This is a genomic window from Paraburkholderia phenazinium (assembly GCF_900141745.1).
Lineage (GTDB): Bacteria > Pseudomonadota > Gammaproteobacteria > Burkholderiales > Burkholderiaceae > Paraburkholderia > Paraburkholderia phenazinium_B.
Window position 1 is genome coordinate 3959771 of record NZ_FSRM01000001.1, and the last position, 115343, is coordinate 4075113.

Annotated in this window: 105 protein-coding genes, 1 other RNA gene and 1 pseudogene (2 of these 107 running past the window's edge); 57 read left to right on the forward strand and 50 right to left on the reverse strand. The window is 62.4% G+C overall.

What is annotated here, in order from left to right:
• Window positions 1–232, reverse strand: partial view of a hypothetical protein gene (locus tag BUS06_RS17725; RefSeq protein WP_367946955.1) — the 5' end (the start) only. The gene continues 245 nt to the left of window position 1, outside the view; the window shows 232 of its 477 coding nt (coding positions 1–232); its start codon is at window positions 230–232; the stop codon falls past the left edge of the window.
• A 2-nt stretch (window positions 233–234) separates the two neighbouring features.
• On the opposite strand from BUS06_RS17725, the gene BUS06_RS17730 reads away from it, so the two are divergent.
• Window positions 235–1968, forward strand: coding sequence for a tetratricopeptide repeat protein (locus BUS06_RS17730; protein ID WP_074265441.1), 1734 nt, complete (start codon window positions 235–237; stop codon window positions 1966–1968).
• 7 nt (window positions 1969–1975) lie between these two features.
• Here the strand turns inward: BUS06_RS17730 and BUS06_RS17735 are convergent, their stop codons facing one another.
• The gene (locus BUS06_RS17735) at window positions 1976–2680 is read right to left on the reverse strand and encodes a glutathione binding-like protein (protein ID WP_074265442.1); all 705 of its coding nucleotides are present in this window, start codon (window positions 2678–2680) and stop codon (window positions 1976–1978) included.
• 332 nt (window positions 2681–3012) lie between these two features.
• Window positions 3013–3204, reverse strand: a complete 192-nt coding sequence (locus BUS06_RS17740; RefSeq protein ID WP_074265443.1) for a CsbD family protein — start codon at window positions 3202–3204, stop codon at window positions 3013–3015.
• Between the two features lie 155 nt (window positions 3205–3359).
• Between BUS06_RS17740 and BUS06_RS37125 the strand changes: the two genes are divergently transcribed.
• From BUS06_RS37125 to BUS06_RS17765, 5 genes are all read left to right on the forward strand, one after another.
• On the forward strand, window positions 3360–3677 hold the full coding sequence (locus BUS06_RS37125) for a hypothetical protein (protein ID WP_074265444.1): 318 nt from the start codon (window positions 3360–3362) through the stop codon (window positions 3675–3677).
• A gap of 434 nt (window positions 3678–4111) precedes the next feature.
• Window positions 4112–5350, forward strand: coding sequence for a DNA (cytosine-5-)-methyltransferase (dcm, locus tag BUS06_RS17750; protein WP_074265445.1), 1239 nt, complete (start codon window positions 4112–4114; stop codon window positions 5348–5350).
• Window positions 5350–5796 carry a very short patch repair endonuclease gene (locus tag BUS06_RS17755; protein ID WP_074265446.1) on the forward strand — a complete coding sequence of 149 codons (447 nt, stop codon included), beginning with the start codon at window positions 5350–5352 and terminating at the stop codon, window positions 5794–5796. Before dcm ends, BUS06_RS17755 begins: the two co-directional genes overlap by 1 nt.
• A gap of 261 nt (window positions 5797–6057) precedes the next feature.
• Window positions 6058–6561 carry a YbhB/YbcL family Raf kinase inhibitor-like protein gene (locus BUS06_RS17760; RefSeq protein ID WP_074265447.1) on the forward strand — a complete coding sequence of 168 codons (504 nt, stop codon included), beginning with the start codon at window positions 6058–6060 and terminating at the stop codon, window positions 6559–6561.
• Between the two features lie 160 nt (window positions 6562–6721).
• Entirely contained in the window at window positions 6722–8161 is a 1440-nt protein-coding gene (locus tag BUS06_RS17765; protein ID WP_074265448.1) for an MFS transporter, read from the forward strand.
• 330 nt (window positions 8162–8491) lie between these two features.
• Here the strand turns inward: BUS06_RS17765 and otsA are convergent, their stop codons facing one another.
• The 6 genes from otsA to BUS06_RS17795 form a co-directional block, all read right to left on the reverse strand.
• Complete coding sequence (gene otsA, locus BUS06_RS17770; protein WP_074265449.1) at window positions 8492–9916, reverse strand: alpha,alpha-trehalose-phosphate synthase (UDP-forming); 1425 nt, start codon at window positions 9914–9916, stop codon at window positions 8492–8494.
• Window positions 9917–10105: 189 nt separating this feature from the next.
• The gene (locus BUS06_RS17775) at window positions 10106–10348 is read right to left on the reverse strand and encodes a hypothetical protein (RefSeq protein ID WP_074265450.1); all 243 of its coding nucleotides are present in this window, start codon (window positions 10346–10348) and stop codon (window positions 10106–10108) included.
• A gap of 196 nt (window positions 10349–10544) precedes the next feature.
• Entirely contained in the window at window positions 10545–10736 is a 192-nt protein-coding gene (locus BUS06_RS17780; RefSeq protein ID WP_074265451.1) for a hypothetical protein, read from the reverse strand.
• Window positions 10737–10811: 75 nt separating this feature from the next.
• Window positions 10812–12215, reverse strand: a complete 1404-nt coding sequence (locus tag BUS06_RS17785) for a sigma-54-dependent transcriptional regulator (protein ID WP_074265452.1) — start codon at window positions 12213–12215, stop codon at window positions 10812–10814.
• Between the two features lie 324 nt (window positions 12216–12539).
• On the reverse strand, window positions 12540–12806 hold the full coding sequence (locus BUS06_RS17790; protein ID WP_074265453.1) for a hypothetical protein: 267 nt from the start codon (window positions 12804–12806) through the stop codon (window positions 12540–12542).
• A 122-nt stretch (window positions 12807–12928) separates the two neighbouring features.
• The gene (locus BUS06_RS17795; protein WP_074265454.1) at window positions 12929–13246 is read right to left on the reverse strand and encodes an ElaB/YgaM/YqjD family protein; all 318 of its coding nucleotides are present in this window, start codon (window positions 13244–13246) and stop codon (window positions 12929–12931) included.
• Window positions 13247–13743: 497 nt separating this feature from the next.
• On the opposite strand from BUS06_RS17795, the gene BUS06_RS17800 reads away from it, so the two are divergent.
• The 3 genes from BUS06_RS17800 (at window position 13744) to BUS06_RS17810 (ending at window position 16112) form a co-directional block, all read left to right on the forward strand.
• Window positions 13744–14808, forward strand: a complete 1065-nt coding sequence (locus BUS06_RS17800) for a sigma-54 interaction domain-containing protein (protein ID WP_074265455.1) — start codon at window positions 13744–13746, stop codon at window positions 14806–14808.
• Window positions 14809–15012: 204 nt separating this feature from the next.
• Window positions 15013–15588, forward strand: a complete 576-nt coding sequence (locus BUS06_RS17805; protein WP_074265456.1) for a hypothetical protein — start codon at window positions 15013–15015, stop codon at window positions 15586–15588.
• Window positions 15585–16112: a hypothetical protein gene (locus BUS06_RS17810; protein ID WP_074265457.1), complete on the forward strand. Its 528-nt coding sequence runs from the start codon at window positions 15585–15587 to the stop codon at window positions 16110–16112. The genes BUS06_RS17805 and BUS06_RS17810 overlap by 4 nt, the downstream gene beginning before the upstream one ends.
• Window positions 16113–16174: 62 nt before the next feature.
• Here BUS06_RS17810 and BUS06_RS17815 read toward each other — a convergent pair whose 3' ends face one another.
• Window positions 16175–17521, reverse strand: a complete 1347-nt coding sequence (locus BUS06_RS17815) for an ABC transporter ATP-binding protein (protein ID WP_074265458.1) — start codon at window positions 17519–17521, stop codon at window positions 16175–16177.
• A gap of 23 nt (window positions 17522–17544) precedes the next feature.
• A complete protein-coding gene (locus BUS06_RS17820) occupies window positions 17545–19296 on the reverse strand; it encodes an ABC transporter permease (RefSeq protein WP_074265459.1) in 1752 nt (583 codons plus the stop codon).
• 710 nt (window positions 19297–20006) lie between these two features.
• Between BUS06_RS17820 and BUS06_RS17825 the strand changes: the two genes are divergently transcribed.
• Window positions 20007–21683: a sensor domain-containing diguanylate cyclase gene (locus BUS06_RS17825; protein WP_074265460.1), complete on the forward strand. Its 1677-nt coding sequence runs from the start codon at window positions 20007–20009 to the stop codon at window positions 21681–21683.
• A 102-nt stretch (window positions 21684–21785) separates the two neighbouring features.
• Window positions 21786–22052: a double-stranded DNA-specific endonuclease gene (locus BUS06_RS17830; RefSeq protein ID WP_074265461.1), complete on the forward strand. Its 267-nt coding sequence runs from the start codon at window positions 21786–21788 to the stop codon at window positions 22050–22052.
• A gap of 98 nt (window positions 22053–22150) precedes the next feature.
• On the opposite strand, the gene BUS06_RS17835 is transcribed toward BUS06_RS17830, so the two are convergent.
• Both BUS06_RS17835 and BUS06_RS17840 read right to left on the reverse strand, forming a co-directional pair.
• Window positions 22151–23467 carry an ATP-binding protein gene (locus BUS06_RS17835; protein WP_074265462.1) on the reverse strand — a complete coding sequence of 439 codons (1317 nt, stop codon included), beginning with the start codon at window positions 23465–23467 and terminating at the stop codon, window positions 22151–22153.
• Window positions 23451–24176 (reverse strand): response regulator, encoded by a 726-nt coding sequence (locus BUS06_RS17840; protein WP_074265463.1) that lies wholly within the window; start codon window positions 24174–24176, stop codon window positions 23451–23453. The genes BUS06_RS17835 and BUS06_RS17840 overlap by 17 nt, the downstream gene beginning before the upstream one ends.
• 222 nt (window positions 24177–24398) lie before the next feature.
• Here BUS06_RS17840 and BUS06_RS17845 point away from each other — a divergent pair, with 222 nt between their 5' ends.
• Window positions 24399–24953, forward strand: coding sequence for a Spy/CpxP family protein refolding chaperone (locus tag BUS06_RS17845; protein ID WP_074265464.1), 555 nt, complete (start codon window positions 24399–24401; stop codon window positions 24951–24953).
• A 192-nt stretch (window positions 24954–25145) separates the two neighbouring features.
• On the opposite strand, the gene BUS06_RS17850 is transcribed toward BUS06_RS17845, so the two are convergent.
• The gene (locus BUS06_RS17850) at window positions 25146–25856 is read right to left on the reverse strand and encodes a pirin family protein (RefSeq protein WP_074265465.1); all 711 of its coding nucleotides are present in this window, start codon (window positions 25854–25856) and stop codon (window positions 25146–25148) included.
• A gap of 429 nt (window positions 25857–26285) precedes the next feature.
• Here BUS06_RS17850 and BUS06_RS17855 point away from each other — a divergent pair, with 429 nt between their 5' ends.
• From BUS06_RS17855 to BUS06_RS17870, 4 genes are all read left to right on the forward strand, one after another.
• Complete coding sequence (locus BUS06_RS17855) at window positions 26286–26975, forward strand: ABC transporter permease (protein WP_074265466.1); 690 nt, start codon at window positions 26286–26288, stop codon at window positions 26973–26975.
• Window positions 26972–27685 (forward strand): ABC transporter permease, encoded by a 714-nt coding sequence (locus tag BUS06_RS17860; RefSeq protein ID WP_074265467.1) that lies wholly within the window; start codon window positions 26972–26974, stop codon window positions 27683–27685. Before BUS06_RS17855 ends, BUS06_RS17860 begins: the two co-directional genes overlap by 4 nt.
• A gap of 16 nt (window positions 27686–27701) precedes the next feature.
• The gene (locus tag BUS06_RS17865; RefSeq protein WP_074265468.1) at window positions 27702–28481 is read left to right on the forward strand and encodes an ABC transporter ATP-binding protein; all 780 of its coding nucleotides are present in this window, start codon (window positions 27702–27704) and stop codon (window positions 28479–28481) included.
• Between the two features lie 568 nt (window positions 28482–29049).
• Complete coding sequence (locus tag BUS06_RS17870; protein ID WP_074265469.1) at window positions 29050–30195, forward strand: porin; 1146 nt, start codon at window positions 29050–29052, stop codon at window positions 30193–30195.
• Between the two features lie 184 nt (window positions 30196–30379).
• On the opposite strand, the gene glnK is transcribed toward BUS06_RS17870, so the two are convergent.
• The gene (glnK, locus tag BUS06_RS17875) at window positions 30380–30718 is read right to left on the reverse strand and encodes a P-II family nitrogen regulator (protein ID WP_074265470.1); all 339 of its coding nucleotides are present in this window, start codon (window positions 30716–30718) and stop codon (window positions 30380–30382) included.
• Window positions 30719–30862: 144 nt separating this feature from the next.
• Window positions 30863–32551, reverse strand: a complete 1689-nt coding sequence (locus tag BUS06_RS17880; protein ID WP_074265471.1) for an NAD+ synthase — start codon at window positions 32549–32551, stop codon at window positions 30863–30865.
• Window positions 32552–32704: 153 nt separating this feature from the next.
• Between BUS06_RS17880 and BUS06_RS17885 the strand changes: the two genes are divergently transcribed.
• Together BUS06_RS17885 and BUS06_RS17890 are read left to right on the forward strand one after the other, a co-directional pair.
• Entirely contained in the window at window positions 32705–33874 is a 1170-nt protein-coding gene (locus BUS06_RS17885; protein ID WP_074265472.1) for a GNAT family N-acetyltransferase, read from the forward strand.
• Window positions 33875–33883: 9 nt separating this feature from the next.
• Window positions 33884–34195 (forward strand): annotated as a pseudogene (locus BUS06_RS17890) (GIY-YIG nuclease family protein); the annotation flags it as partial.
• A 335-nt stretch (window positions 34196–34530) separates the two neighbouring features.
• On the opposite strand, the gene BUS06_RS38185 reads toward BUS06_RS17890, so the two are convergent.
• Both BUS06_RS38185 and ppa read right to left on the reverse strand, forming a co-directional pair.
• Window positions 34531–35031: a phosphoribosyltransferase family protein gene (locus BUS06_RS38185; protein ID WP_254368868.1), complete on the reverse strand. Its 501-nt coding sequence runs from the start codon at window positions 35029–35031 to the stop codon at window positions 34531–34533.
• 264 nt (window positions 35032–35295) lie between these two features.
• Entirely contained in the window at window positions 35296–35823 is a 528-nt protein-coding gene (gene ppa, locus BUS06_RS17900) for an inorganic diphosphatase (protein WP_074266168.1), read from the reverse strand.
• Window positions 35824–36095: 272 nt separating this feature from the next.
• Between ppa and BUS06_RS17905 the strand changes: the two genes are divergently transcribed.
• Both BUS06_RS17905 and BUS06_RS17910 read left to right on the forward strand, forming a co-directional pair.
• Window positions 36096–37535: an aldehyde dehydrogenase family protein gene (locus tag BUS06_RS17905; protein WP_074265474.1), complete on the forward strand. Its 1440-nt coding sequence runs from the start codon at window positions 36096–36098 to the stop codon at window positions 37533–37535.
• 106 nt (window positions 37536–37641) lie between these two features.
• Window positions 37642–38400 (forward strand): SDR family oxidoreductase, encoded by a 759-nt coding sequence (locus BUS06_RS17910; RefSeq protein WP_074266169.1) that lies wholly within the window; start codon window positions 37642–37644, stop codon window positions 38398–38400.
• 45 nt (window positions 38401–38445) lie between these two features.
• Here the strand turns inward: BUS06_RS17910 and BUS06_RS17915 are convergent, their stop codons facing one another.
• Genes BUS06_RS17915 through hemC form a run of 3 tightly spaced genes read right to left on the reverse strand, consistent with a single transcriptional unit; the run spans window position 38446 to window position 42634 of the window.
• Window positions 38446–39636 (reverse strand): heme biosynthesis protein HemY, encoded by a 1191-nt coding sequence (locus tag BUS06_RS17915; protein WP_074265475.1) that lies wholly within the window; start codon window positions 39634–39636, stop codon window positions 38446–38448.
• 2 nt (window positions 39637–39638) lie between these two features.
• Entirely contained in the window at window positions 39639–41651 is a 2013-nt protein-coding gene (gene hemDX / locus BUS06_RS17920; protein WP_074265476.1) for a fused uroporphyrinogen-III synthase HemD/membrane protein HemX, read from the reverse strand.
• A complete protein-coding gene (hemC, locus tag BUS06_RS17925; protein ID WP_074265477.1) occupies window positions 41651–42634 on the reverse strand; it encodes a hydroxymethylbilane synthase in 984 nt (327 codons plus the stop codon). Before hemC ends, hemDX begins: the two co-directional genes overlap by 1 nt.
• Window positions 42635–43015: 381 nt before the next feature.
• On the opposite strand from hemC, the gene ppc reads away from it, so the two are divergent.
• From ppc to BUS06_RS17945, 4 genes are all read left to right on the forward strand, one after another.
• Window positions 43016–46147 (forward strand): phosphoenolpyruvate carboxylase, encoded by a 3132-nt coding sequence (gene ppc, locus BUS06_RS17930; protein ID WP_074265478.1) that lies wholly within the window; start codon window positions 43016–43018, stop codon window positions 46145–46147.
• A 304-nt stretch (window positions 46148–46451) separates the two neighbouring features.
• Window positions 46452–47267 (forward strand): helix-turn-helix transcriptional regulator, encoded by an 816-nt coding sequence (locus BUS06_RS17935; protein WP_074265479.1) that lies wholly within the window; start codon window positions 46452–46454, stop codon window positions 47265–47267.
• Window positions 47268–47364: 97 nt separating this feature from the next.
• Window positions 47365–48771 (forward strand): argininosuccinate lyase, encoded by a 1407-nt coding sequence (argH, locus tag BUS06_RS17940; protein ID WP_074265480.1) that lies wholly within the window; start codon window positions 47365–47367, stop codon window positions 48769–48771.
• An 814-nt stretch (window positions 48772–49585) separates the two neighbouring features.
• Window positions 49586–50509, forward strand: a complete 924-nt coding sequence (locus BUS06_RS17945; protein WP_074265481.1) for a bestrophin family protein — start codon at window positions 49586–49588, stop codon at window positions 50507–50509.
• A gap of 33 nt (window positions 50510–50542) precedes the next feature.
• Here BUS06_RS17945 and BUS06_RS17950 read toward each other — a convergent pair whose 3' ends face one another.
• The 5 genes from BUS06_RS17950 to apbC form a co-directional block, all read right to left on the reverse strand.
• Window positions 50543–51262 (reverse strand): lysozyme inhibitor LprI family protein, encoded by a 720-nt coding sequence (locus tag BUS06_RS17950; protein WP_074265482.1) that lies wholly within the window; start codon window positions 51260–51262, stop codon window positions 50543–50545.
• Between the two features lie 2 nt (window positions 51263–51264).
• Window positions 51265–53550, reverse strand: a complete 2286-nt coding sequence (locus BUS06_RS17955; RefSeq protein ID WP_074265483.1) for an arginine/lysine/ornithine decarboxylase — start codon at window positions 53548–53550, stop codon at window positions 51265–51267.
• Between the two features lie 90 nt (window positions 53551–53640).
• On the reverse strand, window positions 53641–54210 hold the full coding sequence (gene dcd, locus BUS06_RS17960; RefSeq protein WP_012432068.1) for a dCTP deaminase: 570 nt from the start codon (window positions 54208–54210) through the stop codon (window positions 53641–53643).
• Between the two features lie 252 nt (window positions 54211–54462).
• Window positions 54463–54996 carry a superoxide dismutase family protein gene (locus BUS06_RS17965; RefSeq protein ID WP_074265484.1) on the reverse strand — a complete coding sequence of 178 codons (534 nt, stop codon included), beginning with the start codon at window positions 54994–54996 and terminating at the stop codon, window positions 54463–54465.
• 119 nt (window positions 54997–55115) lie between these two features.
• Complete coding sequence (apbC, locus tag BUS06_RS17970; RefSeq protein WP_074265485.1) at window positions 55116–56204, reverse strand: iron-sulfur cluster carrier protein ApbC; 1089 nt, start codon at window positions 56202–56204, stop codon at window positions 55116–55118.
• 279 nt (window positions 56205–56483) lie between these two features.
• Between apbC and BUS06_RS17975 the strand changes: the two genes are divergently transcribed.
• Both BUS06_RS17975 and metG read left to right on the forward strand, forming a co-directional pair.
• A complete protein-coding gene (locus BUS06_RS17975; RefSeq protein ID WP_074265486.1) occupies window positions 56484–57134 on the forward strand; it encodes a YiaD family glycine zipper/OmpA-like lipoprotein in 651 nt (216 codons plus the stop codon).
• A 355-nt stretch (window positions 57135–57489) separates the two neighbouring features.
• Entirely contained in the window at window positions 57490–59643 is a 2154-nt protein-coding gene (metG, locus tag BUS06_RS17980; RefSeq protein WP_074265487.1) for a methionine--tRNA ligase, read from the forward strand.
• Window positions 59644–59751: 108 nt separating this feature from the next.
• On the opposite strand, the gene BUS06_RS17985 is transcribed toward metG, so the two are convergent.
• Together BUS06_RS17985 and BUS06_RS17990 are read right to left on the reverse strand one after the other, a co-directional pair.
• Window positions 59752–64017 carry a translocation/assembly module TamB domain-containing protein gene (locus BUS06_RS17985; protein WP_074265488.1) on the reverse strand — a complete coding sequence of 1422 codons (4266 nt, stop codon included), beginning with the start codon at window positions 64015–64017 and terminating at the stop codon, window positions 59752–59754.
• A 60-nt stretch (window positions 64018–64077) separates the two neighbouring features.
• Window positions 64078–65910, reverse strand: a complete 1833-nt coding sequence (locus BUS06_RS17990) for an autotransporter assembly complex protein TamA (RefSeq protein WP_074265489.1) — start codon at window positions 65908–65910, stop codon at window positions 64078–64080.
• Window positions 65911–66217: 307 nt separating this feature from the next.
• Here BUS06_RS17990 and BUS06_RS18000 point away from each other — a divergent pair, with 307 nt between their 5' ends.
• The 4 genes from BUS06_RS18000 (at window position 66218) to panD (ending at window position 68732) form a co-directional block, all read left to right on the forward strand.
• Entirely contained in the window at window positions 66218–66403 is a 186-nt protein-coding gene (locus BUS06_RS18000) for a DUF3460 family protein (protein WP_074265491.1), read from the forward strand.
• Window positions 66404–66405: 2 nt separating this feature from the next.
• A complete protein-coding gene (locus BUS06_RS18005) occupies window positions 66406–67281 on the forward strand; it encodes a segregation and condensation protein A (RefSeq protein ID WP_074265492.1) in 876 nt (291 codons plus the stop codon).
• A 192-nt stretch (window positions 67282–67473) separates the two neighbouring features.
• Window positions 67474–68307, forward strand: coding sequence for a pantoate--beta-alanine ligase (gene panC / locus BUS06_RS18010; protein ID WP_074266170.1), 834 nt, complete (start codon window positions 67474–67476; stop codon window positions 68305–68307).
• A 38-nt stretch (window positions 68308–68345) separates the two neighbouring features.
• Complete coding sequence (gene panD, locus BUS06_RS18015) at window positions 68346–68732, forward strand: aspartate 1-decarboxylase (RefSeq protein WP_074265493.1); 387 nt, start codon at window positions 68346–68348, stop codon at window positions 68730–68732.
• A gap of 16 nt (window positions 68733–68748) precedes the next feature.
• On the opposite strand, the gene BUS06_RS18020 is transcribed toward panD, so the two are convergent.
• Window positions 68749–69387, reverse strand: coding sequence for a ParA family protein (locus BUS06_RS18020; RefSeq protein ID WP_074265494.1), 639 nt, complete (start codon window positions 69385–69387; stop codon window positions 68749–68751).
• A 167-nt stretch (window positions 69388–69554) separates the two neighbouring features.
• Here BUS06_RS18020 and BUS06_RS18025 point away from each other — a divergent pair, with 167 nt between their 5' ends.
• From BUS06_RS18025 to BUS06_RS18035, 3 genes are all read left to right on the forward strand, one after another.
• Window positions 69555–69974 (forward strand): PaaI family thioesterase, encoded by a 420-nt coding sequence (locus BUS06_RS18025; RefSeq protein ID WP_074265495.1) that lies wholly within the window; start codon window positions 69555–69557, stop codon window positions 69972–69974.
• Window positions 69975–70118: 144 nt separating this feature from the next.
• Window positions 70119–70364 carry an AbrB/MazE/SpoVT family DNA-binding domain-containing protein gene (locus BUS06_RS18030; RefSeq protein WP_074265496.1) on the forward strand — a complete coding sequence of 82 codons (246 nt, stop codon included), beginning with the start codon at window positions 70119–70121 and terminating at the stop codon, window positions 70362–70364.
• Complete coding sequence (locus tag BUS06_RS18035) at window positions 70364–70786, forward strand: type II toxin-antitoxin system VapC family toxin (RefSeq protein ID WP_074265497.1); 423 nt, start codon at window positions 70364–70366, stop codon at window positions 70784–70786. The genes BUS06_RS18030 and BUS06_RS18035 overlap by 1 nt, the downstream gene beginning before the upstream one ends.
• Window positions 70787–70968: 182 nt before the next feature.
• Here BUS06_RS18035 and BUS06_RS18040 read toward each other — a convergent pair whose 3' ends face one another.
• From BUS06_RS18040 to BUS06_RS18050, 3 genes are all read right to left on the reverse strand, one after another.
• Window positions 70969–71385, reverse strand: coding sequence for a DoxX family protein (locus BUS06_RS18040; RefSeq protein ID WP_074265498.1), 417 nt, complete (start codon window positions 71383–71385; stop codon window positions 70969–70971).
• A gap of 281 nt (window positions 71386–71666) precedes the next feature.
• Window positions 71667–72515, reverse strand: coding sequence for an ABC transporter ATP-binding protein (locus BUS06_RS18045; protein WP_074265499.1), 849 nt, complete (start codon window positions 72513–72515; stop codon window positions 71667–71669).
• On the reverse strand, window positions 72512–73555 hold the full coding sequence (locus BUS06_RS18050; RefSeq protein WP_074265500.1) for a FecCD family ABC transporter permease: 1044 nt from the start codon (window positions 73553–73555) through the stop codon (window positions 72512–72514). Before BUS06_RS18050 ends, BUS06_RS18045 begins: the two co-directional genes overlap by 4 nt.
• 410 nt (window positions 73556–73965) lie before the next feature.
• Between BUS06_RS18050 and BUS06_RS18055 the strand changes: the two genes are divergently transcribed.
• From BUS06_RS18055 to BUS06_RS18075, 5 genes are all read left to right on the forward strand, one after another.
• Window positions 73966–74337, forward strand: coding sequence for an ATPase (locus BUS06_RS18055; RefSeq protein ID WP_074265501.1), 372 nt, complete (start codon window positions 73966–73968; stop codon window positions 74335–74337).
• Window positions 74334–74648 carry a cell division protein ZapA gene (locus BUS06_RS18060; protein WP_074265502.1) on the forward strand — a complete coding sequence of 105 codons (315 nt, stop codon included), beginning with the start codon at window positions 74334–74336 and terminating at the stop codon, window positions 74646–74648. Before BUS06_RS18055 ends, BUS06_RS18060 begins: the two co-directional genes overlap by 4 nt.
• 89 nt (window positions 74649–74737) lie before the next feature.
• Window positions 74738–74919: non-coding RNA, 6S RNA (gene ssrS / locus BUS06_RS18065), on the forward strand.
• 84 nt (window positions 74920–75003) lie between these two features.
• Window positions 75004–75462 (forward strand): EVE domain-containing protein, encoded by a 459-nt coding sequence (locus BUS06_RS18070; RefSeq protein WP_074265503.1) that lies wholly within the window; start codon window positions 75004–75006, stop codon window positions 75460–75462.
• 307 nt (window positions 75463–75769) lie between these two features.
• Window positions 75770–76495 carry an SIMPL domain-containing protein gene (locus BUS06_RS18075; protein WP_074265504.1) on the forward strand — a complete coding sequence of 242 codons (726 nt, stop codon included), beginning with the start codon at window positions 75770–75772 and terminating at the stop codon, window positions 76493–76495.
• 99 nt (window positions 76496–76594) lie between these two features.
• Here BUS06_RS18075 and lgt read toward each other — a convergent pair whose 3' ends face one another.
• Together lgt and BUS06_RS18085 are read right to left on the reverse strand one after the other, a co-directional pair.
• Window positions 76595–77500: a prolipoprotein diacylglyceryl transferase gene (gene lgt, locus BUS06_RS18080; protein WP_074265505.1), complete on the reverse strand. Its 906-nt coding sequence runs from the start codon at window positions 77498–77500 to the stop codon at window positions 76595–76597.
• Window positions 77501–77546: 46 nt separating this feature from the next.
• On the reverse strand, window positions 77547–78503 hold the full coding sequence (locus tag BUS06_RS18085; protein WP_074265506.1) for a LysR family transcriptional regulator: 957 nt from the start codon (window positions 78501–78503) through the stop codon (window positions 77547–77549).
• Between the two features lie 122 nt (window positions 78504–78625).
• Here BUS06_RS18085 and ilvD point away from each other — a divergent pair, with 122 nt between their 5' ends.
• Window positions 78626–80299, forward strand: coding sequence for a dihydroxy-acid dehydratase (ilvD, locus tag BUS06_RS18090; protein WP_074265507.1), 1674 nt, complete (start codon window positions 78626–78628; stop codon window positions 80297–80299).
• A gap of 111 nt (window positions 80300–80410) precedes the next feature.
• Entirely contained in the window at window positions 80411–80737 is a 327-nt protein-coding gene (locus BUS06_RS18095) for a c-type cytochrome (protein ID WP_074265508.1), read from the forward strand.
• Window positions 80738–80806: 69 nt separating this feature from the next.
• Here the strand turns inward: BUS06_RS18095 and BUS06_RS18100 are convergent, their stop codons facing one another.
• From BUS06_RS18100 to BUS06_RS18110, 3 genes are all read right to left on the reverse strand, one after another.
• Entirely contained in the window at window positions 80807–81409 is a 603-nt protein-coding gene (locus tag BUS06_RS18100; protein WP_074265509.1) for a DUF2486 family protein, read from the reverse strand.
• A 105-nt stretch (window positions 81410–81514) separates the two neighbouring features.
• Window positions 81515–81931: a DNA polymerase III subunit chi gene (locus tag BUS06_RS18105; RefSeq protein ID WP_074265510.1), complete on the reverse strand. Its 417-nt coding sequence runs from the start codon at window positions 81929–81931 to the stop codon at window positions 81515–81517.
• A gap of 49 nt (window positions 81932–81980) precedes the next feature.
• Window positions 81981–83507: a leucyl aminopeptidase gene (locus BUS06_RS18110; RefSeq protein ID WP_074265511.1), complete on the reverse strand. Its 1527-nt coding sequence runs from the start codon at window positions 83505–83507 to the stop codon at window positions 81981–81983.
• A 133-nt stretch (window positions 83508–83640) separates the two neighbouring features.
• Between BUS06_RS18110 and lptF the strand changes: the two genes are divergently transcribed.
• From lptF to BUS06_RS18125, 3 genes are read left to right on the forward strand one after another with little or no spacing between them, the layout of a single operon-like run.
• Complete coding sequence (gene lptF, locus BUS06_RS18115; protein WP_074265512.1) at window positions 83641–84741, forward strand: LPS export ABC transporter permease LptF; 1101 nt, start codon at window positions 83641–83643, stop codon at window positions 84739–84741.
• A gap of 3 nt (window positions 84742–84744) precedes the next feature.
• Complete coding sequence (gene lptG / locus BUS06_RS18120) at window positions 84745–85893, forward strand: LPS export ABC transporter permease LptG (RefSeq protein ID WP_074265513.1); 1149 nt, start codon at window positions 84745–84747, stop codon at window positions 85891–85893.
• Between the two features lie 10 nt (window positions 85894–85903).
• Window positions 85904–86281 (forward strand): sirohydrochlorin chelatase, encoded by a 378-nt coding sequence (locus BUS06_RS18125; protein ID WP_074265514.1) that lies wholly within the window; start codon window positions 85904–85906, stop codon window positions 86279–86281.
• A gap of 803 nt (window positions 86282–87084) precedes the next feature.
• On the opposite strand, the gene cobA is transcribed toward BUS06_RS18125, so the two are convergent.
• From cobA to BUS06_RS18155, 6 genes are all read right to left on the reverse strand, one after another.
• Window positions 87085–87837 carry a uroporphyrinogen-III C-methyltransferase gene (gene cobA / locus BUS06_RS18130; RefSeq protein ID WP_074266171.1) on the reverse strand — a complete coding sequence of 251 codons (753 nt, stop codon included), beginning with the start codon at window positions 87835–87837 and terminating at the stop codon, window positions 87085–87087.
• A gap of 85 nt (window positions 87838–87922) precedes the next feature.
• Window positions 87923–89236 carry a sulfate adenylyltransferase subunit 1 gene (locus BUS06_RS18135; protein ID WP_074265515.1) on the reverse strand — a complete coding sequence of 438 codons (1314 nt, stop codon included), beginning with the start codon at window positions 89234–89236 and terminating at the stop codon, window positions 87923–87925.
• A 58-nt stretch (window positions 89237–89294) separates the two neighbouring features.
• Window positions 89295–90257 carry a sulfate adenylyltransferase subunit CysD gene (gene cysD, locus BUS06_RS18140; RefSeq protein WP_074265516.1) on the reverse strand — a complete coding sequence of 321 codons (963 nt, stop codon included), beginning with the start codon at window positions 90255–90257 and terminating at the stop codon, window positions 89295–89297.
• Between the two features lie 89 nt (window positions 90258–90346).
• A complete protein-coding gene (locus tag BUS06_RS18145; protein WP_074265517.1) occupies window positions 90347–91099 on the reverse strand; it encodes a phosphoadenylyl-sulfate reductase in 753 nt (250 codons plus the stop codon).
• Window positions 91096–91638, reverse strand: a complete 543-nt coding sequence (locus BUS06_RS18150) for a DUF934 domain-containing protein (protein ID WP_074265518.1) — start codon at window positions 91636–91638, stop codon at window positions 91096–91098. The genes BUS06_RS18145 and BUS06_RS18150 overlap by 4 nt, the downstream gene beginning before the upstream one ends.
• Before the next feature lie 23 nt (window positions 91639–91661).
• On the reverse strand, window positions 91662–93341 hold the full coding sequence (locus tag BUS06_RS18155; protein WP_074265519.1) for a nitrite/sulfite reductase: 1680 nt from the start codon (window positions 93339–93341) through the stop codon (window positions 91662–91664).
• A gap of 215 nt (window positions 93342–93556) precedes the next feature.
• Here BUS06_RS18155 and BUS06_RS18160 point away from each other — a divergent pair, with 215 nt between their 5' ends.
• The 8 genes from BUS06_RS18160 to BUS06_RS18195 all read left to right on the forward strand — a co-directional run bounded on the left by BUS06_RS18160 (window position 93557) and on the right by BUS06_RS18195 (window position 101884).
• Entirely contained in the window at window positions 93557–94498 is a 942-nt protein-coding gene (locus tag BUS06_RS18160) for a CysB family HTH-type transcriptional regulator (RefSeq protein ID WP_074265520.1), read from the forward strand.
• Window positions 94499–94565: 67 nt separating this feature from the next.
• A complete protein-coding gene (locus tag BUS06_RS18165) occupies window positions 94566–95726 on the forward strand; it encodes an ABC transporter substrate-binding protein (RefSeq protein WP_074265521.1) in 1161 nt (386 codons plus the stop codon).
• 317 nt (window positions 95727–96043) lie between these two features.
• A complete protein-coding gene (locus BUS06_RS18170) occupies window positions 96044–96859 on the forward strand; it encodes a DeoR/GlpR family DNA-binding transcription regulator (protein ID WP_074265522.1) in 816 nt (271 codons plus the stop codon).
• A gap of 65 nt (window positions 96860–96924) precedes the next feature.
• Window positions 96925–97908 carry a tagatose kinase gene (locus tag BUS06_RS18175; protein WP_074265523.1) on the forward strand — a complete coding sequence of 328 codons (984 nt, stop codon included), beginning with the start codon at window positions 96925–96927 and terminating at the stop codon, window positions 97906–97908.
• Window positions 97901–99184 (forward strand): D-tagatose-bisphosphate aldolase, class II, non-catalytic subunit, encoded by a 1284-nt coding sequence (locus tag BUS06_RS18180; RefSeq protein ID WP_074265524.1) that lies wholly within the window; start codon window positions 97901–97903, stop codon window positions 99182–99184. The genes BUS06_RS18175 and BUS06_RS18180 overlap by 8 nt, the downstream gene beginning before the upstream one ends.
• Window positions 99185–99246: 62 nt before the next feature.
• On the forward strand, window positions 99247–100005 hold the full coding sequence (locus BUS06_RS18185) for a GolD/DthD family dehydrogenase (RefSeq protein ID WP_074265525.1): 759 nt from the start codon (window positions 99247–99249) through the stop codon (window positions 100003–100005).
• An 83-nt stretch (window positions 100006–100088) separates the two neighbouring features.
• Window positions 100089–101450, forward strand: coding sequence for an ABC transporter substrate-binding protein (locus BUS06_RS18190; protein WP_254368869.1), 1362 nt, complete (start codon window positions 100089–100091; stop codon window positions 101448–101450).
• 176 nt (window positions 101451–101626) lie between these two features.
• A complete protein-coding gene (locus tag BUS06_RS18195) occupies window positions 101627–101884 on the forward strand; it encodes a hypothetical protein (protein ID WP_074265526.1) in 258 nt (85 codons plus the stop codon).
• Between the two features lie 31 nt (window positions 101885–101915).
• Here the strand turns inward: BUS06_RS18195 and BUS06_RS18200 are convergent, their stop codons facing one another.
• From BUS06_RS18200 to BUS06_RS18230, 7 genes are all read right to left on the reverse strand, one after another.
• On the reverse strand, window positions 101916–102623 hold the full coding sequence (locus BUS06_RS18200; protein ID WP_074265527.1) for an NAD(P)H-binding protein: 708 nt from the start codon (window positions 102621–102623) through the stop codon (window positions 101916–101918).
• A 61-nt stretch (window positions 102624–102684) separates the two neighbouring features.
• On the reverse strand, window positions 102685–103836 hold the full coding sequence (locus BUS06_RS18205; RefSeq protein WP_074265528.1) for a Gfo/Idh/MocA family protein: 1152 nt from the start codon (window positions 103834–103836) through the stop codon (window positions 102685–102687).
• Between the two features lie 26 nt (window positions 103837–103862).
• Complete coding sequence (locus tag BUS06_RS18210) at window positions 103863–104921, reverse strand: sugar phosphate isomerase/epimerase family protein (RefSeq protein ID WP_074265529.1); 1059 nt, start codon at window positions 104919–104921, stop codon at window positions 103863–103865.
• A 58-nt stretch (window positions 104922–104979) separates the two neighbouring features.
• Entirely contained in the window at window positions 104980–105942 is a 963-nt protein-coding gene (locus BUS06_RS18215) for an ABC transporter substrate-binding protein (protein WP_074265530.1), read from the reverse strand.
• 190 nt (window positions 105943–106132) lie between these two features.
• Complete coding sequence (locus BUS06_RS18220; RefSeq protein ID WP_074265531.1) at window positions 106133–107146, reverse strand: ABC transporter permease; 1014 nt, start codon at window positions 107144–107146, stop codon at window positions 106133–106135.
• Window positions 107127–108614, reverse strand: a complete 1488-nt coding sequence (locus tag BUS06_RS18225) for a sugar ABC transporter ATP-binding protein (RefSeq protein WP_074265532.1) — start codon at window positions 108612–108614, stop codon at window positions 107127–107129. The genes BUS06_RS18220 and BUS06_RS18225 overlap by 20 nt, the downstream gene beginning before the upstream one ends.
• 3 nt (window positions 108615–108617) lie before the next feature.
• Window positions 108618–109658, reverse strand: coding sequence for a LacI family DNA-binding transcriptional regulator (locus BUS06_RS18230; protein ID WP_143787617.1), 1041 nt, complete (start codon window positions 109656–109658; stop codon window positions 108618–108620).
• Between the two features lie 235 nt (window positions 109659–109893).
• Here BUS06_RS18230 and BUS06_RS18235 point away from each other — a divergent pair, with 235 nt between their 5' ends.
• The 6 genes from BUS06_RS18235 to urtB all read left to right on the forward strand — a co-directional run.
• On the forward strand, window positions 109894–110547 hold the full coding sequence (locus tag BUS06_RS18235; protein ID WP_074265534.1) for a protein-L-isoaspartate O-methyltransferase family protein: 654 nt from the start codon (window positions 109894–109896) through the stop codon (window positions 110545–110547).
• A gap of 13 nt (window positions 110548–110560) precedes the next feature.
• On the forward strand, window positions 110561–110884 hold the full coding sequence (locus BUS06_RS18240) for a rhodanese-like domain-containing protein (protein WP_074265535.1): 324 nt from the start codon (window positions 110561–110563) through the stop codon (window positions 110882–110884).
• A 176-nt stretch (window positions 110885–111060) separates the two neighbouring features.
• Window positions 111061–111561 carry a DUF2844 domain-containing protein gene (locus BUS06_RS18245; protein WP_074265536.1) on the forward strand — a complete coding sequence of 167 codons (501 nt, stop codon included), beginning with the start codon at window positions 111061–111063 and terminating at the stop codon, window positions 111559–111561.
• Window positions 111562–111592: 31 nt separating this feature from the next.
• The gene (locus BUS06_RS18250) at window positions 111593–112921 is read left to right on the forward strand and encodes a DUF3443 family protein (RefSeq protein WP_074265537.1); all 1329 of its coding nucleotides are present in this window, start codon (window positions 111593–111595) and stop codon (window positions 112919–112921) included.
• 404 nt (window positions 112922–113325) lie between these two features.
• On the forward strand, window positions 113326–114624 hold the full coding sequence (gene urtA / locus BUS06_RS18260; RefSeq protein WP_074265539.1) for an urea ABC transporter substrate-binding protein: 1299 nt from the start codon (window positions 113326–113328) through the stop codon (window positions 114622–114624).
• Between the two features lie 61 nt (window positions 114625–114685).
• Window positions 114686–115343 carry the beginning of an urea ABC transporter permease subunit UrtB gene (gene urtB, locus BUS06_RS18265; protein ID WP_074265540.1) on the forward strand. 968 nt of this gene lie beyond the right edge of the window, so only the first 658 of its 1626 coding nucleotides appear in the window; the start codon lies at window positions 114686–114688; its stop codon lies off the right edge, out of view.

Below are 115343 nucleotides of genomic sequence, written 5' to 3' on the forward strand. Positions count from 1 at the left end.
AAAACTCAACCGGACCGCTTTGGGCGCATCCCACCAGCGACAACGCCGCCGCCAACGCGCTAACCAACAGAAGTGAGCTGCATGCTTTCATCGTCCCCTCTCCGATTGAATCAACCGCGCTCATGATACGCCGGGCATTGAGGCGGCCCCAGAGAACCTGGCCGACCTCCCGCGCCACATACCGGCCTGCTTTTTTTCGGCGATAATCGCGGCCATCCCCGCCCGTCAGCACCTATGAGCAAGCCAGCGAACCCGCAACGCCAGATCGATGCACTGCTCCAGCAGGCCGTGGCCCTGCAGCAAAACGCGGCCTACGCCGAGGCGGAAGAGCTCTACCGCGAAATTCTCGCGCTGAGGCCCAAACACTTCGATGCCATCCAGTTGCTCGGCGCATTGACACTCCAGTCAGGCCGCATCGAAGAAGGGATCGAGCTGCTCAAGAAAGCGGTTGCGATCAACGGCATGCAGGCGCCAATCCACTCCAATCTCGCCTTTGCTTATAACGCGCTGCGCCGATTCAAGGAAGGTCTTGCTAGTGCAAATCGGGCACTTGCACTGCAAGGCAATTTCGTCGATGCGCTGAACAATCGCGGCAACGCGTTGGCGGGGCTCGATGCGCCCGTCGAAGCGTTGACGAGCTTCGAGCGTGCGCTGAAATTGCGACCGGAATTCGCGCAGGCATGGAGCAACCGGGCCTGCGTTCTGCGCGATCTCGGCCGTCCGGCGGACGCGTTGGCGAGTTGCGATCAGGCCATCGCACTGCAGCCCGATTACGCCGACGCGTGGAGCAACCGCGCGAATGCATTGAGCGATCTGAATCGCCCGCAGGATGCGCAACTGAGTTACCAGCGGGCGCTCGAATTCACGCCCGCGTTTGCCGACGCCTGGAACAATCTTGGCCTCACGCTCGTCGACCTGAATCAGCATGAGCAGGCGCTGCAGAGTTACGAGCGCGCGCTGAGCCTGAACCCCGAGTTTGCCGAAGCGCACTGGAACAAAGCGCTGTGCCTGTTGCAAATGGGACGGTTCGAAGAAGGTTGGCAACAGTACGAATGGCGCTGGAAGCGCAACCGGATCAAGGCAAGCCAACGCGCCTTCGAGCGACCGCTCTGGCTGGGCGATTTCCCGATCGATGGCAAAACCATCCTCCTGCATGCGGAACAGGGGCTAGGCGATACGCTGCAATTCTGTCGCTATGCGGCGCTGGTATCCGCGTTGGGCGCCAAGGTCGTGCTCGAAGTGCCCACTGAACTGATCCGCCTGCTCGCGAATCTGGATGGCGTGACGCAGTTGATCGAGCAGGGCCAACCGCTGCCGCCTTTCGATTGTCACTGTCCGTTGCTCAGTCTGCCGCTCGCGTTCAGGACGGACCTGTCGAATATGCCGCGGCAGGTGCCCTATCTGTTCGCCGAGGCGCAGGCATCGCAACGTTGGGCCGAACGACTCGGGCACGATGCGCACGCCAATCGCGAGCTAAAAGTGGGCCTCGTCTGGGCAGGCGGGCACCGTCCCCACGTAGCGGAACTCAGAAAGAACGACGCACGGCGCTCGATCACGCTCGAAGCGCTGCGGCCGATCCTCGATGTCCCGCATGTGCGCTTCTACAGCTTGCAAAAAGGCCCTGCCGCGCAGCAGCTCGCGCAACTGCCGGAACTCGGTGAACGGATCACCGATTACACGGACGAACTCACGGACTTCGCCGACACCGCCGCCCTCGTTGCCAACCTGGACCTGGTCATCTCGGTCGATACGGCAGTGGCCCACCTTGCCGGCGCACTCGGCAAAGCCGTCTGGATCCTGAATCGCTTCGACACCTGCTGGCGCTGGATGCTCGAGCGCCGGGACAGTCCGTGGTATCCGAGCGCCCAGCTATTTCGCCAGCCGGCGCTGGGCGATTGGGAAAGCGCGATCCAGTCGGCGCGCGCGGCTCTTGCGACACGCGCCGAGACCGGCGCGCCGTCGCACTAGTCGCACCTCAATTCCGCTTCGGAATCTCCAGCCCACGCGCCACTGCCGGTCGAGCGACAAACGCGTCGAGCACCCGCTTGACGCTGGGAAAATCCTCAATCCCCACCAGCTCCGCGGCCTCGTAGAAGCCGATCAGGTTACGCACCCACGGGAAAGTCGCGATATCGGCGATCGTGTACGCGTCGCCCATCAGCCACGCACGGCCGCTTAGCCGCTTCTCCAGCACGGCGAGCAGGCGCTTCGCTTCCGCCACATAGCGGTCGCGCGGCCGCTTGTCCTCGTACTCCTTGCCGGCGAATTTATGGAAGAAACCCAGTTGACCGAACATCGGACCGATGCCGCCCATCTGGAACATCACCCATTGAATCGTCTCGTAACGGCCAGCGGCATCCTGCGGCATGAACTGGCCGGTCTTTTCGGCCAGGTAAATCAGGATCGCGCCGGACTCGAACAACGGCAGCGGCTTGCCGTCTGGACCGTTCGGATCGATGATGGCCGGAATCTTGTTGTTCGGATTGAGCGAGAGGAATTCCGGCGACATCTGATCGTTCGTGTCGAAGCGCACCAGATGCGGTTCATAGGCGAGGCCGGTCTCCTCGAGCGTGATCGACACCTTGACGCCATTGGGCGTGGGCAGCGAATAGAGCTGCAAGCGCTCGGGATGCTGGGCCGGCCACTTGGCGGTGATGGGAAAAGCGGAAAGATCGGTCATAGAAACCTTGTCGGTCTGGATGGACTGGAGCGGTGACGATGTTCTCTGTGCGGGACAAACCCGCCCAGAGAACGAGGCGTCCAATATAAACGCTCCGGCAAAACTTTTCCGGGTTCGCGCAACGCGGGGTTGTCCAACGCCCATGGCAGCGCACGGACCCGCGAAGACGAGGGAGTCCAGCCAATCGCCTATCGGCTGCAAGAGGGCCGTCCAGCGCAACTTAAGAAGTTATGCTAATTAACCAGCTCAGCACGTGCACGAAGACCGTTGCAGCGCGTCAGGGAAAAGAAAAGGCGCCGAAGCGCCTTTCCCGTCAAACCGGATCACCTGACTTACGGCGCATTCCGCTTGGCGTTGTCCTTGGCTTGTTCCTTGCCGTCGCCGTAGGCCTTGCGGATTTCGCCCGCGCCTTGCTGGAGATCGCCCTTCAGTTCCTGGGTCTTGTTGCCCGTGGCCTTGCCGACGGCTTCGTTGACCTTGCCCTTGACTTGCTCGCCCACACCCTTCACTTGGTCTTTGTTCATGTTCGACTCCATGCGATTGCAGTGCCGACGCGACATTGCGCCAGTACTTTCATCCCCGCAACGGCCGTGCCCGACTCTCATCCCCCTGCCATGCCAACCGAAAAAATTTTTACGCGCAGCCCTAAAGTCGCCATTTACCCTGCCGATAACGAGGCATGGACCCTATTCCGACCGCGCCGAACAACGCCTTGCTGGCGACGTTTATCGATCAGGACATTGCGCACATCCGTCGCGTGATGGAGCCCTCACTACTCGGCGATCTGGCCGGCCCGATCCTGCCGCCTGCCTACTGGCGCGGGCGTCTGAACAAGTTGCTCGATACCGGGCATCTGAGCCACGCGCAACTGTGCGCAGTCGACAGCCTTCTGTTGGTACTCACCCAGTTCGATCCCGCCGACAGCCTCCCCGCCTGGAAAACGCTGCCGCTCGGCGCGCACGAAAAACGCCCGGCGCACGCACGGCGCGTTCGCTGACCTCCCCGCCCTCTGGACAGGTCGCGCCTTCCCTCGTTTCCCGCTTTTACCTGCAAACCAGCAGGTAAAAAAAAGCCGCGGACTCGGGGCCGCGGCTGAACACACGGTAACGCGGAGATCAGCGTCACTAGGGATAAGCCTAACAACCCTAAATCACGCCCGCAATAACACTACCTAACGCGGCACCTATACGGACAGCTTTCTTGCCTGACATGTCTGCAAGCTGGCTGCTTTAAGCGGTCCCCCAAGCACGTAACCGTACCTCCCGCCGTGCCAATAAGGCGATCAATGCTCGCCGCGGCGATATTTTTGCCTCAGTGCCGAGCCACAGCGCGCCCTTTCAGCCGTTTTTGCTGACCGAAAGCGGGGAAAAACAGGAAAAAGGGACAACTCCAGGTCATAATGTCCGCAAAAATCCCCAGCAAGGACTGCTAGTGACCCAGGCCCCACCGCTCGAGCTGCTACAACAGGCGCGCACACGCTTCACCCAACGAGAAATCGCCGCTCACGTCGGCAAGGACATCAAGACCGTGCGCCGCTGGGAAAAAGGTGAGACGCCCTGTCCGTCGATGCTCGAACCCGCGCTGCGTGATCTGCTGCAAGGCGGCGCGGCGCTCAAGCACGGTGCGGCTAACGGGACAGCCAATTTCCGCTTCATCGATCTGTTCGCCGGCATCGGCGGCATCCGCATGGGCTTCGAGGCGCAGGGCGGCGCGTGCGTCTTCACAAGCGAGTGGAACGATTTCTCGAAGAAGACCTACCTGGAAAACTACGGCGCGGATCACTCGTTTATCGGCGATATCGTGTCATTTCCCGCCAACGAGGTGCCGGCGCACGACGTCCTGCTCGGTGGCTTTCCCTGCCAGCCGTTCTCGATCGCGGGCGTCAGCAAGAAGAACGCAATGGGCCGGCCGCACGGCTTCGAGTGCTCCACTCAGGGGACGCTCTTCTTCGACGTCGCCCGCATCATCGCGGCCAAGCAGCCTGCGGCGTTTCTGCTGGAGAACGTGAAGAATCTGCTCTCCCACGACAAGGGCCGCACCTTCGAAGTCATCCTCCAGACCTTGCGCGACGAACTAGGCTACGAAGTGCACTACAAGGTCGTCGACGGCCAGCATTTCACGCCGCAACACCGCGAGCGCATCATCATCGTCGGTTTTCGCGGCAAGACCGCGTTCTCATGGGACGACCTGCGTCTGCCGAGCGTCGGCCCGCGGCTCGGCTCGATCCTGCACCGTACCGACGGCAGCGAACCGGTGCTGCCGTGGGACCACGACCGCTTCTTCGATCACGCGAAACAACGCGTGCAGCCGAAGTACACGCTCACGCCGAATCTGTGGACCTATCTGCAAAACTACGCGGAAAAGCATCGCGCGGCAGGCAACGGCTTCGGTTTCGGCATGGCCTACCCCGATAGCGTGACGCGCACCTTGTCGGCCCGTTATCACAAGGACGGCTCCGAAATCCTCGTCTCACAAGGCAAGCGGCTGCGTCCGCGCCGCCTCACGCCGCGTGAATGTGCCCGGCTCATGGGATTTCCCGACACCTTCCGGATTCCCGTCAGCGACACCCAGGCCTACCGCCAGTTCGGCAATAGCGTCGTGATGCCGGTGATGCAGGAAGTCGCGCGCATCATGCTGCCGCACGTGCAGGCGCGCCTGCGCGCGAACTGATGGTCGACATCGTCGACGCCGCCACCCGCAGCCGGATGATGTCCGGCATTCGCGGACGCAATACCAAGCCGGAGTTGCTGATCCGCAGCCTGCTGCACCGGCGGGGCTTCCGTTTTCGGCTGGACGCGCGCGATCTGCCGGGCCGCCCCGACATCGTTCTGCCTCGCTTCGGCGCTGTTATCTTCGTGCACGGCTGCTTCTGGCATGGCCACGATTGCCCGCTCTTCAAATGGCCACAGACGCGCCCGGACTTCTGGCGCGAAAAGATCGGCCGCAACCGCGCCAACGACGAGAGGTCGCGCGCCGCTCTGCTCGCGGCCGGCTGGCGCGTCGGCGTAGTGTGGGAATGCGCATTGCGTGGAGCCAATCGGGACCTCGACGGCGTGCTGCAACGACTGGTCGACTGGCTGCACAGCGACGTCTCAGAACTCGACGAGCGCGGCTGAGGCCCCGGCTCAGTTTGCCGGCTCATTGCAAACCCGCTGTAAATGAGCCGCCCGATAACCGCACATCATTCCCAGTGAAAGCCTGTCCGGAAGCCGGCGGGAGGCGGGCGTGACCCAGCCCGCCTCGACCAGGCAGACGAGCCGCCGGTGATACACTCGATTGGCTCACCCGGGTCTGTCCGCGAGTCTGCCAGCACAACGCGCAGTACGCGTTTTTCCGGCAGCTCGCCCCATCTGGGAACCACCTGAAGGAGGCATATGATGGCTGATTTCCGTCTCTGGTCCGACGACTTTCCCACCAACGGCTTCATGCCGAAAGCGCAGGAATACCACGACAAGGCGTTCGGCGTAGATGGCGAGAACATCTCTCCGTCGTTGCAGTGGGAAGCACCGCCGGAAGACACGCAAAGCTTCGCCCTCACCGTCCACGATCCCGATGCGCCAACCGGCAGCGGTTTCTGGCACTGGGTCGTAGTCAATATTCCGGCTGATGTCCGCTCGCTGCCGCGCAACGCCGGCAAGGTCGACGGCAGCCTGCTGCCGCAAGGCGCGCTACAGGTTCGCAACGACTACGGCACAGTCGGCTTCGGCGGCGCAGCGCCGCCGCGCGGCGACAAGGCCCACCGCTACATTTTCCGCTTGCATGCGCTGAAGGTTGCGCACCTGCCGATCAATGCGGAGACGACCAATGCGGTCGCCCGTTTCATGACTCACCTGAACGAACTCGATTCGACGACGCATACCGGTCTGTACGAACTGAAATAATCACGCGCACAGTGGCGCTGCGGCGCGCTCCAGGGCCACTGCGGCGCCGCCACGAAAGCGCCAAGAAAACGCAGCGAGAACCGGGCAACGAGGCAGTGCGGCGCGGCACAGGATGCGCGCCGTGTGCTCCCACCCAAACTCGCACATAACTCCTGAGACGATGCACGCACACGCTTCCGGTAAAGACGGTTCCAGTCCCGCAGGCGCTTCCGCCGGCGCCCACTCCCTCCCGCCCGACCCCGAACTCGGTCTGCCCCTGCCGCAGCGCTACTGGGCGATCGTGGTCGTGGCGCTCGGCATTACCCTCGCCGTGCTCGACAGCGCTATCGCCAACGTGGCGCTACCCACCATCGCGCGCGATCTGCATGCGAGCGCCGCCGCGTCGATCTGGGTCGTCAACGCGTATCAGCTTGCGATCACGATCTCGCTACTACCGCTGGCGTCGTTAGGTGACCGTATCGGCTACCGGCGCGTTTATCTGGGTGGACTGATCCTGTTCACCGTCGCCTCGCTCGGCTGCTCGCTGTCCACTTCGCTGGTGACGCTCGCCGCCGCGCGAGTGATTCAGGGGTTCGGCGCAGCGGGCATCATGAGCGTCAACACGGCCCTCGTACGTACCATCTATCCGCCAGCCCAGCTCGGGCGCGGCGTCGCCATCAACGCGATGGTGGTGGCGGTCTCGTCCGCGGTCGGTCCGACGGTGGCCTCTGGGGTACTCGCCATCGCGCCGTGGCCATGGCTCTTTGCCATCAATGTGCCGATCGGTCTCGCGGCCATCGCCACCGGCTTCAAGGCGCTGCCGGTCAACCCCGGCCACAAGGCGCCATACGATTATCTGAGTGCCGTGATGAACGCGTTCGCATTCGGCCTGCTGATCTTCGCGGTCGACGGACTCGGACACGGCGAAGCCTGGGGCTATATCGCGCTCGAAGCGATTGGCGCCGTGGTGATCGGCTATTTCCTCGTACACCGGCAGTTGACGCAGCCCGCGCCGCTACTGCCCGTGGATCTGCTGCGCATTCCGGTGTTTGCGCTATCGGTCGGCACCTCGGTTTGTTCGTTCGCGGCGCAAATGCTGGCGTTCCTTTCGTTGCCGTTCATGATGCAGGACAACCTCGGCTTGTCGCAGGTTCAGACTGGCTTGCTGATGACGCCCTGGCCACTCGTCATCATCGTCGCCGCGCCGCTTTCGGGCGTGCTGTCGGATCGTATGTCGGCGGGCTTGCTGGGCGGAATCGGACTCGTTGCCATGACGGTGGGTCTGCTGCTGCTCGCCACGCTCGGCACACATCCGGATAGCTTGCAGATCGCCTGGCGCATGGCGGTGTGCGGTGCGGGCTTCGGCATCTTCCAGTCGCCGAACAATCGCACCATGCTGGCGTCGGCGCCGCGCGCGCGCAGTGGTGGCGCGAGCGGCATGCTGGGCACTGCGCGACTGACCGGACAGACGCTTGGTGCCGCGCTGGTGGCGGTGATCTTCGGCACCGTGCCGCAGCACGGGCCGACCGTCGCGCTGTATGTGGCAGCGGGTTTTGCGGCGGTAGCGTCAGTGGTGAGCACGTTGCGCGTAATGCAGCGGACAACTCCGGCCGCTGCATAGGCTCGCGTTTTCGCAGACGAGGATGCGGATTTGGATTTGGATGTGGCTAGCGAGTGCCGCACAACAGCTTCATGAATCCGCAACACGCATAACGCGAACATCAAAGGCTCGCATTACTTTCAGCACGTCCACCCCGCACAAGCAAAAACGGCGGCCTGGTGGCCGCCGTTTGCATGCTTTCGTAGCATTGAGTGGACCGCAGGCAGCGGGACCGAACCTCAACTCACCGCCTGATCGATTCGACGTGACAGCGAGCAACTGAGACCCGCCGACACCTGAGCTCATCATCACGACTGAGCGCCACATTGAGCGCTCAGTCGCTTCAACGCTTCAGGTTGCTGCCACGTCCGCGAGCTTTACCGCTTTGGCCGTCACCGAGGACGCCGTCGCCACATTGCGCAGGTCCGCAAGGAACGTATCGCGCCACACCGACAGATTGTTTTCGCGCAGCGGCGCCATCATGTCCGCATGACGGGCCTGGCGTTCAGCGAGCGGCATCGACAGCGCACGCTCGAGTGCTTCGGCCATCTGCGACAGGTCGAACGGGTTCACCACCAGTGCACCCGGCAACTGCTCAGCTGCGCCGGCAAACTGCGACAGCACCAGCACGCCCGGATCCGCGGGATCCTGAGATGCCACGTACTCCTTCGCAACCAGATTCATCCCGTCGCGCAGCGGCGTCACATAACCCACTTGCGACTGCCTGAACAAGGCCATCAGCAGATTGCGTTCGTACTTGCGGTTCAGATATTGAATCGGCGTCCAGTCGAGCTGCGCAAAGCGGCCATTGATACGCCCCGCTTCACCCTCAAGCGTCTGACGAATGCGCTGATATGTTTGCACGTCCGAGCGCGTCGGCGGTGCAATCTGCACCAAGGAGACGCGGCCGTGCCAACCGGGCGCCGTGAGAAGCAACCGCTCAAAGGCCTGGAAGCGCTCGACCAGCCCCTTCGAATAATCGAGGCGGTCCACGCTCATAATCAGCTTGCGGCCGCGCATGCCATCGCGCAGGCTGCGCACCGGTTTGCGGTCGGTGAACTGCTCCGCGGCTTTGGCGATTGCATCGGGATAGATCCCGATCGGATAGGCCGCGACTTTGAGGAAACGGTTATAGGCGTGCACCATGCCGTCGTCGCTCGACGTGCCGTGCTGCCCTCGCTCGATATAGTCGACAAACGACTGCCGGTCCGCTTCAGTCTGGAAGCCGACCACGTCGTAGCTGCACATGGCCTTCACGAGTTCCTCGTGCGGCGGCACGCTACGCAACACTTCCGGCACCGGAAACGGAATATGCAGGAAGAAGCCAATCGGGTTTTTCACGCCGAGTTCGCGCAGGCACTTCGCAAACGGCAGCAAGTGGTAGTCATGGACCCAGATGATGTCATCGGGCTTGACCATCTCCTTCAACTGCTTCGCGAGCGTCTGGTTCACGCGCAGGTAACCGGCGTACTCCTGACGATCGAAGCGCGACAAGTCGTTGCGGTAGTGGAAAGTCGGCCATAGCGTCGCATTCGAAAAGCCGCGGTAGTACTGATCGTAGTCGCGCTTGGTGAGACCCACCGTCGCGTAAGTCACGTTGCCCTGCTTTTCGATTACCGGCGCCGATGGCTCTGCCACCGTTTCGCCGCTCCAGCCGAACCATACGCCGCCTGTTTCCTTGAGGGCGTCCAGTACACCGATTGCAAGACCACCTGCTGCGGGGCGGCCTTCCTGCGTCGGCGCGACACGATTCGATACCACAATCAATCTGCTCATTGGTGCTCCACCTCATTCAGTTGTTCGTTGCATGCGGGGATGTGCCGTCGTGGTGCATGCAAGTCGCGTGCCGTATCTCTAAATTCGCGGAATAAAAATGTGTGCAAATGTGACAGGCAAGCAGAAACCTGCCGTCCGCAGGCATCGCGCGAAAATTTTTTGCTTCGTATGAGGAAACGACGAAATCTGTCAGGCGTCCTGCTCGGAACCGAGGTCACGCTGATATTCGATGCCTTCCGGGCGTACCCCACCCTGGTTGTGTTCGCCGTCCGGTGGCGCGTCGGGCGCAATGCGGTTCTGCCCTGCTGGATCGTGTCCTGGCGAGTCCGCTCCTGCAGACGGGCCGCCCGATGGCGAAGCCCCTGCTCCGCCGCCGGGGCGCGAATCGCGCTTCGAATGGCGCGCGGAGCGCCGCAATGCCGGGTGTCTCATGATCGATGCCTCCTGGGGAAGCCCGCCGCCCTCGTTGACGGCATCAACATAGTCTAGGGCTCAAGACAGTAATTTGCCGGTAAAACCGTCGCCGGCTTTGTAACAAGTACATCAACGAACGAAACGCGCTGATGGCGGCCACAAAATGATAAAGAGCGAAGTGACCGCCGCCTCGAAAGTCGCGTCAGAGCGCCAACTACGAGAGCGCACTGCGCGAAATATGCGGCGTCTCATTCGGCTGCGGAGGCGGATCGCCGATAGGCGGTGCAGTGGGTTCGACCGGTTCGCGGGTCGGGTCCGGCACCGTATCGGGCTCGTGAGGGTGGGGCGGGTCAGTCGGCTCGGGGCGATGCGCCTCGAGCACAGTAGCGTGGGTAGGCGACGACATAGAAGTCCCTTGTGTGCGTTTGGGACAATCGCAGCAAGGCCTATGCCGGGGCGCAAGCGCCCCGGTGCAACAACCTCAGGCGTCGGCACCGCCCAGGGCGCGCGATTCGTCTGAAGCGTCCCCGTCCTCGCGGCTGGCATCATTGCCGTACTCGACCAGCCGGTTGTACAGCGTCTTCAGACTGATGCCGAGAATTTCCGCTGCGCGGGTTTTCACGCCACCGCACTGCTCAAGGGTAGCGAGAATCAGCTGACGGTCCGCTTCGGCAAGCGAGGTGCCGAATGGAATCGTGATCGCCGTGCCGGCGGCCGGTTTGGACAGCGTGATCTGCAACGGCACCGTCGCCGTGTTATCGGAATCCGTACCCGACATGATGTGCGCGCGCTGCACATAGTTCTTCAGCTCGCGCACGTTGCCGGGCCACGGATAGGACATCAGCATTTCCTTGACCGCCGGCGGGAAATGCTTTCGCGTGCCGTGACGCTCGTTGAGATCGTCGAGGAACGCCTGCGCCAGCAAATCGACGTCCTTGCCGCGTTCGCGCAGCGGCGGCAGGCTGATCGGAAAAACGTTCAGGCGGTGATACAGATCCAGACGCAGCTTGCCTTCGAGCACTGCCTGCTCCGGATCACGATTGGTCGCCGCAATCAGCCGCACATCGGTTTCGATTTCCTTCGTGGTGCCGACCCGCATGAACATGCCGGTTTCGAGCACCCGCAGCAGCTTCACCTGCAGCTCGATCGGCATTTCGGTGATTTCGTCGAGGAAAAGCGTGCCGCCGTTGGCCCTTTCGAAATAGCCTTTGTGCTGCCGGTCTGCGCCCGTGAACGAACCCCGCTCATGGCCGAACATTTCCGATTCGATCAGGTTCGGCGAAATGGCGCCGCAGTTCACCGCGAGAAACGCGTGCTTACGGCGCAAGCTCAACTGGTGCAAGGTCTGCGCGGCCACTTCCTTGCCGGTGCCGGACTCGCCTACCAGCATCACCGATGCTGCAGTAGGCGCGACGCGGCCAATCTGGTCGTAGACCTCCTGCATGGCCGGCGAATTGCCGAGCATCAACCCAAAGCGGCCCATACGGCGCAACTCGCCGCGCAACGTACCGATTTCCGCCTTTAGGTCGCCGGGGCGCGGCAGGCGCGACAGAATCGCCTTCACGCGCTGCATGTTGATCGGCTTCACCAGATAATCGGTCGCGCCCATCTTGAGGGCGTTGACGGCCGATTCGACCGTAGCATGGCCGGTAATCACAATAACTTCGACGCCGGAGCGCGGGTCGAGGTCTTCGAACAGGTCAACTCCGCTGCCGTCCGGCAGCTTCAGGTCGGTAAACACGACATCCGGCATCTGCCGGACCAGCTGGATACGCGCTTCGCGCAGATCGCCTGCAGTGGCAGTGGTGAGGCCGTCTTCGCCAATGATGGCAGCGAGCGCCTCGCGGGTACCGGCATCGTCATCAACAATCAATACGTGTGGCATCGCGTCTCGAAAGCCCGAAGGGGTCTGGTTGTGGATGGCATGCGTGAAGGCATGGAAAAACGGCTGGGCGCTGGTACGTCCCCGCAAACAGAAGGCGGCGACGTGAGGACCCACTAACTTTCGGGGCGCCTCCTCGAGCTCCAGCAAAAAACCGCACCTGGCACAAATTCGCAACAATATACGTGTTACGCGGCGCCGAGTGGTCCTATTGTTGTATGAATCCCCATTATAAAACTTTATTGCGGCGAATTGTCAGGTTTGCCTTACACCCAACTGCGGCCCTTTTGACAACAACCGAGACAACTCGCGCGAGGCGTATGCGGCTCAGCTGTGCGGAAACGGCCATGCTTCACCGAGTCCGTTTGGATGGCTCGCGCCGTTTGTACCGGTGGCGGGGGCCGCACCCGCCTGGCTCGCTGTCGCCGGAGCAGTTTGAGCAACGTTGACAACCGCCCCGCCCTCGTCCTCCCAGCGACTCAGGTCCCGGTTCAGATGCGCCTGCGAGGCGCGGTGCTTTTGCGCCCAGCGCCACGCCAGCAAACCGCCTACAGCCACCAATGCGCCGAAAATGCCGATCCTGGGCCGTGCCATGTTCAACCTCCATACGTAAGCCGGTAATCAATGGAATCATTCAGTGCCGTTGCCTCGCCCGACCAAGCCCTTTAAGGTTGTCCTGACACACAGCGGGGCAGGCAGACCGTCCGCTGCGCCGTCTAGCGTGTTGCCAGCACGCCGAGCAGAAATCCCACACTGGCAGAAATTCCAAGGGCGCGCCAAGGGTTGTGCCGCACATAACGCTCGGCATTCACCGTGGCGACCCGGTAGCGCCGCTGCGCCGCGCCTTGCGCATCGCCGATCGCCGCCTGCAGGGTCTCGACGTGCGCCCCGAGGCGCTCGCGCAATGCCTCGACACCTTCACCCGGCACGTTGGCGGCGAGTCGCAGTATTTCCTCCGAGTCGGTCAGCAGCACCCGCAAGTCGTCAACGATCTTCTGCCGCCCGAGTTCAAGCTGTTGTGTCGTGTGAGTCATGAGTCGCTCCTATCTCTATGTCGGCGCGCGTTTGGCGTGGCAAACCAGCCGGAAACGCGCCGCATGTCCCAAAAGTGATAGGGTTGCAAACGGCATACCCGATAATCTAGTCGATCGATAGCAGCGTACCGAGTTCCGCATCGGCAATCGCGACAATCGTGCCGATTCGATATCCGGTCGGCGGTCAATATTGCCGGCTGACTGTGCGCGCCGATCCGCATTCAGACAGACCGCCGCAAATGCACCGTCGTAAGCGCGCCGTCGCAAAACAGACACTTCACGCGCCGAGCATGCGCTTTGGACGGCAACACGCGGCACAATTTTTTAGTGGCTTGCTTCGATCTGCATTCGTCGTCGACATGCACATTGCCGTGACAAGCCACCGATGGTTAAATCAATTTTTATGAGATAGTGATCCATTGCATGAATGCACAGGCTCACCCTCTTCACAGGCCTGCGCGGCACTATCGAACACATTTGCACAGGACAACCTGGTTATGGCGTCAATCGATCTGGACTCCCCCACACTTGCCTCCGGCGGCGACGCAGCGGCAGGGGGGAAGTCTCGCGTGACGGAGGGCGTCGCGGGCCTGAAGTCGTACGGTCTGCTGTACGGCTCTTCGCCCGTCATGCTGGATTTATACGAACAAATCGAACGCGTGGCCTCCACCGACGCAACCGCGCTGATCATCGGCGAATCCGGCACCGGCAAGGAACTGATCGCCCGCACGATTCACGATCGCAGCGGGCGCAAGGACGCGCCCTTCATCGCCGTCAACTGCGGCGCGATCCCCGATGAACTGATCGAAGCCGAACTGTTCGGCCACGAAAAAGGCAGCTTCACAGGCGCCGTGCAGGGCCGCGTCGGCTACTTCGAACACGCCAACGGCGGCACGCTGTTTCTCGACGAAATCACCGAGATGGCGCCGGTGCGTCAAGTGAAGCTGCTGCGCGCGCTGGAGACCGGCACGTTCTATCGGGTCGGCGGCAACGAACTGATTCAGAGCGACGTGCGAGTGATCGCGGCCACCAACCGTGACCCTGCGATCGCCGTGAAAGAAAACGGTTTGCGCGAAGACCTGATGTATCGGCTCGCCGTGTTTCCGCTGCGCGCGCCGCCGCTGCGCGAGCGCGAAGGCGATCGTGAATTGTTGGCGCAGCATTTCCTCGCCGCGTTGAACGCACAGGAAAGCACCAGCAAGAGCTTCAGCAAACGTTCGATTGAAACGCTGCGCACCTGGTCGTGGCCGGGCAATGTGCGCGAACTGAAAAACGCCATTTACCGCGCCTTCATCCTCGCCGAGAAATCCGTCGAACTGCCTCATCCGCACCTCGCGTCACGCGTGAAGAAAGCGGTCACCCAAGGCGATGCGATGAGTGTCTGGATCGGCACGCCGCTTGCTGATGCGCAGAAGCAGATCATCCTCGGCACGCTGAAGTACTGCGGCGGCGACAAACGTCGCGCGGCGAAGGCACTCGGCGTGAGCCTGAAGACGCTCTACAACCGGCTTAGCACCTACGGCACCGACGACGCGACCGAAGAAAAAGAAAGCGAGTCCTGACAGTCGCCTGTCTGCGCTGCGCGTGAAAAGCCAAGCCAGAAAAGGCTGCGCGGCGCATCATCTTTTGCAATTGCTTGCATTTTTCCTATCCCATTTGCAAATGGCATCCTGCAAAATGCTGCAGCGTCGCGCGCGGCGCGTGGTCAGCTCGACGCGTCGTTACAAAGCGGCGCGCATGGCAGAGGCAGGAGCACAGGTAGGGAAATGCAAACATCAAACAGTAGTGCGCGCAGGACTCACCGGACTTCGCGCGCGAGTCTCGCATCGCTCACGGCATTGGCCGTCGCGGTGCTCATCTCAGCCAATCTGAGCGGCTGCAGTTCGCTCTACTCGGAGACGGCCACCGCCGGCGCCGGTATCGGCGGTGCCGCAATCGCCGGCCAGGTCACCCATAACGCTGCTGTTGCTACCGGTATCGGCCTCGGTGCCGTCGCCGCTGCGCAGGCCGGCGTGCAATACACGGAACGTGTCGTCCACCGCAATACGCAGGACGGCATCGCCAAGGTCGCCGGACCGCTCGATGTCGGTGCCGTCGCACCGTGGAGCGTCACGCATAGCGTGCCGATCGAAGACGACACGCATGGCCGCGTCACCGTGAGCCGCACCATCAGCGCAGGCGCGCTCGACTGCAAGGAAATCGTCTTCTCGGTCGATGTGGACGCGACCAAGGATAAGCCCGCCAGCAGCGCGTTCTACGTCGCCTCGATCTGCCGCGACGGCACGGCGTGGAAGTGGGCTTCCGCAGAACCCGCCACCGAACGCTGGGGCGCGCTGCAATGAAATCGCGTCTGACAATGCCCATGCGCGTGCGGGTCGTGCTGGCCGCTGCGCTGTGCGTCGGCGCGAGCCTGCTGACGAGCGGCTGCTCGTCGGTGGGTGCTGCAAGCGGTGCGGCCGCCGGGGTCGCGTCGGGTCTCGTGACTGCCAATCCCGCTGTCGGCATTGGCGTCGGCATTGCGGTGCAAGCGGCCACGGACGAAGCCGTGGCTCGCTACATGCGCAACATGCACAGCGACCAGCAGAACGAGATGGCTCAGCTCGCGGGCGGCATGGCGGTGGGCGAGACCAAACCGTGGAGCGTCAAGCACAAGATGCCAATCGAGAACGGCCACGGCGAGGTACGCGTGACGCGTGCGTTCACGTCGGCACTCGCCATCTGCAAGGACTTTGTCTTCTCGGTCGCGGATAGCAACAAGCCCAACGCGCACGAAAGCTGGTACACCGCCAGCGCCTGTCTGCAGGACCAGGGCTGGAAGTGGGCTTCGGCCGAACCGGCCGTGGACCGCTGGGGCAATCTCCAATAATGCAAAAGGGGCGGCAGGTCTAACCTTGCCGCCCCTTTGCTATTCACTTCGAACCCGACGTATCAGGACTCCACGTCCTCGAGACTGAAAATTTCCGTCTGGTCGTTGTACGAGAAGATCTCGCCGTAACGGCCCCAGTTGATGACCGCGTCGAGCGTCTCTTCGGCCGCGCTATCCGACAGAAAATCTTCCAGTTCCTGCTCGAAGCGCACACGCGGCGCACGATGCCCCGGGCGTTCGTTGAGTACCTTCTTGATTCGCGCGGCGAGCGGCACGTGGCGCAGCAGATGCTCGGCGAACATCATCTTCCGCTCCTGCGTGCCAAACTCGGAAAACACGCGTGCCGGCGGTGTCAGGAAAATATCCCCTTCGCGCACATCGGCAAAGCCAAGATGCTGCAGCACTTCGGCGACCGGAAACAGATCGTCGACCTCGAGATGCAACGAACGGGCAATTTCCGGCATGTCCGCGCGGCCATGGTACGGTGCCGCAGCCAGCATTTCGATCAGACCGGCCATAAGGTTGGTCGACACATGCGGCAGCCAGCTTCCGAGTTCCAGGCCCTTCTTCGTTGACTCGTCGGTCTGACGCGCCGTCATCTTCGCGTAGATCTCGTCCACCAGTTTGCGGAACGCCGGGTCGAGACGGTTACGCGGGTGATTGAACGGCACCTTGATCTCGGCGATCACGCGGCCCGGGTTCGACGAGAGCACCAGAATCCGGTCGCACATGAACACCGCTTCTTCGATGTTGTGCGTGACGATCAGCACCGACTTGATCGGCATACGGCCCTGCGTCCACAGATCCAGCAGGTCGGTACGCAGCGTTTCGGCGGTCAGCACGTCGAGCGCGGAGAACGGCTCGTCCATCAGCAGCAGCGTAGGATCGACCACCAGCGCGCGGGCGAAGCCCACACGTTGACGCATACCGCCTGACAACTCGCGCGGATAAGCGTTTTCGAAGCCGTCCAGACCGATCAGGTCGATCGCCGCCAGCGCACGTTCGCGGCGTTCGCGAGCACCGACGCCCTGCGCTTCGAGACCCGCTTCCACGTTCTGCAGAACCGTCAGCCAGGGGAACAGCGCGAAGGTCTGGAACACCATCGCCACGCCCTTGGCGGGACCGTCGAGCGGCTTGCCGAGGTAATCGACCTTGCCGCCGGTCGGCTCGATCAGGCCGGCGATGATACGCAGCAGCGTCGACTTGCCCGAGCCCGAGCGGCCCAGCATGCCGACGATCTCGCCTTCACGCAGCGACAGGTTCACGTCGTCGAGCACCAGCAGCTCGCCTTGATTCTTGTTGAAGCCTCTGGACACGTCCTTGACGGCCAGAATCTCCGCACCCAGACGCGGCGGCGAGGGTGGCGTCTGGACCGGCGCAGCGGTAACGGCAGCTTTAGGATTTTGCATCGCGGTTTGCCTTTAATTTCCTGTCAATCGAGCCGAAGCTTGGATTCGGCGTAGGCGTACATCGGACGCCACAGCAGGCGGTTAAACAAAGTCACAAACAGGGACATCACGGCAATGCCGAGAATGATTTTCGGGAAGTCGCCCGCGGCCGTGGTCTGCGCGATATAGGAACCCAACCCGTGGGCCACCACCTTGGTGTCGCCCCACTGCACGTACTCGGCCACGATGCTCGCATTCCACGCGCCGCCCGAGGCCGTAATCGCGCCTGTGATGTAGTACGGGAAAATGCCCGGCAGCATCGCCTTGCGCCACCACTGCCAGCCGCGGATACCGAAGTTGGCCGCCGCCTCCTTATAGTCGTTCGGATACGAACTGGCGCCTGCGATCACGTTGAACAGGATATACCACTGGGTGCCGAGCACGATCAGCGGCGACAGCCAGATATCCGGGTTCAGATGAAAGCGCACGATGACGATCACGAACACCGGGAACAGCAGGTTGGCCGGGAACGCAGCCAGGAACTGCGCGAGCGGCTGGATCTTTTCCGCCAGCGCCGGACGCAGTCCGATCAGCACACCGATCGGCACCCAGATCACAGAAGAAATGGCGATCAGCAACACCACCCGCAGCAGCGTGATCAACCCGAGCACGAGTACGTGGCCCACTTCATCGAGCGTGACGCCGGTGCGTACATAGGTCACGACGCGAAAGACGACGTACACCGTCAGGAGAATCACGAGGACGCCCCAGATGATGTCGCCCACGCGCGACGACTTCTGACGCTGCGGTACCGGGAAACTGACGCCGGCGAACGACGGCAGACGCATCGGTACGCGCGCCGCATTGGCGAAGATCCAGCCCATTGGCACCAGCAGGCGGTGAATCAGACGAGTGCGCCGCACGAGGTCGAGCAGCCAGGATTCCGGCGCGTTACCGGAGCTGGTGTTCTCCATGCGGAACTTGTCGGCCCACGCAACGAGCGGGCGGAACAGAAACTGGTCGTAGGCGAGAATCACGATCGTCATCGTCAGGATGACCCAGCCGATCGCGTGCATGTTCTTGTCCGAGATCGCCTGCGCCAGGTAGGCGCCGATCCCCGGCAGCGTGATCGTGTTGTTGCCCACCGTGATCGCTTCGGAGGCCACCACGAAGAACCAGCCGCCCGACATCGACATCATCATGTTCCAGATGAGGCCCGGCATCGAGAACGGCACTTCGAGCTTCCAGAAACGCTGCCAGCCGGTCAGATGAAAACCGCGCGAGACCTCGTCCAGATCGCGCGGCACGGTGCGCAGCGACTGGTAGAAGCTGAAGGTCATGTTCCAGGCCTGGCTCGTGAAGATTGCGAAGATCGCGGCGAGCTCCGCGCCCAGCACCCGGCCCGGGAATAGCGCAAGAAAGAAGGTAACCGTAAACGAAATGTAGCCCAGCACCGGCACCGACTGCAGGATGTCGAGAATCGGCACCAGCACGAGACCGGCACGGCGGCTCTTGGCGGCGAGCGTGCCATAGATCAGCGTGAAGGCGAGCGAGGCCACCATCGCCGCCAGCATGCGCAGCGTGGTGCGCAGCGCGTATTCGGGCAAGCTCGACGGAGCCAGAGAGATCACCTGGGTCTTGAGCGTCGACATGGGCGCGAGCGTCTGGTGAAAGCCGATTGCCACGGAGGCAATCACACAGATGATCAGCGGAAAGGCGACGAAGTCCCAGCCGTTGGGCAGCAAGCGCCAGGCGGAAGCATTGGCGGTGCGTTTCAGATCGAAACTGAAGTCCATCAGGCAGCACCCTTCCTGTTTACATACGCTACGTGGAGACAGACCGCATCGAGCGGTGCCGGGACGACGGAACAGGCGAGGTTCGCCGCTCGCGCGGCAACCCCGGCGCGAAGGCCGGAAGCTCGGTCCGGAAAGCAGAAATCAGGCATGACAACAAGCATATGCGAGGTAATCGTTAGCGTCGGAGAGAGAATGACCGGCGGCGGCCGGGGGCATCTTCCCCCCGTCAAACCACCCTGGAGGGCCGCTCCGGCTGCCTGTCACGACAGGCGTCGCCCTGGGGCTGGCGAGCTTTCCTTGTTTTGGACGGCACGACACTACTACAACCTGTGTTTCAGGCACAACCTTTCGGGGCAAATCAGTTGCACGCAGGGCCTCTGGCGGCCCTGCCCGACCGGCAAAACCGGTGACCGGACACCCTCGGACATGCTCCGGGCACATCTGGAAAACCCGCGGCCCTGTTCAGAAAGCCCCCCTTACAGCCGTTAACTACCTGATGACATACGCCGAATCGCAATATCGGATGGCGCTGCGCCGTCTGGCGGTTAAAATCGAGACAAAGCGACTGTGACGGACGGATACCGAGGGCTTCAACCGAACTGTCCCAGATCGCCGCGGCGGACATACCGCCGCCCCAGCAACGACTCAGCGCCGGCGCGCTGCAACGATTGACCTTGTTGCATATAAAAGTCAGACGGATCCGAGAGTCGATGAACAGGAAATCCTTGCGCCATGCAGTCGGGCCGGTCAGCTTCGCGCTGGTCGTGCTGGTGTGCTGGCTCGTGTCGGGTGTGATCGCGGACCGCATGGTTCAGCAGGAACTCGACGCCGCCCTGCGCGCGCAACGGCAAATGTCCTCGTCGGTCGTCGACAACATGGCGGAGGTCATCGCCAGCGACCTCTCCATGGCTCGCGCCATTCCAGCCACGATGGCGGAACTGAATGTGGTCCAGCAGGCGCTCGCCCACTCGCAAGCTTATTCGGTGACGAGCACCGCGCCGGAATCCGCCCTGCGCAATGCCTTGCTCAAAGTGCCGGAATTGACGACGGTCAGCAGCTTCCTGCACGACGCTCAAGGTTTCTCGGGACTCGACTCGATCTGGCTCGTCAACGCCAACGGCGTGTGCGTTGCGTCGAGCAATGAGCAGTCGCGCGGCTTTGTCGGCATCGACATGCGCACCCGCAACTATCTGTCCAACGCGCTACTCGGCGCCTTCGGCGAAGCCTATGGCGTCGGCCGGTCGAGCGGCGAGCCCGGCATCTTCATCGCGGCACCCGCCTACGACGATGGCGTGCTGGTAGGTGCAGTAATCGCCAAGGTCGGGATCGGGCGCTTGCGTCACTGGGTCGCCCACGCGGGCACGTTCGTGGCCGACGAAAACGGCGTGATCATCATGGCCCACAACAGCGCGCTGGAAGGCCATGTGCTGCCGGATGGACGCGTCAAGCAGATGAGCGTCGCCGATCGCGAAAACGTTTATCGCCGCGTCGAATTCCCGAACGTCCAGATCGAGGCGGACATGCGGCAGGTACGCGAGGAGGCGCCGTGGGTGCCCTCCGCGATCGCCACACAACTGTTCGCCATCACCGACCGGCCTATGCCGGCGCTGTACGAATCGCGCAGCGGCCTCAATTCGGGACTCTCCGCGCATCTGGTCGATCCGCTCACGGCCTGGCCCGAACTGCTGCGCAACCATAAGCGCGACCGGCTGCTGGTCTTTCTCACGCTCGCGGGCACCGCGGCGCTGGCATGGGTGATTACCGTGTCCTACGTGCGCGAGCGCCGCCACCACCGGGCGACGCGCGACCTCGCCGAACAGTTGCAATCGGCCAATACGCTGCTGTCTGCCGAGGCGCGTCACGATGCGCTCACGGGCGCCTTGTCGCGCCGCTATTTCCTCGACCTGTTGCGCCGTGAAATCGAACGCGCGCAGGCGAGCGGCGACGCGCTGTGCATGGCGATCGCCGACCTCGACCACTTCAAGCAGATCAACGACCGCTTCGGCCACGCTGCCGGCGACCGCGCGCTCGAACACTTCGTCGATACTTGTCGCGCCGAACTGCGTGCCAACGACGCGATCGGCCGGCTGGGCGGCGAGGAATTCGGCATCCTGTTGCCGGCCACCGCCCTCGAGGGCGGCCGCGAGGTCGTCGAGCGGCTGCGCACCCGGCTCAAGGCCGTGCCGTCGACCAAGCTGCCCTCCTCAGCCGGTCTGAGCGTCAGCATCGGCATCACCGAGTTGTCGCGCGAAGATCTGCCCGAGCGGATCATGAGCCGGGCCGACCTCGCCCTTTACGCCGCCAAAACCGGCGGCCGCGACCGCACTGAAGCGCTGCCGCCAGACGACACCGCGCCGCCGGCGCGCACCGCAGCGACAGCCTGGTGAATCGATACGGCGCAACGTTGCGAGTGCCGACACTCCGCAGGTAAGCAGGTATGATCGACCTTCATACGAAGCTTGTCGTCACCGCTCTACCAGGAGAGATGCATGAAGGGAAATCTGGTCATCGTTTGCCGCGATCACGATGCTGACGCGTTCGATCATCTGTTGTCCGAGTACGGCGCCTTTCAGACGCGCCTATCGTCAACGGCGTGGTATCTGAAGCTCGATGTCGCCCCGGAGCTGATCCAGGAAGAAATTCTCACGCGCCTCGGCAAGTACACGACTCACTACATCTTCGAAGCAGAAACCGTTACGTGGAATACGGTGGACAGCGACGCGGCCGCTGCGCTGAATACGCTGTTTTCGGAGTAAGACTTCGGAGGAAGAGAAGGCGTCAGGACCGGACTGAAAGGCAGAAGGCCGGCAGGCCTGGAAGCAGCAGCGACCAGGCCAACGCTGCCAGGCCGGCCCTACCAGGCGCTCTCCGAGACAGTAGCCATGCGCGGCACGGCCTCGAACGGGAACGTCATCAGGACGCGCAGGCCGCGCCCGCCATGGTTGCCGATTTCCCATTCTCCGCCCGCGCGACGGACCAACCGTTCGACGATCGCAAGCCCTAGCCCGCTATGGCCGTTGCCGCCACGCGCCGGGTCGAGCCGCACGAACGGACGGCTCGCGTTCATCAGATCCTGCGCGGCGATGCCCTGGCCGTTGTCCTGCACAGCCAGCGTGTAACCCGACGACGTTCGCGCGGTAGACACGATAACCGGTGGCTGACCGTACGCATGTGCGTTGTCGAGCAGGTTCGACAGAATGCGGTCGAGCGTAGCGGCTGGCAGCAGGAAGCCCGGACCCGCCTTCAGGTCGGTCAGCACCGAGGCCGCGCTGTTGGCAACCGCCCGATAGCTGCGCACCACGCGTTCGCATTGCGCATCCACTTCGACGGCCTCGCTGCGATCCGCGCCGTCGTGTGCGAACACCAGAAACTGCTCGACGATGTGCGTCATCGAATCGACGTCGCGCACCACGCCGTCGCGCACCTTCGCCTCGTCCATCATTTCGGCTCGCAGGCGCAGCCGCGCTAGCGGCGTCTTCAGATCGTGTGCGACACCGGCAAGCATCACCGCCCGATCGTTCTCCGTGCGCGCCACTTCCTGGACCATCTGGTTAAAGCCATGGGTCAACTGGCGCAACTCGCGCGGCCCGCGCTCGGGCACCGGCGGCACCGGCTGGCCACGGCCAAAACGTGCCACTGCACTGGCGAGCGAGCGCAACGGCTGCTGCAACTGCCACGCGGCGAAGAGCGCCGCCATTACCGCAAACGTGAAGATGATGGTGAGCCACAACACCATCCGGTCGACCGAACGCGGCGGCCGCAACGGCTGCACCGGGACGACGATCCAGTCGCGGTCACTCGCCTGGCGCACCCACAGCGTGGGCGGCTTGCCCGGCTCGCCGAGGCGTACCTGGGTGCCCGGCGGCATGCGGTCACGCACGTCGTCGAGGAAGTGGTTAAGCGGCGAGCCGTCGTCCTGCTGCACCGCCGGCACGGCGCTGGAGGCCGGGTCGACGAGGCGCACGCGCGAAGGCAGCGGCTGATCCGGCGTATGGGCGACGTGCTGACGCACAGCGTCGACGAGGAAGGTCGCCTCTTCTACAGCGTAGCGATTCTGAAACTGGCTGCGCTCGAGGCGAAACAGCGCATAGCCCGCGAAATGCGATAGCAGCAGTACCACGACGACCAGCAACGCCAGCCGTCCAAACAGTGAATCAATGGGCCGGCGCATGTTGTTCGCCATCAGGCACGAACACGTAACCGCGGCCGCGAACGGTCTGAATGAAGCGCGGCGTGGACGGATCGGTTTCAAGGATGCGTCGCAGACGCCAGACCTGGACGTCGATGCCGCGGTCGGTGCCGTCGTATTCGGGACCATGGAGCAACTCGAGCAGGCGTTCGCGGGTGAGCGTACGCATAGGATGATTAACAAAAATCTTTAGGAGGGCGAACTCGCTGCCCGACAACGTGAGCGGCTTGTCTTCCAGATTCAGCGTGCGCGACTGGAAATCCAGCGTGAAGCGGCCGAAGGTGAAAGGCTCGCGCTGCTCAGGTGCGGCCGCCGAAGGCAACGTGCGGCGGCGCCGCAGCACAGCCTGCACGCGCGCCAGCAGCTCGCGCGGATTGAACGGTTTGCCGAGGTAGTCGTCCGCGCCCAGTTCGAGACCGACGATCCGGTCTACGTCGTCAGCGCGCGCAGTCAGCATGATCACCGGGATGTCGTCACCAGCAGCGCGCAGTTTGCGCAGCGCCGTCAGGCCGTCCACACCCGGCATCATCAGGTCGAGCACGATCAGATCCGGACGCTCGCGTTCGAGCCGCCGCTCGAGCGAGCCGGCATCGTGGAGCACCGAAACTTCGATGCCCTGGCGAGCCAGATAGTCGCGCAGCAGATCGCGGAGTTCGAGGTCGTCGTCGACAACAAGTATTTGAGTAGCCATGGGATGAAGTTTAACGCGCAGCAGTTGGGGTTACCGGGCCGGAGGTCCCCCAAAGGGTTACCGGGTGTTACGACGAAAGGCGCACGTAATGTCGCGTAATAGCGACACGCGCTCAGGTAACACAGCGAACTCTGCAGATCTCTACGCTGTGTCTTACCGAATGCATCCCGTCCTGTGTTGCCGTGTTTGCATCGTCGGCTATTCCATTACAAGGAGCCACTCATGTCCACAAAAATGTCACGCTTCGTCGCCGTCGCCGCAGCATCGCTTGCTATCGGTCTTGGCTCAGTCGGCCTCGGTTCAGTCTACGCCGCTCAAACTGATGGTCAGGGCGCACCCGGCGGTCCGGGAGGCTGGCACCATCACCATGGCCAGTTCATGCAGGAACTGAACAAGCTGCACGGCCAGCTTAACCTGAACCCGGATCAGGAAAAGCAATGGCAGGCCGCTCTCGACACGATGAAGCAGAACCGCGAAGCAGGGCGTGCCGCCCACAAGCAGATGCACGATCAGATGGAAGCGTTGAAGTCGCAGCCCATTCTCGATCTGAACGCCCTGCATGACCTGCGCGAAAAGGCCGAAGAGCAGCGCCATCAGGCACACGAGCAGACCTCGGCAGCCTGGTTGACCTTCTACAACGGCCTGAACGACAAGCAGAAGACCATCGTCAGCACGGACATCAAGGCGCACTGGGCCAAGATGGAAGCCCGTCATGACAAGATGCACCAGCATTGGCACCATGACAAGGGTGCAGCGTCGGCACCGGCCGCTAACTAACAAGACGTAACTGCTGGCAGGGATGGCGGCGCTGTCTCTGCGTCTTTGCAAACAGAAACGCCACGGAAATTCGTTCCGTGGCGTTTCTGTTTTTCTGCGCCGGGTTCAGGAGAACTGAGGGACTCCTGGGCTTACCCCCAGTTCGCGTTGGCATCGTCAAACGTCTTTAGCCGCCTGAGCACACCCCCTCACTTAAGCGTTCAACGAGCCGAGATCGAACAGCAGTACCTCCGCGTCCCGGCCCTGTTCGAGCGTGATCGTCTCAACGTCGACGATCATGGCGGCATCGCCCGCAGCGAGCGCTTCGCCATTCACGGTCAGCGCGCCGCGCGCCACATGCACATAGGCACGCCGCCCAGCCGGCAGCGGGAAGGTAGCCTGCTCCGCCCCATCGATCAGCGCCGCGTAGATCGACGCATCCGAGTGAATCGTCACCGAGCCGTCGCGTCCATCCGGAGAGGCGACGATCCGCAGACGGCCACGCTTGTCGGCGTCGTCGAAGCGCTTTTCTTCGTAGCCCGGTTGATCGCCGGCGCGTTGCGGCAAGATCCAGATCTGCAGCAGATGCGCCTCTTCGTCCTGCGACGCGTTGAACTCGCTATGCTTCACGCCTGTGCCGGCGCTCATGCGCTGCACGTCGCCGTGACGGATCGTCGAGCCGTTGCCCATGCTGTCGCGATGGGCCAGCGCGCCCTCCAGCACATACGTGACGATCTCCATGTCGCGATGTCCATGGGTGCCAAAACCCTGGCCGCCCGCAATACGGTCTTCGTTGATCACGCGTAGCGGTCCGAAGTGCATGTGATCCGGATCGTAGTAGTCGGCAAACGAGAAGCTATGGTAAGAGTCGAGCCAACCGTGGTTGGCGTGGCCTCGTGCTTCGGAGCGGCGAATCGTGATCATGGGTTTCCCTGGTCAATGCGTTGCAATGCACAGAATGTATGGGCGCACAGCATCCGGCACAACCCGCAAGCGTGCACCGGATCGTTTCATAAATACAGACAATCGGCGCACGCCGTGAGGCATGAGGGCGTCGAACTCGCGTGACGCGTCCGTTCGGGTAAAATACCGCGCTTTTCGGGCGGACATCGCCGTGCGGGCCGCCAAAACGGATCCGGCACGAGAATTTTGACCGCCTAGAATAGCGACGGCCAGTACCCCGCAGGGGCCTGCCGCGCGACGGGCGCCCCCCGGACGGGAATACCGCTCAACGGAGCACCATCCGACGGGAACGCCGCACACTTCGTACTACAGTCGAAACCCAGACCTCACGCGGCGCAGACAAGCCGCGTCTTTCGCGGTGTGCCTCATACGCATCGTCAAGGACCTTATATGTCCCTTCAAGGCTATGGCCCGTTGCTTCTCAACGGCACCTGGCAGACTGTCAAGCTGGCGGTGCTGTCGCTGGCATTCGCCTTCGTGCTGGGCCTGCTCGGCGCGGCGGCCAAACTGTCAAAAAACCGTGTCTCATATAGTGTGGGCACGCTTTACACCACCCTCGTGCGCGGCGTGCCCGACCTCGTGCTGATGCTGCTGCTGTTCTATAGCCTGCAGATCTGGCTGAACGACCTGACCGACGTGCTCGGCTGGGACCAGATCGACATCGACCCGTTCGTGGCCGGCGTCGCCGTGCTCGGCTTCATCTACGGCGCGTACTTCACCGAAACCTTCCGCGGCGCCTTTCTCGCCGTGCCTCGCGGCCAGCTCGAAGCGGGTGTCGCCTATGGCATGAGCGGCTGGCAGGTGTTTTCCCGCATCATGTTCCCGCAGATGATGCGCTTTGCGCTGCCTGGCATCGGCAACAACTGGCAGGTGATGGTGAAAGCCACCGCGCTGGTTTCGATCATCGGACTCGCCGACGTCGTGAAGGCTTCGCAGGATGCGGGCAAAGGCACGTTGCGGTTCTTCTTCTTTACCCTGCTTGCCGGGGCTATCTACCTCGTTATCACCACGGTCTCCAACTTCGTGCTGATGTACCTCGAAAAACGCTACTCGACCGGCGTACGGAAGGCGGACCTATGATCGAGATCATTCAGGAATACTGGCGCAACTACCTTTACAGCGACGGCTACCGCTTCACCGGTCTCGTCATTACCCTGTGGCTGCTAGTGGTGTCGATCGGCCTCGGCTTCTGCCTGTCGATTCCGCTGGCGGTCGCGCGGGTGTCGAAGAAGAAATGGCTTGCCAGTCTGGTGTGGCTGTATACGTATGTCTTTCGCGGCACGCCGCTCTACGTGCAGCTGCTGCTCTGCTACACCGGCCTCTATAGCCTTGAAGTAGTACGCAACCACGAGCTGACCAATGCGTTCTTCCGCGACGGCATGCATTGCACGCTGCTCGCCTTCACGCTCAACACCTGCGCGTACACCACCGAAATCTTCGCCGGCGCCATCAAGGCCACCCCGTACGGCGAGATCGAAGCCGCGCGCGCCTACGGCATGTCGCCGTTCACGCTGTACCGGCGCGTGATCCTGCCGTCGGCGCTGCGCCGCGCGCTGCCGTACTACAGCAACGAAGTGATCCTGATGCTGCACGCCACCACGGTCGCCTTCACCGCCACCGTGCCGGACATCCTCAAGATCGCGCGCGACGTGAACTCGGCGACCTATCAGTCGTTCAACGCGTTCGGCCTCGCCGCCCTGCTCTATCTGGCTATCTCTTTCACGCTCGTGTGGCTGTTCCGCCGCGCCGAGCGCCGCTGGCTCGCTTATTTGCGGCCCCAAGGCAAGTAAGCCGTCAAGGATCCCGATGAATACAAAGAAGCAAAAGCTCTTCGTCGACGAGCTGCACAAACAGTACGGCGACAACGAAGTTCTCAAAGGCGTTACGCTGCGCGCCAATGCCGGCGACGTAATCAGCGTGATCGGCTCGTCCGGTTCGGGCAAGAGCACGATGCTGCGCTGCATTAATTTTCTCGAACAGCCCAATGCCGGGCGCATCTTCGTCGACGGCGAAGAGGTCCGCACCCAGAAGGACAAGCACGGCGCGCTGAAAGTCTCGGATCCCAAGCAGTTGCAGCGCGTGCGCACACGGCTCTCCATGGTGTTCCAGCACTTCAACCTGTGGGCGCACATGAGCGTGCTGGAGAACATCGTCGAGGCGCCCATCCGCGTGCTAGGACTGCCGCGCCGCGAGGCCGAGGACCGCGCCCGCCAATATCTGGAAAAGGTAGGTCTGGCGCCGCGGCTGGAAAAGCAGTATCCGTCGCATCTCTCCGGCGGCCAGCAACAGCGTGTTGCGATCGCGCGAGCGCTGGCCATGCATCCCGACGTGATGCTGTTCGACGAGCCGACCTCCGCACTCGATCCGGAACTGGTCGGCGAAGTGCTGAAGGTCATGCAGACGCTCGCCGAAGAAGGCCGCACGATGATCGTCGTCACCCATGAGATGGCGTTCGCCCGCAACGTGTCGAACCATGTGATGTTCTTGCATCAAGGCCGCGTCGAGGAAGAAGGCCATCCGGACGAAGTATTCAGGAACACGAAGAGCGAACGGCTCAAGCAATTCCTCTCCGGCAGCCTCAAATAGCGCTTAAGACAACTTTTGTAGTTTGTGTAGTATTACAAGGCGCCTACGAAGGGCGCCTTTTTTCATCTCCGCATCCCCTTTTGCGACGTCAAACGTCCCAAATATCGCAACAACATCCCGTTTTTTGCCCTACTCCCACTGTTTTACAGCGTCAATAGTGGCAATCCTTAACGTTGCCTCAGACGAACCGTGATTCCCTTGTCAGACAAGGGTTTGCTGCTGTTTTTGGGATGCCTTGGCGAGTGCCCGATCACACCACTATTGCAATTTGGAGACACCAAAGCGCCCTGGGACCAATTTCTTCTCCCATCGAGGGGTATTTTTGATAAATTAGTAACCAAAGTACCAAAACAAAGTTGATTAAAAGTAGTTTCACTTCAAAACGCAGAGGAGATCCGGTCGACGAGGGATCGGTATGACGCAAAGAAAGCCGCAGGCTACATCGTCATCACAGTTCACCCGCTCGACCCGAACCGTCTCCCTGGTACGGATTTCTGTTCGGCGCCTATGGCGTCCGGACACCATTCGCAGTACTGGGTTTTTCTTTTGACAGGGTATGGAGGAGAAGATGAAGAAAGCATTACTCGCCGCGGCGTTGATGTCGGCCGGTGTAGTTGCTCACGCACAAAGCAGCGTCACGCTGTACGGTCGTCTGGACGCGGGTGTCGAATACATCAGCGGCCTTCCGAATGCCAATTACACGGGTTCCACCTCGCGTGTTCGCCTTGAGAGCGGCGACTGGGGCACGAGCCTGTGGGGTATGAAGGGCGTCGAAGACATCGGTGGCGGCAATAAGGTTCTCTTCCAGTTGGAAGGCTCCTTCAGCACGGCGACCGGCGCACTCGGCTCCTCCGGCTCCATCTGGAATCGCTGGGCGACAGTCGGTGTGGCGAACGACCAGTTCGGTACCTTCCTGCTCGGCCGTGAACTGTTCATCTCCAATGGCGTGTGGGACTTCGACCCGTTCGGTCAATCGAACTGGTCGTCGGCGTCGCTGGTCCGTGGCCGCAACTGGCCGCAGTCGAGCAACAACATTTCGTACCAGTCGCCGAAGTTCTACGGCTTTGACGTGTACGGCCAATACGCCTTCTCGAACTCGACGTCGTTCAACGGCGGCAATGGTTCGGCACAAGGGCGTGAAGACGGTCTGCAGTTGACCTACACGAACTCGCTGTTCCAGGTTCGTGGCCTGTATGACGAAATCCGCAACAACATCAACGGTAGCCTCGGCGATCCGACCGCAGGCGCTCCGAACGGTCCGTTCAACTACGGTCGCGAGTACTTCGCTGGCGTCAACGTGTTCCTCGGCCAGTTCAAGATTCAGGCTGTGTACCAGGGCGCACGTACTTCGGGCGAAACCGGTGTACCTATCGGCACGCCGACGACGACCGACCAGGAATGGGGCGGCGTGACGTGGCAAGCGACGCCGGCAGCAGCGCTGATCGCAGCCGTGTATCACGTCAACGCGAACAACGGTGCAGGCAACGCGAACATCTACACGATTGGTGGTTCGTACAACCTGTCCAAGCGTACGTTGCTCGACATCCAGATCGCTACCGTGCGTAACAGCAAGACGGCTAACTTCGGTCTCGATGCCAACGCAGCAGGCAACGGCGGCGACAGCGGTTCGGGAAGCTCGGTTTCGTACAACGAAAACCCGACTCATGGCCACAGCCAATCGGGCGTGTATGCAGGTATTCAACACTCGTTCTAATCGAACGGTGTAGCTCCGAGATCTAGATTTAGAAACTTTTTCACGCTGCTGCGAGAGGCGCGTATCGGTGCGATGTCCGAAAGGGTATTGCACCGTTTTTTATTGGTGCGAGCGGTTCTGCGACCGCTGCACGTGTTTGCGTTGCCTTGTTCTTGCCTGAGATCGCTAGAAGACCTTAAACCCCTCAGACTGCTGCTTCGTTTTCCTCACCGGTGCGAATGCGGATGACCCGCTCCACCTCGGCCACGAAGATCTTGCCGTCGCCGATCTTGCCAGTGCGCGCCGCGCCGATGATCGCGTCGATCACCTGATCGCACTGGTCGTTCGCCACCACCACTTCGATCTTCACTTTGGGCAGGAAGTCGACCACGTATTCGGCGCCGCGATACAGTTCCGTGTGACCCTTCTGGCGCCCGAAGCCTTTGACTTCGGTCACCGTCAGGCCAGTGAGACCGACTTCGGCAAGTGCTTCGCGGACTTCGTCGAGCTTGAACGGTTTGATGACTGCAGTGATGCGCTTCATGGTGTACCTCGTCTCTTGAGCGAATAGTTCGTTAGGGTGAAAGGAAATCGATAGCTCCGATTCTACGCCGCGCCGGATGGATTGCGGCCATTCCAGCGCGTGCCGCGTCCGCGCCGCGATTCAGGCCGCGGCGCCGGGCTTCGTTTATTCCACCGGTTCGGTATAGCGCGACGTGATCGGATAGCGCCAGTCGCGGCCGAACGCGCGATGCGTCACGCGAATGCCGATCGGCGCCTGGCGGCGCTTGTATTCGTTGATCTTGATGAGGCGCGTGACCCGCTTCACGTCATCCACCGCATAGCCGGCCGCGATGATCTCGGCCAGCGAGTGATCCTCCTCCATATACATGCGCATGATGGCGTCGAGCACTTCATATGGCGGCAGGCTGTCCTGATCGGTCTGGTTCTCGCGCAGTTCAGCGGAGGGTGCGCGCGTCAGGATCCGCTCCGGGATGACGTCCTGCCTGGGGAATGTGGTAGCAGCGTTGCGGTAATGGCACAGACGGTAGACCAGCGTCTTGGCGATGTCCTTGATCACCGCGAAGCCACCGGCCATGTCGCCGTACAACGTGCAATAGCCCACCGCCATCTCGCTCTTGTTGCCGGTGGTCAGCACGATCGAACCGAACTTGTTCGACAGCGCCATCAGCAGCGTGCCGCGAATCCGTGCCTGGATGTTTTCCTCGGTGGCGTCTTCGGCGCGGCCGGCGAACTCTTCGGCGAGCGATGTGCGGAATGCATCGAACATCGGCGCAATCGCGATCTCGTCGTAGCGCACGCCGACCCGGCGCGCCATCTCGGCGGCATCCGTCGTCGAGATATCTGCCGTGTAGCGCGACGGCATCATCACGGCGCGCACCCGCTCGGCGCCGAGCGCGTCGCAGGCGACGGCCAGCACCAGCGCCGAATCCACGCCGCCCGACAGACCGATGAGCGCCCCCGGAAAGCCGTTCTTGTTGATGTAGTCGCGCACACCCATCACGAGCGCCGCATACACCTGCGCTTCCAGCGACAGCTCGGGCGCAACGGTAGTGGGCACAGGGCGCGCGCCATCGAATTCGACGATCGCGTTGCCTTCCTCGAACTGCGCCATCTTCGCGACCAGCTCGCCGTTGCCGTCGAGCACGAACGAGCCGCCGTCGAACACCAGTTCGTCCTGCGCGCCCACCATGTTCACGTAGACCATCGGCAAACCGGTCTCGCGGATACGCGCCCGCAGGATGTCGACCCGCACGGCTTCCTTGTTGAGGTGATACGGCGAGCCGTTCGGAATCAGCAGCACCTGGGCGCCCGCCGCTTTGGCCTGCTGGGCCGCCGGCGCATGCCAGACGTCTTCGCAGATCACCACGCCGTATTTGACGCCGTCGAGTTCGAACACGAGCGGCCGAGGGTCCGCGGCAAAGTAACGCTTCTCGTCGAACACTTCGCTGTTGGGCAGTTCCTGCTTCAGGTAAGTACCGACCACCTTGCCGTCGACGATCAGCGAGGCCGCGTTAAAGGTATCGACTGGCGGCACGCCGCGCTCGATTGGCGCGTTTGCTTTACCATGGCCGTGCGCGGCGTCGCGGTGCGGATGACCGACCACCACGTGCAGGCCGGCGAACGGCTTCAGTTGTTCGGCGAGATCGGCAAGCGCGGCGGCACTGGCGGCATAGAAGGCCGGGCGCAGCAGCAGGTCTTCGGGTGGGTAGCCGGAAAGCGCAAGTTCGGGAGCGACGAGCAGCTTCGCACCATCGTTGTGCGCAGCGCGTGCTGCATCGACGACTTTCGCGACGTTGCCGGCGAAGTCGCCGACGGTGACATTGATTTGAGCAAGAGCGATTCGGGTCTTCATGGCAGGATCAGGGGCAAGCCGCGTAGCTTGCCGGTTGCATCGGCCAGGTGGCTCGACGAAACAGACAAAGTCGCAAAAACGTACCAACACGGACAAACGAGCGATGCTCCGCCAGACGCGGAGGATCGCTCAGATCAGGAACAGTCAAACAGATTGAACCAGCAACGTTTTGATTATCGCACGGGCATTCTGGCCTCGCCCTCCGAGGTGGACCCCGCCGAGTGGAACGCCCTCCTCGCCCAGCAGGCACAACCCACGCCGTTTCTGCGGCATGAGTTCCTGAGCGCGCTGCATACGAGCCGCTCTGCCGTGGACGAGACCGGGTGGGGTACGCAGTTCGTCACGCTGACCGACCCGCGCACGGGACGGCTCGCGGCCGCCGCGCCTGTGTATCTGAAGGGGCACTCGTACGGCGAGTACGTGTTCGATTGGGCATGGGCCGACGCCTACAAGCGCAACGGCCTCGACTACTATCCGAAGCTCCTGTGCGCCGTGCCGTTCACGCCTGTGCAGGGCAACCGGCTGCTGTCCGTGGATGCGCACGCACTGCGCCACCTGGCGGCCACGCTGATGGCGTTTGCCGAACAGGCGGACGTGTCGTCGCTGCACGTGCTGTTTCCTACCGCAACCGAAGCCGAAACGCTGACCGGCCTCGGCATGATGCAGCGCGAAGGCGTGCAGTTTCACTGGCTCAACAACGGCTACCGCGACTTCGAGGAATTCCTCGCGACGCTCGAGCAGAAGAAGCGCAAGAACATTCGCGCCGAGCGCCGCAAGGTGCGTGAGGCGGGCATCACGATGCGTCGGGTGCGCGGCGAAGATGCTACGGATGCCGACTGGCGGTTTTTCTCAAAGTGCTACCGGCAGACTTACCGCGAGCACTTTTCGAGTCCATATCTGAATCTCGAGTTTTTCCGCACGATTGGCGCGACGATGCCCGAGAACCTGCTGCTGGTGATCGCGGAATACGATGGCAAGCCGATCGCCAGTTCTCTCGTGGTGTATCAGCGCGACGAAAAGACTGGCGGCACGCTGTATGGCCGTTATTGGGGTGCGCTCGAACATGTGCCGTGCCTGCACTTCGAGACCGCTTACTATCAGCCGCTCGAGTTTTGCATCGAAGAGAAACTCGCGGTGTTCGAGGGTGGCGCGCAAGGCGAGCACAAGATGGCGCGCGGTTTCCTGCCTACCGTCACCCGCTCGACGCACTGGCTCGCCCATCCAGCCTTCTCCGATGCCGTGGCGCGCTTTCTCGACAACGAGACGAACAGCATTCACGCATACGTCGATGAGTTGCGTGATCACAACCCGTTCAAGAGCTAGCGTATCGCCATGCCGTGGTTTCTTTATCTGATCGAATGCGCGGATGGTAGCGTCTATACCGGCATCGCCATCGATGTGCAGGCGCGCTTCGACAAACATGTGAGCGGCACAGGGGCGCGCTATACGCGCTCGCGCAAGCCGCTGCATGTACTCGCTTCGTTTGAACTGGCGGATCGGTCCAGCGCGTCGCGCGCGGAGTACTTCGTCAAACGGCTGACGGCGGTGGAGAAACGTGCGTTGGCGGCGGGGGTTCGTACGCTGGAATCGGTGGTGCCAGCAAGCATCGCTGAGGAACAGTCCGATAAATCAGGAAGCGAAGCGTAGCGGGACCCTACCTTTTATGCTTGCCAACCCAAGAGCTGATGTTTGATACTGCGCTGGCACCAGGGAAGGGTACCTTGTGCCGCCTTAGCGGCGCCCTCTGTCGGCGTCCACCTTCTGCTTGAGGGATGAAAACGCCTTTTGCGCGGAGTCGGAGATCTGTTTTTTCCCGCGCTTTAGCACTGCGACCTCTGATTTCCTCAGCACTACGGAACCCGAGGAGGTACTGTGCTTCGTCGGCCGTGAGCGCAACCGGCTCGATCCCAAAGGTTTCACGGATGTCATGGCCAAACTCCTTCTCTAAGCGTTGCACCGTCTTTTGGACTGGATACAGCCTACGACCGACTAGCGCTGACCAGGACGGCCGCCGCGACGACGTTCCCGCCACCACGCCGTATATGGTCTGCAAGATCGCAAAGCGTTCCGCCAAGCGTCATGACGTCGTCGACCAGAACGTAGTCACTTCCCCGAAACACGACGCCGTGAAACGAGGCGCGTGCGTTCAGGCGCTCCATCGGATCCGCCCCGGTGTGATAGACCTTCGTTGTCTGCACAATGTCCTCATCCACTACGCCGCCGGCGATGGCTAGCATCGTAGCGAGAACCTGCGGTATCGCGTTGTCGCCCCTGGCTTCTCGCGCATGCGGAGCCACAAAGATCACGTCGACTGGCAGCGTTCCAGCATCCATACGGGATATGACATCCCGCAATAGCGGGCCTGCGATATCGGAAACAAGAGCAATTGCCGCGTCCGCATCACCGGCTTTTGCACTCTGATAAGACGGATGCTGCTTCAGTACTTTGTCGTCAGTCCAGACAAAAAGCGGATGCGTCACCGTCGCGGGAAAGCCAAACGTCCGCCGAGGCGGTCCAACTGGCGCTCGTTTCCCGAGCATTGAGGCCCGATTGTGCATCGGGTATTGATCGCTCGGAGAGTTGGTTTTTCTGCGCTTCACCATCGGTAAAGTATATCTTGGCTGAAATCGCCAGCGGCTTCAGATCAGTGTGCAGATGATTGCGCTAAAACATACTCCCATGAAAAAACCGCGCCGCCCTCTCGGGTCAACGCGGTTTTTTAACACCGGGATGCTCGAACCAGCTTACTTCTTGTAGTTCGCCACGCCTTCCGTGATTTCCTTGTGGGCGGCTTCGACATCCGCCCAGCCTTCGACCTTCACCCACTTGCCCTTTTCGAGCGCCTTGTATTGCTCGAAGAAGTGCTTGATCTGGTCTTTCAGGTACGACGGCACGTCGTCAATCGACTTCAGGGTTGCCGTCATCGGGCAGACCTTGTCGTGCGGCACGGCGATCAGCTTGGCGTCGACGCCCGATTCGTCCGTCATCTGCAGCATGCCGAGCGCGCGCGCGCGCACCACCGAGCCGGCCAGCAGCGGAAACGGCGTGATCACCAGCACGTCGACCGGGTCGCCGTCGCCCGACAGCGTTTGCGGAATGAAGCCGTAGTTAGCCGGATAGCGCATACCCGTGCTGATGAAACGGTCGACGACGAGCAGGCCCAGATCCTTGTCTGCCTCGTACTTCACCGGATCGCTTTGCGCCGGGATTTCGATGATGACGTTGAAATCTTGCGGAAGGTCTTTGCCTGCGGGTACGTGATTGAAGCTCATGAGCGCTCTCTGAACAGGATGAAATTCGGAACACGGCGCGCGATACGGCGTCTGACCTGGATCGGACGCGGCACAGCGGACCGGAAGTGCGGAATACGCCATTATAGCCAATCGGCCGATGGCACCTCCGTGACGATCGGCGCGATAATCGTTGGAACCGTGCTTTCGGACGCAGACGAAGTCGCACTTGCAGCAATGATTGCAGCCGTGACCGCAACCGCGGCCACGGGCGCGTCAGAAGCCGTTCCAAGACTTTTCAGCCAGGAGCATGCATGGAAGAAGCCAAACACTTCATCGGCAGCGAATGGGTCGCCCCTGCCGGCGGCGAGACGATTCCTGTGCTCGATCCCTCGGACGGACAGCCGTTCACGCAGTTAGCCCGTGGCAGCGCCGCGGATATCGATGCCGCCGTGCAGGCCGCGCGCAAAGCCTTCGATGGCGCATGGGGCGCCACCAGCGCAGCCGACCGGGGACGGGTGCTGTACCGGCTATCCACGCTGGTGGCCGCGAATCACGAAGAGCTCGCGCAACTCGAAGCGCGCGACACCGGCAAACCATTGCGCCAGGCGCGCGCAGACGCGACAGCACTGGCCCGCTACTTCGAGTTTTACGCGGGCGCCGCCGACAAGCTGCACGGCGAGACACTTCCCTATCAGAACGGCTACACGGTTTTCACGGTGCGCGAACCGCACGGTGTGACCGGCCACATCGTGCCGTGGAATTACCCGATGCAGATTTTCGGCCGCAGCGTCGGCGCGGCGCTCGCGACAGGCAACGCGTGCGTCGTCAAGCCCGCTGAGGACGCTTGCCTGTCGGTGCTACGCGTCGCCGAGCTGGCTGCCGAAGCCGGCTTGCCGGCCGGCGCGCTAAATATCGTCACGGGCTACGGCCACGAGGCGGGCGCCGCGCTCGCGCGCCACGCCGGGATCGACCACATCTCGTTTACCGGCTCGCCGCAGACAGGCAAGGCCGTCACGCAGATGGCCGCGGAAAACCACGTGCCCGTCACCTTGGAACTGGGCGGCAAGTCACCGCAAATCGTGTTCGCCGATGCCGATCTCCACGCCGCGGTCCCTGTGCTGGTGTCCGCTATCGTGCAGAACGCTGGGCAGACCTGTTCGGCGGGCAGCCGCGTGCTGATCGAGCGGGCCATTTACGAGCCGTTGCTCGATAAGCTCGCCACGGCGTTCAATGCGCTCCGTGTCGGGCCCTCGCATGCGGACCTCGACTGTGGACCGCTCATCAGCGCGAAGCAACAGCGGCGCGTATGGGATTTTCTCGACGATGCGCAGCACGACGGTATTCCGATGGCAGCGCACGGCGAGGTGATTCACGAGGCGCCGGAAACCGGCTTCTATCAGGCACCGACCCTGCTGCGCGATGTGCCTCCGGCCCATCGTCTGGCACGCGAAGAAGTGTTCGGACCCGTGCTGGCCGCGATGGCCTTCACCGACGAAGACGAAGCCGTGGCACTCGCGAACGGCACGCTGTACGGACTCGTCGCCGGCATCTGGACGCGCGACGGCGGGCGCCAGTTACGGCTCGCGAGGCGTGTGCGCTCGGGCCAGGTGTTTATCAACAACTATGGCGCGGGAGGCGGCGTCGAATTGCCGTTTGGCGGCGTCAAGCATTCGGGGCATGGCCGCGAAAAAGGGTTTGAAGCGCTGTACGGTTTTACAGTGCTGAAGACGGTCGCGATCCGGCACGGCTAGCCGGCCTGCAGGCCCGACCACGCTAACCGTCAACGTAATGAACGCACCGCAGGCACGAATGCACGAATGCAGCACGGAACGCATCAGCAACGACAACGGAGACATCATGCGCTTGAGAGGTAAAACGGCCATCGTCACGGGTGGCGGCTCGGGTTTCGGCGAAGGCATTGCGAAGACCTACGCGCGCGAAGGCGCGAACGTGGTAGTGAACGATCTGAACGGCGCGACAGCCGAGCGCGTCGCGAGCGAAATCGCGCTGGCGGGCGGCAAGGCCATCGCGGTAGCCGGCGACGTCACCCGCAGCGACGACTGGACCCGTCTGCGCGAAGCCGCGCTAGAAGATTTCGGCAGCGTCCAGGTGGTCGTCAACAATGCGGGTACGACCCACCGCAACAAGCCCATCCTCGATGTGAGCGAGGCCGAGTTCGACCGCGTCTATGCGGTCAACGTGAAGAGCATCTATTGGAGCGTGCAGGCGTTCGTGCCGTATTTCCGCGAGCAAGGCGGCGGCGTGTTCATCAACATCGCCTCGACGGCGGGCGTGCGGCCCCGCCCTGGCCTCGTCTGGTACAACGGCAGCAAGGGCGCGGTGATCATCGCCAGCAAGTCGCTCGCCGTCGAACTGGGACCGGACCGTATCCGCGTGAACTGCGTCAACCCGGTAATGGGCGAAACCGGCCTGCTATCCGAGTTCATGGGCGTCGAAGACACGCCCGAGAATCGCAAGCGCTTCCTGGCTGGAATTCCGCTTGGACGCCTGTCGACGCCGCAAGACATCGCCAATGCCTGTCTCTATCTGGCATCGGATGAAGCGGAGTTCATTACCGGCACATGCCTGGAGGTGGACGGCGGGCGTTGTGTGTAGATGAACGGGGCGCGACCTGAACAGGCCAGCGCCCACCGCGGATTGTTAAACCACGTTCATTGCGAGCGCGCTTTCCCGATAGTGCTGGCTCGCCTTGTCCGCGTCGCCAAGCTGCTCGTGCAAGCGTGCCAGCGCACGATGCGAACGGATCTTCAGGGTTTCGTTGTCGGCCAGCTTGAGCGCCGTCTCGAGGAACGACTGTGCCTTGCCCCACAGCTGCTGATGCAGACACAGGCGTCCCAGCGTGAACATCAGATCGGCATCCTCCGGACGCTCCTTCTGCCATGCTTCGGCCTTCTGGATCAGCGGCAGCGCATCGCCACCTGCCGTGTCCGGATAGCGGCGCAGCAGACGTGCGTCCCAGTTCTGCGCCAGCGCTTCCTCGACGATCTTGCGTGCGTCCTGCGGACGGTTGAGCGTCACCAGCAGTTCAGCGGCGAGATCGGCCAGGCGCGGCGAATGCCGCTCGGTCGGCGAGAGCGAATGCCACAACTCCAGCAGCGCATCGGCATTGTGACGCCGGTCGCGCAACAGATTCTCCGCCGCGAGCTGGCGCAAACGCACCGCCACAGCCGGGTGAATCGCCTCGCGCTTCTCCAGCGTCTTGACGAGCTTGAGCACTTCGCTCCAGTTCTTCAACTGCTGCTGCGCGCGCAACATGATCTGCTGCGCATGAATCCGCCGCGCGCCTTGCGACTGCATCTCCGTGAGCGCGGTCAGCGCGCCGTCCGCATCGCGGCCGTCCGCGCGCATGTCCGCGGTCGCCATCAGACGTGCGTCCTGCCAGTCGGCCTCATCGATCTGCGAAAGCCATTCGTCGCGCCGCGCGTATTCGCGCATGCGGTGCGCCGCCGTGGCCGCAACAAGGCCCGCCGCACCCTTGTTGTCGCCGTTGGCAAGCGCGTCGCGCGCCGCTTTTTCAGCACGCGAGAAACGTCCCGCGTACAGATTGCCGATGGCATCACGCAGCGCCGCGTGCGCCTTCACCACTCGCGAGCGGGCCCGGTAAGCAGCCACGCGCTGCGGCATGCGCCAGATGTTGCGCACGATGCGCAGCAACGCATACACGAGGATAAACAGCACCACGAGCGCGACCACGAACAGGTTCAGCGACACGTCCACACGATACGGCGGATAGACGAGCAGCACCTGCCCCGTATCAAAACGTCCCACCGTCGCCAACGCCACCGCGATGACAAATAACAACGCCAGCCAGATAAGTCCCCGGATCGCCATGATTAACTCCGGCTCCGGTATTGGTTGACGGCCTGCAGGCTCGTGTTCAGGTTCGGCACTTCCACCGCCGCCGAGCCGTCGTCCACTTCCTTCACCAACTCACGCACGGTTTGCGTGCGTTTGGAGGCGTTGTCGAAGTAGCGCGCGAGCGCTGCGTCGGCAGCGTGCAGGTCCGACTTCAGCGTGGTCTGGTTACGAGAAAGCAACGCGAGGCGCGCCGAAAGCAGGCGCAGTTTCAGATTCTCGCGCAGGAAATAGCCTTGATCCGGCGTGACCAGCATCGCGTCCGCATTGTCGATGCGACGCACTTGCACGAGGCTCGTCAACTGCTGGGCGATACCCGCCGAGAACACCTGCCACCATACCTTCCAACGCGGCTCGCCGGTGGCCGCTGCGACCTTCGCGGTATCGGCGGGCGCAGTGGCCTGCGGCACGGTGTGAGCGGTCAGCGCTTCACCGTCCAGCGGCAACGTGTCAACCTGGTCGATCGCGTTGTCGAGCTTGATGGCAAGACCCGTGAGATCAGTCGACGGCGCGGACTTCAGTTTGTCGATGTCCTCCGCAATCGCCTTGCGCACGGCCATGACCTGCGCGCCGTCAGAGGCCGCGAGTCGCGTATCGGCGCTTTGCAGTGCGAACAGCGCCAGTTGCGTGTTACCCGTCAGTTGCAACTGCTGGCTCGCGGCCGACAGCATCTGCCCCACTTCGGCGAGCGTCCAGTCGTCGCGATTGCGCGCGAGGTCCGCGTACTGTTGTTGCAGCGCCTGCTCGGCCTGCTGCGCGTCGGTCAGCTTGCCCTCGAGTTGCGACATCTGCGAATCGATCTCGTGAACGGTCGACACCGCCTGGTCCGTCTTCACGCTCAGTGCAGCAGTTTGCGCGTCGTTGGCCTGCTGCCGTTGCGTCAATTGCTGATCGAGCCTGATGAGCTTCCGGTTGAGCGTGATGCCGCCCGCAACCGCCGCACAGACAATGATCACGATGACCAACCACAGCAGCGGTCCGCCCGCGCTGCGGCGCGGCTGCTGCGCTTCGTAGGGCGTGAAGGGGGGATTGGGCGGCAACGCAGCGGTCGCAGCCGGCTGGGGGGAGGTGTTCGTGGGAGCGTTCGATTCAGTCATGCGTGAGTGAGCCGGGTTGGTCGGTACCGGTTGAACAACGGGAGGTACGGCTAAAAGCAAGGTATGGGCAATGCGCTCATCGCCCGCACCGGACACCGTAATGCTATCAAAACCCAGTCCCCGCGCGGTCTGCGCGATGCGTGGGTGCGGCGCGACGAGCGTGGCGCGCTTCAATTGAGCGATTTCGCCAGCGTTCAGGTGCTCGTGCGCGAGTTCGTCGAGATTGCGCACGCCTTCGGAACTGGTGATGAGCCACGCATGCGGTTCGCCCGCCAGCAGCTCATGCACCCGGCTCCAGGCGCCGATGGATGGCTCCGGCACGAGCCGCCGGTAAGCTGCGACGGTTTCCACTTCTACGCCGCCCTCACGCAGACGATCGGCCAGCCATTCGCGACCGCCGTCGCCGCGCACGATCAGCACGCGCTTGCCTTCCAGCGAGGTCGCACCGAACGAGGCGTCGATGGCCGCGAAGAGCGCCTCCGAATCGAAGCGCGCCACGTCGTCATCCGCCCCAGCCGATGGAGTAATCACGCGGTACGCCGGTGCCTCGACGCCGTGACGCGCCAGCGCCGCGACGCTGCCCGGCCCCACGACACCGACCGGCAGCGCGTGCGGCCAGATCGAGTCGAACTCCGCAAACGCGTAGTCGACGGCGTTGGGCGAGACGAACACCACCAGCGCGTAACGTTCGAGCGCGACCAACGCTGCCTGCAACGGCGCCACGTCTTCGACGGGCACGATCTCGATCAGCGGGAATTCGAGCGTGGCGATGCCGGCCGCGTCCAGTTGCGCCGCGAGCGCGGTCGACTGCCCCGCGGGACGCGTGATCACAACCGTATACCGCGTCTTGCCAGACGAGTTGGGGGACGAGTTGCCGCCTGTTTGCGCCGTCATCACGTGCCGGTCGCCGGACCGCTCGCCGTGCTGAGCGCGCGGACGATTTCAAGCGCGCCTTGTTCTTCGAGCGCGTTCGCCACCGCGCGGCCCAACTGCAGCGCGCGTTCGACAGTGGGCGCCGGCGCCGATGCATGGGCGCTCAGCACCTGCTGGCCGTCAGGCGTCGCGACGATGCCGCGTAGATGCAGCGCGCCGTCGCGCCAGGTGGCGTACGCCGCGAGCGGCACTTCGCAACTGCCGCCGAGCGCACGCGACACCATCCGCTCGGCCTCGACTGCCGCAGCGGTGTGCTCGTGATGCAGCGGCGCAAGCCATGCCGCGAGTTCGGGCCGTCCGGCGCGAATCTCGATACCAAGCGCACCCTGCCCGGCTGCCGGCAAACTATCCGCGGGATCGAGCAACGCCCGAATCCGCTCGCCCAGACCGAGGCGCTTTAGCCCCGCCGCAGCCAGGATGATCGCCGCATAGTCGCCACGGTCGAGTTTCGCGAGGCGCGTATCGAGGTTGCCGCGCAACGGCTGCACGACAAGCTGCGGATAACGCGCACGCAGCATCGACTCGCGGCGCAGGCTGGAGGTGCCGACCACGCTGCCTGCAGGCAACGCGGCAAGCGAGTCATAGGCGTTCGACACGAAGGCGTCGCGCGGATCTTCGCGCTCCATGATGGTGGACAGCTCGAAGCCCGCCGGCAGCTCCATGGGCACGTCTTTGAGCGAATGAACCGCCAGATCGGCACGGCCATCGGCCAGCGCGTTCTCCAGTTCCTTCACGAACAGGCCCTTCCCCCCCACCTTCGATAAGGTGCGATCGAGAATTTGATCGCCGCGTGTCGTCATCCCGAGGATTTTTACGTCACAAGATGGATATAATTTGTGCAGCGCACACCGTACGTGCTCTGCCTGCCACATCGCAAGGCGGCTTTCCCGCGAAGCGATGATCAGGGTGGAGGGCGGTGGCGCCGAAAGCGTCTCGGAATTCATTACAAGTTCGGTGGATGACGGGAGGTTATAACAAACAATGTTAGCACGCGCTCCAGCCTTGCTTTATAGGCCAGATGGCTATGCTGGCGCGCCACCGCTGGAGGAGACAGGCCCGCATGGGCACGCCGCAAATTTCAGCCATAGCGCAGTGTCGCCGTTCACGCACGATCGTTCGCGCGTCAAACGGCATCATGCGGGATGATGCAATGCGGTGCGCCGCGCAACAGCACTGAGGGGCCGCCTTCTCCCATTTGCCGATGGCCGTGTTTGCCATTGCTCTCGCAGTACCGAAGATTCTGCAGTTCAAGCGTAGTTGAAGCGCAGTTGCAGTAACAGCAGTTCATCTCTCAATAGACCCTGGCTTCCCTGAGGAAACCCATCGTGACGTCTTCCGGACCGGCGCGCCCTGCCCGCCGCAACACTGCATCGCTCAACGGTTCTGCGGGTGCGCCCGCAGTTGTTCCTACCGCACCGGCCACGTCCAGCGCCTTATCCAAACGCGATACGGCAAGCTCTGCCAAAAGCACGCAAGCCGTGAAAACGGGTAAGGCCGCGAAAGCAGGGAAAGGCGATAAGGCCACTGGCAGCGCGAAAGCCGGCAAAGCCTCGAAGTCCAAGGCCGGCAACGGCACAGCCGCAGCCGCGCCGCTGCACGACGTGTCGAAAGAGACAGCCGTGCCGCCCGCACCGAAAACCAGCAGCCGCACGCGCGAGGACAAGGACCAGCCGCTCTTCCAGGACATCCGTTATCTGGGACGCCTGCTCGGCGATGTCGTACGCGAGCAGGAAGGCGACGAGGTGTTCGACGTGGTCGAGACGATCCGTCAGACGGCGGTGCGCTTTCGCCGCGAAGACGACAGCAGCGCCGCGCAGACGCTCGACAAGAAGCTGCGTTCGCTGAGTCCCGAGCAGACCGTGAGCGTCGTGCGGGCATTCAGCTATTTTTCGCATCTGGCGAACATCGCGGAAGACCGGCACCGCAATCGGCGTCATCGGATTCACGCGCTGGCCGGCTCGGCTTCGCAGGGCGGCACGATCGCTTATGCGCTCGAACGTCTGATGGAGGCCAACGCCGCCGCCACGCCGGTGTTGCAGCAGTTCTTCAACGACGCGCTGATCGTACCGGTGCTGACCGCGCACCCCACTGAAGTGCAGCGCAAGAGCATTCTGGACGCGCAGCACGACATCGCCCGCCTGCTTGCCGAGCGCGATCAGCCGCTGACCGAGCGCGAGCGTGCCCACAACGAGGCAATGCTGCGCGCCCGCGTCACCTCGCTGTGGCAAACACGGATGTTGCGCGACGCACGCCTTACCGTGGCCGATGAAATCGAGAACGCACTGTCGTACTACCGCGCGACTTTCCTCGAAGAGATCCCGGCCATGTACGCCGACATCGAAGCCGCGCTCGCCGAGCATGGTCTCGACGCCCGTTTGCCGCCGTTTTTCCAGATGGGTAGCTGGATCGGCGGCGATCGCGACGGCAATCCGAACGTGACCGCAACGACGCTCGAAGAAGCCATCACGCGCCAGGCAGCGGTGATCTTCGAACATTACCTGGAACAGGTGCACAAGCTCGGCGCCGAGCTGTCGATCTCGAACCTGCTGACGGGCGCAAGCGAGCCGCTCAAGGAACTGGCGAAGGCGTCGCCGGACCAGTCGCCGCATCGCGTCGACGAGCCGTATCGCCGCGCGCTGATCGGCATCTACACGCGCCTCGCGGCCAGCGCTCGCGTGCGGCTCGGCGAAGGCGCCGTGCCGTTGCGCAGCGCCGGCCGCGGTGCGGCACCGGTGCGCGCGCAACCGTACGCAGACTCCGACGCCTTCGTGCGCGACCTGCACGTGCTGATCGATTCGCTCGCGGAGCACCACGGCGCGTCGCTCGCGAGCCCGCGTCTGTCGCCGCTCGCGCGTGCCGCCGAAGTGTTCGGCTTCCACCTTGCCAGCATCGACTTGCGGCAAAGCTCGGACATCCACGAAGCGGTGATCGCCGAATTGCTCAAACACGCCGGCGTCGAAGCCGACTACGCCAGCTTGTCCGAAGCCGACAAGCTGCGCGTGCTGCTGGCCGAGCTGGCGCAGCCGCGTTTGCTGCGCTCGCCGTATCTCGAGTACTCGGATCTGGTCAAGAGCGAGCTGGGCGTGCTCGAAGCTGCCCGCGTGACGCGCGAGAAGTTCGGCGCGCGCGCCGTGCGCAACTACATCATTTCGCATACGGAAACGGTCAGCGATCTGGTGGAGGTGATGCTGCTGCAAAAGGAAACCGGCCTGCTGCAAGGGCTGCTCGGCAATGCGCACGAGCCGGCCAAGGGCGCGCTGATGGTGATCCCGCTGTTCGAGACGATTCCCGATCTGCAAAACGCGCCACACATCATGCGCGATCTGATCGCGCTGCCGGGCGTCGACACGCTGATCGAACATCAGGGCGGCGAGCAGGAAGTCATGCTCGGCTACTCGGACAGCAATAAGGACGGCGGCTTCCTCACGTCAAACTGGGAGCTATACCGCGCTGAGCTCGCGCTGGTGTCGCTCTTCAACGAACGTGGCGTGACGCTGCGCCTGTTCCATGGCCGCGGAGGCACAGTCGGACGCGGCGGTGGCCCGACCTATCAGGCTATCCTGTCGCAACCGCCGGGCACGGTAGACGGCCAGATCCGCCTGACCGAACAGGGCGAAGTGATTGCCAGCAAGTTCGGCAACCCGGAAATCGGCCGGCGCAACCTCGAAACCGTGGTCGCCGCGACGCTCGAAGCATCGCTGCTGCCGCACGGCAATACGCCCGCGCAACTGCCGGCCTTCGAGGAGACCATGCAGCAACTGTCCGATGCCGCGATGGCGTCATACCGCGCGCTGGTCTACGAAACGCCCGGTTTCAAGGAATATTTCTTCGAATCGACGCCGATTGCGGAGATCGCCGAGCTGAACATTGGCAGCCGTCCCGCGTCGCGCAAACTGCAGGATCCGAAGCAGCGCAAGATCGAAGATCTGCGGGCGATTCCATGGGGCTTCTCGTGGGGGCAATGCCGTCTGTTGCTGACGGGCTGGTATGGTTTCGGCAGTGCGGTAGCCGCGCATCTGGACAGCGCACCATCCGAAGCCGAACGGGCTCGCCGCCTTGGACTGCTGAAGAAGATGCACAAGACGTGGCCATTCTTCGCGAACCTGCTGTCGAACATGGATATGGTGCTGGCAAAGACCGACCTCGCGGTTGCCTCGCGCTACGCCGCGCTGGTGAGCGACAAGAAGCTGCGCAAGCACGTGTTCGAGCGCATCGTCGCGGAGTGGGAGCGTACCTCGAAGGTGCTCTCCGAAATCACCGGCAAGAACGAACGGCTCGCGGATAACCCGCTGCTGGCGCGCTCAATCAAGAACCGCTTCCCGTACCTCGACCCGCTCAATCACTTGCAGGTGGAACTGCTCAAGCGCCACCGTGCGGGCGATTCGAATGCGCGGCTGCGGCGCGGGATTCATCTGACGATCAACGGGATTGCGGCGGGGCTGCGCAATACGGGTTGAGGGAGTGGCTTGTGGGTCGATGAGACGCCGGTGGCGCAGGCCGCTGGTGGAAGAACCTCTCGCTGGCTTCCTTGGATGACCGAGCTGGATACTCAAAGCGCCCCGTACTGCACAGCAATACGGGGCGCTTTGCTTTGTGCGCACATCCACAACGGCGGATCGGGCAGCCTCATGCCCTGCGTGCAAACGCACGCGTGTCTACGGTCCGCCTACCTATTGCCACCTGCCGCTACAATAGAGACCGCCTGTACCAGTACAAGTCAGGCGATTATTCTGGTATCAACAACACCCCTTTGCCGATACGATGAGCCCGCCGTCCCCCGCCCACCCGTCCCCGCCACCGCTCGATGCGACGCCCGCGCACGCCTTGGGTAATTTCATCCGCGCCCACCGCGAGCGGCTCTCGCCGCAGGCGGTCGGCCTGCCGCCCGGTCCGCGCCGACGCACGCCGGGCCTGCGCCGTGAGGAAGTCGCGCAACTGTGCGGGGTCAGTCCCACCTGGTACACGTGGATCGAGCAGGGACGGCCGGTTTCAGCGTCCGCCGAGGCGCTCGCGCGAATCGCCGTCGCGCTGCAACTGTCGCGCGCCGAGCGGGCCTATCTGTTCGAACTGGCGGCGCAACGCGATCCGGCCGAGCCCGACCCAGCCGCCGCCGATGCCCCCGCGACGCTGATCGAAACGGTCCAACTGGTGAACGCCCCGGCCTACGTGCTGGACCGGCAATGGAATGCATTGGCGTGGAACGAGCGCGCGGCCGACCTGTTCGTGGGCTGGCTCGATGGTGCACACGACCGCAACCTGTTGCGCTTCACGTTCATGGAACCGGTGGCGCGCGAGCTGATCGTCGACTGGGAGACGCGCGCACGGCGCCTTGCCGCCGAGTTTCGCGCCGACTCGATCCGCCACCTGGCGGACGCACCCACCCACAGCCTGATCGACACGCTGACGAGCACGAGCGACGCCTTCGCACGCTTCTGGGCGTCGCAGGACGTAGGCGAGCGCGAAGGTGGCCGACGCGAATTCAATCATCCGCGCGATGGACGGGTGGTGTACGACCAGATCACGTTCAAGCCGGCGCACCGGGAAGATCTGAAGCTGGTGGTGCTGGTGCGCGAGTAGCGGCGCTGCCGGATGTTAAAATCGAGGTCTTGTTCGTTTCGGCGGCGCCTCTACTGCCGAGAGCTTTTCCACCGCACGTTCTTCATTGCCCAACACCATGACGTCCCAACTGCATAAAAAAGGCGAAGCCTGGTCGGCTCGCTTCTCCGAGCCGATGTCGGATCTCGTCAAACGCTACACGTCGTCGGTTTTCTTCGACAAGCGACTGGCGCTGGTCGATATCGAAGGCTCGCTCGCGCACGCCGCGATGCTGGCTGCGCAGAAGATCATCGGCGCGGATGACCTGGCGGCTATCCAGCGCGGCATGGCGCAGATCAAGGGCGAAATCGAACGCGGCGAGTTCGAGTGGCAACTCGACCTGGAAGACGTGCATCTGAACATCGAAGCGCGCCTGACGGCGCTGATCGGCGACGCTGGCAAGCGCCTGCACACGGGCCGCTCGCGCAACGACCAGGTGGCGACGGACATCCGCTTGTGGCTGCGCGGCGAAATCGACCGGATTGGCGGCCTGCTGAAGGATCTGCGCGCGGCGCTGATCGACCTGGCCGAGCAGAATGCTGAAACGATCATGCCGGGCTTTACCCACTTGCAGGTGGCGCAGCCGGTGACGTTCGGTCATCACTTGCTGGCGTATGTCGAGATGTTCACGCGCGACGCCGAGCGCATGCGCGACTGCCGTACGCGCGTGAACCGCCTGCCGCTGGGCGCGGCGGCACTGGCCGGCACGAGCTACCCGATCGACCGTCACGCGGTGGCAAAGACACTGGGTTTCGACGGTATTTGCGCGAACTCGCTGGACGCCGTATCGGATCGCGACTTCGCGATCGAATTCACGGCGGCATCGGCGCTGGTGATGACACACGTGTCGCGTCTCTCCGAAGAACTGGTGTTGTGGATGAGCCCGCGAGTGGGCTTTATCGATCTGGCGGACCGTTTTTGCACGGGCTCATCGATCATGCCGCAGAAGAAGAACCCGGACGTGCCGGAACTGGCACGCGGCAAGACGGGTCGCGTGAACGGGCATTTGATGGCATTGCTGACATTGATGAAGGGTCAGCCGCTGGCCTATAACAAGGACAACCAGGAAGACAAAGAACCGCTGTTCGATACCGTGGACACGGTGGCAGATACGTTGCGGATTTTTGCCGAGATGGTGGCAGGGATTACGGTGAAGCCGCAGGCTATGCGGGCTGCGGCGTTGCAAGGTTTTTCTACTGCTACGGACCTGGCTGATTATCTCGTCAAGCGTGGATTGCCGTTCCGGGATGCGCATGAGGCGGTGGCACATGCTGTGCGCGTTTGTGTGGATCGCAATTGCGATTTGGCGGATCTTTCGCTTGATGAGATGCGTCAGGAGTTGCCTAATGTGGCTCACCTCATCGGTGAGGATGTGTTTGAGTATTTGACGCTTGAAGGGTCTGTGGCTAGCCGGAATCATGCAGGGGGGACTGCGCCTCAGCAGGTTCGGCTGGCTGTTGTTGTTGCTCGGGAAGCGCTCAAGTAAGCGCTTGGGGTGTTTTTGCCTGCGGCGCCTTGGTTTGGGTTGTTGTTCTTGGGGTGTTGGCCTTTCCTTGCTTTCTTATTGGTTTGCTTGCGTTGCCCCTGTGCGGGGCGGCACCTACTTTTCTTTGCCGCCGCAAAGAAAAGTAGGCAAAAGAAAGCGGGCTCACACCGCTAGCCTGTAGGTGTCCTCCACTGGCATGAAGCCGGAGTGGTCCGCGCACGAAAGGCGCCATCGCACCACACGCATTAGTGACAAAGGACTCATTCATCCCGCCCACGCACTATGTGCGTGGCGGATGGGTCTGCAAGGGGAAGCGGGGCAACGGAAGACTTGAAGCTGCATGCATCGCCGAACCCCGAGCCCAACCGATGAAACGCCCAATCCCGTTGAAGGAAGCCCCCAAATATAGTTAGTATTCCTACGAAGCCCGAGGAAGCTTCTGGCGCACGGCTAGGTGAAGTTATTCTCGACGGCGGGGCGCGCAGCGCAACGCTGGAACGGATGACTGCCTTGTCACTAACGGGGATGGTGCGAGGGCAGGTCTCGTGCGCGGACCACTCAGTGTTCGCGCCAGTGGAGGACACCTACAGGCTAGCGGTGTGAGCCCGCTTTCTTTTGCCTACTTTTCTTTGCGGCGGCAAAGAAAAGTAGGTGCCGCCCCGCACAGGGGCAACGCCAGCAAACCAAAAAGAAAGCAAGGAAAGGCCAACACCGTAGGAACAACGACAAACCGCCACAGGCAACCAAACCAACCACCCCACGAGCGATAATACCCTCACCGACCGAAGGTCAAAAAAAAGCCCTACAAAGCCAAATGATCATCCGCCCCCACCTCCACTGGTTCCGCATGCTCCTGGCCTGGCGAGGCTCAGTCCTCCCGCAGCTTCTGCCGCGCCTCTTCCTGATCTTCTGCATCTCCATTGCGGCCGTGGCCGTCCACGACCACCTCCTCAGGATCACCGTCAACCTCAGCACGACCCCCTTCTCCCTCATCGGTATCGCGCTCGCCGTCTTCCTCGGCTTCCGCAATAACGCCAGCTACGACCGCTGGTGGGAAGCCCGCAAACTCTGGGGTCAACTCCTCAACGATGCCCGCTCCATGACCCGCCAGGTCCTCACCCTGCCCCGCGAGTCCCTCGCCCAGTCAGACGTCAAAGATTTCGTCCAGGCCCTAAGCGCGCTGCCCCATGCACTGCGTCATCAGCTCCGCAAAACCGATCCGCGCGATGACCTCGCCGCGCGCCTGCCCGCGCCGCTGCTCGACCGCGTCATGGCCTCACGTTATCGTCCCACCACCCTCATGCTCGTGCTCGGCGAATGGGTCCATCGCCAGTCGCGCACAAGCGCGCTGGACCCGATGGCCGTGCTCGCCTTCGATCGCAATCTGAATTCGCTGTCGGATGTCATCGGCGGATGCGAGCGTATCGGTTCTACGCCGCTGCCGTTTGCCTACTCGGTGATGATTCACCGTACCGTCTACTTCTTCTGCGCAGCACTGCCGTTCGGACTCGTCGAAAACATCGGCATCTTTACGCCCGTCTTCTCGGTCTTCGTTGCCTACGCCTTCATGGCCCACGAGGCCATCGCCTCGCAGCTCGAAGACCCCTTCGGCACCGACGAAAACGACCTCGCCCTCACCATGATGTCCGTCTATATCGAGGACGCCGTCCGCGATCTGCTCGCCGAACCCGCCCTCGTCATCCCCGGCCCCGAAGCAGAGCAATTCCTCGTGACCTGACGCTCAATGGCGGCTCACCGCCGCTAATCGCGCTCAATCGCCGTCGCTGCCCACCGTATCCGACAGCCGCTTGAGCGTCGCCACCCGCGCGCCAATGATGTCGACCCGGCCGCGCTCGTCGGTCACCGCGGTCGCCGCCTCCAGATACGCGCTCCACGCACGCTGCGCCCGCGTCAGGATCGCTCGGGCACGCGCCGGCAGCTTGGTCTGCAAGCGGCGGTAGTAGCGGTTCATGTCGAAAGTCGCGTGTTCGCACATCGCGTCCGCGGAACACGGTCGTGGGCGAACCGGCAGAGTTCCGCCACTGCCCGCGTCGGCAGCCGCGCTGCGCAGCGCCAGCGCGCGGTCGCGCACCGGCTGCAATTGCATGTCCGCCTCGGCGGTCTGATACATGGCACCTTGCTTTGTCGCGAAGACTGCGTCCAGCAACGGCGCCTGCGCATCGCGCGAAGCCTGCCAGCGGGTCTGGCTCTCTTCCCACAGCTTGCGCCGTGCAGGCGGCAGCTTTGCCGCAAGCTGCTGCCATGCCGTATTCATCGCGGCCTGCCAGCCAAAGCGCGCCGTCTCCATGCACTGCAACTGGCCCGTCGTCGACGACATGTCACTGCGGGCCAGACACGTACGCATCGCCGCGTCGATCGGATCGGCCGCGGCCACTTCGGCGCGCGCGCTGATCGCCAGCGTCGACGCCGTCGTCAGCAGCGCGGCAGCGGCCAACAACCAGGCGCCGCCGATCCGTTGCAACCGTCTCATTTTCAGCCGCGCACGCAATCGACGAAGTACTCGATGCGGCCGTTGATCGTCTCGCCCACCAGACCGTGGATGTCCGTGTGGAAGCCAGGGAAGCGTTCGTTGAACTCGCGTGCAAAACGCAGATAGTTGACGATCGTCCTGTTGAAACGCTCGCCTGGAATCAGCAGCGGAATGCCCGGCGGATACGGCGTGAGCAGAATCGACGTGACGCGACCTTCGAGTTCGTCGATCGGTACCCGGTCGATCTCGCGGTGCGCGAGCTTAGCGAACGCGTCGGACGGCTTCATGGCCGGCTCCATGCTCGACAGGTACATCTCGGTGGTCAGACGCGCGATGTCGTTGGCACGGTAGACGCTGTGGATCTGTTCGCACAGATCACGCAGGCCGACGCGCTCGTACATCGGATGATGCTGGACGAACTCCGGCAGCACGCGCCACAGCGGCTGGTTGTTGTCGTAGTCGTCCTTGAACTGCTGCAACTCGGTCACCATCGAGTTCCAGCGGCCCTTCGTAATGCCGATCGTGAACATGATGAAGAACGAATACAGGCCGGTCTTCTCGACAATAATGCCGTGCTCGGCCAGGTACTTCGTGACGATTGCCGCCGGAATGCCGGACTCGCCGAAGCCGCCGTCCATGTCCAGACCCGGCGTGACGATGGTCGCCTTGATCGGGTCGAGCATGTTGAAGCCTTCGGCGAGCGGACCGAAGCCGTGCCACGCGTCGTTCGGGCGCAGCATCCAGTCTTCGCGCGAGCCGATGCCCTCTTCCGCGAACTCCTCCGGACCCCACACCTTGAAGAACCAGTCGTCGACGTATTCGTCGTCGACCTTGCGCATCGCGCGGCGGAAATCGAGCGCCTCGGCGATCGACTCTTCCACCAGCGCGGTGCCGCCCGGCGCTTCCATCATCGCCGCGGCCACGTCGCAGGAAGCAATGATCGCGTACTGCGGGCTCGTGGACGTATGCATCAGATACGCTTCATTGAAGCGGTGCTTGTCGAAGCGGCTGTTCTTCGAATCCTGCACGACGATCTGCGATGCCTGCGAAATGCCGGCCAGCAGCTTGTGCGTCGAGTGCGTCGCGAACACCAGCGCGCCGATGCGCGGACGCCCCGCGCCAATGGCGTGCATGTCCTGGTAGAACTCGTGGAACTCGGCGTGCGGCAACCACGCTTCGTCGAAGTGCAGCGTATCGAGCCAGTCGCCGAGCATTTCCTTGATCATCTCGACGTTGTAGATCACGCCGTCATAGGTGCTCTGCGTGATGGTCAGGATGCGCGGCTTGAGGTCCGGATTCTTCGCCAGCGCTTCGCGCGCGAACGGGTTCGCCAAGATCTTCTTCTTGATGTTCTCAGGCTCGAATTCGCTGCGCGGAATCGGACCGATGATGCCGAAGTTGTTGCGCGTCGGCGTGAGGAACACCGGAATGGAGCCGGTCATCGTGATCGCGTGCAGGATAGACTTGTGGCAGTTGCGGTCCACCAGCACGATGTCGCCCGGCGCCACCGTGCCGTGCCAGACGATCTTGTTCGAGGTCGACGTGCCATTGGTCACGAAGAACACGTGGTCGGCGCTGAAAATGCGCGCGGCATTGCGCTCGGAGGCGGCCACCGGGCCGGTGTGATCGAGCAGCTGGCCGAGTTCGTCGACGGCATTACACACGTCCGCGCGCAGCATGTTCTCGCCGAAGAACTGGTGGAACATCTGGCCAAGCGGGCTCTTCAGGAACGCCACGCCGCCCGAGTGCCCAGGACAGTGCCACGAGTACGAGCCTTCGTCCGCGTACTGCACCAGCTCCTTGAAGAACGGCGGCGCGAGCGAATCGAGGTAAACCTTGGTCTCGCGGATGATATGGCGCGCGACGAACTCCGGCGTGTCCTCGAACATGTGAATGAAGCCGTGCAGCTCACGCAGGATGTCGTTGGGCAGATGGCGCGAGGTGCGCGTTTCGCCGTACAGGAAGATCGGGATGTCGGCGTTGCGGCGGCGCACTTCCGTCACGAACGCGCGCAGTGCGACGATTGCGGCGGCCAGTTCGGGCGCGTCGCCTTCGACCACCACGTTGTCGGAATACGGCAGCAGCTCATCGTCGTCGATCGACAAAATGAAACACGACGCACGGCTCGACTGCTGCGCGAACGAGGTCAGATCGCCATAGCTCGTCAGCCCGAGCACTTCCGCGCCTTCTTTCTCGATTGCTTCCGCGAGAGCCCGGATGCCGGAACCCGAGATGTTCTCGGAGCGGAAATCTTCGTCAATGATGACGACGGGAAAACGAAACTTCATGGGCGATTCTCCAAAAGGAACGACCGCTGCTTTCCTGGGTAAAGAGCAGCGGTCACCTGTATTTCCGGGTGGGTCAGTGCGCTGCGAGCGTCACGTTTTGGGCAACGTCACGCCGTGCTGACCTTGATATTTGCCGCCGCGATCCGCGTACGACGTTTCACAAATTTCGTCGCTTTCGAAAAACAGCACCTGGGCAACGCCTTCGTTCGCGTAGATTTTCGCAGGCAAAGGTGTCGTATTTGAGAATTCCAGCGTAACGTGCCCTTCCCACTCGGGTTCAAAAGGCGTCACGTTGACGATGATCCCGCAACGCGCATAGGTCGACTTGCCCAGACACACCGTCAGGACGCTGCGCGGAATACGGAAATACTCCACCGTGCGCGCCAGAGCGAACGAATTCGGCGGGATGATGCAGACGTCGCCCTTGAAATCGACAAACGACTTCTCGTCAAAGTTCTTGGGGTCGACGATGGTCGAGTTGATGTTCGTGAAGATCTTGAATTCGTCCGCGCAGCGAATGTCGTAGCCGTAGCTCGACGTGCCATAGCTGACGATCTTCCGGCCGTCCTCGGAAACGCGCACCTGATCGGGCGCGAACGGCTCGATCATGTTGTGCGACGCGGCCATGCGCCGGATCCACTTGTCGGATTTGATGGTCATAGTTGAACGCTGCGTAACGGATGAAGCATGGATGAATAAGGATGAAGCCGGCAAAGGCCCGCCGGGCCGCGTGTTGCCGGACGAAAGGCGCTTATTTTACGCGATCAGCGCGCTGCTGCCGCAACTGCGGCAAATAAGATTGCTGCAGCGCAGCGGAGTGAGAACGGACCGGTTCTGCAGAATGCTGAAGACGCGTCGAAAATGCGGCGCGAGACTTGATGATGACCGCGCGCCAGCCACCACTGGCCGCCGTTACTGCCGGATGATGCCGCAAGCGAGCAGCGGGCCGGCACCATGTTGCGGCCAGGCGTAAGGATCGGAAGCGTCGCGATGCACCACCACCGCCCGCTGCAGCACCGAGCGGATGCCGTCGAGCGAAACGTCCGGCGCCACGATAAAGCCGCTCGCCACACCGTTCGAATCCGCGTGGATATTGCCGAGATCGCCTTCAACCCGTGCACCCATCTTCAGCCGCTCGGCCGCCGGCGCGAAAACCGCGCCGACGCTCGAACCGTCCACCGAATTGCAATCGCCGCGCTCATGCACCTGCAGCGCATGATCGCTATCAGGAGGCAAGCCGGAAAGATTGTAGGTAACCTGCACGCCGTCGGAGCGCTCAATGAAGGTCACCAGACCGCGCGTCTGGCTTCCTACGGCCGGCACCAGTTGTGCCTCGGCGCGCTTTTCCTGTGGTCTCAGGAATGTAGTGCAGCCGCATAGCAGCAGGCTGCTGGCAGCCAGGACGATGAACGCATGCACCGCCTGCCCGTCGATTCGTTTTCCCATGCGATCCTCTTGTCGACCGCCGGCCGCCCCTGCGGTCGCCGAGCCGAACCTGATGAAGTCGACATGATACCGCGAGCGGAGGCGTCTCCAACGCCTGCGCCCGTGTTCCGAAAGGAGTTTCAGGTGTTCTGCACCACGATCGTCGGAAACTTCGAAGTCATGTCGCGGGCACGCTCGGCGATATGGATCGCCACCTTGCGGGCAATCGAGCGATAAATCTCAGCGATCCGGCCGTCCGGATCGGCCACCACGGTCGGGCGACCGGAGTCCGCCTGCTCGCGGATGCCTATATCGAGCGGCAGGCTGCCGAGCACTTCGACGCCATATTCCTTCGCCATGCGATCGCCGCCGCCGGCGCCGAAAATATGCTCTTCGTGGCCGCAATTCGAGCAGATATGGATGCCCATGTTCTCGACGATTCCAAGGATCGGAATGCCGACCTTCTCGAACATCTTGAGGCCCTTCTTGGCGTCGAGCAGCGCGATGTCCTGCGGCGTGGTCACGATCACCGCGCCCGTCACCGGCACGCGCTGCGACAGCGTGAGCTGGATGTCGCCGGTGCCGGGCGGCATATCGACGATCAGGTAGTCCAGATCTTCCCAGTTCGTCTGCCGCAGCAGCTGTTCGAGCGCGGAGGTGGCCATCGGGCCGCGCCAGACCATCGGGTTGTCCTGCTCGATCAGAAAGCCGATCGAGTTGGCCTGCATGCCGTGGCCGCGCATCGGGCTCATTGTCTGGCCGTCCACCGATTCCGGACGGCCTTCGATGCCGAGCATCATCGGCAACGACGGGCCATAGATGTCCGCATCCAGAATGCCGACAGACGCGCCTTCGCTCTCGAGCGCCAGCGCCAGGTTCACGGCGGTCGTGCTTTTGCCGACGCCACCCTTGCCCGACGCCACCGCGATAATGTTCTTCACGTTCGGCAACAGTTTCACGCCGCGTTGCACGGTGTGCGCCGCGATCTGCTGGGAAACCTGCACACGTGCCTCGGCCACACCCGGCACGGCGCGCAACGCGTCGCCGATCAGTGTGCGAATCGCTTCAAACTGCCGTTTGGCCGGATAGCCGAGTATCACTTCGACGCTAACCGTGGCACCATCAATAGCGGTGTTCTTGAGGCCTTTCGCCGCCGCGAAAGGGCGGCCGGTGTTGGGGTCAGCGACAGTCGCGAGGGCGGCGTCGACCAATGCCCGATCAATGCTCATTGAGACTCCATGGGAACACTTGCGGCGCGACCGAATCGAAGTTTCGGCCACCGACTGGAAATTGAAAGAAATTGTTATGTGGGATTGCGCAAATCAGCCTTGCCGGGCACCCTTCGCCAGCAGCAGGCCGCAGGGTCGCATCGCCAGATACTTCAGTCGTCATTGTAGTGGCTGGCGCGGGAGGTTGCCGGAAGACCCTTCTTCACCGTGTTTGCGCGGCGTCGACCAACATGCCCATCGTGGACGGACGACCCGCTTTAATAATCAAGAGGAATCAAAATGAACGCAAAAATCATGACTCGCCTGGCAGTCTTCGCAGTCGCCGGTTCGCTGCTGGCAGGCTGCGCCACGCAACAGGGCACCAACACCGCCGTCGGTACGGGCGTGGGCGCCGGTACGGGTGCGGCACTCGGCGCGATCTTTGGTGGTGGCAAGGGCGCGGCAATCGGTGCGGGCGTCGGCGCAGCGGTTGGCGGCATCACCGGCTACAACTGGCAGGCCATTCACAACAAGCTGTCGGGCGCCACCAAGGGTACCGGCACGCAGATCACGGAACAGCCGGACGGTTCGCTCAAGCTGAACATCCCGAGCTCGGTTACGTTCGATACGAACAGCTATGCGCTCAAGCCGTCGTTCACGCCGATCATCGACCAGTTGGCGCAGACGCTCCAGCAGAATCCGGAGCTGATCGCGCAAGTGGTCGGTTATACAGACAGCACCGGTTCGCCGCAGTACAACCAGACCCTGTCGGTCAACCGTGCACAAAGCGTCGCCGACACCCTGCTCCAGCGCGGCATCAATCCGCAACGCCTGTCCGCACAGGGCATGGGTCAGAACAATCCGATCGCCGACAACAACACGGACGCGGGCCGTGCTGCGAACCGCCGCGTGGAAATCTACCTGCGCGCGACCGCGCAACACGCAGGCTAACGGCTAGTACAGCGGGGAATGGGTGTGGGGCCAGCGCGCGGCGTGCAGTCAGTCGCCGCGCCGCGAATCCCACCATGTGATGGGGACGGAAACACCGGTAGGTGAATCGAAAAAAATTTCGAACTCTCCCGAAAATCCGCTGTCTCTCTTTACGGTACGTGGCTGGCTTTGCCGCCACGGCACCATTCTCCTCTTGTCGTTGTTGCTCCGGGGCCCATAGCCCCGGTTTTTTTTGGTGCCGGTTCCGCGCGCCGTTCAGTTCAAGGTCTGGCGCACCAAAACACCGCGGGTCTGCTCGCCGCGGCCGCCCTGCTAGAATCGTAGTTTCGTCTCCCGCAAGCCCTCAAACATCCCTATGTCAGCACCCGCAACCGGTCTCCCCGCAGGCGCGCCGTCCGGCCGTCGACAGATTCTCGTCACGTCAGCCCTTCCCTATGCGAACGGGCAAATCCATATTGGCCATCTGGTCGAATATATCCAGACGGACATCTGGGTCCGGACGCTGCGCATGCACGGCCACGAGGTGTATTACGTCGGCGCCGACGATACGCACGGCACGCCGATCATGTTGCGGGCGGAAAAGGAAGGCATCACGCCGAAGCAGCTGATCGACCGCGTCTGGCAGGAACACAAGCGCGATTTCGACAGCTTCGGTATTTCCTTCGACAATTATTATTCGACCGACTCGGAAGAGAACCGGGTTCTTAGCGAATCCGTCTATACGGCGCTCAAGGACGCAGGGCTGATCGACGCACGCGATATCGAACAGGCGTATGACCCCGTCAAGGAAATGTTCCTGCCGGACCGCTTCATCAAGGGCGAGTGTCCGAAGTGCGGCGCCAAAGACCAGTACGGCGACAACTGCGAAGTGTGTGGCTCGACCTACCAGCCCACCGAGCTGATCAACCCTTACTCGGTGGTCTCGGGCGCCACGCCGATCCGCAAGACGTCGACGCACTATTTCTTCCGCCTCTCCGACCCGCGCTGCGAGAATTTCCTGCGCGGCTGGGTGGGTGGACTGGCACAGCCTGAAGCCACCAACAAGATGCGCGAATGGCTCGGCGATTCCGGCGAGGCCAAGCTGGCTGACTGGGATATTTCCCGTGACGCGCCGTACTTCGGCTTCGAGATCCCCGGCGCGCCGGGCAAGTACTTCTATGTGTGGCTGGATGCGCCGGTCGGCTATTACGCGAGCTTCAAGAACCTCGCGGAAAAGCGCGGCATCGATTTCGACGCGTGGGTGCGCAAGGGCTCGAGCGCCGAGCAGTACCACTTCATCGGCAAAGACATCCTGTACTTCCACACGCTGTTCTGGCCGGCCATGCTCGAATTTTCGGGCCATCGCACGCCGACCAACGTGTTCGCGCACGGCTTCCTGACGGTGGACGGCGCGAAGATGTCGAAATCGCGCGGCACGTTTATCACGGCGCAGAGCGTGATCGACACCGGCCTGAATCCGGAATGGCTGCGCTACTACTTCGCCGCCAAGCTGAACAGCACGATGGAAGACCTCGACCTGAATCTGGACGACTTCCAGGCACGCGTGAACAGCGATCTGGTCGGCAAGTACGTGAACATCGCGAGCCGCGCGGCGGGCTTCCTGATCAAGCGTTTCGACGGGCGCGTGCAGGACAGCGCGATGCAGCATCCGCTGCTCGGCACGCTGCGCGCGGCGATCCCGCAGATCGCTGCCAACTACGAAGCGCGCGAGTACAACCGCGCACTGCGTCAGACGATGGATCTGGCCGACGCTGTCAACGCTTACGTCGATACAGCAAAGCCGTGGGATCAGGCGAAAGATCCAGCCAACGCGGTCGCGCTGCACGAAACCTGCAGCGTCAGCGTCGAGGCGTTCCGGTTGCTGTCGCTCGCGCTGAAGCCGGTGCTGCCGAAGCTCGCGGAAGCCGTCGAAGGGTTCCTCGGCATCGAGCCGCTGAAGTGGTCCGATGCCGCCACGCCGCTCAACTCAGAGCGGCCGATCAATGCGTACAAGCATCTGATGACGCGCGTCGATCCGAAGCAGATCGAAGCACTGCTGGCGGCCAATCGTGAGTCGCTGCAGGCAACGGACGCCGCGGCGCCTGTCGCCGCCGACAACGCCAAAACCAAGGCCAAGGCAAAAGCTGCTGCCGCCGGCGACAAGGCAAGCACCGAAGACGACGGCTCCGGCATCATCTCGATCGACGACTTTGCAAAGATCGATCTGCGTATCGCGAAGATCGTCGACTGTCGCGCGGTGGAGGGTTCGGACAAGCTGTTGCAACTGACACTCGACGTCGGCGAAGAGAAAACCCGCAACGTGTTTTCGGGTATCAAGTCGGCCTATCAGCCGGAGCAACTGATCGGCAAGCTGACGGTGATGGTGGCAAATCTCGCGCCGCGCAAGATGAAGTTCGGGTTGTCCGAAGGGATGGTGCTGGCGGCATCGGCGACCGACGAGAAGGCCGAACCGGGCCTCTACATCCTCGAACCGCATAGCGGCGCGAAGCCGGGCATGCGGGTCAAGTAGGACCGCGGCGCGGGTCGCGCTACCGCCGTCACTGGAAAAGCAAAAAGCACGTCAACCGACGTGCTTTTTTGCTTTGCGAGCATGCTGGGGCAACCCGCATGCATCGCCCTACTGCTTCGACTTGCCAAACCACGGCCAGCGATCGAAGCGCCGCGTGTACAACAGGTTCATCCCCTGGAACGTCCCGCCGTACGCCACCACCGACCAGTAGCGCGTCAGATTGACCGTCGCCTTGATCGCATTGCTCGCCGACTGCAGGCCTTGCTCATATCCCAGCACCAGCCACTGGTTGATGGCCTTCGACACCATCACGACCTGCGGATCCGTCAGCCCCACATCGCTCGTGCCGATCGAAAACTCGTCGAGCCCGAACGTCTGCGCGATCCGCTTGCCTTGCGTATTGCCGAGCAGCGCCAGGGCGGTCGTCATCGCACTTTGCTGACCGAGGTTGTTGCCCTGATCGGTGCCGTGGCCAAACAACAGCCATGACAGCTTTTCGTTGTCGGGCACGGACGGCTCCGAGATCAGCTTGGCGACCGGCGCGTCGACGGTACCGGTCACCTGTACGCCCGCTTCGACCTGCTGGTTGCGCCGCATCGCCAGAATGTTGATGCCCGGATTGGCCACCGGACCGTTGAACGTGAAGAAGCCGTTCTCGATGTTCAGCTTGCGCCCGAAAGCGGTATAGGTCGAGCCTTGTGTCACGCGCACGTCGCCCACTGCGCGCAGCGGCGCGTCAGGCGCGCTCAGCGCAGTGATCTTGCCGGTCAGCCCGAGGTCCGCGCCCTGACCGCGGAAGCGGAACTTGTTGCCCAGATTGATCTCGACGGTAGCGGTCGGCGCAAAGCGGCTTGCCGGCTTGTTGCCGGGGAGCACACCCGGCTTCGCCTCGCCGGGCACCGTGCCGTCAGGCCGCACGACCACCACGTCATCACCGAGCTTGGGCGCCGCCTGCTCCGGCATGTCGAAAAGCGCGTGATCGACGGTGAATTTCCCATTGATATTCATGGCCCCGAGGTGTCCGCCGTTGGCCACGGTCGCGCTGCCCGAAAGCGACAGATTGCGGTCCGGCGCCGCGAACAGTTCCAGCTTGTCGGCAACAATGCTCGCGGTCAGATCGGGCTCCGAACCGTCGAGGCGCACCTTGCCGGTAGCGCGCAACGTGCCGGTTGCGCCGTGGAATTCAACCTGCTGGAAGTCCACCAGATTCTGCGACAACGCAATGCGGATCACTCCATCCTTCAACTGGATGCCCTGATCGACCGCAGTGGCCGAGATGCCGTCACCCAGCAGCGACCCCGACACGCTTGGCTTCGCCACCGTGCCGCCAAGCGCGAGCTTCAGCGCGAGATGGCCGTCGAGCATATAAGTCGGGCCGAGCAGACCGCCGGTGGTCTTCAGCGACGGCACATTGGCGTCGATATTGCCCGTGAGCGGCGCCTCGTCGTTGATACTCAATGCACCGTTGTTCATCGCAAGCGTCGTGTGAGCGTCGGCGTCGATCACGCCGATCCGGCTCGCCTGCGCATGCACCGTCGCGTTCAGGCGATTGCCGGCGCTGAAGTCGACGCGCGCCGAGAGATCGGTGATACCCATCGATGCAAGACCGTTGCCGATTTCCACCGTCACATCGCCGCCGCGGCGCTTCAACTGGATGTGGCCGCTCGCCGTGTTGCCGAGCGCGAAGTCCCAGTCGCCGTCGAACACCAGATCGGTTTTCATCGGCGGCGGCTCGCCGGTGAACTCCTGCTGGATCGACATCAGGCGCGCCACCGAAACGCCCGTCAGCGAGCCGGCCGACTGGATGCGTCCGTGATCCAGCGCGAACGATTTCAGATCGAGCACCGCGCCTTCCAGCGTCAACCGGGTTGCGCCGAGCGTCACGTGGTTAGGCGCCGCGCTGATGGTTAGCGGCGATTCGAGATTGATCGAAGGCGTGCCGCGATTCTGCAACTGCGTGACGGTGCCATCCCAGGCCGTGCCTTGCGATGTATCGGAGAGGCGGCCATTGGCGGCCAGCGTCAGGTCGAGCGGCCGCTGATACAGCGTGCCGACCGCCTGGGCTTGCAGCGTATGGTGCGCGCGCGTGCCGTTCAGGCGCGCGCTGAGCGTCGACAGTTCGACGCCGTTTGTGCTCAGGTCACGCGCGTCGGTCGTAAAGACCATCGCGCCGTTCGCACCGTCGCGCAACTCGGCGTGGCCCTCCGCGTGGCCGAGCTTGTTCGCGCCGAACACGACGCTATCGGCCTTGTAGTCCAGCGTGACATTCGGATGCGCAAACGAGCCGGTCACATCGCCGTTGGCGGTAACCTGCCCGGCCAGACCGAAGCCGAGGCGCTCGATTTGCGGGGCATCCGCGCGAAACCGCAGCCGGTCGCCCGGCGCGCCGAAGCTGCCCTGCAGATCGACCTGGTTGCCTGCTACTGACAGCGTGAGCTTGCTGGGCAGGATCCGCGAACCTGCGAGCTGGATCGTGCCGCCGCCGGTCATCGGCAAGTCGTCGTAGACGCTCTGGCCAAGTTTGATCTCAGCTTTGGTCGTGAAGGTAGGACCGAGCACGCCGGCTGCCGTGATGGTGCCGTTGACGCGCGCCTGGATCTTCGGCGACGGAGACGACGATGGTTTTGCGGCAGGCGCCGAGCGCTTTGCCGGAGGTACCGGGGCTTGTGCTGGACGCACCGGGGCTTTTGCCGGTGTCGCCCTGGCAGGATTGCTGCGGCCCTTGCCGTCGTTTGCTGCAGCGCCGGCTGGCGAACGCGAAGGCATCTGCGAAGTCAGACCGAGCGGATCGAAATCGGTCAGTTGTGCTTTCAGGTTGTATGTGGAACTGGCGTCGTGTTTGATGGCGCCCGAGAGGTCAATCCGTCCGCGGCCCGAGGTGATCCGCACATCGCTAAAACTCATGCGCGCCGGGTCAAACGTGATTTTGCCCTGGGCGCGCAGCGCGGCCTTGGGATCAGCGAGGTCGAGCGTGATGCTCTGCACGTCGTCATTCAGGCGAATGCCGATCGGCCCGGCAAGCTGGGTTGAGCGCACGCTCGCTTCGAGCGCGTTCAGGTCGAGACCGGCCACATGCAGATCGAGTTGGCCACGCTTGCCAGTCAGCGTGCCCGCGCCTGTGAGCGTCGCGTTCTTGACGAGTCGCACGTTCAGATTCGAGATGCTTTGGGCGTGCGCATCGAGCCGCACGTCGGTATGGGCTTCGATGAGCGGCAGCAGATGTTCGTCGATCGCGCCCGGTTTCGCGTTGACGATCGACACCTGACCAGCGACTACAAAGCCAGCGGCAGATCTCGCCGCGGGGGCGGCGGTGGTCGAGGCGCTCGCTGCAACCGGACCGGCAACGCTCCCGCTCGCAACCACACCACTCCCACTCGCGCTCGCCGCACTCGCCGCCGCTGCGCCACCGCCGCCCTCACCCACAACCGGCTGCAGATCCGCCCGCACCGCCAGATCCGCCAACGGCGCACCAGGCGCGAAAGCCTGCGGGTTAATGTGATCGAACGTCAACGTCGCGCGCTGCAGCGGCACCTCGGCAAACGGCGTCGCCTCCACGTGCGCATGGCCCGCGAGTTTCATGCCGCTCGCATCCAGTTCCGCCATCAGCGTCTCGAGCGTGCCGCTCAAGCGCCCGCTGACCTGCACCGGCTCCTCATTGACCTTGCCCGAGTAACCAATATTGCCGCTCAACGGAAACGGCCGCACGCCATCCAGCTTCGCCGCCGCCGTCACCGAACCAAACGGCGTATCGAGCCGATCGATCGCGGCTTCGTGATGCTGCCCATCGCTGCGTCCATGGAAAATGAAATGCGAATACTCAGCCGTCGACCCGCCTTGATGCAACAGCAGCGTATCGACCCGCACGTCACGTATCTCGATCTGCATCGGTAAGCGCAGGTCCTTCGGCAGGCTCATCGGCGAACTGCTGCTGGATGAGGACGAGCCGATCCGCGCGTCGATGGTGCCCACATGCAGATAGTCGACCGCAAAACGCCACGGCCGCCCGCTCACCGCCCAGCGGCCATCGACCTTGTCCACCTTGATGTCCGTGCCGCTGCCATCGAGACTGCGCCACTCCACCCCGTGCAAACGCAAGCCCGTGATCAGCGCGCCGCCGTCCAGCGTGCCGGTGAGGCGGCCGCCCAGCAGCCTCACTGCAGCGTGCCACGCATAGGCAGTGCCGCGTTCAGTCGCCACCGCGCCGTATAACGCTCCCGCCAGCAATGCCACGAGCACCACCGGCACCCCCATAAACCACGCGAGCAGCGTCCACAACCGGCGCTTGCGGCGCACGGGAGGCGGCGTCTCAGAACCATCCGGCGTGGTGCCACCGGGTGTCTGCGGAGGAGGGTTGGCGGAAGAATCCGTCGTCATACTCGAGCCATGCGAATCACAATGCCTGAAGCGAAAGTCACTGCAGTTGGAAGTAAAAGATCAAAAGGCGATGCCGAGCGTCAGATACGGCCGGATATCCTTGTTACGAATCCCGTACGCGAGGTCGACGTTCACTGGCCCCACCGGACTGCGCCAGCGCGCGCCAAAACCCACGCCGGGGTAGAACACTTTTTCGCCCCATGTGTCGGTGGCCGTGCCGATGTCGAAGAACACCGCGCCGCCCCAGTCATGGGTGAACCAGTGCTGGTATTCGCTCGAAGCTGTAATCAGGTATTTGGTCGGCAGCACCGAGCCGTCGACGTTATTGCCGATGCCTTCGTAGCTATAGCCACGCACCGAGTTCGAGCCGCCTGCCCGGAACAGCAGCGAGGCCGGAATGCCGCTCGAACTGCCCGACGTGAACACACCGCCGAATTCAGCACGTATCAAGACGAGATCGGATTTGCCGACCGGGAAGTACTGCTGGGCACGCGCATAGAGGCGCCCGAAAGTCTGATCGGCCAGGGCGCCCTTGACCGCGAAACCCGCTTCGACGTGAAGCAGGTTGCCGGAGCGCGGAAACAGCGGGTCGTCGGTATTACGGCGCGTCCAGGTCCATGCGGGCACGAGTGCGTGGGCGGTAATCGGTCCGACCGCATTCTGGTCGAGCCTGTCGTCGTAATAGAAGAGCGAGTAGCCGTAGTCGAGGTACTGCGATGTGCGGGTGGTTTGCACGCCGGCGCGAATACTGTAGATGCGGGTATCGGACACATTGGTGGTGCCATACGAGGCCAGCACGCTATTGGTCCACGCGCGCTCGCCCGGCGGCATCGACAGCTGGATCTGGCCGAACTGTTCGATCTGGTCGATCCGGCCGCCCACCGTGAACGGATACGCTGCGCCGAAGGTATTCAGATACGAGTAGTTGCCCTGCACCTGCGGACCGGTATCCGTGGCGTAACCCACGCCGCCGCGAATGCTGTTGTAGGGATATTCGCTGACCTTCACCCGCACCGGTGTCTCGAGCGGCTTGGCCGGGTCGTTGCCGACGTCGATCGCGACGCTCGCGTAGTACGGCGTGTTCTGCAACTGGCGTTGCAGTTCAGCCACTCGCTGCACGTCGTAAATGGCGCCGACGGAAATCGGATTCACGTTGTCGACGATCTTCGCGGGATAGCGCTCGGTGCCCACCACTTCGAGCTTGCCCATCGTGAAGGTCGGACCGCTGTCGAAGGTGACGGACAGCTTCGCCTCATGCGTGCGCGGATCGATACGTGCCTGCGACTGCGTAATCTTCGCCGCCACATAGCGGCGCGCTTGCAACGCACGGAGGGCCGCGCTTTTGGCATCGTCCCAGCCGCCCTGCGAGAACGGGTCGCCTTCATGCAGCGAAAAGGCAAAACGGGTGGCGTTTTCCTGCGCCGGATCTTCGGTCAGCACCGGCCCGTTGAATGACAGCGTAACGGAAGAAATTGTGGTCTGCGGACCGGGATCGACGCTCACCGTGACGCGCTTCTTGCCGTCGACCGTACGAACGTCGGTGCGCACCACCGGCGAAAAATAGCCCGCGGTAGCGGTCAGGTCGCGCACCTGCTGCGGAGTCGCGGTGACCAGAAAGTCGAACTGGTCGTCGCTGACATCGTCGCGTTTGGCGAAGCGGGCGATATCCAGATGCTCCTCGAGCAGCTTGCGCACCGCGCGCGGCGAGGCCTGGATATCGACCTTGTAAGCTGCGCGTGCCTCGACAGCCGCGAACGCAAGCCAGACCAGACCCAGCGTCAGCCATGCGCGCACCAGCCACGCCGCGCCCTGAGCGTGGCGCGCGAGCCGACCACGCCGCGCAGCCGGTTTGCCATGTTGCACACGCGACGGTTCGATCGCACAACCCGCCAAACAGGACCTCCGCGGCCGTTGTTGATGAAAGATTCCGCTTGCCGGCCGCTGCGGCGGCCCGAAGCTCGCTATTTGACCACATCGGCGGCGCCTCGCGGGCATCTCGAAATTGACGGAGGCGGCCTATCCACGCCCTCCCCGGCTGTTCTGGCATGGGCTCTGCAGTTGCGGCTCGCCCGCCTTGGACGTGGCAACCGGGCCGATGTTCCGCGAGTTTTCGCCCACAGGCGACGCTTGCTGTAAAATTGCGTCGACCCGAGCGACGGTCTCAATAACCGCCGCCACTTCCCCATACGGACGTTGAGCCATGTATCAATCGGACATCACGCAGTTCCTGAATCAGTTGAAGGAACAAAAGCCCACCCTCGAGGCGGAACAACGCCGCGGCCGCTCGCTGCTGTGGGACAAACAGCCGATCGACCTCGAAGAGCGCGCCGAGCAGCAAGCCTCGCGCGTGCAACAGACCGCCTACCAGTACTACCAGAACTTCTGAGCGTGAGTTCCGCCGACGAGGCCCGCGCCGCCAAAGCGGCGCAGCCCGACGCTGCGCTCGCCGCGCCCGCGACCGATTCGACGCCCGATACCGTCGACGGCATTGCGTTCGCACGCCTGTACGGCGAGCCGCTTTTCAAGCTGCCGACCGATCTGTACATCCCTCCGGATGCCCTCGAAGTCTTTCTCGAAACGTTTGAAGGTCCGCTGGATCTGTTGCTGTACCTGATCCGCAAGCAGAACTTCAACGTGCTCGACATCCCGATGGCGGATGTCACCACGCAGTATCTGGGCTACGTCGAGCAGCTGCGGCAGACCAATCTCGAACTCGCGTCCGAGTATCTGCTGATGGCCGCGATGCTGATCGAGATCAAGTCGCGCATGCTGCTGCCGGTCAAGAAGGCGGATACCGGCGAGGAAGCCGAGGATCCGCGGGCCGAACTCGTGCGGCGCCTGCTCGAGTACGAGCAGATGAAGCTCGCGGCGCAGCGTATCGATCACCTGCCGCAACTCGGCCGCGACTTCCTGCGCGCCGACGTCTATATCGAGCAGAGCATCACGCCGCGTTTCCCGGACGTGAATAGCGAAGATCTGCGCGCCGCCTGGGCCGACGTGATCAAACGCGCGAAGCTCGTGCAGCATCACCGGATTTCGCGGGAAGAGCTGTCAGTGCGCGAGCACATGAGCGTGATCCTGCGCCGGCTGCAGAACGCACGCTTCATGGAGTTCTCGGAGCTGTTCGACACGACGCGCGGCGTGCCGGTGGTGGTGGTGAACTTCATCGCCATGCTGGAGCTGTCGCGTGAATCGCTGATCGAAATCACCCAGGCCGAGCCATTCGCGCCTATCTACGTGCGGCTCGCGTACCTGCCGGCATAGGCGGCGCCTCGCATTAGAGTCGCGCCTCACTTCGGTGCGCCGATCCGTAGGCACAGCGCGCGCAAATCCACTACAATCCCGCGCTCCGAACCCGTCATCACCGGAACGGGAGCCTGGCCGCCGAAATGATGCCCCATGCACCATTATCGTGCAAACCAGGTCCTGCGCCGCGCGAGGAAAACACGTCCGACCATGAAAGTCATCAGCTCGATCCACGAATTGCGCGACCAGTTGCGCGGCCAGAACCGCACTGCGTTTGTCCCAACGATGGGCAACCTGCATGAAGGGCATCTGTCGCTGATGCGTCTGGCGCGCCAGCATGGCGACCCGGTGGTGGCGAGCATTTTCGTCAATCGGCTGCAATTCGGGCCGAACGAGGATTTCGACAAATATCCGCGCACGCTCGAAGCCGATATCGAGAAGCTGCAAAGCGAGAACGTCTACGTGCTGTTTGCGCCGACCGAGCGCGATCTGTATCCGGAGCCGCAGGAATACCGCGTGCATCCGCCGCACGATCTGGGCGACATCCTCGAGGGCGAATTCCGCCCGGGCTTCTTCCAGGGCGTGTGCACAGTCGTGATGAAGCTGATGTCGTGCGTGCAGCCGCGCGTCGCCGTGTTCGGCAAGAAGGATTACCAGCAACTGATGATCGTGCGCCAGATGTGCCAGCAGTTCGCGCTGCCCACGGAAATCATCGCCGCTGAAACCGTGCGCGACAGCGACGGCCTCGCCCTCAGTTCGCGCAACCGCTACCTGCAGGCCGCAGAGCGCGCCGAGGCGCCGAAGCTCGCGGCCGAACTGAACCGGGCGCGCGATGCCGTACTGGCCGGCAACCGGGATTTCGCGGCTATCGAGCGCGCGGCGATGGACGCGCTGGCCGCACGCGGCTGGCAGCCCGACTATATCGCCGTGCGTAAGCGCTCGAACCTGCTGCCGCCCACCGCGCAGGACATCGATGCGCCGCTCGTCGTGCTCGCCGCGGCCAAGCTGGGCGCCACCCGCCTGATCGACAACCTCGAAATCTGACTAACCGAACACCTGGAAAAAGGCCCAAGAGAACGGTCATGCAACGTCACATGCTGAAGTCGAAGATCCACCGTGCCGCGGTGACTCACTGCGAGCTGCATTACGAAGGCTCATGCGCAATTGATGAAAATCTCCTCGAAGCCGCGAATATCGTCGAGAACGAACGCATCGATATCTGGAACATCAACAACGGCGAGCGTTTCTCGACCTACGCAATCAAAGGAGAGCGCGGCAGCGGGATGATCTCGCTGAACGGTTCGGCGGCGCGGCGCGCGCAACTGGGCGACCTGGTGATTATCGCCACGTTTGCGATGGTGGAAGAAGCGGAACTGAAGGCAGGCTGGAAGCCCGATCTGGTGTTCGTCGACGACAAGAACAAGATCAAGGGCAGCCGCGACCACGTGCCCACCCAGAACTGGACCTAAGCCGGTCCGCTTTCAATCAGGCCTTGGGAGCCTTGCGTTCGAGCCATTCGACGATCGGCTGCCACTGCTCCAGATCCTTTTCGACCCGGCTCTTCGCCACATCCCACAGCGTCAGGCCGTGCGCCGCAAGTTGCACGTAGTTCTGTGTGTCGCGCAGATAGCCCAGCACGGGCAACTGCAGTCCCTCGACAAAGCGATGCAGCTGCTCGGCCGAGCGCGTGCGGGCGTCGACCCGCATGCCCACCACGCCGATTTCAATCCCCCCCTTCCTCACGGCCTTTTCCTTGGCGAGCCGCTCGAGAAATTCCTGGGTGGCGAGAATATCGAACAGCGACGGCTGCAGCGGCACGATGACCTTATCGGCCAGATCGAGCGCAATGCCGAGCCGGCTGCCGTGCAAACCCGCCGGCGTATCGATCACGGCGTGCTCCAGTCCTTTGGGCGGCTTGACCGGCGTCTCCTGGTCGATTTCCCAGACTTCGATGGGCGGCAGCGTGGCGGGCCGCAGTTCGAGCCACGCGTGGGCCGAATGCTGCTTGTCCAGGTCCGCCAGCGCGACCCACTCGCCTGCCGCGGCGAAATAGCCCGCCAGATTGGTCGAGAGCGTGCTCTTACCCACGCCGCCCTTCGGATTGGCCACCACGATTACCGTCATGAATACTCCCGGGAAGATGGCTGGCGCCGCCAGCCGGATTGCCGCTTCTAGTCTGATCTTGCGTCGACCCCGTCGATCCAGCCGTTGATAATATCGATAAATCGAGTTGGACCGAAACCCCGAAGGGGCATTTGGGCTGCCATTCTTACAAAAAAGGAGCGAATACGATGAGCAAATTGCGCGCGGGTTGCACGATCGAGAGCCTGATGGAGCGTCAGCGGGGCAGCTTGCCCGATATGCTGGGAGTGCGGGTGATCGCGCTCGAGGAAGGTTCGCTCACGGCCGAATTGACCGTGCGGCGCGAGTTGCTGGCGCCGAACGGCTTTCTGCATGCGGCAAGCGTGATCGGCCTGGCTGACACGGCCTGTGGCTATGCGTGTATTGCCCATCTGCCGGAGACGGCGCGCAGTTTCACCACGATCGAGTTGAAGAGCAACTTCCTCGGCACCTGCATCGAAGGTACGATCCGGGCGGTCGCCAGGGGCGTGCATCTGGGACGGACAACGCAGGTATGGGATGCCACTGTGTCCGATCCGAACGGCAAGACGATTGCGCTGTTCCGGTGTACGCAGATGGTGCTGGTGTGAGGTGAGCGCGCGGAACGGTGGACGCAGCTTTGCTCCCGCTGGTCACACTGTTCCGACAAAACGGTAGAGAGCAACAGTCGACCTTGCAGATATAGATTGGCACGATATAATGTATCTACCATTATGTAGATACGTGAGGCTTCGATGAACTTGCAGGTGGCAAAATGGGGTAATAGCCTTGCGCTTCGTATTCCCGCGGACTACGTGCGCCATATCGGCATCCGGGAGGGCGACCAGGTTCAGGTGAACCTGACGGTCGATGGCGGCATCAGTATTCACGCCGCAAAATGGGATCGTCGCGCTTTTGCGCTAGAACTGGAAAAGACGCGCGAGTCGATGCCGATGACGGAATCGGTAATGGAAGAGCTTCGGCGCGGAGCGCGCTACTGATGGTGTATGTCGATACGAGCGTGCTTGTTGCACTGTGTGTCAAAGAGGCGATGAGCCCCGCCGTGGCACAGTGGTATGCGGTCTGCTCCGAAGAACTAGGATCCGCGACTTGGTGCGTGACCGAATTTGCCAGCGCCTTGGGCATCAAGCAAAGAACGAAACAGATATCGGCAGAACAAGGCATGCTCGCGTGGCAAACGTTCGAACGTCTTTGCGCCAGCGATCTGCAACTACTACCCGTGGAGCCGTCAACCTTCCATCGCGCTGCCGAGCTGACCCTGGATGCTACAACTGGCCTCCGTGCAGGGAATGCACTGCATCTCGCGGCCGCTCTCGATGCCAACGCCAACAGTGTGGCGACACTCGATGACGTCCTGGCGCGCAATGCCAAGCGGATGAAGATCAAGCCCTTGGCATTTTGAGCGCTGTGTGCGGCAAGTGGCACTCGGCAATATTGGCCAGCGAAAAAGTAAAAACCCGCTCCGGAGTCTGCCAAAGCGGGTTTGCTGGCGGCTCGAATTTGCCTTTGACGCGCGATAGACCAACCGCCATATTTGTTCGACAACACTGCCCGTACGAGACCAGCTAACTCGTACGTGGCCCCTCAAGCCGTCACCGCCCGCGGCACCTTCGCTCCGGCAAGTGCGCCCACGCCGCCGCCAAGCAGCGACTGCACCACCAGCGTCACTGCCCAGAAAGCCGGATATTCCCAGCCGCCGTTTGGCGACGCGAAACCCCAGCCGTTATGCAGGTGAGCGGACATCGCGCCGAGCATGAACGGCAGCAGCACCAGCGCAACCCAGCGAACCTGCACGCCAAGCAGCAAGGCGATGCCGCCTGCCAGTTCGACGAACGTCGTGACATAGCCGAGCCAGCCCGGCAAACCAAGCGATTCGAAAAAATGCGCCGTACCCGGCAACGTGAAAACGAAAATCTTCTGCAGGCTGTGCGCGAGATACAAGACGCCGAGAGCAACACGCAGTAGCGTGGCAGCGAAATCGGCTGAACGGTTCGAGTTCATCAAGAGTCCTTGTCAGTTGAGTGGGACGACGCACGCGCGCCATCGATAGACCGGACTGTATTCGAACCATGGAGTGAGAAAAACTGCCATTCAGACTTAGATTATTTCCGCACAGGAGTTAATAGTCTCAGGCGAACGGGCCGGTTTCTGGAGGTAGCGCGTTAGCGCAGACCGGCAACGAACGAGCGGTAAGCAGACTCGCGGTGCTACTGCATAAAGCGCGGGCTACGCAACGCAGCATTGCCAGACGCTGGGGGACGGAGAAGGCCGGGGCTCGTCCTTCACCCCGCCGGACCAGTGGTGCCCTGCTGCTCGTCGTGCGCGCGCGGCGCAGGAATCAGCGCCTCATGGCCGCCGTCCTGCAACAGGATCAGGGGATAGCCGAACGCGCGGCTCGCCAGCGCCGGTGTCAACACGTCGCGCACCGGGCCGGCGAATGCTCCGCCCACGCCATCCAGCAGCAGCCCGTGTGTCGCGAAGCGCCGCGCAAGGTTCAGGTCGTGACATGAAAACACTACCGTGCGCTTGCGCTCCGTTGCCCAGGCGGTCAACGCCTCGAGGCAGTCGATCTGGTGATGCAGGTCGAGATGCGACAACGGTTCATCAAGCAGCAACAGCGGCGCATCCTGGCAAAGAACGGCGGCCAGTGCCACGCGCTGGCGTTCGCCGCCGGAGAGCGACAGCACGTCGCGCGACGCGAAGTCCGCGAGTCCCAGCAGGTCGAGCGCGGCATGCGCCGCCGCGCGATCGCCCGGACGCTCCCATCCCCAGCCTGCGAGGTGCGGAAAGCGGTTGAGCATCACGATCTCGAGCACGCTGGCGCTGAACGCGTCGTGCGCACTTTGCGGCATCAACGCACGACGCCGCGCGAGCGACACAGGCGGCCACGCTGCGACGCGCAAACCGTCCAGTTCGACGTGGCCTGCTGCCGGCTGCGATAGACCGGCCAGCGTCGAGATCAAGGTGGTCTTGCCGGCACCGTTCGGTCCAGCGATGCACCAGACTTCGCCCGGATAGAAGGTATGCGTGAAGCGATCGAGCAGCGTGCGCTCGCCGGCGCGCAACGTCACCTGTTGCGCGCTCAGGGTCGATCCAGTGGAAGGCGCTGGCGGTGGTGTATGTATTCTCATCGCGGCCTGCGCAAGAGCATCCAGAGAAACACCGGCACACCGATCAGCGCCGTGATCACCCCCACCGGCAATTGAGCGGGTGCAATCACCGTACGCGCAACGAGATCCGCGCCCATCACGGCCACACCGCCGCCAAGCGCGGCAGCGGGCAACAGCATGCGTTGATCGTTGCCGAACGCGAGTCGCAACGTATGCGGCACAACCAGGCCCACGAAGCCGATCGTCCCGCCAGTCGTCACAGCAGCAGCGGCTGCGAGCGACGCCACCAGGTAGACACGCAGACGCAGGCGCATCACAGGGACGCCCAATGCCTGCGCAGCCGCATCGCCGCGCAATAGCACGTTGAGTTGCGGCGCAGCAGGAAGAATGGCCACCAGCACAACCGCCAGCGCCGCGAGTGCGATCCAGGGCAAGCCACCACCGTTCAGATCGCCGGTGAGCCAGAACAGCATTCCGCGCAGGCGGTTATCCGGTGCGAGGGTCAGCAGTAACGTGATCAGCGCGCCCCACCCCGCTGCAATCACGGCACCCGTCAATAGCAGACGCGGCGACGTATCCTGCGGTTCGCCACGCCACAATTCGCGGCGCGCCAGACCGAGCACCAGCAGGATCGAGACGAACGCCCCGGCAAACGCGCTCGCATCGACGAGCCACCACGCGCAGCCGGCCATCATCGCGAATAGCGCGAAGCTCGCGGCACCGCCGGATACGCCGAGCACATAGGGCTCAGCGAGCGGATTGCGCAATAACACTTGCAGCAAGGCACCGGCGACGGCAAGCAATGCGCCGCATGCGAAACCGGCTAACGCTCGCGGCAAACGCAGCGAGCGCACGATTTCTGCTGCGAGATCGGCAGGTGCGCCGGAGTGAGAAGGGAGCGGCATCAACGCAGCAAACACCCGGGCGGGCGTGAGCGGGACGCTGCCGAGCGCAAGCGACGCCAACAGCACAGCGAGCGCCAGAATGGCGAGCACACACCAGATGACTGCAGCACGTCTCGCGTGCATGACCGGCATCGTGCGTGCGAAGATTCGGTTCATCCGCGCAGCCCCACGGCCGCGGACACGACGTCATAGCTGTTGCGAGCCGGGCGCGGGACACACGTTGCGACGCGGGATATTGCAGATGTAGGCCGGCTCATAATCCTGGGTGACGGGCGTCGTCCCCGTTTCCGATTGATCAGCATGCACCGGACAAAATTGCCTGCGCACTGCCCGCAGGCACTGAAGTGCCGCAAGTTTAGGAGCGCCCGCAGAACGCGTCAAGAAAGGTCAAGCAGGCTGCTTTTGGTGCGATGACAGACGGATGAATTTTTGGTTCGGAGGGACGTTCAGGCCGATTCCGCCAGCGAAGTCTGCACAAAGCGATGCTGTTACGTCTCGAAACGAGACAATTGTCGGAACCTGCGACATTCCGCGCTAAAATGCGATGTCTTTAGAGGACGCAGCACATGCTCACCGAACTCGAAACACTTTCACAGAATATCGGCAGACTGATTGCGATCAGTCAGCGCCACAACGAAGCGCGTCAGGCGCTCGAAACCCAGCTCGCCCAGGTGCGCGCCGAAGCCGATGCAACACGTGCAGAGCTTGCGCAGATGCGCGAAGAACGCGACGCACTGCAAGCGGAGCGCGATGCGCTGTCAGCGAAGATCGACGACGCCCAGGTGCGCCTGAACGCGATCCTCGAAAAATTGCCGCGTGCACGCGCTCAAAACGAGCCGGACAATCAGCTCGATCTTCTCGCGCCAGAGCTCGAACTCAATGCGCATCACGAAGAAGAAGCCGGTAGCGCCGTCACCCGCCACGGAGAAAACGCATGACCACCAAGCAGATCGAAGTATCGATTCTCGGCCAGCCGTATCGTCTCGCCTGCTCGCCGGAAACCGAAGCTGCGCTGCTGGAAGCCGTGGCACGCGTCGACGCAGAGATGTCGAAGATCCGCTCGCACAGCAACGTGCGCGGCATCGATCGCATCGCGGTCATGGCTGCGCTCTCGCTGGCATCGGAACTGCTTAAGCTGCAATCGAGCGTGCGCCATGGAGAAGCATTTCCCGCAGAGGAAATCCGGCGTACAATGCACCAGATGAACGAACAGCTAGGTACTGTGATTCAGCAGTACAGCGTGCAGTAAAAAGGTCTAAAGTAGTCGTACGGTCAAATTCAGAATCCAGACGAAGTGCGTGATCAAGGATCAGCAAACGTCTGAGTTCAATCTGTTTAGCTTCCCTGCCTGGTTCGCCAAGGTCATATATTCCTTGAACCAATGCCATGTGCACGGTTGTGGAAATTTGCAGCACGGGTGTGCGCGTCACTCTGTCTGATGTACCCGAAGTGCTGCTAACTGCGACCAATTCTGAACTCCCGGTTCAGGATGCCGGCCTAGCGGCTAAGGCGGGGACCTTATCAAACGGCATCGGACATGGGTCCGGTGCCGTTTTTCTTTTTGGTGCCCAATTTAACGCTCAATTCAACCTTCCATTCGATTCATGCGCTACTGGCTAATGAAGTCCGAACCGGACGAAGCAAGCATCGACCACCTCGCCCACGCGCCGCATCACACGTTGCCGTGGACCGGCGTGCGCAACTATCAGGCACGTAACTTCATGCGCGACGTGATGAAGATCGGCGACGGTGTGCTGTTCTATCACTCGAGTTGTCCGGAGCCGGGCATCGCCGGGATTGCAGAGGTGTCGTCGACGCCCTATCCCGATCCCACGCAGTTCGATGCGAAGAGCCCGTACTACGATCCCAAATCGACGCCTGAGACACCCCGCTGGGTGCTCGTCGACGTCGTATTCAAAAAGAAAGTGCCGCTGATTCCGCTGGCTGCGTTGCGCGAGCATGCTGAACTCGCCGACATGCGTGTGCTCGCCAGAGGCAACCGTCTGTCGATCACGCCGGTCACCGAGGCCGAGTGGCGCTTCATCACAAAGCGGCTTGTTTGAAGTGGCTGCAGCTGTCCAAGCTTGTTGTGCAGCGAGTTTGCGCAGCACTTGCGCGGCATGTCTGAAGACGCAAATGCGAACACAGTTGCTCGTGTGACCGTGGGTCGCAGCAAGGCAATTGTCAAGTTGGGGAACCAAGGCAGCCGTGTGTGCGCCTAACTGGCTCGCAAGCGTCATGCCATCGGGTAGAACGATCAATCCCGCTACTGGCACGCAGCGCTAGTCGTGCGTGGCCTCTTGCAGGTCATCGCACGAACTCAAGCACGAGTCATCGCGCATAACCGCTCAAGCAAGGAGTCCAATACAAATGACGCAAAAAAACGCACGAGCCATCGCACTTGCCATGGCTCTCGCCACTCCCCTCGCGTTCGCATCCGCCGCGGTCCACGCACAAACCGTCACGCAGGCGGAGCCGTCGGGCGTGCTGTCACTGAATGCGCAAGCCAGTGCCGAAGTCCCGCAGGATGTCGTGGACATCACGCTCTTTTACGAACAGGAAGCAAGCGACCCGTCCGCGCTCACCAGCACGCTGAACCAGCGTGCCGACGCAGCACTGCGTCAGGCCAAGGGCGTGAGCGGTGTCACCGCGCGCACCGGCTCGTTTGCGATTTCTCCGTCAACCGATCGCGACGGACGCATCTCCGCATGGCGTGGCCGCACGGAAGTCGTGCTGGAGTCGCATGATTTTGCCGCGGCCTCCAAGCTCGCCGGACAGATGGCATCTAACATGCAGGTGGGTAACGTGCAGTTCTCGCTCTCGCCGGAAGCGCAGCGCGCCGCCGAACAGAAGCTCACCGGCGAAGCGATCGCCTCGTTTCGGCAACAGGCGAGTGCCGGTGCTCAGGCATTCGGCTATAGCGGCTATTCGATCCGCGAGGTCACCGTCGGACATAACGGCGTGATGCCGCGTCCCATGATGATGATGAGCGCGCGCGTCATGGGCGCTGATGCCAAAGCAGCTGCGCCGCTGCCGCTCGAAGCGGGTACGTCGACCGTGAGCGTGAATGTGTCGGGTTCGGTGCAGATGAAGTAACCCACTTGTAGGCCGCAGTAAAACAAAACGCCACGGCATGCCGTGGCGTTTTGTCATTCAGGCAGAGGTGCAGCCCCGTCTGGATGCCTGGATGGAAGCTCAGTTCGCGCCAACCGGCTTGGCCGCTTCGCGGTCCTTGCGTCGATACGCCCACACCAGGATGAGCACGCCAACGATGATCATCGGCAGCGACAGCCACTGCCCCATCGACAGTCCCATCGCCAGCAGGCCGAGGAAGTCATCCGGCTCACGGGCGAATTCCACCGTGAAACGGGCTAGGCCATAGCCGATCAAAAACACCGCAGATATGGCGCCCAGCGGACGCGGCTTGCGCGAGAAGAACCACAACACGAAGAACAGCGTGACGCCCTCGAGCGCGATTTCATACAGCTCCGACGGATGCCGTGGCAGCATGTGATATTGCGCGAAGATCTCGTTCAGATGCCACTTTGCGGCCAGTTCCGGATGCCGTGAGAGCCAGACGGCGTCGTCGTTCGATGCGCCCGGAAACATCATCGCCCATGGCGCATTCGGATCGGTGACGCGGCCCCACAGTTCACCGTTGATGAAGTTGCCCAGGCGCCCTGCGGCAAGCCCTGTGGGTACCATCGGCGCCACAAAGTCCGTGACCTGCAGCCACGAACGACCGCGCTGGTAGGCGAATAGCACCATCGCCAGCGTGACGCCGAGAAAACCACCGTGAAACGACATGCCGCCTTCCCACACCTTGAAGATGTCGAGCGGATGCGCGAAGTAATAGTCAGCCTTGTAGAACAGCACGTAGCCAAGACGGCCGCCGAAGATCGTACCGAGCACGCCGTAGAACAGCATGTCGTCGATATCTTTGGCGGTCCAGCCTTGCGCTGCGACGTACGGCAGACGCAGGCGCAGCCGGCCGACGACGATCGCCAGAATAAATGCCACCAGGTACATCAGGCCGTACCAGCGCACGGCGAGCGGCCCTAGATGGATGGCGATCGGGTCGAAATTGGGATGAATGTGCATCGTGTTGTTATGGGCAGTTCAGGTTCAAAAGCGGATTCAATAAGGCTCAACAAGACTCGACGGTGGCCGCATGCGCCTGCACGATACCGATAAAGCCGGCCAATACCGGACTTACCTGCGCCGTGCGCCAGACCAGCCCCGTCTCGATGGCCGGCACCGATTCGCGCAGCGGCCGGTACACCACGCCGGTGCGGCGCAGATTACGCAGCGATTGCGGCACCAGTGCGACACCCATGCCGGCCGACACCAGGCTCACGATCGTCTGCATCTGGATCGCCTCCTGCGCGACACGCGGCGTAAGGCCCGCGACGCCGTAGCAATCCATAATGATGTCATAAAAGCCAGGCGCGAGACGCCGCGGGAAGATCACGAGCGGAGCATCGGCGACATCGCGCAGGCTGATTGGCGCGTCACGCCACTCCGCGCCGGCCGATGCGCCCCGCCCTTCAACACGCGCCGCCATCTCGGACGACATGGCGATCACCAGCGGCTCGCGTGCGATCGGGAGCCACGACAATTGCGCCGCATGGCGTGGCGGCAGCGGCGCAATGACCAGACCCGCGTCGATGCGGCCGGCCACCAGTTCCTCGATCTGCACGTCGCTGGTCGCCTCGGTCAACTGCAGACGCACACGCGGATGACGCGCCCCGAAGTCGCGCAGCAACGAGGGCAACAGACCGTAATCCGCAGTAGAAACAAACGCCAGCGACAGCAGCCCTGCCTCGCCGCGTGCGAGGCTTTGCGCGAGCGGCCGCAGCGCCTCTGCGCTGGCGAGCAGACGCCGCACTTCAGGCAACAGGTCGGCTCCCACCTGGGTCAGCTCGACCGACCGCTTGGTGCGTGCAAACAGCGCGACGCCAAGCGTCTCCTCCAGCGCCCGGATCGCCTGGGACAGCGGCGGCTGTGTCATGGACAGGCGGGCGGCCGCGTGGCCGAAGTGCTTTTCTTCGGCCACGGCGATGAAATAGCGCAACTGGCGCAGATCGGGCGTAATGGGCAACATGATCGATACATTTTACGACCTAATGGCATGTAAATAATATATTGGACGCGCACATCGAGAAACCGCACGCTTGCGCGACGCACCACCGGCTAAACTGGACTAAGAACAACCTGGAGATACCCATGCCGTACAACCGTCGCTCGAAGAACATCACACAAGGCGTCTCGCGCTCGCCGAATCGCTCGATGTTTTACGCCCTCGGCTATCAGAAGGAAGACTTCGACAAGCCGATGATCGGCATCGCCAACGGCCATTCGACCATCACGCCGTGCAACGCGGGCCTGCAGCGTCTCGCTGACGCCGCGGTCGTCGCCGTCAAGGGCGCTGATGCGAATCCGCAGATCTTCGGCACGCCGACGATCTCCGACGGCATGTCGATGGGCACCGAGGGCATGAAGTACTCGCTGGTGTCGCGCGAGGTCATTGCGGACTGTATCGAGACCTGCGTGCAGGGTCAGTGGATGGATGGCGTGGTCGTGATCGGCGGTTGCGACAAGAACATGCCGGGCGGCATGATCGGACTTGCGCGCATGAATGTGCCGGGCATCTACGTGTATGGCGGCACGATCCGTCCGGGCAATTGGAAGGGCGTCGATCTGACCATCGTGTCGTCATTCGAAGCGGTAGGTGAATTCACCGCGGGAAGGATGTCGCAGGAAGATTTTGATGGGATCGAACAGAACTCATGCCCCTCCACAGGTTCGTGCGGCGGCATGTACACCGCCAACACGATGAGCTCTTCGTTCGAAGCCTTGGGCATGTCGCTGCTGTACTCGTCGACGATGGCCAATCCGGATCAGGAAAAGGTGGATTCGGCGGCTGAATCGGCACGCGTGCTGGTCGAAGCGGTCAAGAAGGATCTGAAGCCGCGCGACATCATCACCAAAAAGTCGATCGAAAACGCCGTAGCCGTGATCATGGCCACTGGCGGCTCGACCAACGCCGTGCTGCACTATCTCGCCATCGCCCACGCGGCCGAAGTGGAATGGAGCATCGAAGACTTCGAGCGCATGCGCAAGAAGGTGCCGGTAATCTGCAATCTGAAGCCGTCGGGCCAGTATGTGGCCACCGATCTGCACAAGGCAGGCGGTATCCCGCAAGTCATGAAGCTCCTGCTCGACGCAGGCATGCTGCACGGCGACTGCATCACGATCACAGGCAAGACGCTCGCCGAAGAACTGAAGGACGTGCCGGCCAAACCGCGTGCGGACCAACAGGTGATCTTCCCGATCGACAAGGCTTTGTACAAGGAAGGGCACCTGGCAATCCTGAAGGGCAACCTGGCCACGGACGGTGCGGTCGCCAAGATCACAGGTCTGAAGAATCCGGTGATCACCGGCCCTGCCCGCGTGTTCGACGACGAGCAAAGCGCGCTGGAAGCGATTCTCGCGGACAAGATCACGGCCGGCGACGTCGTGGTGCTGCGCTATCTTGGCCCGAAGGGCGGCCCCGGCATGCCGGAGATGCTCGCCCCGACTTCAGCGATCATCGGCAAGGGGCTCGGTGAGACCGTGGGCCTGATCACCGATGGCCGCTTCTCCGGCGGCACCTGGGGCATGGTAGTGGGCCACGTCGCGCCGGAGGCGTTCGTGGGCGGCACCATCGCCTTCGTGCAGGAAGGCGATTCGATCACCATCGACGCACACAAGCTGCTGCTGCAACTGAACATCGACGACGCCGAACTCGCACGCCGCCGCGCGGCGTGGAAACAGCCGAAGCCGCGTTACACGCGCGGCGTGCTGGCCAAGTACTCTGCGTTGGCGCTGCCGGCCAACAAGGGCGCAGTGACTGGCTAACGCCGCGAGCACGCTTAAGAAACACGAAGGGGCGCACGAAAAAACCGTGCGCCCCTTTCCTTTTATAATGCCTCCACCACAAGTCGGGCACCTGCACCGACGGAGACCAGAATGAAATCAACGTCGTATGCAGCACTGGCGCTTGCGGGAGTTCTCGCAACCAGCGCCCCGGCGCAGGCGGAGCCCGCACCCGGCCTCGCGCTGGCGCAGCAGCAGAACTGCATGAGTTGTCACTCGGTGAACCGTCCGTTCATGGGACCGGCTCTGCATGACGTCGCGGACAAATACGCTTCACGCGCCGACGCGGAAACCTACCTCGCCCATAAGATCATCGACGGCAGCACAGGCATCTGGGGACAAGTGCCGATGCCCGCCAACACCCAGCTCACGCCCGATCAGGCCGCAATCCTCGCCAGCTGGATCCTGACGCTGAAATAAGGCCTTCGAATTAACTAACGGTAGCGGGTAGCGGCGGCCATCGCCAGGCGCCCTGCCACCGTCACACGCTCAATGCTCAGGCGAACGCCGCCCAATTTCTTCTTCGACCGCTTCGCGCACCCAGCCGGTCATCTCCGTTTCGAGCGCCAATGCGACTTCCCGCGTGATCTGGTTGACCAGCCACGTGGTGTGATCTTGCAGCGCATCACGGCAGCGCGCTTCGATCACCGAACGCCCTTCTCCGGTGAGATAACTGGCAAACCGTCCACGCAGACGTTCGGCCAGCACGTCGGCATCGAGGCTGCGAACCGGCACAACAGGCTCGGGAGCAGTCGCGCGGGCAAAGTGGAAGGCGGAAGTGGCCTCGAAGGGAGCAGGCTCCGGCGCACCGGCCAGTTCGAACGGCGCCGGCGGCTCGGGCAACTCGAAGGCCTCCACGTGGGCATGGGTCACGCTGTGGACAGTTACGCCGTCAGCCGGCTCCACGTCCGGCACCTGCTCATGAGCCGCCGTGTCGGCGGCAGCCCACTCGCCAGCGGCCCTGTCCTCCACGGGCGCAGCGTCGGCCTCCGCGCCTCTGAAGGGCCGCCGGTAATCGGGGTTGCCCGGCACGAGGACCTCGTCGAGGACCGGTATCGAGGTGTCGAAATGAGTATCGGACGAATCGGGCACGAATAGACTCCGTCGATGAATCGGGCGATATAGCGAAGCCGCGTGGCCACCCGGCGCGGACCCTACCGGTGTGCGGCGGCGTCCAGACCCAGTGGCACGGCGACGCTAGCCGCCCTGCTTGTAGTTGTTTAGAGCATAGCCGCGATCGCGATAAAAGCGATAGCGTTCGCGGCCCGCGGACAACTCGTCTTGTGCGTTACCGACCACTTCCAGCAATCTTTCGAAGCGGGCGAACTGCGCCGGCACTTCAGCGCCCAGATTCAGCAGAACCTGATAGTGCGGCACCCGGTCGGCACTGGCTGTCAGCACGATCGGCGTTTGCGCGGCGAGCGGGCTGTCGGCGTAGCAGTGCGGCACGAAGTCGAGCGGCGAAAAGGTCCACAGCTGCTCGTCGAATGCGCGCAGCCGCGGCGGCTCGGCCAGCACGACAGTCGGCTGGCCGGCCAGGTACGCCTTGCGCGCGAGGCGGCACGCGTACAACAGCGAATCGCCGACGTTCGAGTGAAAATCGATTCTCGTCATCGGCGGGTCCGCCTCAGCGCCTCAACACGCGCATCGGTACTGCGATGGATCATTGTGCAGTGCGACCGTCAGCGGCCCTGTCGATCAGGAACTGCGACAGAAGCGGCACCGGACGGCCCGTTGCTCCCTTCGCGGCACCGCTCTTCCATCCCGTGCCGGCGATGTCGAGGTGGGCCCACGGGTACGCTTCGGTAAAGCGCGACAGGAAGCACGCCGCCGTGATGCTGCCGCCAGGACGTCCGCCGATGTTGGCGAGGTCCGCGAAGTTCGACTTCAGCAGGTCCTGATATTCCTCGTCGAGCGGCATGCGCCATGCCGGATCGGACGCTTCGCGCGAAGCGTCGAGCAGCTCACCCGCCAGCGCGTCGTCTTTCGAGAACAGCCCGCTGTTGTGGTGACCCAGAGCGATCACGCAAGCTCCGGTAAGGGTTGCCACGTCGATCACGGCTGCCGGCTTGAAGCGCTCCGCATAGGTCAGCGCATCGCACAGGATGAGACGGCCTTCCGCGTCGGTGTTCAGCACTTCGATCGTCAGGCCCTTCATGCTGGTGACGATGTCGCCCGGCTTGGTAGCGGTACCGGACGGCATGTTTTCGCAGGTCGGGACGATCACTACGAGGTTGATCTTCAGGCCCATTTCCGCAACCGCGCGCATGGTGCCGAGAACCGAACCCGCGCCGAGCATGTCGTACTTCATTTCGTCCATGCTGTCGCCCGGCTTGAGCGAAATGCCGCCGGTGTCGAACGTAATGCCCTTGCCGACCAGCACCACCGGAGCAGCCTTGGCCGGGCCGCCCTGGTACTGCAGCACGATGAACTGGGGCGGTTCGACCGAGCCGCGCGTAACCGACAGGAACGAACCCATGCGCAGCGCTTCGAGCTGCTTCTGGCCGAGCACTTCGACCTTCAGCTTCCAGTCTTTGGCGAGCTTTTTCGCCGTGTTGGCAAGGTACGTCGGAGTGCAGACGTTGCCCGGCAGGTTGCCGAGGTCGCGCGTCAGATCCATACCGTTGGCGAGCGCAGCGCCTTGCTTGGCAGCGACCTTGGCGCCTTTCTCGTCACCGGTGTCGACGCTGAATACGACGCGCTTGAGCGCCTTCGGCGTGGTATCCGGCTTGCTCTTCATCTGCGTGAACTTGTACGACAGTTCGCGCAGCGCGAGGATGGCCGAGCGCACGGCCCAGTCGGCCGAGCGTTCGAGGATAGGCAACTGGGCCAGCGTAAACGTGACCTGGACGATCTTGGTTGCCAGGATGGCGCGCCAGGCGGCCCGCACGGCGTCGCCGTAGGCTTTCTGGGTGAAAGCGTCCTGCTTGCCGAGGCCAACCAGCAGGACACGCGAAGCACCGATACCGGACACTTCATGAAGGAACAGCGTGGTACCGCTCTTGCCGTCCATGTCACCGGCTTTGACGATACGGGTCAGGAGACCCTTGGTGGCCGCATCGATCTCCAGTGCGGCGCCCGACAGCGTTTGCGACTCGAAAATGCCGATCACGATGCAATCGGACTTTCCAGTCAGGAACCCATTCGAGGAGCCTTTGCTCCAATCACAGGCTTTTATGCTAAAGTCCATCGCGCTTGTCCTCGGATAAAATCTGGGCTTAGGATGAAAGCCGCAATTATCCGCTATTTTTCCCGCGGCGGCTGCACGGGGCTGACGGGATGCTCCCGGACCACCCCCAAGGCACGCACTCTCTTCCTCAACAATGATCTTTGAACGCTCCCTCCAGCGCGAACTCGCGTACACGGCTGGTGCCGTGTTCATGGTTCTCCTCACGCTCGTGCTGACGACGATGATGATCCGGATTGTCGGCTTCGCCGCTTCCGGGGAGATCGATCCACGCGACGTGCTGGTCCTGATCGGCCTGACCGTGATCGGCTATCTGGCCATCATGCTGGTCGCGACCCTGTTCGTCTCGATCCTGTTCGTCCTGACACGCTGGTACAAAGATTCGGAAATGGTGGTCTGGCTGGCCTCGGGCGTGAGTCTCACACGCTTCATCCGGCCCATCGCCGTGTTTGCGACGCCCATCATCATCCTCATCATGTTCTTCGTGTTCGTCGGCTGGCCGTGGTCGAACCAGCAGAGCAAGCTGATCCGCGCGCGCTTCCAGCAGCGCGACGAGGTCTCACTGCTGGCGCCTGGCCAGTTCCGCGAATCGACGGTGAGCCACCGGGTGTTCTTCATCGAAAAGATGTCACCGGACCAGTCGCGCGTCGAGAACGTGTTCGTGACCAGCACCGAAAACGGCAAGGTCAACGTGGTCGTATCGAAGACCGGCCATACCGAGACCCACAAGAACGGCGACCGCTTCGTCGTGCTTGAGAACGGCCGGCGCTACGACGGCGAGCCGGGCAAGCCGGATTTCCGCATCATGGAATTCGAGCGCTACGGCGTGAAGATCCAGAGCCAGCCGGTGATCAACGTCCCGACCACCACCGGTACGCCGACGCTCGAACTGTTACGCAACCCGAACAAGGACAACCTCGCCGAGTTTGCCTGGCGAGCCGGGTTGCCGCTGATCGCGATCAACCTGATGCTGCTGGCGATCCCTTTGGCTCACCAGAATCCGCGACGCAGCCGCACGATCAACCTGGTGATGGCAGTGCTGATTTATCTGACCTATTCAAACCTGTTGAACGTTGTGCAGTCATGGATCGAGCAAGGCAAGATGTCGTTCCCCGTGGGGCTGCTAGGCCTGCACGTGATCGTGGCAGCGATTGTGGCGTTCATTTTCTGGCTGCGGGTGCGCAATCGGCCCTTGTTTACGCGAGCGACGTTCCGACGCTCGTCGCAGGGAGCCTGACCGATGCGGATCTATGAAAAGTACTTCGCCAGTCAGGTCTACCTGTCGTTTATCTTCGTGCTGTTTGCGTTCTCGGGTCTGTTCTTCTTCTTCGACCTGATCAACGAACTGAATTCGGTCGGTCACGGCAACTACAAGTTCCAGTATGCGGTGCTGCGGGTGGCGCTGCAGACGCCGTCACGCTTCTACGAAATCATTCCTGTGGCGGCGCTGATCAGCGCGATCTACGTGTTCGCGCAGATGGCGGCGAACTCCGAGTACACGATTTTCCGGGTGTCGGGCCTCGCGACGAATCAGGCGCTGCGTTCGCTGCTGAAGATCGGTATTCCGTTGGTGATCCTGACTTACATCATCGGCGAAGTTGTCGGACCTTACACGGACCAGTTATCGGAGCGGGTGCGGCTGGAGGCGTTGGGTTCGGCGGTGTCGACCAACTTCGAGTCTGGCGTATGGGTGAAGGACACGTTGACCGCGCGCGCGGACGGCGAGCAGGTAACGCGTTTCGTGAACGTCGGCAAGCTGCAGCCCGACGCCACGATCACCGACGTGCGCATCTACGAATTCGATTCGAAATTCCGCCTGTCGAACGTGCGGATTGCGCAGAGCGGGAAGTTTCAGCCACCGGGCCACTGGTTGCTGAAGGACGTGACGGATACGCAACTGATCGACGTGCCGCCGGTTGCGGGCACGCCTCAGGATGCGCTTAATCCGGTGTACCGCGCGAGTCAGGTGACGGTACCGGAATACTCGTTGCGCTCGGAGTTGACGCCACAGATTCTGTCGGTGCTGCTGGTGTCGCCGGACAATATGTCGATGTTCAACCTGTTCCGCTACATCCAGCATTTGCAGCAGAATCATCAGGACACGCAACGGTATGAGATTGCGTTGTGGCGCAAGCTGCTGTATCCGTTTGCGGTACTGGTGATGCTGGTGCTGTCGTTGCCGTTTGCGTATCTGCACACGCGCGCGGGCGTGGTGGGGATGAAGGTGTTTGGCGGGATCATGCTGGGGATGAGTTTCCAGCTGTTCAACACCTTGTTCTCACATATGGGGATGTTGAATACCTGGCCTGCGCCTTTGACTGCGGCGACGCCTGGGTTGGTTTATCTGGTGCTTGGGCTGGTTGGGTTGAAGTGGGTGGACCGGCATTAGGGGTGGGGCCATGGCGTTGCATGGGATTGTGCTATTTGGACATGGGGCTCGGGATCCTCGCTGGGGGGAGCCTTTTGGGCGGCTGGCGGCTAAATTGCAGAGTGCTTATGGCTCCGCCGGGCCTGTCTCGCTGGCGTTTCTTGAGTTGATGGAGCCGGATCTTTCTTCTGCTGTTGCTGCGCAGGTTTCTCTTGGGTGTTCCTCTGTTACTGTTGTTCCTGTGTTCTTTGGGCAAGGTGGGCATGTGAGGAGGGATTTACCTGCGGTGCTGGATAATTGCCGTGCTGCGCACCCGGGAGTCACTATTCATTGCTCTGATGCCGTTGGCGAAGATGATTCTGTGCTTGAGGCTGTGGCTCAGTATTGCCTTCGGCAAGTGATCGGGTGACTTTTTTTCCCTCTCTCCGAGGGGTTTGCCTGCGGCGCCTTGGTTTGGCGGTTGCTCTTGCGATGTTGGCCTTTCCTTGCGTTCTTAGTGGTCTATTAGCGATGCCCCTGTGCGGGGCGGCACTTACTTTCTTTGCCGCCGCAAAGAAAGTAAGCAAAGAAAGCGGGCTTCAAACCGCTAGCCGGTAGGTGTCCACCACTTGTGTGAACGCGGAGTGGTCCGCGCACGCAACCTGCCCTCGCACCACACCCGTTAGTGACAAAGGGCTCATCCACCCCACTCCGCACTGCGCGCGTCGCGGATGGGTCTGCAAGGGAAGGCGGGGGGTGCCGGAACACGTACGCTCCGCACATTACGGCCCCACCGAAGCGCAAGACGAAGAGGCTGCCTTAGCCAGCCGAATGCAAGCCTCAGAATATGCGCCATATAGTTAGTAAGCCTACGGATCTAGTGGAAGAACTTATGCCGTGCGAGGACTCATGCCGTACGAGCACATATGCCGTGCGAAGAGTTATGCCCGACGGCGGAGCGCGTAGCGCGACGCTGGAACGGATGAGTGCCTTGTCACTAGGGGGGATGGTGCGAGGGCGGGTTGCGTGCGCGGACCACTTCGTGTTCGCGCCAGTGGTGGACACCTACAGGCTAGCGGTTTAAAGCCCGCTTTCTTTGCTTACTTTCTTTGCGGCGGCAAAGAAAGTAAGTGCCGCCCCGCACAGGGGCGAAGCTAATAGACCACTAAGAATGCAAGGAAAGGCCAACACCGCAAGAACACGGACAAGCGCCGCGCAGGCAAAAAAACACTTTCATGCCGCACTAAGCAACGCTTCCAAAGAAGAAACCTCTTGCCCGGCCCGCGCGGCAAACCCCTGCCCGATCATCAGAAGACTAGGCTGCGAAGCATCAAGCCACTGCTGCGCGGCACCCGCAGCAAGATCAGAAAGCGTAAGTGTGAGCATCCGCTCACGAGCCGTGCTGCAAGCCTCAACAATCGCCACAGGAGTACCCCCATCGCGCCCCGCGTCGATAAGCTCCTGCGCAATCTCCGGCCCACTATCCCTGCCCATATAAAACACCAGCGAATCCGCATTCACCTGCTCACGAATCGCCTCAGTATCAGCCGCCCGGCTATGAGTAGCCAGCGCAACGCTACGAGAAACCCCTCGCAACGTCAAAGACCGCTTCAAGGCCGCCGCACTAGCCAGCGCAGCAGTAATCCCCGGCACAACCTCATATTCGATCCCCGCCGCCTCCAGCGCCCGCATCTCTTCATCGGCGCGCCCAAACAACATCGGATCCCCGCCCTTCAGACGAACCACAACCGCGTGTTCCTGCGCGGCATCCACGATCTGCTTGTTGATGAACTGCTGCGCCGTCGACAGTTGCCCGCACCGCTTGCCCACCGCAATCTTGCGCGCATGCGGCGCGTACTCGAGCATCGCCGGTTCAACCAGCGCGTCGTGCAACACCACATCCGCCAGACCCAACAGTCGCGCGCCCCGAACCGTGATGAGATCCGCGGCCCCTGGCCCTGCACCGATCAGATACACCTTACCCATTTGCCTCAACCCCATTCGTACGGTCCGTGCAAAACCCCAAGCCGCGGGCGAGCGCCCATCTGGCGCTCCTTCAAACCCTTACGCCTTAAGCCGAAAACGCCCGGATCATTCCGGCCGCCACCGTGTGATGCGTCGCCTCGTCAATCAGCACGAATGCCCCCGTGCCCTGATGCGAGTCGTACACGTCGCACACCACAGGCTTCTGCAGCGTCAACGCCACCCGGCCAATGTCGTTCATCGTCAGATCGTGACGGTCCGTCGCGTGCGACAGCGTATGCACGTCCAGCACCTGTCTGATCGCACCGATCCGCGCAAACACGGTGTTCGTCGTCTGCTTCAACAGATACTTGCGTTGCGTCGACAAAGGCGTGTCGTCGAACCAGCACAAGTCGGCTTCCAGCTTCTTCGCCGGTTCCGGTGCCGCTTCGCGCAGCACGAACGTGTCGCCGCGCGATACGTCCACGTCTTCCGCGAGGCGAATCGTCACCGTCTGCCCCGCGAATGCGCGTTCTACCTGTGCCGTGCCGCCTGGCACCGGGGCGATGATTTCCGCCACCGTCGCTTCGCGGTTAGCCGGCAGTACCACGATCGTGTCGCCCACCTTCACTTCGCCCGCTTCGATACGGCCCATGTAGCCGCGGAAATCGTCCGCCTGGCTGCCGTCCTGGCGTGCCACCCATTGCACCGGGAAACGCAGCGCCTGACCGGTCGGAATCTCTACCGGCAACGCTTCGAGCAGGTCCAGCAGCGGCTCGCCGCCGTACCACGGCATGCGTTCGCTCAGCGTCACGATGTTGTCGCCTTTGAGCGCCGATACCGGCACGAAGCGCACATCGGCCAAGCCCAGTTGACGCGCCAGTTCCACATACGCATCGCGGATTTCGTTGAAGCGCGTCTCGCTGTAGTCGACCAGATCCATCTTGTTGATCGCCACAATCACGTGCTGCAAACCAAGCAGTTTGACGATCGCGCTATGGCGCTTCGTTTGCGGCAGCAGTTGCGCCACGCCGTCCACGAACGTGACGCGCGTGGCATCCACTAGGATGATCGCGGCATGCGCCGTCGATGCGCCCGTCACCATGTTGCGCGTGTACTGCTCGTGGCCCGGGGTGTCGGCAATGATGAACTTGCGCTTGGCCGTCGCGAAGTACCGATACGCGACGTCGATCGTGATGCCCTGCTCGCGTTCGGCTTCAAGGCCGTCCGTCAGCAGCGACAGATCGATTTCGTCGCCTACGGTGCGCTTGTTTTTAGCGCGTGACAGTGCGGACAACTGGTCCGAGAGCACCGCCTTGCTGTCGTAAAGCAGACGCCCGATCAGCGTGCTCTTGCCGTCGTCGACGCTACCCGCCGTAATGAAGCGCAGCACGCCAAGGTCTTGCGGTTGATGAATACTCATGATTTCCCTACCTCTGTCGACCGGAGTTGGCGCTAAAGCGCTTGCTCCGGTCCCGTGCCTAGAAATAACCTTGCTTTTTGCGCTGTTCCATCGCGGCTTCGGACACCTGATCGTCCATCCGCGTCGCGCCGCGTTCCGTGATTTCGGTCACGGCCGTCTCAGCGATGATCTTCTCGAGATCGTCCGCGTCGCTTTCCACCGGGCACGTGCAGCTAATGTCGCCCACGGTGCGGAAACGCACCTGCGCCACTTCGCTGGTTTCGCCTTCACGCATCGGCGTGAGCGGCGTGACCGGCACCAGCAGTCCATTGCGACGCACGATTTCGCGTTGATGCGCGTAGTAGATCGACGGCAGCTCGAGCTGTTCGCGGGCGATGTATTGCCACACGTCCAGTTCGGTCCAGTTCGAGATCGGGAACACGCGCAGGTGCTCACCGTTGTGCAGACGCGCGTTATACAGGCTCCACAGTTCCGGGCGCTGCGCCTTCGGATCCCATTGGCCGAATTCATCACGGAACGAGAAGATCCGCTCTTTCGCGCGGGCCTTTTCTTCGTCGCGACGCGCGCCGCCAATCAGTGCGGTGAACTCATGTTCAGCGATCGTTTCGAGCAACGTCACGGCCTGCGCGGCGTTGCGCGAATCCGTTTCGCGGCGCAGACGCACGGTGCCGCGCTTGATCGAATCTTCGACATGGCCGATCACCAGTTCAGCGCCGATCTGCTCGGCACGGCGGTCGCGGAAGTCGATCACTTCCTGATAGTTATGGCCCGTGTCGATATGCACGAGCGGGAACGGCAGCACGGTCTTGCGGTTCGCGCCGAGGCCGAATGCCTTCAGCGCCAGGTGCAGCACGACGACCGAGTCCTTGCCGCCCGAAAACAGCAGCGCGGGCTTGCTGCATTCGGCGACCAGTTCGCGCAGGATGTGAATCGATTCAGCTTCGAGCCAGTCCAGGTGATCCATCCGGGTTGCAGTGTCCGTATTCGGTGCGTTGACAGTGGAATCGAGCGTGGTGCTCATGTTCGGGTCCTTCGTGAGTTCGTGTCGCCGGCGGCTGCCCGCGTCACGCAAATATTCATTCTATCGAGAATTAAAACCGGCTTCGGCGATCAGGCGGAGGCGCTTTCATCGACGACCGCGATTGGGATCGTGGTGATATGCAGGCCGCATTCCTTCGTGTCACGCGACTCCCACCACCAGCGCCCTGCCCGGCTATCCTCGCCGGGACGGATCGCCCGCGTACACGGCTCGCAGCCGATGCTCGGATACCCGCGCGCATGCAGCGGGTTCACAGGCACGTCGAACGCAGTCAGGTATGCCCACACATCGGCCTCGGTCCAGTCCGTGAGCGGATTGAACTTGGCGATATTGCGTGCCGCGTCGTGCTCTTCCTCGTGCAGCTCTGCACGAGTGACCGATTGCTCGCGGCGCTGACCCGTCACCCAGGCGCTAACGTTCGACAGCGCGCGGTTCAGCGGCTCGACCTTGCGGATCTCGCAGCAGCGCTTGCGCAGATCGACGCTTTCGTAAAACGCGTTCAGGCCGTGCGAGGCGACGTATTCGTCGACCGCTGCCGTTTGCGGATGAAACTGTTCGATCTCATAGTCATAGCGCTCGCGCACACGGTCGAGCATGCCGACCGTTTCCGCGTGCAGACGGCCCGTATTCAGCGAGAAGATACCGATCTTCACCTGACGCGACAGGATGGCGTGCGTAAGCAGCATGTCTTCCGCCGCGAGGCTGCTTGCGAACTTCACCTTGTCGTGACGGGCCGCGATCGAATCGAGCAGCGCGTCGAGGCGCTCAATCTTCGCAGCCAGTTCCGGCCCGATGGCGGCACCTGCGGTGGCGACGGTACTCATACCGCAGCCTTCTCCGCAGCAGCGGCTTCGCGGCGGCGGAACAGCGGCGACGGGTTATCCACCGCGCCCTGATACTGCACGGTAAATTCGTCGAACGCTTTCAGTGCGTCGTGCAGGTCTTTGTCGGCACGCACGGCGTACGCGTCGAAGCCGCAGCGGAACATGAAGGTGAGTTGATCGCGCAGCACGTCGCCGATCGCGCGAATCTCGCCCTTGTAACCATAACGCTCGCGCAAGAGACGTCCAATGCTGTAACCGCGGCCGTCGCGGAACACCGGGAAGTCCACGGCAATCAGCGCGACCTTGTCGAAGTCGGCGACGATATCCGCCGGTTCGCTGTCCGCTGCGAGCCACACTGCAATTTCAGCGGCGCTGCGCGAAGCCGTCAGCGCGTCGCGCTCAGCCTGCCACAGCGCCAACGGCACAATGATCTTGCCGGCCGGCAACGCGTCCACTGCGGGCAATGCACCGTCTTCCGCTGCACGCACAACTGTCCAGTCATCGTTGACGATCGCGCGATTCTTGATGATAGAAGCCATCTGTTCAATATCCTTTGTCGCGGTTACGCGTGAGCCGGTTGACGCGAAGCGTACACGCGTTCCTTGAACGGGGTGATGCCGATCCGGTTGTACGTTTCGATAAAGCGCTCGCCTTCAATGCGATGCTCCACGAACGTGTCGATCACCTTCGACATCACGTCCGGCATCTCTTCTGCTGCGAACGACGGGCCGATCACCCGGCCGACCTGTGCACCGTTTGCGCCCGTTCCCTGCTCGCCGCCGAGCGTCACCTGATACCACTCCGAGCCATCCTTATCGACGCCCAGAATGCCGATGTTGCCGATGTGGTGGTGGCCGCAGGCATTGATACAGCCCGAGATGTTTAGCGACACGTCGCCGAGGTCGTACACGTAATCCAGATCGTTGAAGCGTTCCTGGATTGCCAAAGCAATCGGAATCGACTTCGCATTCGCCAGCGAGCAGAAATCGCCGCCCGGGCAAGCGATGATGTCGGTCAGCAGGCCGACATTCGGCGTTGCAAACCCTTGTGCCTTGGCCTTTTCCCAGAGGTCGAACAGGTCGCGCTTCTGCACGTTAGCCAGAATCAGATTCTGTTCGTGCGACACGCGGATTTCGCCGAGCGAATACTGATCGGCCCAGTCGGCCACCGCTTCCATCTGCGCGTCGGTGGCGTCGCCAGGGGCGATCGTGGTCGGCTTCAACGACAAGGTCACCGAAGCATAACCCGCCACTTTGTGGGGACGCACATTGCGCTCGACCCAACGGGCGAAGCCGCGGTTTTCCAGCAGATGCTTTTCGAACGAAGCATCCGTATCCGGCAGTTTTTCGTATTGCGGCGGCGCGAAATATTGCGAAACGCGGTCGACTTCGGCTTGCGTGAGCGTCGACGGGCCGTCCTTCAGGTGCTGCCACTCTTCTTCGACCTGCGCCGAGAACTTCTCCGGGCTCAGTGCCTTGACCAGAATCTTGATGCGCGCCTTGTAGATATTGTCCCGGCGGCCGTAGCGATTGTAGACACGCAGGACGGCTTCGGCGTAGGTCAACAGATGCTGCCACGGCAGGTCGCGGCGGATGATCGCGCCGACGATCGGCGTGCGGCCCATGCCGCCGCCGGCCAGGATATCGACCACCAGTTCGCCCTGCTCGTTCTTCTTCAGATACACGCCCAGATCGTGGATCTGCACGGCGGCGCGGTCTTCCTTCGAACCGGAGACGGCGATCTTGAACTTGCGCGGCAGCCAGGCGAATTCGGGGTGGAACGTCGACCATTGACGCAGGATTTCGGCCCACGGACGCGGATCGACCACTTCGTCGGGCGCGACACCAGCGAACTGGTCGGCGGTGATGTTGCGGATACAGTTGCCCGAAGTCTGAATGCCGTGCATCTGTACAGCAGCGAGCTTGCGCAGGATTTCCGGCGTTTCTTCGAGTTGGATCCAGTTGTACTGGATGTTCGAGCGCGTCGAAAAGTGGCCGTAACCGCGGTCGTGTTCACGCGCAATGGTGGCCAGCACGCGCATCTGGTCGCTGCGCAGGTTGCCGTACGGAATCGCGATACGGTGCATATACGCGTGGCGCTGCATGTACAGGCCATTCTGCAGACGCAGCGGACGGAACTCCTCTTCGCTCAATTCGCCCGACAAGCGGCGGCGAACCTGGTCGGCGTACTGCGCGACCCGTTCATCGACGATGGTCTGGTCGTACTGATCGTATTGGTACATTCGGGGACCCCAGTTTGCGTTACACGCCGCGCTCCGGTTGCGCCGCGCAAAGATCTCAGCCTTTGCCAGTGCGGTCGAGCGGACCTTTCAGACCCCCGCTCATTTGCTAATGACAAAAACAGATATCCATATTGAAAAAGATGGGGAAATAGTAATAAACTCCCCATATACTTCAAACGACTAAAAAATTCTTTTGATATGCACAGAGGTTATATATGAACCTGCACCAGTTCCGCTTCGTGCGTGAGGCCGTGCGGCAGAACTTCAACCTCACCGAAGCGGCCAAGGCACTGTATACAAGCCAGCCTGGCGTCTCGAAGGCGATCATCGAGCTGGAAGACGAGCTGGGCGTCGAAATCTTCACCCGGCACGGCAAACGCGTCCGCTCGCTGACAGAGCCGGGGCGCATTATCCTCGCTTCCGTCGAAAAGATCCTACAAGAGGTCGAGAGCCTGAAACGCGTCGGTAAAGATTACGCGGCGCAGGATCAGGGCAACCTCGTCATCGCGGCCACGCACACGCAAGCACGCTACTCACTTCCGGCCGCTATCGCAGAATTCAAGAAGCGCTTCCCGAAAGTTCACCTTTCGATTCTGCAAGGCAGCCCGACGCAAGTGGCCGAGATGGTGATCCACGACCAGGCGGATCTGGCGATCGCCACCGAAGCGATCGCTAACTATAAGGAGCTGGTGTCGCTGCCGTGCTTCCAGTGGCACCACATCGCCGTGATGCAGCCGGACCATCCGCTGCTCGACCGCAAGCTGCTGTCGCTCGACGATCTGAGCCAATTCCCGCTGATTACGTATGACAACGCGTTCGCCGGCCGCACCAAGATCAACGAGGCGTTCCGGTTGCGCGGGTTGTCGCCGGATATCGTGCTCGAGGCGATCGACGCCGACGTGATCAAGACCTACGTCGAACTGGGTCTGGGCGTCGGCATCATGGCCGATATCGCCTTTAACGCCGAGCGCGACCGCCATCTGCGGGCGATGCCGGTCGGCCACCTGTTCGGCAGCAACGTGACGCGGCTCGCGCTCAAAAACGGCGCGTATCTGCGCAGCTATGTGTATACGCTCGTCGAGCTGCTGTCGCCGAGCATGAACCGCAAGCTCATCGAACAGGCGCTCAAGGGCGAACACGAATCGTACGAGCTGTGATTCAATTCACCGTTTTGCACTGCCCTCTTCCTGCTTTCCTTCCCGCTTACCGTTTCGGAGACTTCCGATGACGTCGTATAAAAAGACCCTGCGCGGCATTGCCGTGCTCGGGGCACTCGTTGCGGCAACGGCCGCGCATGCCGACCTGAAAGTCGGTATCGATCTGTCAAGCACCGGCCCCGCGGCCGTGATCGGCATTACCAGCAAGAACGCGATGCTGATGTGGCCGGACACGATTGCCGGCCAGAAAGCGGACTACATCATTCTGGACGACGGTTCCGATCCGGGCGCCGCGGTACGCAACATCCACAAACTGATCAACGAAGACCACGTCGACGTGATCGTCGGGCCGAATATCACGCCGGCAGCGATCGCCGCGTTGGACCCGGTCGCGGAAAGCCAGACGCCGATGATCACGCTGGTTGGCTCGGCCAGCGTGGTCGAGCCGCAGGAAGGCAAGCGCGTGTGGGCCTTCAAGATGGCGCAGACCGATAGCGCGATGGCCGATGTGATAACGCGCTACATGTCGAATCACAACGTCAAGACGGTTGGGTTCATTGGCTTCGCGGATGGCTATGGCGAAAGCTGGCTCAACGAATTTTCGAAGTTTGCGGCGCTTCGGCATATCCAGCTGGTTGCGACCGAACGCTTTAACCGCACCGATGCGAGCGTCACCGGACAAGTGCTGAAAGTAATGGCGGCACGGCCCGATGCGATCCTGATTGCGGGCGCCGGCACGCCGACGGTGTTGCCGCAGCGCACGCTGATCGAACGCGGCTTCAAGGGCGCGATTTACCAGACGCACGGGATTGCGACGCCGGAGTTCATCAAGCTCGGTGGCAAGGATGTCGAAGGCACGCTGTTCCCGACGCAACCGGTCGTGGTAGCGCGCACGCTGCCTGCGGATCATCCGGCGAAGAAGGCCGCGCTAGCGTTCGTGAATGCGTATGAAGCGAAGTACGGTCCGGGCTCTGTCACGCAGTTCGCGGGCGATGCGGCGGGGGTTTATCCGCGGCTGCAGGATGCCGTGGCACGAGCGCTGAAGACGGCGCAACCGGGCACGCCGGCATTCCGTGTCGCTCTGCGCGATGAGCTGGAACATGCGCATGAGCTGGTCGTGCCGAACGGCGTGGTCAACAGCAGCGCGAAAGATCACGTCGGCCTCGATCAGCGGGCCAGCGTGATGGGGATTATCAAGGATGGGAAGTTCGTCTATCTGAGCCAGTAAGCCTGGCGGGCCGGGAATCCGGCCCGTATTGCCAAGGTGGGGCTGCCCGGAATTCACCCGCACCCACCCTTGGGCCTTCCGTCACGCGCGTCACCCAGCGTTAGCGCGTCATCTCGCCTTGCGGCGCGTCAGCCCGCAACACCTCCCCGCCGTCCCCTTGTTTCCCTTTCCGGAAAGCGCACGCACGCGCTCGTCCTCCATCGACGCCCCATCCAGGGAAAACCACAGCCTCACCCGCGACGCTTTCCTTTGACTCTCTTTCGATTCGAAACTACTATCTTTCGAAACAAAAGCGTTTTCTTTCGAAGAGCGGAGACATGCTGGCTAACAAGAGTTCCCTGAAGCGGCGCCTGCAGATCGTCGAGATGGTCCGCAAGCGCGGCGAGGTATCGGTCGAGGAGCTCAGTCAGGCTTTCGATGTGTCGAGCGTGACCATCCGTACCGACCTGACTTACCTCGAACAGCAGCGCTATCTGGTGCGCTCGTTCGGCAAGGCTCGCTATCTTGCGCAGCGTCCCGGCGAACGTGTGTTGATGCCGTTGTCGGACGGTGCCACGCGCAAGGCCGCGGAAATGGCAATTGCGCGTTTCGCGGCCGAGTCCGTGGACGACCACGAATCGCTGATGCTCGGCGCCGGCGAAATCGTCCATAAGGTGCTGCCGCTGCTTTCCGATTGCTCGAACCTGTCGCTGCTGCTGAACGACATCGCCATGGCTCAGACGGCCCAGCGCTTCGTGCACGGCGAGTTGCAGCTCACCGGTGGCCATCTCATCGAGGAGGGCACCACCTTGACCGGCCCCGAAGCGGAACGCTCCGTTACCACGCGCTCGCTCGATCTCTGCATTCTCGAAGCGTCAGGTCTGGACCGCGACGGCAATCTGCTGTGCGTCGACCCGAGCCTCGCGCGGGTGTTTCATGCAGCCACCCAGAGCGCCGCCCGCACCATCGTCGTCGCGTACCAGCCGCAGTTGTCCGAGCGCGACGGCCACGTGTTTTGCAACCTCAGCGAGATCGGCGGACTGGTGATCGACGATGGCATCGATCCGCCCACGATGGACCTGTTTCCACGCAAGCAGCTTGAACTACACCGGCGCGAAAACGGAATTATCGAATTCCGGCGGACCACGCGCTGACGGTCCATTCAAGGAAATTCAAGGAAGCGACGCCATGAACCACCGATTTCAAACGAAGACACGCCATGCCTGATCCGAAATCTCACAGCACCGGAAAGACCGGCTACATCCTGACGATGGGGGAGATCCTCGTCGAAATCATGGCGACCGAGCGCGGCCAGTCGTTCCGCAAACCAGGCACGCTGATCGGCCCCTATGCGAGCGGCGCGCCGGCGATCTTCATCGATCAGGTGGCGCGCCTCGGCAGCCGCTGCGCGATGATCGGCTGCGTCGGCGACGACGACTTCGGCACGCTCAACGTCGAGCGCCTGCGCTCCGATGGCGTGGACGTCTCGGGTATCGCCGTCATCAAGGGGCAGACAACCGGGAGTGCCTTCGTCACCTACCGCGAGGACGGCGAGCGCGACTTCATCTTCAACATCACGAATAGCGCGTCGGCGCATCTTTCCGTAGCCAACATCCGCGAAGACCTGTTGAAGGATTGCCGGCACTTTCACGTAATGGGGTCGTCGCTGTTTTCGTTTCGCATCATCGAGGCGATGAAAAAGGTCATCGAGACCGTCAAGGGGCACGGTGGCACCGTCAGCTTCGATCCGAACATCCGCAAGGAAATGTTGAGGATTCCCGAAATGCGCGAGGCACTCGATTTCATTCTCGACTACACCGATGTGTTCCTGCCGAGCGGTCATGAGGTGACGCTGCTGGCCACCGCCGGTTCCGAGCGCGCCGCGATCGACGAACTCCTGCAGCGCGGCATCCGCGAGGTCGTGGTCAAGCGCGGCAAAGACGGTTGCAGCTTCTACGACGGCACCGACGAACTCCATGTGCCGGCGGTCCAGGTGCGAGAAGTGGATCCCACCGGCGCCGGCGACTGTTTTGGTGCGACCTACATCGCCTGCCGGTCGCAGGGCATGAGCGTCGCCGAAGCGTTGCGCTACGGCTGCGCGAGCGGCGCTCGCGCCGTCAGCTTTCGCGGCCCGATGGAAGGCACGGCGTCGCTGGCCGAACTCAACGCATTCATCGCGAACCCGGAGTCTCATCATGGATAACGTGGTCGCGCGCCTTTCCAACGGGCATGGTGCAGCGAAGTCCCTGAAGGGAATCTATTCGATCTGCTCGGCGCATCCCTGGGTGCTGGCCGCAGCGATGCAACAGGCCGTCGACGATGGCACGCCGTTGCTCGTCGAATCCACCTCGAACCAGGTGGATCAATACGGCGGCTACACCGGCATGAAGCCGGCGGACTTCATTCGCTTCGCGCACGGTATCGCGGAGCAGGTCGGTTTGCCGCGCGAGCATCTGATTCTCGGCGGCGATCATCTCGGACCGAACGCGTGGCGCAGCCTTCCAGCGGAAGAAGCCATGCAGCGCGCGGAAGCACTCATCGACGCCTATGTGCGGGCAGGATTCACGAAGATCCACCTGGACACCAGCATGGCTTGCGGCGGCGATCCGGAGCGACTGTCGGACAGCGTGGTGGCGCAACGCGCGGCGCAATTGTGCGCCGTTGCCGAGGCCGCGGCGGATCACGCCGGGTTCGACAACCAGCCGGTTTACGTGATCGGCACGGAAGTGCCGGTGCCAGGCGGCGCAAGCGAAACGCTCGATACCGTCGAAGTCACCCGGAAAGAAGCCGCGATGGAAACGGTCGCCGTACATCGTGATGCGTGGCGCGCGCGGAACATCGACGCAGCGTGGGACCGTGTGATTGCGCTGGTCGTGCAACCCGGCGTCGAATTCGACCACACGAAAGTGATCGACTATCAGCCCGCCCTTGCCGCCGGTCTTTCCCAGGTTCTGACGCAACTGCCCGGCATGGTCTTCGAAGCGCACTCGACAGACTATCAAACGCCCGAATCGCTGCGGGCGCTCGTGCGGGACGGCTTTGCGATTCTTAAGGTGGGCCCGGGCGTCACGTTCGCGTTGCGCGAGGCACTCTACGCGCTGTCGGACATCGAAGCTGAACTGCTACCCGCAGCGCAGCGCGCCGACCTGCCGGTAGCCGTGGAAGCCGCGATGCTTCGCAAACCTGACAACTGGGACAGGTATTACCACGGCGACGAAACCCAACGACGTCTGCTTCGCACCTACAGCTATAGCGACCGGGTGCGGTATTACTGGGCCGACCCGCAAGTCGATGCAGTTGCGCAACAGCTACTGCATAACCTCACCGGCACAACAATTCCGGAAAATCTCCTGAGCCGCTATTTGCCGGCGCAGTACTGGGCGCTGCGGCGCGGCGCCATCGACGGTTCCCCGATGAGCATCGTGCAAAGCAAGGTCCGCGAAGTCGTGGGGCAATACGCATCCGCTTGTCGTGAGTAACGTGGCACGTCACCGCGATAGCGCTCGCTGCAAACGAGTCAAACATTAACAAGGAGGATGTCATGTCCTTTAAGCCCAACGCGTCTTATGATTTTAGCGACGCGGTCGTAGTAATAACAGGCGCGGCAGCCGGAATAGGCCGGCAGGTTGCGGAGCAATTCGCCGCAGCCGGCGCGACGCTCGCCCTGATCGACCGTTCCGAGTCCATCGTGGATATCGCTTCGAACCTCGGTGAGGTCCACAGGGGCTGGATCGCCGACATCAGCGACCCGGAATCGGTCGCCGCAACGGCCAACAAAATTCTTTCGCAGTTCGGTCGCGTCGACATCGTGGTCAACAACGCAGGCATTGGTCCGCTTGCACCAGCCGATGATTTTCCCCTTGAAACATGGGACAAAACGATGGCCGTCAACCTGCGCGGCGCGTTTCTCGTTGCGCGGGCCTTCGCACCGGACATGCTTGCTCGTGGGCAGGGAAGGATCGTCAACCTGGCGTCCCAGGCTGCTGTGATTGGCATCGAAGGGCATGTCGCTTATTGCGCCAGTAAAGCCGGCGTCATCGGCATGACCAATTGCATGGCGCTCGAATGGGGGCCAAGAGGCGTAACGGTCAATGCCATCTCTCCGACCGTAGTCGAAACGGAACTGGGCCTCACCGGATGGGCCGGAGAAAAAGGCGAACGCGCCAGAGCCGCAATCCCCACCCGCCGATTTGCCAGGCCCGCTGAGATCGCCTGCGCAATCATGTACGTGGCAAGCCGCGAGGCCGCCATGGTCAACGGCGCGAACCTGCTGATCGACGGCGGCTACACGATTATCTAGATCCCAACACGAACGAAAACCTGAGAGCAAATGGAGGCAGTAGAGGGCTTTACATAACCCACGACGATGTTTAGGAGACTGAAATGATTAGCCTTTCTCATATGGCTTCGCTGCGCTGCGGCGCCTTGCGGAGCCGTCTTATTGCATCAGCAGTTGCGGGAATTGGGCTGGGGCTGGGCCTGGGTAGCGTGGCCTATGCCACCACTGTCACGATCGCTGTACCGAACAACAACGATCTGATCGAGATGAAAAAGCTTTCTCCAGTGTTCGAAAAGGCCAACCCCGATATCCAGTTGAAGTGGATCGTGCTCGAAGAAAATGTGCTCCGGCAGCGCCTGACAACGGATATCACGACTAACGGCGGCCAGTTCGACGTATCGGCTATCGGGACCTATGAAGCACCGCTCTGGGGCAAACGCGGATGGCTGGTTCCGATCACCGGCCTGCCTGCCAGCTACGATCTCGACGACGTGCTCAAATCGGTGCGCGACGGCCTGTCTTACAACGGAACGCTATACGCCTTGCCGTTCAACGCCGAAAGCTCGATGACGTTCTACCGGAAGGACCTGTTCGCCGCCAAGGGTTTGACGATGCCCGATCATCCCACCTACAGCCAGATCAGCGAGCTTGCGGACAAGCTGAACGACAGGGCCAACGGCGTTTACGGTATCTGTCTGCGTGGCAAGGCCGGCTGGGGTGAGAACATGGCTTTTGTTTCGACACTGGTGAACACGTACGGCGGACGTTATTTCGACGAGAAGTGGAACGCACAGGTCGATTCTCCGGAATGGAAGAGCGCGATCAATTTCTACGTCGACCTGTTGAAGAAAGATGGAGCGCCGGGAGCCAGTTCAAATGGCTTCAACGAAAATCTGTCGCTGATGACGGGCGGCAAGTGCGCGATCTGGGTCGATGCGACATCGGCCGCCGGGATCCTCTACAACAAGTCCGAATCGTCCGTCGCAGACAAGGTGGGCTTCGCTGCGGCTCCAACCCAGGTGACGCCGAAGGGTTCGCACTGGCTCTGGTCGTGGTCGTTCGCCATTCCGAAGTCGTCGAAGTCGCAAGATGCGGCCAAGCGGTTCATCGAATGGGCGACGTCGAAGGAATACATCACGCTGGTGGGCAACGACATCGGTTGGGCATCGCTGCCGCCGGGTACGCGTCAATCCACCTACGCACGTCCTGAGTACAAGCAGGCCGCGCCGTTCAGCGAATTCGTGCTGAACGCGATCGAGACCGCCAACCCGAACGACTCAACTTTGAAGAAAGTCCCGTACAGCGGCGTGCAATATGTGGGGATTCCGGAATTCCAGTCGTTCGGAACCCTGATCGGGCAGCAGATAGCCGGGGCGCTCGCAGGACAGATCAGCGTTGACCAGGCGCTGCAGGCGGGTCAGGCTGCTGCTAACCGCGCCGTACGCTCGGCGGGCTACCAGAAGTAGCGAACGCATCGGCCGTAGCCGCGTAAGCCACGCGCATTCGTGCGATACGAAGCGCGTGGCTCGTGAGTCAGCGTGGCAGATCAGCCTGGAAGCGGGACCGCATACGGCGATTGGGCAGACGATGGCGCACCATTGCTGATACAGTAAATGCCCCCTCCTCCCGCAATCGCACTACCATGCGCACCACCCGAGCCATCAACGCCGTCGAGCGGCTAAAAACCCGCAGCGGCAATCCGCAGTTCGCAGCGATTAGCCTGTCCGGCGGCCTGTTCTATCTGGTCGACAAATCGGGCGGCACCGACAAGAAGGTTTCCGATCCGCTGCCGCTCGACGATTTCGTCAAATTCGTCGACGGCTTCGGGCCGCCGAAACCGCGCAAGGCAAGCAAGCTAGACCTCGCGTTCGAAGAGCAGATCAGGAAAAGCAAGAGCTAAAGCGCCCGCGGCACGAGAGCTGGAAGAAAGCTCAGCGGCACAAAGGCGGGGCGTCATGCAGTGCGTCGTTCTCGATGATATTGATGCCACGCGTATCGCCGCTCAGGACCTCGGTCACCAGCGCCCGCGCCACCCGCTCGACGGAAATCGAGCGCCACTTCGGCGGCAGATACACCCCGAGACGCCGCGCAATGCTTTCCAGCGGCCTGCTCTCGTTACGTTCGCCCATCAGGAATGAAGGCCGTACGATGGTCAGCACCGGATAGTCGAGCTTCCTCAAACTCTGCTCCACATTCCCTTTCACGCGGCTGTAGAAAGTGCGCGCTTGCGGATCGGCGCCGATCGCACTGACTATCGCAAAGTGCGAAGCGCCATGGCGGCGGGCAATACCGGCAATCCGCAGCGGATATTCGTAGTCCACCTTGCGAAACGCCGCCTGTGAACCCGCCGTGCGGATGGTCGTGCCCAGTGCGCAGATGACGGAGTCGACGTCGAAGATGTCCGAATCCGCGTCAGGCCAGTCATAGTCGATCACGTGCTCGACGACCCGGTTGCCACCCGTCGACCCCGTCACGGCCGATCCCGACGCCCGCCGCACCAGCATCCGGATTTCCCTGACCCGATCGTCCCGGGCAAGCAGACGCAAACACGCGCTACCGACGAGGCCCGTGCCGCCGAGCAGGAGAATCGTCTGTTTGCGGGGAGCAGTGGACTGGCTGGACGCGAAGGAGGTCGACATGCGTGAGTCCGTCAAAGAGGGGCACCGCCGCATCTTACCGCGTCAAGACGTCTCCTGACCCTTACCCGCGTTGCACTTCCTTTATCTGCCCATCAGCCGCGCTGCTGGCGAGTACCGCCTCGATAAAGTGCAGGCCCGCGACCCCATCGTCGACGGTCGTCAGAAGCGTACTTTCCTGCGGCGGCGCTTTGCCCGCATCCAATGCCTCGATTTGCAATGCAGCGTCTTTATAGAGTTGCGCGAAAGCCTCCAGATAGCCCTCCGGATGCCCCGGCGGCACACGCGTCGCATGAGCGGCGATAGCGCTCTTCACCCGGCCGCGGGTGAGCCGCTGCGCCGCGCCGCCAAGCGGTGTGAACCACAGCTCGTTGGGATTCTCCTGATCGAAGGTGAGACCGGCTTTGGTGCCGTACACGCGCAGCCGCAGCGCATTCTCCGCGCCGCTCGCCACCTGGCTTGCCCACAGCATGCCGCGCGCGCCGTTTTCGTAGCGCAGCATGGCTTGCACGTGATCGTCGACGCGGCGCCCCGGCACGAACGTGTGCAGTTCGGCGGAGAGCCATTTGGGCTGCATGCCGGTGACGAATGCAGCGAGGTGATACGCATGCGTGCCGATATCGCCGAGGCAGCCTGCCGGGCCGGACAACGCCGGATCGGTGCGCCAGCCGGCCTGTTTGTTCGTACCGGATTGCTCGATCGGCTCCGCAAGCCAGTCCTGCGCGTATTCGACCTGCACCACGCGCACCTCTCCAAGCTCGCCCGCTTCGACCAGCTCGCGCGCGTGGCGGACCATCGGATAGCCCGAATACGTGTGCGTCAGCGCGAACAGCCGCTTCTTCTCGCGCGCGAGTTTAGCCAGCGCCTGTCCTTGCGCGAGCGACACGGCGAGCGGCTTGTCGCAGATCACGTGAATTCCGGCTTCGAGAAACGCGGTCGCCACCGGCGCATGCAGATGGTTCGGCGTGACGATCGCTACTGCGTCGATTCCGTCGTCTTTGCGCGCAGCTTCGGCCCGCGCCATCTCACCCCAGTCTGCGTAACTGCGGGCAATGCCGGCTTCTTCCGCACTCGCCTTGGCGCGTTGCGGATCGGACGACAATGCGCCCGCCACCAGTTCGAAACGGTCGTCGAGGCGTGCGGCGATCCGGTGCACCGCGCCGATGAACGCGCCCTGCCCGCCGCCGACCATGCCCAGCCGTAACTTTCGTGTCATGGAAGATGCTCCTTTGATCGATACGCTCAGATACCCAGCACACGCTTCAATTGCGCCGTGTCGACGCCACTGCCCGCGAAGTCGTCGAACGAATGCTCGGCAACCCGAATGATGTGACGCCGAATGAACTCTGCGCCCTCGCGCGCGCCGTCTTCCGGATGCTTCAACGCGCATTCCCATTCGAGGACTGCCCAGCCCGGGTAATCGTATTGCGCCATCTTCGAGAAGATCGCGCCGAAATCGATCTGGCCATCGCCGAGCGAGCGGAACCGGCCCGGACGTTCGACCCAGTCGCTGTAGCTACCGTAGACGCCGGCCTTGCCCGTCGGACGAAACTCCGCGTCCTTTACGTGGAAGACCTTGATGCGCTCGTGATAGATATCGATGAACGAGAGGTAATCGAGTTGCTGCAACACGTAGTGGCTGGGATCGAACAGAATGTTCGCGCGGCGCTGTGCGCTCGCACCGTTCAGACGCTCGAGAAAGCGCTCGAACGTCACACCGTCGTGCAGATCTTCACCCGGATGCAGTTCGTACGCGACGTCCACGCCGACTTCATCGAACGCATTGAGAATCGACGTCCAGCGGCGCGCCAGTTCATCAAATGCTTCCTCGACGAGACCTGCGGGACGTTGCGGCCACGGGTACACATAGGGCCATGCGAGCGCGCCGGAAAACGACACATGCGTGTCGAGCCCGAGCCGTCGCGACGCCTGCGCCGCCAGCTTCACCTGCTGGATCGCCCATTCGGTGCGCGCCTGCGGATTGCCGCGCACGTGCGGAGCCGCAAAGCCGTCGAACAGCAGGTCATAGGCCGGATGCACCGCCACCAGCTGCCCTTGCAGATGTGTCGCCAGTTCGGTGATCTCGACACCGGCGTCGGCGACCACACCCAATAGCTCGTCGCAATACGTCTGGCTGGCTGCGGCCTGTTCGAGGTCGATCAGGCGTGGGTCGACCGGCACCTGGATCCCCTTGTAGCCAAGGCTGGCAGCCCAGCTTGCGAGGTTTTCCAGGCTGTCGAAGGGCGCCTTGTCGCCCAGGAACTGGGCCAGATAGATCGCCGGCCCCTTGATGGTCTTCATCGTGTTGCTCCTCGGTCAAAGGTTGGACCGCGCGCCACCGGACGCGCGGCCCAACCTGTTAGAACGGTGAATCCGGGAAGTAGTAGTCCTTCGCGTTGTCCTTCGTGACCAGCACCGACGGGATGATCGTCTTCGGCGGCAGCGTCTGGCCCTTCAGACGGGCCTCGGCGGTCAACTTGATTGCGTCGTAGATGAACTTCGGCGAGTACGTGACGTCCGCGTTGATGATCTTGTCGCCGTCCATCACGCGCTTGATCATCTCCTTCGATCCGGCGCCGCCCAGCACTTCCTTGATGTCCGTGCGCTTCGCCTGATCGATGGCCTTAAGCACGCCCACCGACATGTCGTCATCCGCAGACCAGACCGCGTCGATATGCTTGAAGCGCGTCAGATAATCCTGCATGACCTTGAACGCGTCGTCGCGATTCCAGTTGGCGTATTTCGCGTCGAGCACCTTCACGCCAGGACACGCCTTCAGCGCTTCGGTGAACGCGCTATAGCGTTCGTTATCGAGCGTGGTCGGAATGCCGCGCAACGCGACGATGTCGCCCTTGCCGTTCAGCGATTTGCAGAAGTACTCGCCAGCGAGCCTGCCGAAGGCCGTGTTGTCGCCCGCTACGTACGCGTCCTGTGCGCTGGTGTCGGTCAGGCCGCGATCCACCACCGTCACGTAGATGCCTTTTTTCTTCACCTGCGCTACCGGCTGCGTCAACGAAGCCGATTCATGCGGGAAGATCACCAGTGCGTTGATCTTGTTGACGGTGACCATGTCCTGCAACTGGTTGGCCTGCTCCGGCGCGCTTGCCGAGGTTTTGAGGATCACCTTGAGGTCGGGGTGTGCCTTCTCCATGTCCTCCTTCGCCTTGTTTGCCCACCAGTCGATGCCGCCGGTGAAGCCGTGATCGGCCGTCGGTATCGCCACGCCCAGAATGACCTTGTCGTCGGCACGCGCTGCACCCGCGGCCCCCAATATTCCCAACGCCAGCACGCCGGCGCTGATCGCTCGAATGACCTGCTTCATGTTGTGTCTCCTATGTCGACCGGAGTCGGTGTCTGAACGCCTGCTCTGGTCTCATCACGGTTGTTGATCTATGAGGCACTTTCGTGCGCCTCGGTTTCCTGCACTGCTTCGGCTGTGCTGCCCTTCGTATGCCCGTGCTGCCCCTGCTGCTATCGTGCCGAACCACCCTCACTGCCTGCCACACCGCCGCTTATCGCCGCCCGCGCTGCAAAAATGCCACGACGATAATCACCGCCCCCTGCACCGCCGCGTTCAGGTACACGCTGATGATGCTGGTGAGATTCAGAATGTTTGCGATCACCGACAGCAGGATCGCCCCGATCACCGTGCCGATCACACGTCCCTCGCCGCCTTTAAGCGCGGTACCGCCGACCACCACTGCCGCGATCGCCTCCAGTTCCCACAAGATCCCGGTCGTCGGCGTAGCCGAACCAAGGCGTGGCACGTAGAGCACCGTCGCAACGCCCACGCAGATGCCAAGCAGTACGTAGGTAATGATCTTGACGGTATCGACGCGAATCGCGGCATAGCGCGCGACCTGTTCGTTCGAGCCAATCGCCTGCACATGCCGGCCGAATGCCGTGCGGTTCAGGATCAGCGTGCCGCCCGCCGCCACCACGAGAAACACCCAGATGGGAACGGGCACGCCGAGCAGACTCGCGTAATACACGGGACTGTAGAGATCGGTCAGCGAATTGTTGAGCGTGAGCGCACCGCCGTCGGCAAGCCAGGTGAGCACTGCACGAAAAATACCAAGCGTGCCCAGCGTGACGATGAATGGCTCGATACGCCCTTTGGTAATCAACAGACCATGCGCCCAGCCGAACAATCCACCCAACACGAACGCCAGCACGATGCCGATCGCGATGATCATGAGCGGCGCGAACGTATGCCCGCCGACACCCGCCGACAGGCCGTTCATCAGCCAGATCATGCTGCCGGCGATCAATGCGGCCATCGACCCCACCGACAGATCGATGCCACCCGAGATGATCACGAAGGTCTCGCCGACCGCGATGATGCCGATGAACGACGTACGCGTAAGCACGTTCATCAGGTTGTCGACGGTGGCGAAATCGCGATTGAGCAAGGTGCCGGTGACGCACAGCACGATGAGTCCAACGAGCGGTCCCAGCCCGTACAGATGATGCGCGAGACGCATGGCTCGGCCGGATTGTGCGGCTTCAGTGGGTGCCGGTCGCATGAGCGATCAACTCCTCTTCGGTCAGGTGGTCGAGATCGAGCGTGGCCTGTAGCCGGCCCGTGCGCATCACGGCGACGCGATGGCACAGGCCGATCAGCTCGATCAGTTCGGATGAAATGACGATCACCGCGCGCCCTTGCGACGCAAGCCGGTGAATCAGGAAATAGATGTCGCGCTTCGAGCCGACATCGACGCCGCGGGTCGGCTCGTCGAGCACCACTACGTTCGGGTTCGGCTGCAGGTACTTGGCAAGTGCGAGCTTCTGCTGGTTACCGCCCGATAGCATGCGGGCGCGGCTCGACAGATCGCCAGTGCGAATACCGAAGTCGCTCACCGCCTGCTTGAGGGCTGCGCGCCCCGCTTTCAGATCGAGCAGCGGATGCGTGTATTGCTCGAGCGTCATCAGGGTGAGGTTGTCCTGCAGGTTCAGATTGACGTGCAGCGCCTTGCCTTTGCGGTCTTCGCTCAGGTAGGTGAGCCCGTTACGCATCGCATCGAGCGGCTTTTTGATCTGCACGGCGTGGCCGCCAATCTCGATGCACCCAGCAAGGCGGCGGCGCAGGCCGAGGATCGCCTCGAAGGCCTCCGTACGACCCGCGCCGACGAGGCCCGCAAAACCGAGCACCTCGCCCGCGCGAACCTCGAAGCTCAGGTCTTCGACCCAATCGGGTACAACGAGGCCTTCGACTTTCAGGGCGATTGCAGCGTCTGCAGAGACCGGCACTTTGTCCGGAAACATATCGGAGAGATCGCGCCCAACCATCAGATTGGCCATCTGTTGCCGTGCGAGTCCTGCGGTTTCCCCGCGTGCAACGAAACGACCGTCGCGCATCACGATCACCTCGTCGGTGATGTGCTCAACTTCGTCGAGCTTGTGCGAGATGTAGATGATGGTGACGCCATCAGCCTTCAGCTTCGTCATCAGCGCAAACAGGCGCTCGGTTTCGGATGGCGTCAGCGTGGCGGTCGGCTCATCCATGATCAACAGGCGCGCCTTGCGCGACAGCGCCTTGGCGATCTCCACCATCTGCTTTTCGGCGACGATCAGATCGCGCACCTTGGTGTCCGGCGCCTTTTTCAAGCCGACCTGCGCGAGATGCCGCACTGCCTCCGCGCGCATCGCGGCGTCGTCAAGCAGCCAGCCGCGGCGCTTTTCGTGGCCCAGATACATGTTCTGCGCGATCGTCAGATGCTCCGCCAGGTTGAACTCCTGGTGAATCAGCACGATGCCGGCGGCTTCGGCCTCGCGCGAGCTGGCAAACTGCTGCGCCGCGCCGTCGATCAGCAAGGTGCCCGTGGTGGCCGCCTCATACCCGGCGAGGATTTTCATCAGCGTCGATTTGCCCGCACCGTTCTCGCCAAGCAGCCCGTAGATGCGGCCAGGCGTCAGCTCGAAACTCACCCCATGCAGCACGCGCACCGGGCCGAAGTCTTTGCGGATGTCGTCGAAGCGTACGGCGAGACTCATGGCTCAGGCACTCCCGCGAATCACGAGCCGGTGCGGCAACAGCACACCGGGCACGTTTGCCAGGGGATTCGCCAGACGCTGCAGCAACAGGCGTGCAGCGGTTTCGCCGAGCTCGCGCATCGGCTGGGCGATCGTGGTCAGCGGCGGGTCGATCTGCGCGGCGAGCGAGATATCGTCGAAACCGATCACGGCGACGTCGTCCGGCACACGCTTGCCGACGCTGCGCAGACCGTGAATCACGCCGATCGCGAGCGTGTCCGACACCGCGAAGATCGCGCTCGGCGCGTCGCGTTGCGCCATCAGCATCGCTGCGGCGGACGCACCCGCTTCGTAGTCGAGGCTGTTCAGATTCATGCGCCAACGTTCGTCCGGCGTGATGCCGGCGTCGCGCAATGCGTCGAGGTAGCCTTGCTGGCGCTGCCGCGCGTAAAGGTAAGCGACGTCGGAGTTGATCAGGCCGATCCGCCGATGCCCCTGCGCCAGCAGATGCCGCACGGCGTCGCCGGCGGCCCGGTAGTTGTCGATGCCGACATACGGCACGCCGACCGCCGGATCGAACTCGCAGCACGCGACCCACGGCAGCGCGCCGGACTCTTCGGCGAGCGCCTGCTGCACCGTGGCCGGGTCCAGGCAGATCGCGCCGTCGGCGCGACGCCGCCGCAGCAGGTCGAAGTAGCTGCGCTCGCGGCCCGGGTCGGCGCCCGTGTCGCATAGCAGCATGAAATAGCCGTGCTGACGCGCGACGCTGTCGATGCCGCGCACGATTTCCGCATAAAACGGATTGCCGACGTCCGGCACCATGGTCAGCAGCAGCCGGCTCTCGGCGGTGCGCAGGTTGCGGGCTAGCTCGTTGACGCGGTAGCCGCTCGCGTCCACTGCTGCCAGCACCTTGTCGCGCGTGGCGGGACGTACGTTGGCGTGGCCGTTCAATACCCGCGAAACCGTCGCCACCGACACCCCCGCCTGCTCCGCAACGCCCGCAATGGAGATGCCCTCGGACGATGGAGGTGCGGTTCGGGGCGCGTTGGTCTCTGATTGCGGCAGTCGGGACACAGTTTTTTGTCGCGAAAATGTAATCGATTACATTTTTGGGCGATGGAGCAAGGAATCGCAAGGTCTGTCTCGTAGGGATTAACACGGGCCGGGTTGGCACCAGGTTGCTATCGGATCGCCGTGCAGCCTGCTGTCCGGGAAACGGGTTTCGCCCCTGGTTTGGTACAATTCCGCAGTTGTCCCGAACCCCCACAGGTCGCACCTAAACCGAACCGCCGAACCCACCATGAATATCGAACAAGCGCGTTTCAACATGATCGAACAGCAGATCCGCCCCTGGGAAGTGCTCGACCAGGACGTGCTGAATCTGCTCTCGATCGTCAAGCGTGAGAATTTCGTCCCCACGGTCTATCGCGAACTGGCCTTCGTCGACTTCGAAGTGCCGCTGCCAGCTGGCCAGCACATGCTGGCACCGCGCGTCGAAGCGCGCGTGCTGCAGGAACTGGCCGTGAAGAAGCACGAAAGCGTGCTGGAAATCGGTGCTGGCTCGGGTTATATGGCGGCGTTGCTCGCCCACCGCGCACAGCACGTGCTGACCGTGGATATCGAACCGGAAATCGCTGAACTGGCCAAGGCCAACCTGGCCGCCAATGGTGTCCTGAATGCCGAAGTCGCGACCGGCGACGCCGCGCGCGGCTGGCCCGCAGCGGCACCGTATGACGTGATCTGCGTGTCGGGCGGCCTGCCGGTCCTGCCGCAGGAGATCCTCGAGCATCTGAAGATTGGCGGCCGTCTGGCTGCGTTCGTCGGCACCGCGCCGGTCATGAAGGCGCAGATCATCACGCGCATCGACGAAAAGCAATATCGGATTGCCGACGTGTTCGAAACGTATGTCGAGCCGCTGATCAACGCCGTGCAGCCGCCGCGTTTCAAGTTCTAAGGGTGTACCGCTGATGCAAAACCTGACCGCTCCCGCTCTGGCCGAATGGCTTGCCGATCAATCGCGTCCCGCGCCCGTGCTGCTCGACGTGCGCGAGCCGTGGGAAATCCAGACAGCGTCGATCGCCGGCGCCGTGTCGATCCCGATGCGTGAGATTCCGGCACGCAGCGAAGAGCTCGATGACGATGCGCAGATTGTCTGCGTGTGCCACCACGGCGCACGTAGCGCGCAGGTCGCGATGTTTCTCGAATCGCGCGGGCATAAAAACGTGTTCAATCTGCAAGGCGGGATCGACGCGTGGTCGAGACAGGTTGATCCGGCCGTGCCCACTTATTGAAATTGAAGAGTACGAAGCCAGCTTATCTATGAGCCACCCATGCGGTGGCTTTTTTTCGTCCATTTCGCGCGTCGCTATCCCGTAGCGATACTTCACGTCACAGATTAGGAAGTTTCCAGCGGCTCGACCTGCTCGTTGAAGGCAACATGCTCCGACTCAATTTCCGGAGCAGTCTGATGAGATTCGTGAAGATCGCGCTGGCCGCAGCAACGCTGCTGCCGCTCACCTCCCACGCCGTGCTCGGGGGCGCCCCCGCAGCGGGGTCATCCGCTCCCGTGTCGCTGCATGCCACCCGGCAGGCTGCATCGTCCGCTGCATCCACAGCGTCCGCTTTATCTGCTTCCGTAGCGACGCCCGCCTACTCCACCTCAGCCTATTCCGTGTACGAGTCGCGCGATGCCGACGGCATCACCGTGCGCGAGTATGTGCTGCCGAGCAACGTCGTCTTCGCGCTCACGTGGCAAGGCCCGGTGCGACCCGACATGAAAGCGCTGCTCGGCAACTACTTCCCCCACTTCGTCTCCGCGGGCGAAGAACGTTTGCGCGGCACAGGCGCGCTGATCCAGCACAACGGCGAGCTTCAGATCGAGTCGGCGGGACGCCCAGGACATTTCTTCGGCACCGCCTACCTCCCCCGCCTCATGCCCGCCGATCTCCGCGCAAACAACCTGCAGTAACGCGCCGCCGCCTTCCCGGAACACCATCAAAATGAAGACCTTCAGCCACACCCTCGGCGTCGCGCTACTGAGCGCCAGCGTCGTCCTCTCCGCATGCGGCGGAGGCTCCGGAGAGAGCAGCACGAACAGCGGCATCAACTGGCCGGCCTCGGCAAGCTGGCCGGTGACGCCCACGCCGCCGTCTCCGCCCGTCGACACCAGCAACTCGGTGCCGATCGTCGTGGATCCCTCGATGGACGCCGTCAACCAGCCCTCCGTCACGGTCACGCTGTGCCCGGCCGGTGCCCCCAACAACAGTCAGTGCGTGACGGTGACGAATATGCTCGTCGATACCGGCTCGGTCGGCGTGCGGGTTGCCAGCAGCGCGCTGAGCCCTGCGTTGAACGCCCAGTTGCTGACGCAGGTCGGCGCCACCGACGACAAGGTCGGCTCGGCGCCAATCGTTCAATGCGCGCTGTTCGCGTCCGGCTTCACATGGGGGCCCATCAAGCGTGCCGATGTCATCCTGGGCAACAAGAAGGCGAGCAACATCCCCATCCAGGTGATCGGCGACGGCGGGTACACCGCGCCCGATGACTGCACCTCCCGTGGCGGCCCAGACCTCGGCCCGCTCCTCGGCGCCAACGGCAACCGTGCCTTCAATGGAATCGTTGGCATCGGCCATTTCGTGCGTGACAGTTCGCTCGCGGCAAAGTCGGTGATTCCGGCGGGCTACTACTATTGCCCGACCACGGACTCATGCACCGGCACGCGCGTACCGCTCACCAGGCAGGTCATGAACCCGGTTGCAGGTTTGGCTACCAATAACAACGGCACCGTCATCCGCCTGCCCGCGTTGCCCGCGGGAGGACAGGTCCGGGTGACGGGACAGTTGATATTCGGTGTCGGCACGCAGGCGAACAACGCGCTGCCGGCCAACGCGAACATCTTGCAGGTGGATGGCAACGGCCTTTTTACGACCCAGTACCAAGGCCGCGCGATCATCAACAGCGCGATTGACAGCGGCACCAACGGCTACGCCTTCTCGGACGCCACGATCCCGACCACGGGCGAGTGGTACACGCCACCGAGCGACCAGGCGCTGTCGGCAACCATGGCGTCCACTAACGGGACCGGCAACCCTGTCATGGTGCAGTTCTCGATCGGCAACGCGACCAACATGATGGGAAGCGGCTACGCTGCCTATGACAATCTCGGCATGTACCTGGCCAGCCTGCCGGTCTACGACGTCTCCACCAACAACATGTTGTCCGAAGAGGGCTTCCTCTGGGGCCTGCCATTCTTCTACGGCCGAAGCGTCTATACCGTGCTCGAAAACGCCAGGGTAGGGACGCAAGCGGGGCCGTTCGTAGCGTTCTAGGTTTCAGACGCGCCGCGTCATTCGTGCATGCAGGAGGCTGGCACCGCAAGGTGGCCAGCCTTTTTCATTTGCGAGCGGTGCGCCGCCCTCATGCACAAAGGCGCGGCGGCGATGCACCTTGGCCGCTCGCTGGCGGCCAGGCACGCTTCGTTGCAGCGCGACGCGCACCGCAACGAGGCGAGGCATCAGCGCATGCACCACATTTGCGCCCATCCGGCATACCGGCCGCCGATCGATCGGGACAGTGCCTACCGCACCGCAGCGCCCCGTGCGCGACGCACAGGTCACTCTTACCGCTTGGCACGTGCCTTGCAGTAGTTGTCTGGCAAGCCATGCCGGACAGCCTCGATGGCTGGAATCGACGCCCATAAAACATTCATTCAACCAAAGGCAAGGGGTAGCAAATGAAACGTCGCAATCTGTTAAAGCTCGGGTCAATGTCTGGCGCATTGGCACTCGCAGGCCAGAGTCCGTTTGCTAACGCGCAGTCCGACAGCGGGCCGATCAAGGTCGGCATCTTGCACTCCTTGTCGGGCACGATGGCGATCTCGGAAACCTCTCTGAAAGACACCGCGTTGATGACCATTTCGGACATCAACAAAAACGGTGGCGTAATGGGCCGGCAGATCGAGCCGGTAGTGGTGGACCCGGCGTCGAACTGGCCGCTGTTCGCCGAGAAGGCACGCCAGCTCATCACCCAGGACAAGTGCGCGGTGGTATTCGGCTGCTGGACCTCGGTGTCGCGCAAGTCGGTGCTGCCGGTGTTCGAGGAACTCAACGGCCTGCTCTTCTACCCCGTGCAGTACGAAGGCGAAGAAATGTCGCGCAACGTGTTCTACACGGGTGCAGCACCGAACCAGCAGGCGATACCTGCTACCGAATACCTGATGAGCGCCGAAGGCGGCGGGGCCAAACGTTTCTTCCTGCTCGGTACCGACTATGTATATCCACGCACGACCAACAAGATCCTGCGCGCGTTCCTGCAATCGAAAGGAGTCCAGGACGCCGATATTCAGGAAGTCTACACACCGTTCGGCCATAGCGACTATCAGACCATCGTCGCCAACATCAAGACTTTCTCGCAGGGCGGCAAGACCGCGGTAATCTCGACCGTCAACGGCGACTCGAATGTGCCGTTCTACAAGGAACTGGGCAACCAGGGCCTGAAAGCGACGGACGTGCCGGTAGTGGCGTTCTCGGTGGGCGAAGAAGAACTGCGCGGTATCGACACGAAGCCGCTGGTGGGCAACCTCGCTGCATGGAACTACTTCATGTCGCTGCGCGATCCCGAGAACACCAAGTTCAAGGCGATGTTCGCCAAATGGGTCAAGGACAACAATCTGCCGGGCGGCGACAAGCGCGTCACCAACGACCCGATGGAAGCGACCTTCGTCGGTATCCATATGTGGAAGCAGGCGGTCGAAAAGGCCAAGAGCACCGATGTCGACAAGGTGCGCGTGGCGATGATCGGCCAGACCTTCAATGCACCGTCCGGCTTCGTGCTCACGATGGACGGCAACCACCACCTGCACAAGCCGGTGATGATCGGCGAAGTACGTGCCGACGGTCAGTTCAACGTGGTGTGGCGCACCAAAACGGCGATTCGTGCGCAGCCGTGGAGTCCGTATATCGCCGGCAACGCGGGCAAGCCGGATGTCGTCAGTTCGATCCCGGCATTCCTGCGCCGCTCGCGGGTTGCGTGATGTAACGGAGGGCGCGTGCAACTCGCGCCCGCCTGATCCAATTGCACTATCAAAGGGCATCATGGCGTTTTCCATTCTGAGGCTCACACGGCGCGGTATCGGCAAGCTCGGCATCGCGCTCATCATCATTGCTCCGCTCACAGCTTTCGCGCTGGCCCCAGCCGATATCGCCCCGCTCGCCGGCGACGACTTCGATGCCAAGTCCGCGGCCATCGACAAACTGATCGCCGCTCACGACGCGCCTTCCCAGGCACTGCTGAAAGCCCTGTCCGAAGACAACGCGCTCACGACCGACTCCGGTGAAGTGCTGATCCAGGACGGCGACGCGACCAAAGATGCGATCACTGGCAAGACGGTCACGGCAACCGACGCACAACCGGTAACGCTGAATAACCTGCTGCGCTCGAAAGTCTCAGGCGCGCTGTCCGGCTCGCAACTCGACTCACCCGATCTGGAAACGCGCCGCACGGCCATCAACGCGCTGCTGCAAAACCCCGATCCTTCGATGAAGCCGCTGATCGATGCGCAACGCGCGAAGGAAACCGATCCGGATCTGAAGAAGAAACTCGACACACTGTGGGCCATGACGGCGCTGCACAACAGCGATCCGGCCACGCGCCTCGAAGCGGTGCAACTCGTGGCAGCGCGTCACGATCTCGACATGAACGAACTGTTGCGGCCGCTCGTCGCGAAGAAGCCGGACGGTACGTTTGCAGAGA

Bases quoted from the DNA above. Each gene is read 5' to 3' on its own strand.
- BUS06_RS18200 (WP_074265527.1), bottom strand. From the start codon at position 102,623: ATGTCGACCTCCTTCGCGTCCAGCCAGTCCACTGCTCCCCGCAAACAG.
- cysD (WP_074265516.1), bottom strand. From the start codon at position 90,257: ATGAGCACCACGCTCGATTCCACTGTCAACGCACCGAATACGGACACT.
- BUS06_RS17880 (WP_074265471.1), bottom strand. From the start codon at position 32,551: ATGAAGACCCGAATCGCTCTTGCTCAAATCAATGTCACCGTCGGCGAC.
- BUS06_RS17840 (WP_074265463.1), bottom strand. From the start codon at position 24,176: ATGGCTACTCAAATACTTGTTGTCGACGACGACCTCGAACTCCGCGAT.
- BUS06_RS17905 (WP_074265474.1), top strand. From the start codon at position 36,096: ATGGAAGAAGCCAAACACTTCATCGGCAGCGAATGGGTCGCCCCTGCC.
- panC (WP_074266170.1), top strand. From the start codon at position 67,474: ATGAAAGTCATCAGCTCGATCCACGAATTGCGCGACCAGTTGCGCGGC.
- ilvD (WP_074265507.1), top strand. From the start codon at position 78,626: ATGCCGTACAACCGTCGCTCGAAGAACATCACACAAGGCGTCTCGCGC.
- BUS06_RS17855 (WP_074265466.1), top strand. From the start codon at position 26,286: ATGTCCCTTCAAGGCTATGGCCCGTTGCTTCTCAACGGCACCTGGCAG.
- BUS06_RS17800 (WP_074265455.1), top strand. From the start codon at position 13,744: ATGGCGTCAATCGATCTGGACTCCCCCACACTTGCCTCCGGCGGCGAC.
- BUS06_RS18160 (WP_074265520.1), top strand. From the start codon at position 93,557: ATGAACCTGCACCAGTTCCGCTTCGTGCGTGAGGCCGTGCGGCAGAAC.
- BUS06_RS17945 (WP_074265481.1), top strand. From the start codon at position 49,586: ATGATCATCCGCCCCCACCTCCACTGGTTCCGCATGCTCCTGGCCTGG.
- BUS06_RS18170 (WP_074265522.1), top strand. From the start codon at position 96,044: ATGCTGGCTAACAAGAGTTCCCTGAAGCGGCGCCTGCAGATCGTCGAG.
- BUS06_RS17955 (WP_074265483.1), bottom strand. From the start codon at position 53,550: ATGAAGTTTCGTTTTCCCGTCGTCATCATTGACGAAGATTTCCGCTCC.
- BUS06_RS17935 (WP_074265479.1), top strand. From the start codon at position 46,452: ATGAGCCCGCCGTCCCCCGCCCACCCGTCCCCGCCACCGCTCGATGCG.
- BUS06_RS18180 (WP_074265524.1), top strand. From the start codon at position 97,901: ATGGATAACGTGGTCGCGCGCCTTTCCAACGGGCATGGTGCAGCGAAG.
- BUS06_RS18185 (WP_074265525.1), top strand. From the start codon at position 99,247: ATGTCCTTTAAGCCCAACGCGTCTTATGATTTTAGCGACGCGGTCGTA.
- otsA (WP_074265449.1), bottom strand. From the start codon at position 9,916: ATGAGCAGATTGATTGTGGTATCGAATCGTGTCGCGCCGACGCAGGAA.
- BUS06_RS18195 (WP_074265526.1), top strand. From the start codon at position 101,627: ATGCGCACCACCCGAGCCATCAACGCCGTCGAGCGGCTAAAAACCCGC.
- BUS06_RS18165 (WP_074265521.1), top strand. From the start codon at position 94,566: ATGACGTCGTATAAAAAGACCCTGCGCGGCATTGCCGTGCTCGGGGCA.
- BUS06_RS18135 (WP_074265515.1), bottom strand. From the start codon at position 89,236: ATGAGTATTCATCAACCGCAAGACCTTGGCGTGCTGCGCTTCATTACG.
- BUS06_RS17860 (WP_074265467.1), top strand. From the start codon at position 26,972: ATGATCGAGATCATTCAGGAATACTGGCGCAACTACCTTTACAGCGAC.
- BUS06_RS18145 (WP_074265517.1), bottom strand. From the start codon at position 91,099: ATGAGTACCGTCGCCACCGCAGGTGCCGCCATCGGGCCGGAACTGGCT.
- BUS06_RS18095 (WP_074265508.1), top strand. From the start codon at position 80,411: ATGAAATCAACGTCGTATGCAGCACTGGCGCTTGCGGGAGTTCTCGCA.
- BUS06_RS18240 (WP_074265535.1), top strand. From the start codon at position 110,561: ATGCAAAACCTGACCGCTCCCGCTCTGGCCGAATGGCTTGCCGATCAA.
- BUS06_RS18085 (WP_074265506.1), bottom strand. From the start codon at position 78,503: ATGTTGCCCATTACGCCCGATCTGCGCCAGTTGCGCTATTTCATCGCC.
- ppa (WP_074266168.1), bottom strand. From the start codon at position 35,823: ATGAGCTTCAATCACGTACCCGCAGGCAAAGACCTTCCGCAAGATTTC.
- BUS06_RS18110 (WP_074265511.1), bottom strand. From the start codon at position 83,507: ATGGACTTTAGCATAAAAGCCTGTGATTGGAGCAAAGGCTCCTCGAAT.
- BUS06_RS17820 (WP_074265459.1), bottom strand. From the start codon at position 19,296: ATGGACTTCAGTTTCGATCTGAAACGCACCGCCAATGCTTCCGCCTGG.
- BUS06_RS17760 (WP_074265447.1), top strand. From the start codon at position 6,058: ATGGCTGATTTCCGTCTCTGGTCCGACGACTTTCCCACCAACGGCTTC.
- apbC (WP_074265485.1), bottom strand. From the start codon at position 56,204: ATGAGCATTGATCGGGCATTGGTCGACGCCGCCCTCGCGACTGTCGCT.
- BUS06_RS18055 (WP_074265501.1), top strand. From the start codon at position 73,966: ATGCTCACCGAACTCGAAACACTTTCACAGAATATCGGCAGACTGATT.
- BUS06_RS17815 (WP_074265458.1), bottom strand. From the start codon at position 17,521: ATGCAAAATCCTAAAGCTGCCGTTACCGCTGCGCCGGTCCAGACGCCA.
- BUS06_RS18190 (WP_254368869.1), top strand. From the start codon at position 100,089: ATGATTAGCCTTTCTCATATGGCTTCGCTGCGCTGCGGCGCCTTGCGG.
- BUS06_RS18030 (WP_074265496.1), top strand. From the start codon at position 70,119: ATGAACTTGCAGGTGGCAAAATGGGGTAATAGCCTTGCGCTTCGTATT.
- lptG (WP_074265513.1), top strand. From the start codon at position 84,745: ATGCGGATCTATGAAAAGTACTTCGCCAGTCAGGTCTACCTGTCGTTT.
- BUS06_RS18235 (WP_074265534.1), top strand. From the start codon at position 109,894: ATGAATATCGAACAAGCGCGTTTCAACATGATCGAACAGCAGATCCGC.
- lgt (WP_074265505.1), bottom strand. From the start codon at position 77,500: ATGCACATTCATCCCAATTTCGACCCGATCGCCATCCATCTAGGGCCG.
- BUS06_RS18210 (WP_074265529.1), bottom strand. From the start codon at position 104,921: ATGAAGACCATCAAGGGGCCGGCGATCTATCTGGCCCAGTTCCTGGGC.
- BUS06_RS18000 (WP_074265491.1), top strand. From the start codon at position 66,218: ATGTATCAATCGGACATCACGCAGTTCCTGAATCAGTTGAAGGAACAA.
- BUS06_RS17785 (WP_074265452.1), bottom strand. From the start codon at position 12,215: ATGCCACACGTATTGATTGTTGATGACGATGCCGGTACCCGCGAGGCG.
- BUS06_RS17985 (WP_074265488.1), bottom strand. From the start codon at position 64,017: ATGACGACGGATTCTTCCGCCAACCCTCCTCCGCAGACACCCGGTGGC.
- BUS06_RS17910 (WP_074266169.1), top strand. From the start codon at position 37,642: ATGCGCTTGAGAGGTAAAACGGCCATCGTCACGGGTGGCGGCTCGGGT.
- BUS06_RS18215 (WP_074265530.1), bottom strand. From the start codon at position 105,942: ATGAAGCAGGTCATTCGAGCGATCAGCGCCGGCGTGCTGGCGTTGGGA.
- BUS06_RS18125 (WP_074265514.1), top strand. From the start codon at position 85,904: ATGGCGTTGCATGGGATTGTGCTATTTGGACATGGGGCTCGGGATCCT.
- BUS06_RS17835 (WP_074265462.1), bottom strand. From the start codon at position 23,467: ATGCGCCGGCCCATTGATTCACTGTTTGGACGGCTGGCGTTGCTGGTC.
- BUS06_RS17735 (WP_074265442.1), bottom strand. From the start codon at position 2,680: ATGACCGATCTTTCCGCTTTTCCCATCACCGCCAAGTGGCCGGCCCAG.
- BUS06_RS18050 (WP_074265500.1), bottom strand. From the start codon at position 73,555: ATGAACCGAATCTTCGCACGCACGATGCCGGTCATGCACGCGAGACGT.
- BUS06_RS17740 (WP_074265443.1), bottom strand. From the start codon at position 3,204: ATGAACAAAGACCAAGTGAAGGGTGTGGGCGAGCAAGTCAAGGGCAAG.
- dcd (WP_012432068.1), bottom strand. From the start codon at position 54,210: ATGACCATCAAATCCGACAAGTGGATCCGGCGCATGGCCGCGTCGCAC.
- BUS06_RS17765 (WP_074265448.1), top strand. From the start codon at position 6,722: ATGCACGCACACGCTTCCGGTAAAGACGGTTCCAGTCCCGCAGGCGCT.
- BUS06_RS17965 (WP_074265484.1), bottom strand. From the start codon at position 54,996: ATGGGAAAACGAATCGACGGGCAGGCGGTGCATGCGTTCATCGTCCTG.
- BUS06_RS17950 (WP_074265482.1), bottom strand. From the start codon at position 51,262: ATGAGACGGTTGCAACGGATCGGCGGCGCCTGGTTGTTGGCCGCTGCC.
- BUS06_RS18060 (WP_074265502.1), top strand. From the start codon at position 74,334: ATGACCACCAAGCAGATCGAAGTATCGATTCTCGGCCAGCCGTATCGT.
- metG (WP_074265487.1), top strand. From the start codon at position 57,490: ATGTCAGCACCCGCAACCGGTCTCCCCGCAGGCGCGCCGTCCGGCCGT.
- urtA (WP_074265539.1), top strand. From the start codon at position 113,326: ATGAAACGTCGCAATCTGTTAAAGCTCGGGTCAATGTCTGGCGCATTG.
- BUS06_RS18025 (WP_074265495.1), top strand. From the start codon at position 69,555: ATGAGCAAATTGCGCGCGGGTTGCACGATCGAGAGCCTGATGGAGCGT.
- BUS06_RS17975 (WP_074265486.1), top strand. From the start codon at position 56,484: ATGAACGCAAAAATCATGACTCGCCTGGCAGTCTTCGCAGTCGCCGGT.
- BUS06_RS17850 (WP_074265465.1), bottom strand. From the start codon at position 25,856: ATGATCACGATTCGCCGCTCCGAAGCACGAGGCCACGCCAACCACGGT.
- BUS06_RS17775 (WP_074265450.1), bottom strand. From the start codon at position 10,348: ATGAGACACCCGGCATTGCGGCGCTCCGCGCGCCATTCGAAGCGCGAT.
- BUS06_RS18155 (WP_074265519.1), bottom strand. From the start codon at position 93,341: ATGTACCAATACGATCAGTACGACCAGACCATCGTCGATGAACGGGTC.
- BUS06_RS17795 (WP_074265454.1), bottom strand. From the start codon at position 13,246: ATGACTCACACGACACAACAGCTTGAACTCGGGCGGCAGAAGATCGTT.
- BUS06_RS18070 (WP_074265503.1), top strand. From the start codon at position 75,004: ATGCGCTACTGGCTAATGAAGTCCGAACCGGACGAAGCAAGCATCGAC.
- BUS06_RS17825 (WP_074265460.1), top strand. From the start codon at position 20,007: ATGAACAGGAAATCCTTGCGCCATGCAGTCGGGCCGGTCAGCTTCGCG.
- BUS06_RS17915 (WP_074265475.1), bottom strand. From the start codon at position 39,636: ATGGCGATCCGGGGACTTATCTGGCTGGCGTTGTTATTTGTCATCGCG.
- BUS06_RS17755 (WP_074265446.1), top strand. From the start codon at position 5,350: ATGGTCGACATCGTCGACGCCGCCACCCGCAGCCGGATGATGTCCGGC.
- BUS06_RS17870 (WP_074265469.1), top strand. From the start codon at position 29,050: ATGAAGAAAGCATTACTCGCCGCGGCGTTGATGTCGGCCGGTGTAGTT.
- BUS06_RS18150 (WP_074265518.1), bottom strand. From the start codon at position 91,638: ATGGCTTCTATCATCAAGAATCGCGCGATCGTCAACGATGACTGGACA.
- BUS06_RS18035 (WP_074265497.1), top strand. From the start codon at position 70,364: ATGGTGTATGTCGATACGAGCGTGCTTGTTGCACTGTGTGTCAAAGAG.
- BUS06_RS17790 (WP_074265453.1), bottom strand. From the start codon at position 12,806: ATGGCACGGCCCAGGATCGGCATTTTCGGCGCATTGGTGGCTGTAGGC.
- BUS06_RS37125 (WP_074265444.1), top strand. From the start codon at position 3,360: ATGGACCCTATTCCGACCGCGCCGAACAACGCCTTGCTGGCGACGTTT.
- BUS06_RS17780 (WP_074265451.1), bottom strand. From the start codon at position 10,736: ATGTCGTCGCCTACCCACGCTACTGTGCTCGAGGCGCATCGCCCCGAG.
- BUS06_RS18075 (WP_074265504.1), top strand. From the start codon at position 75,770: ATGACGCAAAAAAACGCACGAGCCATCGCACTTGCCATGGCTCTCGCC.
- argH (WP_074265480.1), top strand. From the start codon at position 47,365: ATGACGTCCCAACTGCATAAAAAAGGCGAAGCCTGGTCGGCTCGCTTC.
- BUS06_RS18045 (WP_074265499.1), bottom strand. From the start codon at position 72,515: ATGAGAATACATACACCACCGCCAGCGCCTTCCACTGGATCGACCCTG.
- BUS06_RS18020 (WP_074265494.1), bottom strand. From the start codon at position 69,387: ATGACGGTAATCGTGGTGGCCAATCCGAAGGGCGGCGTGGGTAAGAGC.
- BUS06_RS18225 (WP_074265532.1), bottom strand. From the start codon at position 108,614: ATGAGTCTCGCCGTACGCTTCGACGACATCCGCAAAGACTTCGGCCCG.
- BUS06_RS18205 (WP_074265528.1), bottom strand. From the start codon at position 103,836: ATGACACGAAAGTTACGGCTGGGCATGGTCGGCGGCGGGCAGGGCGCG.
- BUS06_RS17865 (WP_074265468.1), top strand. From the start codon at position 27,702: ATGAATACAAAGAAGCAAAAGCTCTTCGTCGACGAGCTGCACAAACAG.
- BUS06_RS17830 (WP_074265461.1), top strand. From the start codon at position 21,786: ATGAAGGGAAATCTGGTCATCGTTTGCCGCGATCACGATGCTGACGCG.
- BUS06_RS18250 (WP_074265537.1), top strand. From the start codon at position 111,593: ATGAAGACCTTCAGCCACACCCTCGGCGTCGCGCTACTGAGCGCCAGC.
- hemDX (WP_074265476.1), bottom strand. From the start codon at position 41,651: ATGACGGCGCAAACAGGCGGCAACTCGTCCCCCAACTCGTCTGGCAAG.
- hemC (WP_074265477.1), bottom strand. From the start codon at position 42,634: ATGAATTCCGAGACGCTTTCGGCGCCACCGCCCTCCACCCTGATCATC.
- panD (WP_074265493.1), top strand. From the start codon at position 68,346: ATGCAACGTCACATGCTGAAGTCGAAGATCCACCGTGCCGCGGTGACT.
- BUS06_RS18040 (WP_074265498.1), bottom strand. From the start codon at position 71,385: ATGAACTCGAACCGTTCAGCCGATTTCGCTGCCACGCTACTGCGTGTT.
- cobA (WP_074266171.1), bottom strand. From the start codon at position 87,837: ATGGGTAAGGTGTATCTGATCGGTGCAGGGCCAGGGGCCGCGGATCTC.
- BUS06_RS17805 (WP_074265456.1), top strand. From the start codon at position 15,013: ATGCAAACATCAAACAGTAGTGCGCGCAGGACTCACCGGACTTCGCGC.
- BUS06_RS17810 (WP_074265457.1), top strand. From the start codon at position 15,585: ATGAAATCGCGTCTGACAATGCCCATGCGCGTGCGGGTCGTGCTGGCC.
- BUS06_RS17730 (WP_074265441.1), top strand. From the start codon at position 235: ATGAGCAAGCCAGCGAACCCGCAACGCCAGATCGATGCACTGCTCCAG.
- BUS06_RS17845 (WP_074265464.1), top strand. From the start codon at position 24,399: ATGTCCACAAAAATGTCACGCTTCGTCGCCGTCGCCGCAGCATCGCTT.
- lptF (WP_074265512.1), top strand. From the start codon at position 83,641: ATGATCTTTGAACGCTCCCTCCAGCGCGAACTCGCGTACACGGCTGGT.
- BUS06_RS18105 (WP_074265510.1), bottom strand. From the start codon at position 81,931: ATGACGAGAATCGATTTTCACTCGAACGTCGGCGATTCGCTGTTGTAC.
- BUS06_RS18175 (WP_074265523.1), top strand. From the start codon at position 96,925: ATGCCTGATCCGAAATCTCACAGCACCGGAAAGACCGGCTACATCCTG.
- glnK (WP_074265470.1), bottom strand. From the start codon at position 30,718: ATGAAGCGCATCACTGCAGTCATCAAACCGTTCAAGCTCGACGAAGTC.
- BUS06_RS18245 (WP_074265536.1), top strand. From the start codon at position 111,061: ATGAGATTCGTGAAGATCGCGCTGGCCGCAGCAACGCTGCTGCCGCTC.
- BUS06_RS18220 (WP_074265531.1), bottom strand. From the start codon at position 107,146: ATGCGACCGGCACCCACTGAAGCCGCACAATCCGGCCGAGCCATGCGT.